Raw genomic sequence first — 114,129 nt, 5'->3', positions numbered from 1 at the left:
ACAACCCGCGCATGCAGGTCGCCGTTGGCGTCACACTCGGCGCGCACTACTGGGTTGACCGGCAACACTTGCGGCTCAACCCGTGCCACTTCGCCAGCGGCGAGGCTGGAAAAATCAAAGTCCTCGCTGGCAACGGCGGTTTGGCTGGCAATCGCGCCATCATCGCCGCGCTCCACGTGGTACAGCGTGGCGGTCAGTACCCGCCCGCTCCACGTGTAACCGAGCGCGGCATCCTGTAGTCCAGCCTGAGGGAATTTCTCAAAATAGATACTCATCGCAGCCTCCTACGTCCAGTTGCCGATTGCCAATATATGGGCGTTGCGTCCCGTAGACGAGGTATTGTAAATCGTCGCCGACGTAGCACTTTGTGGGTCGAGATAGTTATTCATCAACGAACGATGCCCTGTAACCAGAACGGTAGGCGAGCCGGAGAATGCCGCGGGAAACGCCCACGTAGCGCTTCCACCTGCACCAACGTATAGGCCGTAGTACCAACATATCTGCATCCCATCGGGGAAACGCCAGCACGTCCCCGTACCCGTAATTATTGTTGGAGCCGCCCCAACCTGAGCAGCAGTTACTTGGTGTGGATTATTGGTATCGGCCTCGTGCGCGTCCAGCGCGCTTTGCGTCGCGGCACCGATTTGTGTCGGCGTTACCTGGTGCGGATTGCTTGTATCGGCCTCATGATCAGCGACGCCGTCATATAGCGCCTGTTGGTTTGCCCGGATGTACGTGTTATGTAACGCGGCCGTCCACAAATCTCCTGTGGTTACCAACGGCACACCCTGCCAATCACTCAACGGCATCACGCACCTCCTCATAAACTACCGGTCGCCACCTGCCCCCCACACTGGCATTCCCACACGAACAGCAAAAGAACACCTGCTCATCATCCGGCGCGTCCGGCCCAGCCACCACCTCAGCGCCGCCGCATTCGCACACTGCCACCCAGCGCCCCCCATCGCGCTGAGCAGCAATTGGTGCATCGGCGGCTATCTCGTCTACAATCCGCTGATGCGTATACCGCGCCAGCCGCCGGAACACGTCCCGCGCCGACTGCACCCGCATCCGCTGTTTCAAACTTTCCATCGTTGCCCGTTGCACATTAGCCTCCTCAAAAACCAAATCGGCTCGTGACACCCAACTGCGTGGGGAAAAACCAGTACATATTCGTGAAAGAGAATTTCGGCTCCAGTAGCATCTCTGTTTCAACCTTCACCCCGCCGCGGTCGAGCCAGCGGTGCTTCATCCGAATAATGCGGTATGCCTGCGGCTCGGGCAACACGTTCAAATCCGCGGTGATCACATCGCCCACATCCCACAGGAATTGTTTAGCATTCCCGCGCAACACCACCGAGAGCAAGGCCCTGTCGGGCGAGGGCTCGCCTAACCACCAGGCATAGTGGTCGGCAAAATCTTTTGCTACGAATACATCCTGCAACCACAAATTATCGATCTTCAAGGTGCGTTCTCCATACAGAGCAATACCGGTGTCATTGCTGGCCTCACTGGTAACGCCTGTCAGCCGCACCCCGCTTCCGTTGATGGTTGCCCATTGCAAATACACCTGCCCCGTATCATTGTTGACAATCGTAAGTTTTAGGCGTGTTGCACTGAGCACTTCCGCCGTTACGTCCAGCGCGCTTGTGGCATCTTCCGCCCCGCCCGCATCATACGATGCCCCAAACACCACCGAGGTTACCGACTCAATATAAGTGCCCGTCGGGGGCGAAATGAACACCTCGCTCGTTGTCTTGCCTTGCACAGGCACAGGAGCGCGATAGGTGAACAACTCGCCCTCCAGGTCGCTTGGCATGTACGCTGTAACCTCGACGCGCGTGCGCACCGAGTCCCACGGCAACGGAATGCGCACGCCGTGGAATATGTCCGCATCCGTAAGGGTGCCGATACTCTCTTCGTCCGCGTGCCTGTCCCGAAATCGGATGGTGCCATCGGCTCGCAGCGCCAATGTGCCGCCGTCGCTACTGGCCAGCGCGTGCAGCGCCGCTCGCGCCGTTTCGCCGGAGGCCCACCAGACTGCTCGCTCATCGACGCCCTGGTCGATGTCGCGCAGCGCTGCATCCCATCCCGCCGCGTCGAGAATCATGCCCATTGCATCGCCTGGGTAAATGTTGCGCTGCGGCGCGACATAGATAGCGTCATTGAGGTCTGCCCACGCGTCTGTCACGTCCAGCCGTACCACGGGTGACGCTCCCATTGCACTATCCCGCCGGATTTTCTGAATCCGCCCCCGCACCACAGGGTAAATCGTGCCATCTACCTCCACCTGCAGTTTGAACGACTTGTTCGCCGTAAAGTTGGGGTAAATTGGCGAACCCGCGTTCCACGGGTCATACCTGCCGGTTTTGTCCACCAGCAACAACGTTCCTTTGCCAATTTGCGGCGGCTCGAAGCCCTTGCCGTCATGCCGCACAATATCCCGCTTGCCGCGCTCAATGGAAGCATGGAACACTGCAACGCCTTCGTCGCTCTCGAAGGTGCCGTCTCCATCCCAGTCCACCAGCAGATGCCATTTCGGCAGCGTCACGATGCGCCTCCTAACGCCAGCCGCAGTTTCTCCTCGAAAAACGGCCCCAGCACCCGTTCCAGTTCCGCTTCATCCGCCAGGCTCACCGTCGGTTGATATGGCACCACAATCGTCACCGTCCGCGGCCTTCCCGCGTTTCCACTCAGCGCCGCCCGCGCCCCTGCCGTCAGCGAACTGCCCAGCGGCGGTGCACTGATGCGGTGCGTCACGCGCAGTTCGTCATTGAGTTCAGGCAAACCAACACTGGCCACTTTTTGCAACGCTCGGTTGATGCCCCACAGCCCGATTTCCCACGGCGTGGGGCTGCCTGGTGTCAGCCAATCGGGCAGTTTCAGATTAGCCAACTTGTCTGCCAACGCCTGCAGTCTGCTGGTTACACTACCGATAAAATCTGCAATTTCCTGGATGGAAGATCCTAACGCATCCCATACCGGCTGCAATTTGGTGCCGATGAAGTCTGCCACCTTTTTGAATATTGGCATAAGATGCTTTTCCATCCAGTTACCCACCTTGGTGATACCTGGGAGTAAATAGCGTTGAAATACACCAGCCAGGACGCGAACTGCAAGTACAAATGTGGCCCCTATGAATTTCGCAACAGTCTTGACAATTGGCCACAGAATAGTGGCCAGCACCTTCCATACAATTTTTAGGGCCGGCGCCAATACACCCGTCCACACTGCAGCGAAAATTCCGATCAGCCCAGCGGCATTGTTCGCTGACCACGTAAGCATTTGCTGCAACACAGGCCACAACACGGTGCTCACATATCCACCCACCGCCGCGAGTGCAGGAGAAAGCGTGTTTGTCCACAGCGAAGCGAAGTAAGCCACTGCTGTTGCCAATGTGTTCTTCAGGAAATTGCCCAACTTTGCCAGCAGTGGTTGCAGAAACACCCATGCCGCAGCCGCTTTTTCCTGTATCCCTCCCCAATCATTCGTCCATGCAAAATACAACAAGGCCACCGCTCCGGCAATGGCCAAAATGGGCAAAAGGAAAGAACTGCCCAACAGCCCACCAATGCCAGAAACCACGCCACCAAGGTTGGAAAGCGCCCCTACGAATGAGCCCAAAATCCACAGTAATGGCCCCAATGCTGCTGCCAATCCTAACGCCACCACAATAAGCGTTTTCGTGCGCGGGCTCATTGCATCTAACCATGCCAATCCTCGCTTGGCAATATTGAGCGCTTTCATTGCATACGGCAACAATACCTTTCCCAGCCCTGCCGCCAAATTGACCAACTGCGCTTTTACGATGCGCATACTGTTGGCAACGCCAATAGAGGTGCGCGCAAAGTCTCCCTGAGCATTTTTGCTTTGCTCCATAATGAGCGCGTAGCGGGCCTGCATCAACATTGCAGGTGTCAGGTCTTTCGCCGTCTTTGCTAACCCCATGTCCAGTGCTTTCTGCTGCACTAACGCCGCGCTCAGGTTGATGCCCACGTCCCGCAGCGGCATGGCCATACCCACCAACCCGCTCTTGAGCTTGGCCAGGGTTTCCTCTGGCGAAAGGTTGTTGAACGACGCCAGGTCAGCAGCAAGTTGCACCAGCGAAAGTGACATCTTCTCCGCCGCAGATGGCATCACCCCCACGCTTTCGAACAAGTTGCCATAAGTGGACGCTGCTTCCAAGGCCTCTTGTTGCGACATTCCCAATCCCAAGGCGGAGTTATCAGCAAATCGTAGCACCTCATCCGCCGCATCGCCGAAGACCACCTGCACTTTATTTACCGACTCATAGAGGTCAGATGCTTTATCCAGCGCATATCCCAAAAAGCCCGCAATCGGCAACGTTGCTGCCATTGTCAGCCGTTTGCCCATCTTTGTGACGCGCGAGGCCCACGCGCTCGCTTTCGTCTCAGCACGTTGCAACCCTTGGTCAAACTCCGTAATGTCCGAAACCAGCCGGACGGTGATTTTCGCTAACGATGCCATCCCATCACCTCTTTGGTAACTGCGCAAGGATACTCAGCGATTCCTTCCATGCTTTCCACGCTGGTTGCTCAGTATCCTCTGACGCCTCGCGCTCCGCCTCCTGGGCCGCCCGCAGCATCTGCCGCGACCACGTCGGCAGCAGTTCCTCTACCCTGGGCATATCCGACGATTTCGCCGCATTCACCGCAATCAGTGTTTGCAGCAGCATCGCCAGGCGCACATCCTGCGCCTGTGTGCCCCACGGCTCCGCCTCAAAATACGCCTGCCATTCGTCGAACAGCCGCGCATCCATCTGCGCCAGCAGGTCATCAGGGTTGGGAACCCCCAGCGCCAGCGCCAGCCGAAAGGCAAACAAGCGCTGGGGGTTCCGCCTTAGTTTTTTGTCAGTTCCTCGACATCATCTGCGCTGAGGCGGCTCAAATCACTGGCCACTTCGAAAATGCGGTCCAACGCTGCGGCGTTCTTGGCCGCCAGCCAGCCCACGTCGCTCTGCTGGAAGAGCGGCTTACCGTTTTCGTCCACGCACACCATCACGGCCAGCCGGGCGCGTGCATTGTCCAGGTTCAGCCGTTGCTTTCCCTTGCGCATCTCAATCAGCGAAGCCTCGAACCGGTCGCGTTCCAGCGCGGTCATCGAACGCACATACACCACGCCGCCCCACTCCGGAATTTCCACCGGCACCCGCACGCTGTCATCCAGCGCACGAATGTCGTCCCGCGAAAGCACCTTCATCTGCTTTTTTGCGTCTTCAGCCATCAGAGCCTCCTCACGGCAGAGCCACCGCGCCGCTGACCTGCATCTTCACCGAAGCCTTCCGCGTGCCGCCCGTAGGCGCGTCCGGCTCAAACTCCGTCACCAGCGCAGCGAACGCAATTTCGCTGGCATCGGGGAAAGTGATCTTGAAATTGCGCTTGACGCGGGCCAGCAGAATCCCGGGGATGGAATTCGCGCCGCTGCCCTTATGGGTGTCCAGCGCCGGGTCATATTCCAGTTCAAACGAAACCTCGCCGCCGTCGATGAGCGTGGCTTCGTATTCCTTCCAGCCGCCGGAATCATTGGTGGTCACTTCCTCGGTGTCCACTTTCAAGCCTGGCCCTTTCAGGTCGCGCACCTTGGCAATGGGCACCCAGGTGTTGGCATCATTGGCATCCTGCACAGAGAGAATCGTTGCATAAGTCGCAGTCATGGTCAAAACCTCCAGTCTGCATCATTTGAGTGCGCCCCGAAAACTCAGGCGCTTACGAAACCGAAAAGAAACATCCGAGAAAACTGGCACATCGGCGCTTGTCAGCCACAAACCTTGGAAAGCCGCCACGCCGTCTTGCCCGTTGAGCAGCGCCGTCACCTCATCCACGATCTGCGCCAGTTTCCCGGCATCATTGGCATACACATCCACATCGAAGGCCACGTGCGTCACCAGCGCCGCGTCGCCGTAGGTCGGCTCATCCACCTCTGGCCGTTCATTGACCACCACGCAAGCGTCAGATTTCCGCAGCGCCGCCGCGGTCAGCACCCGCGCATACACGCACGATGTCAGCGCTTGCAGCGCCGCCTGTTCCCGCAGCCATTGCGCCAGCACACCCGCGTAGTCCATCACTGGCCTCCAAACCTGCGCAAAAGCGCCCGCAATGACTGCGCAAACGCGCGGTTGATAGCCCGCCGCACCTCCATCTCCATCGTGGTGGAAACCAGCCACGGGCGCGGCGCCATTCGCGAGGTGCCCATCTCTGTATAGACCGCGTGTGGCACATCTGAGCCAAACTCGACCCATGCCTCAATGGGGCTGTGAGCGCCCCCCAGCACGCGCACGCTGCCCGCCAGTTCGCCAATGTCTATGGCCGGTGCTTCCCCTGGCGCTGAAGCAATGTGGTCGCCGTAACGCCGCCCATGCTTGGCCGCCGCCATCCGCAACTTAATTTCGCCAACGGGAATAGCCGCCGCGCCCAGCAGAGCACCATGCGCCGCTTTCGGCATTGCACCGCGTAACGCCGCAACCAGTTCCTCAAACTCGCTCAAGTCCACTTCAGTACGTGTACCCATCTGGATACGCCTCCGAAGTATCCATCACATCCACCGAGACCGAAAGCACACCAGGAACGGGTACGCTGCGTGTTTCGTAGGTCGTCACCATCGTGCCGTCCTCACGGCGCACGACAATGCGGGAACGCGGCGCCAGCCCCAGCATGGTCTCCGGCAGCCGCACCCGCACCTGACGCACGGCTACAGCGGACCCGCCGCCGGTGCTTGCATTGTTCTCTCGCGCCCGCCCGGTCAATACTGAGCATGGCACGCGTTCCAGCTTTTCGGGGTAGGTAATGCCCGCGCCGCCATTGGCATCATCGGCCACGCTGGCCGCATACACATCACACACAAACGGCCACAGGTCGGTCACACTGCTCTTCAGGTCGGTGCGCTCGTTCTCAGGCATCAGCGTCGTCACTTGCGCCTACCTCCTCCGGCGTCACTGTGGCTGCATCGCCCACGGTGGTCACGGCTGTCACCCTTGCACTACGCCGCGCTCGGTAGTACTGCGCCATCCGCAGCGCGTGGGTGAACTTCTGCGACCTGCGCGCCGTTGTCCCGTCCACCGTTGCATCATATTGAGAGGTGAGCGCAGCCGCTTTTTGTTCCCACACCTCTGCCGCTGCCGCGTTCAAGTCAAATGTCGGCACCCACGCATCATCGCCCGGCTCATGGTTGCTGCTGTCCCGCAGGGGGTAGCCCGCAATGATGCCCGTAAGCACGTCATCCGTCCAGGGAGCCACATCGTCGGGCTCCCCGACCATCCGCCGCACAGCGGCCAGGTCATCAGCAGAAACAGTCCAGTCGGCCACGTCTCACCTCTCAACTCGTTTCAAAACGTCTACGCAGCAGCAGCCACAGACTCAGCCAGCGCCGCAAACGGGTAGCGGTTCGCGCTGCCGTCCACGGGATTCACCGGGTTCGGCAACTGCCAGCCCAGCCGAACGGTCACGCGCAGCGCAACCATGTCCTGTTGTGCCAGGTTGTAGATGATGTTGCCGCTGCCGTCCTGAATCACGGCTTGGTCAAGCAGTTTCCAGCGCAAACCCTGGCGGAACGACCACACCAATTGCGTGAAATCGCCGGAAATTAGCAGCGGGTTGGTGTAGGTGTTGCCGCTGTAAGTCAGCGAAGTGAGCCACGCGCCGTTGCGCGGGAACTCAATAGGTTCACCGTCCAACTCATAGCGCGTACCTTCCTGCATCGCCCGCACGAAGAGCGGGTTGCCGTTGGTGTCGCGCAGGCCGCGCAGCTTTGCCCGCAGCGAGATTGCCCCAATGTGCCCGGAGACCAGATAGCCGCTGTCTTCCACCTTTGCCAGCACGCCGCCTTCGTCGAAAATGGCGGTATACAGTTTCGGGTCGGTGGTGATGTCACCGAGGTTCACCACGTGGCTGGTGTCAACCGTGCCCTGGAACAGGCCGCCCGGCCAGGTCGAGGGAGCGTTCACGCCAAACAGCACCGCGCTGTCGAACACGCGGGCCAGTGCTGCCGCCACTTGCGGGCGCACCTGGTCCCAAATCGGGTAACTGGCGTCGTCGATGACCGCTTCGGGAATCGGGATGATGGCAGCAATCTCTTCGGCGGTGATGTACTTGTTCTCCCACGCCATCTTGGTCGTCTGCTTCAGGCCAGAGTCGCCATTCACGAAATAGGCGGTCGGCAGCAGCGAAAGCACCGGCAGACGGTGCACATGGGCAGGCATGTCAGCCAGGCGGGTGCCCAGCCGCATAATCATGGAATCGGTCGCCATGCTCTCGAAAATCTGGTTTGCCACGCTCTCTTCAATGAGCGCATCGGCATCGGTACGGGTAATAGCATCGTTATAGGCCATGATCAACCTCCTTGAAAATTGGCCTTTTGCCCGTTATCCGCGGGCAAGTTTGCGAATCACGTCGTCAAAAGACTTTTTTGGAGCGGGAGGTTCGTCACCACCGGCACCGGCGTCGCCATTGCTGACCACGCCGCTGGCTGGGCGGAACAGCGGCGGATATTTCTTCCGCAACCCCTCCCACAATGTTGGGTCGCTGAGGTCTGCATCATCCTGAAGTTTCTCTGCCACCGCCGCGTAGAGCAGGTCAGGATACATCGCACCGTGCTCTGTGGCCTTGGCCATAAAAGCCGCGCGCCGCGACGCTGCAGAGAGCTTCGTCGTGAGCTCCTCGATTTGCTGCCGCACAGCATCAGGAATTTCCTCGCCCTTCGCAATGCGCTTCAACTGCTTCTCCAGTCGGGAACGCATCTCGCGTTCGCTGTTCAGCGCACCCTTCAGGCGCTGAATGTGCGCATCATAGAGCGCGCGTACTTCCTCCGGCTGCGCTTCCAGCCACGCTTCGAAAGATTCTGCGTTTACAGTCTGCTGACCGCCGCCCGTCTCGGTCTGGTTGCCAGCATCATTCGTGTTCTCAGGCATCTCGCCACCTCCAGGAATTTGTGTCAGCGCCCAATATCTCGGACGCGTACGACCGATAAACTCACACGCCCATCGTCAGCAACTTGCGTCACCGCCATGTCGCTCCACGACAGGTCGCCGCACTTCAACGCCGCCAGGCGCGAAGGCCCCAACACCTTGCGCTGCACGTCCTCCGGCTGGCTTTCCAGCCACTTCCAGGCAGGCTCCCATTGCGGGTCGTAGGCCTCCGTCACCGGCACCAACTGGCACCGCCCGTTCGGGTGTTCTTCCATCAACACATCGGTCTCGTAGAACTTCCCGTCCAGTGCAATGCACGCTGCGCATGTGCGCGGCGATTTGGAAGCCACCCGCCGGTACCCCTTGATGCCGGGGATGTGCCTGTAAGCCCGCAGGTTAGACTTGCGCAGGGTCTCCATCAAAATCGTGCGGTATGCCGTGCGGCTGGAAAGCCCCAACTTTGCCATCGTTCGCATCACGAACGACCGAATGGCCGTCGGCGCCTCCCCATTGAGTGCTTCCACGCTGACCGCCATTGCCGCATCAGGTAGCCCGTGCGCTGCTGCTGAGTATTGACTGAACAGCTCATTGGCATCCAGCGCCTGCAGCGCCAGTTCCACGCCAAACGCCGCCGCCAGAAACTTGAGCCATGTCGTGTGGTGCTCCGCGGCCTTCTCGCACGAAACTTTGACCACCTCTTCCGAGGCAGGGATGTACGCCGCCTGCACCTCGCGAAGCACATTTCGCAGATCGCCCGCGTACCGCTGCGGGTTGCGCGCAAACGCATCCACCACCGAATGTACCGAGTGCGTCCGCATCACCTCATACAGCAGTTTCAGCAACGCATCCTCGGTGTTCTCGGAGTCCGTGACAATAGCCCCGTGGGTGCGTTTGAAAACCTTGAGCAAATTAGCCAAATCAGACATCGCACTCACTCCGCTCGCCCGGCCAGTAACTGCGCCAGCCCGGCTTCGAGGCTCGCTTCTTGTCGCTCTTCCAACAGGTCGTCTTGCACCTGCCTGATGAATGCCTCAGGCTTGCCCTCCTCCCGCAAAATGGAGGTCAATGGCATCCCGGCCTGCCGGTTCTTCGCCCGCGCATCGGCCACCTTGTCGGGGAATGTCACGGCGGGGTCAGCAAATTCAACCTGCAAATCGGCCAGGTCAGCCTGTACGCCCTCAAACGCCAGCATCAACCGCGCCACTTGTTTCCATGCGGGCGCAAACGCTGCCATCCGCGCCTTCGCTCGGTGCACTAAAACCGAATCCATCAACCGCAACGCTTCACCCGAGGGCGTCTCCCCGCCCGCTCGCAGGTAGTAGGAAGGCACACGGCTGATTGCTGCAATTGCCGCTACGAAATGCTCAATTACCTTCGTGTAATTGCTCAAATCTGCGGGGTCGAACTGCCCAACTTTCGTGGGCTCGACGCCCTCGACGCCCGCCGGTATCTCCCACAACCCGGCAGGCTTGCTCTCCAACTGCGAGAGGTCAGCATTCGTCACGATATACCGCTGCGGGAACGCACCCCATTCGCCAGTCACCATTTGGTCAGCCAGCGTCTTGTTCAGCATGTCTTGCGCTGGCGCTGCTTTCAGATACTCCGGCGTTGCCGCCGCCTTGTGGGTCTGAAACCGCACCACTGGCAACCGCCCGGTCGGATTGGCTTCCACTGCCGGGGCTGTCTCGGTGCCATAAGGTGCGAATGCCCTCGCGTCGGTAATGTCCTCGCCCGAATCGCTCCCTGCAGCCCTGGCCCGACTGCGATAGCGGTACAGCGCCTCTGGCGTGTAAAGCGTAAGCCGCACGAACCCTTCGCTATCTTTCCACCACTTCGCTGCTGCAACCATGCGAGTTGCATCCTCATTGTCAACCAGCGCCACGACGCTGCCGGGAACCTGGAAGAACGGCCTGGGCATCCGCTGCTGCATATCCGTCAGGGAAGGCCATACAATGAGATACGCCTCACCTGTGGCCAGCGCCTGCTCGTGCACATCATAGGAAAGCCCCACAACATCGCCCTCTGCCAGCAAGCGCTGCAGCACCGCGTCTACCTTGGGGTTGGTGTGGTGCAACGCCTGCAGGTGGATGCGTTCCAGCACCGAAGCCACCACCACAGAAACCCAGTTCTCCACAAACCGCAACTGGCTTCGCGCCCGTGAGCGGAAATAGTTGCGCACCGATTCGGTGACGTAGAGCAATGGCTGGTCACCCTCGTAGTATTCCCAATATGCCCGCTGCCTCCGCCCCTGAGTTCGCAGGGCGGCTACAGCACGGTCAAGAAGCGCCATTGTGTCTGCCATCCTCAAGTCCTCCATCATGCCCATGAGCGGCTGCGTGCCTTTTGGGGCGTTTGCCGCCGTAACATATACGCCGCTCCCGAAAGCGCATCCACTTGGTCATCGTTCGCTCCATGCGGGAACTCACGTAACTCGTCCAGAAACGCCTGCGTCCACGGTCTTCGCAGTACATGGATCTTCCCTGCCGCCAACGGCCCCGAAAAATACACCGTCCGCGATGCCTTGTCGCCAACGACCTTCACCCTGCGAATCTTGTATCCTTCCGGCGCCAGCGACCGCAGGTCGTCGTAAGCGGCCCGCTGGAAGCCTACGTTCTCAATACCCTGCACCACGCTGGGGCCGTCCTTCAGCAGCGTTTGCCGTGCCATCTCGCGCGTCTGCGGCCACAGCGAGCGCGTGCGGGCAATATCCAGCACCCACCACTCGCCGCGCTCGTCCACGCCCAGTTTCAACCCCGTGGTATACGACGACCCCGGCGCGTCGCTCGCTGCCAGGTCCCAATAGCGCACGGCATAGCGCATCTTCACGTTATCTGGCACATCGTCCTCTATCTGCAGTTTGGAAACATCCAGCAGCACTTCCGAAACGCTCATCGGGCATCCCTGGTATTCCGCTTCCCACACACGTGGGCCAACATCCTCTTCAATGCTCCGTAAAGCCTCGAGGGAATACAGCGCTGGCGCCAACGGCTCGCCTATTTTGCGGCCCAACGGGTCGTCACGCCCGCAATTTCCCTCGTACACAGCTTGGAAGTTGTAATAAACCCACCGCTCCGGCTGATGCTTCAGCAATCGCCCAATCAAGTCGTCAGGGTGCCAGCGGGTAGAAATCAGCACCATCACGCCGTTTTCGTGAATGCGCGTGCGGAAAGTGCCCTTGAACCAGTCCCACACGCGGTCGCGGTAGGTTTTGGACTGCGCCTGCATCCAGTTCTCGAATGGGTCGTCGATAATACCCAACTCGGCACCGTGCCCCGTAATGGGGCCGCCCACACCTGCAGCCACAACCTGCCCCGTGTGTGGTGGGGCCAGTTTCCACGCATCGACTGCCCGCGAGGCTGGGTCGGTGCCCACATCGGGGTATAGCACCCGGAACGCCGCGCCCTCCACCACATCCCGCACCGCCCGGCTGTTGCGGTACGCCAATGACGCAGCGTACGAAGTCAAAATCACCGAATCGCCCGGATGACGCCCCAGCCACCACGCCGGGAACGCCACGGAAACGAAGGTACTCTTGCCATGCTGCGGCGGCGTGCTCAGTATGATGTTTTGCCGCCGTTCTGCCGCCTGTTCCAGAATCTCGGCAAGTTTGCGGTGGAAGGGCGTCATCAGCAGTGGGCGATGCACATCAGCCCACGTAAACGAAGCGAAGTCGCCCACATGCCGACGCGCCAATTCCATCGCCGCAACTGCAGCCTGGGGCGGCAATTGCCGCAAAGTGCGCCAGTTAGGGGCAATAGGGGCGTTCACTTCTGCACCTCCGCAAATGCGGTTGCCAGAAATCGACGCAACTGCTCCTCTGGCACCTGAGAAAGATCCAGCACCACACGTTGCAACGGCTGGCCCTCGAACTGCACATCCAGCCGTGTGCCCCAATCCTTCGGCCACCGCCGCTCCAAAATCCACTTCGCCCCGCCCTTCTCCTTCTTCACCTGCCGCACCAGCTTCCGCTGGGCCTTCGCGTTGGCGACCTCCAATTCCTCCACCAGTTTCTTCTTCAGCCCCCGCTTCGCCTGCGCACCCTCCCGCCGCCAGCGGTGCAGGGTCGCGGGGTCAATCCCCGCCAGGCGCGCGGCAGTCTCGTACGTGAGCCCTTCCTCCACGTACTTGCAGATGGCCTTGATTCGGTCATCATTCAACTTCGTCTTCCGCCCGCCAGGCATCCGCCTAACCTCCTAACTTCCTAACTCGCAATGCCTAACTCGCAACTCGCCTGCGTGCACAACCTTCAACCTCGCTAAACCTTCCGCACACTGCTCCCTGCAACTTGCATCCTGCAACTTGCACCCTGCACCCTGCTCACCTCACCCACATCTCCACATCCGTCCGCAACACCCACCTGGAACGCTCCCGCTCCAGCCGCACCGTCAGCAGCGCCGAACCCAACGGCGTCGGCCCGCCGCCTCGCTCCACCGCCCAGCCCGTCGTCGCCTTCACGAACTCGTCCTTATAGCCGGGCGTGCGCACGAACCACACTACATCCCGGTACACCACGCCCCGCGTGCTCAACCGCTCGCGGGCAATTGGCAGCAGATAGCCCTGGTGGTTGTGCCCGTTCCAGACCACATCCGCATCCACGATATACACCGCCTGCCGGTTGGTCTGAATCGTGCCTCGCGTCACCGGCGCATTCCCGCCGCCTGCGCTGTGGGCGTAACGGATCACCGCCGTGTCCACCATCCGCCCGTCTGCCCGCTCCACCTGCAGCCGCACCCAGCCCTTGTAACCGCCAGGCTGCGCCGGGCTGTTGTGCTCCTTCCGCAGCGCATACACCAGCCGTTGCACCAAATCGGTGCCCTGGTACTGCCGCACCTTGCTCTCGTGGTTGCCCTGCCCTACTAAGGCAATCTGCCCCGCATACGGAGCCAGCAATTGCGCCACATCCTCCACCACGAAGTCATAGTAGTCGTCACGGCGGTACTCTTCCCGCAGGTCGTCCATGCTCCGCCGCGGGTCAGCCCGCCCCTGCATGGCGTCAAAAATGTCGCCGTTGAACAGCACCACTGCACCCAGGGCTTTAGCCCGCTCCATATCGGCAAAAAACTGCTCCCGGTTGCAGCGGATACTGTCCAGGTGCGCGTCCGAAACCAGCAGGAACCGCCACACCGACCCGGCCTTCCCGTCGGTCAGGCGCAGCGTCAACACGCCCGCCTTGCTGTCGGCCACCTTCCAGTTTGCCGCCATGCTCACCACCGCAGCCCTAACGCCACATGGGCAAACCACAAACCGGCCGCGCTCAATATAGAGACGACAAACGCCCATGCAGCCCTGGAAACCGCCCGCTGAGTAGCCGCTACTGCCCGGCGCACATCCCGCAAGTCGTCAACCATGCCGGGCTTCTCTCGCCCGCCGTTCTCACCGAAGAGCACCCGCCGGTGCTGTGCCATTTCCTGCTCTAACGCGCTCACCCTGTTGTCCATCAGCCGCAATGTCACCTTCATGTCGTTGATACCGCTCACGATGGCGTCCAGCCGGTCGAACATCGCGTCCATCCGGCGGGCAATCTCGGCGTTGGTGATTCGCTGTTGGCTCATAATCACCTCTTCATTGCCTGCAGCTTATTGAGTAACGTCACCGCATCGCTCACCAGCGTTTGCGTTTCAGCAAGCAACGTATCAGCCTGGCGTTTGAGATTATCGGCAAGCGCAATGGCATCAGTGGGGTCGCATGGTTGCGGTTCAGGAGGCGCGTCGCCACCTGCCCACTCAGCCAGAGCATCAACAAAAGATTTATGCGCTGGCCAGTTTTCCGTCAACCACTCAGCTTTCCATGCCCCAATACCTGCGGCTCCAAGTTTTTCGGCTTCAGCAATGGCGGCTCTGTATTGTGCTGGTGTTGGGCACCAACCAGACTGACAAAATGCCGGAAATACCGGCCAGAATGGTAAATCTGCCACTGCTTTGTGTTCCCGGTAACTTTGCTCTACCTGTGCTGCCGCGTTTGAGGCCTGAAGCCAATAAACCTGTGGCGCCCAGCCGCCATTTAGAACCTCACCCCACTCTTCCCACAGAATGCCAGGGTGATAGGCGGGGTACCTGAAACTCTCCAGCCATACCTCCAAGCCAGCATCCTTCAGCGGTTTCACCAGTTTGGCAGCGTCACCCTCGCGTGCCGATTGCTCCCAGCGTGATTCAGCGTCCACAAAATACTTTCTGAACGCTAATATCTCGCGTGCCTGCAAAACGGCCTTCGCCTCGCGCTCTGGGCCTACCAAACTAAGCCATTTGCGCCCGTAGTGAAAGCCCCACGCGGCCACCTCTATACCGGCGTCGCGTAGCGCCGCTGCAGTGTCGGTGTAAAGGCGCGTATGCTGAGCAAACTCAGAATACAAGCCAGCGCCATCGGACACCTTGAACGCCCACACCCGCGCCCCGCTCAATTTAGCCAAACGCACAGCAACCGCAGGAATGCGGGCAAGGTCACTGTCCAACAGTGTGAGCCGCCACGATTGCAACATCACCCCGGCCATTACTCGCCCTCATCATCCGCTTTTTGCTTTTCTTGCTTCGGCCAGCGCGCGTTAGCAAAACTGTAAACACCGCTTGCCGCCAAACCCACGGCCAGGCCAAAAACCGCCACGCCAAACCACTGCATCACCGCCGGGTACATCTTGGCGATTTGGTAGGCAACCCCCACCAGCACGCCAATAACCATACTCAGCACGGTTAGGGCTTTTCCCTTCAGGCCAGTTTTCTTGGAAAACTCCACGAGACCGAACACCAAAGCCATCAGGTTGATACCGTTCACAACAATGTCCACAATCCACCTCCTGAATCGCAAATCGTTTAAACCGCAAACGCCCGACGCTCCCGCACAACCCGCGCAAAACGCAGGTCACACAGGAACGCCGGGCGTAACTCCGGCAATGCCGCTGAGTATTCAGTTGTTCTAATTATAGCACAGATTTAGGGCCGTTTGTTGGTGTTCCTGTTCCTTCGCCCAACGGTTAGCATGAGCGGCTGGCGAAGCCAGTCCGCTCAATGCGGTGTTAGGTTTCATAAACACCAGCCAGTGTGTTTTGCTGGCGCGCCCGCTTTTGTGCCCAAATAATGGGGCAACCGGCGCGAGGGGGAGAATTTTTGAAAGCGGAATCTGATACTCATTCCATTTGAACACCAGCGTCCCGGACGGGGCCAACACACGGAAGCACTCCCTGAAACCAGCCTGCAACATGGCTTGCCAGTCACCGTCCAGCACACCGTATTTCGCCCGCAGCCACGAGCGTGGGCCTGCGCTCACCAGATGCGGTGGGTCAAATACCACCAGAGAAAAATGATTGCTGGGGAACGGCAATGCTGTGAAGTCCGCCTGTACCATCGGGCGTACTTCCAGCGTGCGAAGATTGTTTTTGACCGACGAATCCTTCATGGTCACCGTTTCCACGCGCCTATCAACAAATACTGCACGTGGGTCGTTGCGGTCAATCCAGAACATGCGGCCACCGCTGGCCACGTCAAGAACTTGGTAAGTGCTCATTTTAGAAACCTAACGGTTTAGGTCAGCGGCGCACCGTTAGGTGCGTCCGCTGCACCGGGTGTTAGCCCGCTACGTATCATTGCATTGACGACAGAAGCGGGGCCGCTCTCCGGCGCACGCATCATCTCTACGGTGTATTCGCTCGCCATTGCGTCACGCACAAGGCCAAATATTTGGTTAGCGGCCTTCTCTGTCGCGGCACTGATAGCAAGCCTAACAAGCCGCCTGTTGTCGAACACTAATATGACAAACATTCCGCCTCCTTTGCCCGCTCTTTGCGGGCTAACGGCCAGCGTCAGCGGCTCGCCGTAGGCGAGTCCGCTGCACGCGGTGTTGGGCGGTTCACGGCTGACCATTCGGACTCTGTGATGATGTAGCCGCATGCCGAGCAAACATGCGCATACTGCGGCCAAGGGTCTTTTTCTGGCCAAACAATCTCGGCTTCTTGCACCGCCCCACAATGGGGGCACACAATGGCTTCGGTTTTGCTATCTGGCATGGAGCCTCATCCTTTCGGGCTTACCGCCCAACGGTTAGCGTCAGCGGCCAGCCTTGGGCTGGTCGGCTGCACGCGGTGTTGGGCGCTTATCAACGACAAAAATGTGATAGAGCGCAAAAGCGACATACACCCACCCAGCGATCGGTATGAGGAAGGCAAATGCGACTACCTCTGGCGACTTCCATGAAAGGTCTCTGAACACGCAAGCCTCCTTTCGGGCACAGCGCCCAACTATTTTTTTAAGCGGCAAAATTGCCGCATAATATGCGTAAACCGGACAAAATCACGACCACAGGGTCAACTGCCTCGCCAGCGCCTCTTCCACCATTCGCATCGCTTCCTCCACGCTGGCAGCCTGCCCCTGGGCAACCCCGCGGCGCGCCCACCAGTTCCCGGCCATCCAGCGCACGGGGCGGTGCGGATAGACCTCGCCAACACGCTCACCATCTCTCAACAGCAGCCACATCCCCTGGCGAGTCTTGACCCAGGTCGTCGCCATCACTCACCTCACCACTAACTTCACCACCTCGCTTTCGCAACTCCCCAGCGCCTCCCGCAGTGCCCGCCACTCCAACGGCGTCAGCGAAAGCGCCCCGGCAATCTGCTCCCGCCCATCCTGCCGCGAAAGCACCATCACCTTCACTAACGGCATCGGCACAGGCTGCGGGCGGCGCTCGAACACCAGCACCAGCGGGGGCGTGGGCTTGCCCTCATCGGCCTCGGCCTGGGGCGTCTCCTGCTCCGTATCCGCAGCGGGCACCTTGCCCCTCGCCAGCCCCAGCAGCCGCTCCAGCCGCCTGCTGCTGGCCGACCAGTGCCACTCTGCGCCGCAGTTCGCACACACCCCGTGCGCCGACCGCTCTATCGCACCGCCCACCGCCAGCCATGTCTCCCAGCGCCCCGCGGCGTCGTTCCACCGCTCCACATAGTGGCCAATGTATGCGCCGCAGGCCTGGCACCGCACCACGCCGGGGGCTGGCCGTCGTCTTCCATCACTCACCATCGCCGCCGCTCCAATCTCGTGGTAATGGCTTTACCAGCGTGCCAGCAACCCAGCGGGCTCGCTTATCATGCCATCGCAGCGGCACCACCTTCACGCTCAACCCCGCCGCCTGGATCACCGTCTGCTCCACCCGGCACAGCCGCCAGGCGTCGGCTACCCACGCTAACACGTTCTCACCAACCTCAGGCACGAAACCTAACGCCACCTCACACCTCCTTCAGCCCCAGCCGCCGGGCCAGCACCGCAATTGCCGTGCGGTTGTCCAGCCCATGCAGCATGGCAAACAGGTTGATCGCGTCCACCGGCTTGCCTGTGCACCCCGCAAAGCACCCACCGATTTGCCGCTCCGTATTCAGCCAGAACGACGGGTGCCGGTCATCGTGGAACGGGCACCGCGCCAGATACCAGCCCTCACCGGTGCGCTGCAACTCGTCAGGCTGGAAGAAGTCCTCAATCCGCAGTTGCTCTTTGATTCGCGCCACCAGCCCCCGCTGCTCGCCGCCGCCTGCAAACACCGGCGCCGAAGCCGCTTCCCACGGGTCGGAAACCTGCATCTTGGCTTGCAAAACTGGTGGCGTGCGCACCGGAGCATCCTCACCGAAGTCAGCCCGCACCAGCAATTCCGGTGGTAAAATCGCATCCAGGCTCGGTATCAGCGGGAAGAGCAGTACATTGCTGAGCGGTGTGTAATGCGCCCCGCTGGGGTGGGTAGAGCCGGGCCCCAGCACATAGCCGCCCTTGCTCTTGATGTCCAGCCCGTCCAGGTGGCGGTTGTGCACTGCCTGCGGCAGGCGAGTATAAACATGCACCCCGCGGCGCGTGCGCACCTTGAAGGCTAACTGCGCCGCCTGAGCCGCCATCCCGCCCACAGAGGCCGCCCAGTGCCGCCAGCGAGCATAAGATTGCGGGTCGTCGAAGTCCAGCACCGTCAGCCCTTGCCAGCCCGTCACCACGCCAAAGTTGATCATGTTGCGCCCTGCAAACCAGCGCTGCACTTCTTCCATGCTCGGTATGCGGTGCTGGTACTCTTTCCACTCCCGCACCGCTGGCCGCTTGTCCCGATAGCGCACAGGAATCACCGCAACCCCCGCCAGCACGAAGCGCAAAGCCCAGTCGTAAACCGTTGCCAGGGGCGCAGCGGCTTTTTTGTTCCAACCTTGTCCAACCTGTCCAACCTTTTGCATTAAATTACCCCTATGGTGATAGTGTGCCTTATCTTTTTCTGAACAAGGTTGGACAAGTTGGACAGGTTGGGCACGCAGAGTACATGCTCTTCTTTATTAAATGTGCGCTGTAACCTCTTCAAAAGTGTCCAACCTGTGTCCAACCTGTCCAACCTCATGGTTCTCGCTCCTACGGCAAAGCGCTCTTTTGCCGAATGCCAGACCAGCCCCATACTCGCTTGGATGCCGTATTGCCTTTGGCTTTCCGCAACCCCAGCGCCGCCGCCGCTTGCCCAATCGCCATGCTCGCGCCCCGCAGCGTGCTCCATCGGTAACCTTCCGCCTCTAAAATCCGCACAATGTCCACCGTCGCCATCCACCAATCCTGCCGCTGGGGGTCAATCTCGAAGTGCTTCAGCAGCGCGCCCTGCACCGGGTCTTCCACCGTGTAATACTCGTTGATTTCCTCTGCCTTCGCCCATTCTTCCTTCGTCAGTTCCCACGGCTCCCCGTCCAGGTAGAGCGCTGTGGCCTGCGCCCAAATGTCTTCGGGGCGCAGTTGCGTATAGCCCCAGTCGATGCTCGTCAGCCGCGTTACCATGAAGCGCCGGTTGCCTGTGTAGTCGGTCAGAATGCCCGCTTCGTTGTTTACCGTCCCGATGAAACTCGCCATCGCAGGCTTCACCACGTCATAGCGGCCATAGGGCTTGCGCACTGTCACTTCCCGCAGGCTCAGGAAGCCCTTCAGCGCCTCCCGGTCGGCCCGGCGGGTTGTTGCGCCCAGTTCCGTCACTTCCCAAATCCACACCCGCATCAACCGAATGCGGTCGTCCTTGTCGTCGGGGTTGATCGGCCCCTCGTAGAAATAGCCGTCTAATGGGCTGGCGATCCAGCGGGCGAAGTAACTCTTGCCAATGCCCTGCGGCCCGTCCAGCACCAGCATTCGGTTCTGCACCCCGTTGGCCATCACCCGCGCCACTGCGCCAATGGCCCACCGCCGCAGCCAGATGGCAAAAACGCCCTGCTCGTCCTGAAAATGGCTTGCCAGGTTACCCAGGTGGTCTTTGCCGTCCCACTTCAGGCCAAAAAGGAAATCACGCACGGGGTGATAGCGGTTCTTCCACGCCTCGGCCATGTAGGCATCCTCGGCTACATTGACTTCCCGAATGCCCGTGTCCCGCAGTTTCGCCCGAATCTCGGCGCGCAGTGGGTCGGTCAGCCGCTCACCGCTCACCTCAATGCTGTCGTCGCACAGGTTCATGCGAAAGGTGTAGCCCAGATTCGCCAGCGCCCGAATGTAATCCTTCGTCTGGCGGCGCTTCTTGTTGTTGAGCTCGTCCTGAAAGCGCACCAGCTCGGCCTGGCGCGTGGAAACCGCGCCGCTGATGGCCACCTGCACCTCTGGGGGGAAACCGGCCAGCGCCTCGGCAAACGCCTCGCCGCGGGCTTCTGGCGGCTCGTTTTGCATGGCTTCCCACAGCGTTCGCCACGGCTCCCCGACGGGGGGAAGGATGCCCGCCGGTCCATCGAAGGCCAACAGGCGGGCAACGTCTTCCAGCCCCTCCAGGAAGCCTTTCTCGCTGGCAAAGTGCTCGTCCAGCACCATCGCGTCGTGGGCTGATATGCCCGTGTTGAGCAGTCGTCGCATCAGCGTTTCGCCCATTGCACATCATCGCCCATCGGTCAACATCAGCCTGGCCGTTTCCAGGGCCAGATTCTGCACCAGCGCCGCCGTCAGCGTCTGGCCGCCGCTTGCTTCGGTCAACCGCTGCAGGAAGTCCCTCCCCAGCGGGTGTTCCTCTGGACCCACATAAATGGCGTCAATCCGCTGCTGGAACGTGCGCGCCACTGCCAACGTCTCGCCAGGGTCGTTGGGCTCGCCGTCGCTCACCATGATGAACCGCACCCCTGCCACATCAGCCGGCTTCACGAAGCGCAGCGCCGCCGCCATGTCGGTTGTGCCGCCCAGCAAAGGCGGCTGCCCGCCGGGCACGAAAACCGGCGCATCGCTGAACGCCACCACCGCCACCCGGCCCGGCAGGTTGGCTTGCAACGCTGCCAACTCTTCCAACATCACCTCATAGCGGCTCTTCCCGCCCCGGCTGTCCTTTGCCGCCATGCTCCCGCTCACATCCACAATCACCACCGCATCCACATTCACAAATGCCTCGGCAAGGCTTGCGCCCTGCTGCCTGGCAATGGCCGTCAGGCTCCCCGGAACGATGGCCGTGCCCGTCATTGCCACACCTCCACGAAGTGGTCAGCCCCCGGCGGCCAACTGCTCACCAGCACTTCGCCGCGTGCGTTCGTAATGTCGTCCCAGGCCAGAATTTCGCTTACCACAAAGCGCCCCAGCACCTCGCGCCCCCGGGCGCGCACCAGCCCGCACCGCAGCGGCGCTCGGTAGCCCTGGGGGGCGGCTTCGGCCTGGGCATCTGCTGGCAGGCTGGCCGCTAACATCAGCCCCGCCTGGTACTTCGCCCGCTTCACCGGGTCTCTCAAAATCTCATACGCCCGCTGAATGGCCCGAAACTGCTCCTCCGCGTCCGGCTCCTTGCACACATCCGGGTGCCATTGCTTCACCATCCGCCGGTAAGCCCGCTTGATGGCCGCATCGTCGCTCCCCGCAGGAATACCGAGCACCTGCCACAGCGTGGGTGCGTCGCCTGGGCGCGCTTCCGTGCCGTCGAACCAGCGCCGCAGCACCGCTTCAGGGAAAATCGCGTTCCAGCCGCCGTCCACCCATGCAAACGCCGTGCGCTCCCCGTTGCCCCGCGGCTTGGTGCGTCCCAAATACCGCACCTCCAGCACCCGCTCCTGCTCCACCGGCGCCGTGGGCAGCATCCCCAACTGCACCCGCACATCGCCGAAAAACTGCTCTGCCAGGTGCACCACCCGCGCCCGCTGGGCCGCGTCCACCAGCCACGCCCGCCGGTCTCTATCCCAGCGCCGCGCCTCATGGGGCACCTGCGCTTTCAGCGCCGCCACAAAGGCCGGGTCGTAGGGCGTCCTTACCACTAACATCCCGCCCTCGCCGTAAATCTCACATGAACCGCCCACGGCACACCTCCCAAAACTCGCAGTACCGCGGACTGCACTTCCAGGTCGTCGGGTTTTCTGGGAACGCCTCAGCCTCAATCGCCCGCCACACGTTGCCGATCATCTGATACAGAAAGAGCAGCGTCTCCGGCGTGCGTGTGGTCTCCAGCACCTGAAACTGCGGCTTCCTGGTCTTCGTCACCACGAAGTGCCGAAACTTCATCCCCGGCGTGGGAATGCCCGCCTGGTTCAGCGCCGCCAGGTAAAACGCCGGCTGCAACTCGTTGGCGGCCTTGTCCTGGCTCCAGGCCCGCGCCGCCGTCTTGAAATCGCCCGGCACCCCGTCGGCTGTGATGATGTCAATGTACCCAATCACCGGCACCGGCACGCCCGGCACATGCAACTCCACCCGCTTCTCGATCACCGGCGCGCCGTCCTGCACCAACGGCACAATCCCGTCTAACGCCGTTTTCACCTCTTCGGTTTCCAGCAGCCGCACGCCCTCGTTGAAGTGCTGCTCCGGCGTCTCCGCGCCCCAGTCCACTGGGGCGCTCTGGCTTTCTAACGTCGCGTGCCAGTGCTGCTGCCACAGCGCCAGCAGGTCGGCTTCCTGCCCCAACGCCCGCGCACCCACATAGGCTTCCACCGCATTGTGCCACGCGCTGCCGAATACCAACGCCGTGCTTGTCGGCGTCTGCACTTTCTCGATGTACCGGTAACGCCACGCCGCCGGGCAGGTCAGAAACAACTGAATGGACGAGTAACTCAAATGCTCAATCTGCACACTCATGCCCCACCCCCTGCCAGGCGCTCCGCAATGCGCTTCACCTCTTCCTCGCTGCTCGGCATCCGCCCGCCTGTCACCACGCGCAGGGCTTCCATCACTTTGCTCGGTTCATACCGAGCCAGCAGGTCGTTCAGCGTCAGGCTTTCCCCGGCTTCTGGCAGCGCTGGCGCCGTTTCATTCTGTGTCTGCGGCTTGGGCTGCGGCTGCGCCGTGGCGGCCTCCGTCCACGTGCCGTCCACCACATCGCCATTGGCATCCACCACGGCGCCGAACTCGTCAGCCCGTTTCATCCCGCCGATGATGTCCGGCATCACCACATCAAGCCAAAACCCAATCGCCCGCCAGCGCAGCATGTTTGCCGGGTAGGTTTCCCACGCGCTATCGGGTTTCACCAGCCCCGCCCGTCGGGCATCGTCCATCGTGTAGGTCAGCGTGTAAGCCATCCCGTTGTGCCGTTTGCCGCTTACCTTGCACGCCCACGGCTGGCCGTCTTTCTCGATGTCTTGCACTTCGAAGGCTTCCAGTTCGCCGCTCTGTATGGCCAAAGCCAGCGCGCCCTGCGGCGTCAGCGTCGGGCGTCCCTTGATGACGGCGATGAACTCAAACGATGCCGTCAGGCTCAAACCCAACTCCCAACCTTTCAGCATGATGGCCACCGCCTGCTCCTGGCTCATCACACCAAAAAGGCGGCTTTTGTGCATTACCGGTGCAATTTCGCGCACCATTTGCCAGATATTCGGCGTCAAAGTGCGCCTTTGCGCCAAAACGGGTGTGTTTTCGTGCACGGCTTCCATAGGGCTAAACTCCTTTCTCGTCACGCGGATAAATAGCGAACTGCTCCCCGTCCTTCAGCCCCAAAAACCGCCGCACTTTCCGGCGAATGTGCTTTGGCACGGGGTTATTGACCACTGCATCGCCTTCCATAGAGGCTAATACCAACGCCACCGCCACATCGTTGTTGGCTACCCGCAGCGCCGCCGTTGCGGTTTCCACCCCCACGCCGGGCAAAGTGGCTAAAAACGCCGCCCGCGGGCTCACAATCTCTGCCGGGCGCGCCGGCAACACATCCTGCACTTCCGTGCGCTTCCGCTGTGCCAGGCGCATCACCGCCCGCTCGTAATCTGTGTCCCCCGAAGCATAGACCACGAAAACGCCCATCTCCTGAATGTTCAGCAGCGCCCCTTGCACCGCCGCCCACGACCAGCCCGTCTCCCCCCGCTGTGTAACCACCTTGCCGTTCTCGCCGGGCAGCAGCGCCCCCGTGATAATCAAATACGGCCACCGCGTCGGGTTCTCGCCGCGCAATTGCTGCATAATGCGCTCTTCCGCCAGCCGCGCCATCTGCGGGAACAGCCGCCCGTCCTTCAGAGAGCCCAGCAGGTCATCAGGCGTCTTCCGCTCAATAATCAGCATGTGCCCGTCGTCGGTGGCAACCCACAGGTCGCCGGTTTCCAGCATCACCACCGAAGTCGGCGCATCGCCAAAGGTCAAATGTTTCACCCACGCCGGTTCACGGCTGTCAATCATCACCGCTGCAATGCCCATCCTCTGGCTCCTTGTTTGCGCAATTCGCTATTCGCAATTCTTCATTCGTTGGGGGCAGGCTTGCCCGGAACCCGCCCCCGCCGAGAAAGGAGTGGTGGGGATGCACTGACCCACCGGCGCACCCGCCGGGCCGTCCACGCCGCTGGGCCCCACCTAAGCGACCGCCGGGGAGTCGAACCCCGGTTTCGGGCAACCCCGAAAGCGCCCGCGCCGGCCGCCGTCCCGCTACTGCTGCGCAAACAGCGCCGCAATCTCCGGGCTGTCCACCGTGAAATACTTGCTCACGATGGGCATCTTCGCGAACTCTTGCGTCACCCGCGTCTTCGCCGCGTTCAGGTCATTCGGGAAAGCCGCCAGCGCCTGCTGCACGATGATCTGCGCAAACTGCAGCGCCGTGGCGCGCTCCCCGTTATTGGCCTGGGGCTGGGGCTGCTCGCTGCTGGCCTGGGGCGCAGCGGTGGGCGTCGGCTCGTCGTCTTCCCCTGCGGTGCCCAGGCAAGCCGCCTCGCATTCCTCTTCGCTGTCATACACAGCCAGGAATTTGAAGGTGGTGGCTTCCTTCTCTTCGCCCGCGCTGTTGGTGTACTTGCGCCCCGTGGGCACCAGTTTCACCTTCACCCACGCGCCGTTCACCTCGCGCAGGCTGTTGAAGCCTAACGCCTTCAGCGACTGCCATACGATGTTGCGCCATTCCTTGCTCTCGGCCAGCATCTTGCGTTCCAGCGGGTAATTCATCCCCGAAGCCGCCAAAGGGATGATGGCCATGTCGATTGCGGTGCGGCGCTTGTCCACGCTGTGCTGCTGGGGGTCGTAGGGCACCCGCCCTTGCCCTTTCTCCAGCACGCAGAACCACGCGTCCACCTCCACCTGCCCGTAATACTCAGCGGGCAGCGGTGCGGCCTTGGAAGCCGCTTCAAACGGGTCGTTCACTACAGTTGCTTGAGACATCGTTTACTCCTTTCTCAGGAATGTTTGAAAACGAATAAGACCAAAACAGCGTCCATCACGAAGCCAATCGCCCACATCGCCGCCAGCCAGAAAATGGCAGTTTCGGCATCCCGCCACGTCGTCGTGCCAGCCTCAATCCTGCGTAGCCATCCGAACATCATCCCCTCCTTTCGGGAAACTGGACAACACCCAGCCAATTCACCACCCTCACCTTCGGCGACCGGCGCAGCACCCGGATTTCATCCGCCCGCACCCACTGTTCTTTCACCCCCAGGCCGCGGATGAGCACCCGCTTCCCGTCCACCCAGTCCACAAAGGCCAGGGTCTCCACCATCGCCGGGTGCGCGTCCACCCCCTTCGGAACCCACAGCGCCACCGTAGGCATTTCCTGCTGCACTTCGTAAACCGTTGCCGTTGCCATCGTCCTGACTCCTCATTCGCAACTCGCCATTTCAATACGGCCTCGTCTGCGCCCCTGCCCCCTCCAGAAACCGCAGCGCCGTTTGCACCGCATCCAACGCCACCGCCAGCCGCCGCAGGCGCTCCACCTCCGTGTAGCGGCTGCCCTCGGTCAACAGCGGCTGCAAAGCCCGGTGAGCGCGGGCGCATTCCTCCGCCGCCCGGTCGCGGGCTTCCTTCGCCCTGTTCGGCCATTCACGGGGCCTGGTTGCCATCGTTGAACCTCACATGCTCCCACGAGCACTGCTCTTTCCAGTCACCGTCGCCGTTCTGGTACGCGACGAAAAGATTGGCCACTTGATTAGCCTTCAACAAACTGGGGCAACGATAGTGCTGCTCCAAAGAGCCTTCCTGGTATTCCACGATGAAGCCATCTTTGCAGTCGCCAACAGTTTGTATGTAGGACATGCTGTCACGAGAAAGGATGATGGCCGTAGGAACTTTTGCGTCTTGAAGAAGACCCTCAAGCGCCTTTTTGCTCACGGGGCCAAGAATCTCAATTTTCATGCTTCACCTCGTCAATCATCGCCCGCACGCTTGCCGCCCGCCGCCGCACATACCGCACCACCGAACCGGCTACCATCGGCAGCCCGCTTGCAATGAACAGCAGCAGCGCCAGCAAAGCGCCCCGAAAATCCAGCACCGCCAGGCCGCCCAAAGTCGCCCCCACGCCCAGCACCACCAGCAGGCTCGTGTAGCCCTCGGTGTAACCGTGCCGCTCCGCCCAGTCCACGAAGGCATTGAACCCTACGCCAAACAGCAGCAAAGCGAAAAACACGCCCAGAAACAGCCCCAAATCCACCCCTAACATCACACCGCCTCCAACTGTGCTACCATCGGTGTAAACAAATCCCGGTAATCTTCCATGCTTTCCGTGGCTTTCTCCGGCCACAAAATCGCCGCCGCCAGCATCCCTTCCAGACGGTAAGCCTTCTGATACTCCGCTTCCACCGCCTCGGCCCAGGCCCCCAGCCGCTCGATATTCGCCTGCACATTCGCCGGAATGCCCCCCGTCACCGGGTCGGGCGCCCCGTCCTCGGCCTTGTCGCAGGCTCGGTAATACGCCGCCCACGCCTCCGCGGCTTCCACCTTCAACCGTGCCCGCAACCGTCGCGCCGCTTCCAGTTTCCTCACCATCGTCAGGCTGTCCATCGCGCACTCCTTTCAGGGCAAAAATGGTTTCGTTGGTGTGCCGCGCTGCCACAAATAACGCTGTACAGCCTCTGCGCTGCCGTCACGCGGCACAAATGCCGTCACTTCCTGCCACTTTTGACGTAAGCGCTCAAAAATCTCAATCCCCCACTTCCCATCGGGCAATTTGCACATCACTGCATACCGCCCATTGCGTAGCCGCCAAAACCTGCGAATGCTGCTGCCATTCTGCACACACTGCCGGATGGCAATCGCTTCACTACCATGCCGCTCCACGGCGTGCTGACTGGTTGCAATCTGCCCCCCGACCACCAGCGCCAGTCCGATAAGGCCCAGCACAATGGGAGCCAGCAGAATCATTACACAACCGCCCAGAGCGCCGTTGCCGTCGTCAGCATAAGCCATCGTGGTCATCGTTCCACCCCCAATGCCGCCAGCAGTTCCGGACGCTGGGCTTGCAAATAGCGGTATGCGCTCCCGGCCTCTTCAGTGATGTAATGGCTCTCGTTGAGGCAAAATTCCGTACACCCCTGCACTGCCTTGATGAAATCTGCGAGCACCGCGTCCTGTGGTAACGGCAAATTTACGGCAATGCTGTGGACGGCGTGATAGGTTGGCTGCCCATAGAGGGCCAGCAATACCAGCGCCGCCGCTGCCTTGTCTTCTTTCCTCAAATCGTCTGCCATCACCGTTGCTCCTTTCTCGCAACTCGCAATTCCTGCTTCCCTCCCTGGGGAAGCCGAGCATGCTCGCGCCCGGCCTCCCCGTCACAAGGAGGAAAAGATGAAACGCATGGGCCGGCTTGGCCCCAACACCCTTACTTTGGTTGGCAACCTCCGGTGTATACTGAAAATGTCGTTCTCCAACAATCACTCACGGAGGCTGCCATGTCTAACCGTCAATGTGCTTGCACCTTCTCTACCTGGCTCCGCCGCCAAATCCATCGTGATGACATCATCGGCGACTTCGCTCAGGATACTTTCTCTACTTCCGACCGCCCTCGTGGCAATGCAGGCTACAAAGTTTGGCGCAATTTCGTCCTCGTCAAATCGGGCAGTATCTACTCGCCAGGCTTTGAAGCGCTGGATGCAGCCTGGGCCGCATACCAGCGGGAATGCTGCTCACCTAACCGCTAACGCACCTTTCCCGCGTGCCTTCTTCACGATCTCCCACAGCACGCCCTCGTCCAGCGGTCTGCCGTCGGCCAGCGCCTCAACCTCATCCGCAGGCACCACCACCGTCTCCGTGGTGTACGGCGCTCGGTAAACCACCGAGCCGTCTTCCGTCACCCGCGGCACATCACGCCGCCCGCCGCCTTCCTTCATCTCCCGCCACTCGCGGTCGATCAGCCACTCTAACTGCTGCGCCATCGTCCGGCGGTTCAACTTCGCCAGCCGTCGCAACTTCTCACGGCCCCGCGCCGTCATCCGTACCGTCACATACTGCTCTCGTTCCTCTGCCATGCTTCCGCTCCCTGTTTGTTGTGTCTCTTGGGATTGGTATTATCCCTGCTGGAATAATAATACACCAATATACGCCATGTGTCAAGAGGGAAAATAGCAATCCCCACAGGGATAAGTTCTTCAGGTATAGTTTTTGTACCTGAAGGGATGGTATCTATGGACTTTGCAGCGTGGTTAGAAGAAGAACTAAAAAGCAGAGACTGGTCACAGTCTGAATTGGCGCGGCGGGGGCACATTCGCCCCAATACTGTCTCGCGGGTTTTGAATAGGGAGCGCGCCCCAGGCCCTGAATTTTGCAAGGCCGTTGCGCGTGCTTTGGGCTATCCCCCCGAAGTCGTCTTCCGCAAAGCAGGCATCCTCCCGCCCAAACCGCCCCAGGATGAAGAAACCGAAATCGCCCTTCATCTTCTCAAACAACTCCCCCCAGAAAAACGTCAGGCAGCCCTTCAGTTCCTCAAATTCCTTGCGCAGCAAGAATCTCCGCCTTTAGATGTTTCATCACTTTCCGATAAAAAGAGAGCCGGGGCCCCGGCTCTTGAGCGTTAAATGGGGTGTGCGAACAGGTGTTCACTTTTTGCGCAAAAACAGTATAAATTTATACTATTTTTGCACAATAGCGCAAATGGAGATGACAAATGCTTAACCTCAATGAAATGGAAGTCTTGTCTTCAATAGAGGTCGGCGATGGCACTGTTGTTGAAGTGCTTCAATATCCTATCCTGCGCGGCTCATCCGATATTCGCACGGCTGAAAAACTGTTCTACGCCACGCAAAGCGGCTTGCGCTTAAAGATGGTGCATATCAAGCTCAACAAATCCCATGTCCGTGTAGAACCTGGCGCACTTTACTTCATGAAAGGCAACCTGGAAATGAAGGCCAGCACAGGTGGTGGCGTCCTCAAGGGACTGGCGCGCAAAGTTGTTGCTGGCGAATCATTTTTCGTCAATGAAATTCACGGCACAGGCGAAATCTATCTCGAACCCACCTTTGGCCATTTCCTTCTGCATCGCATCACCCAGAAAGAAAGCGGTGTCATTGTAGACCGTAGTCTTTTCTACGCTGGCACTGCTGGGCTAGACATCAGCGCGGCTGTCCAAAAGAACATTTCTTCCGCACTTCTTGGCGGCGAGGGATTTTTCCAAACTAAAATCACTGGCGAAGGCGTTGCTGTTCTCTATTCACCTGTTCCCCAAGAAGAAATCATGCGCTTTACCCTTGAAGGCGACACGCTTTTTGTTGATGGCAATTTTGCCCTTATGCGAAGCGTTCAGGTTGACTTTAGCGTGCGCAAAAGCAGCAAAAGCTTGCTCTCCACCGCTGTATCAGGAGAAGGTCTTTTACAAACTTTCTCTGGCCACGGATACGTTTGGATCGCCCCCACCCAGGCAATCTACGAAAAACTTACAACCCAAACGGGCTTACGCTCACTATCTCAACCTCCTGGTTCAAGCAATACCCACACAACCACATCGACGAACAAGGGGAAAAAGTAAAATAGGGGTACACGCTTGTGGGGTGACAAGACATGCCCTCAAAAAGAACTCAAATCATCCGAAACAAGTTTCCCCCACGCACCATCAAGGGGTGGCTTCTTCTTGTTTTAGGCTTGTTCATCAGTGCAACCTGCACCTGCATGTCAGCCCTTACTATAGTAGGATTAGTTATCCCTCTTCCTACATCAACGCCCACGCTCTCCCCTACCCCCACCGTCACACCAAGCCCCACGCTTACCCCAACCATTACACCTACACCAACGATTACGCTCACCCCAACGATTACGCCTACGCCAACCATCACGCCCACCCCCACCATCACCCTCACACCTACAATTACGCCCAGCCCCACGCCCACCGTTACCCCCACCATTGACCCCAATGATCTGGGCAACCGTTTCATCCTTCAGGGCTACAGCCGCACAGTTCATCCCAAAGGCAGCGGCTGGATGCAAATCCTCACCAAGCCCGGCAACCTTTGCACCCTGGAATACATCCTCCCCAGCGGGCGCCGGTCTACAGCCAGAGGCTTGGGCAACACTTATGCCAACGACCAGGGCATTTGCTACTGGGCCTGGGTCATTGGCTCCAAAACAAAACCTGGTACAGGGCATCTTATCGTCACGGTCAATAACGTCAATCGCCAGACCTACCCCATCGAAATCAAACCATAAGGAGAGGCAACCATGCCCAACAGAGGAGGCTTTTCCTGGAAACGGGCAACAGGCGTCACCCGCGCCAAACAGCGCATTTCCAGAACCACGGGCATTCCCCTCACCAAAAGTGGCCGCCAGCGCAAGGTTGGCAAAATGATGACCGGCGGCTGCCTCTTGCCCACACTGCTCGTATCCCTCACCGCGCTCTTGCTCGCCGCGATACTGCTGTAGCCCCCCCCAATACTGAGCCCGCCACAGCGCCGCGGGCTTCCCTGCCAAACCATGACAACCCTTGTTGACAACCGCCCTCCCTACGTGTACAATATGTACACCAAGCCACCGGAGCCCTGAGCCCGCCCGTTTCCCCATAAGGGGCGGTAAGGGCGACCGGCAAAAAATTATGGGTTCACCCCGCGTCCGCGCCCTCCCCCCAGAGGGCGCGCCGCCTTTTAACCCCCAGTGAGGCTTCAAAGAAAACGCCCCCGCACAAAGCGAGGGCAAAGCAGGCGGCAACCGCCGCCGCACCGTGCCCGCGAACGAGCACGGGGGTTCCCACCCACTATACAGCAACCGCAAAGTTTTGTCAACCGCCTTCCTCGCCATGTTGACACCACGCCTCCCCGCATGTACAATCAAGTTGACAACCCCCACCCCCACCGGGGAGCGCAAACCATGAAAGAACTCACCCTCACCCTCACCAGCCCCGAAGAAGAAATCCACGGTCTTCCCCTCAACGACATCAGCGCCATTCTGGAAGACCTCGACCATCTTCTCACAGCCCAGGCAGGCAGCGAAGCCCCAGGCGCTGCCCAGCGCGCGCGTCTTACCGACATCCGCAAAGGCTCCCTCGTTCTGGTCTGCGAACTTCCCTACGGCTACCCCCTTGACCTCCTGCGTCAAATTCAACAGGCCCTCGCCGCAGGCAAAAGCATTCTCAACGCCAAAGCCTACGAAGCCCTCGCCGGCCTTGTCCGCCGTCTTCGCAGCCGCAACCTGCTGGCCGCCCTGCGCGTCCCTGCAGAACCCGACCTCACCATTGAACTCGCACCTGACACCAAAATAGCCGCCCCCCCCACCATTATTGAGCGCGCCACCATCTACGGCGTTCTCACTCGCGTTGGCGGCAGCGACCCGCCACGCGCCACCCTGCAACTCCCCAACGGCAAAAGCCTCACCGTCAACCTCACCCGCAAAAACGAAACCGGCATCCCAATGGCGCGCGCCCTCGCCGACCGCCTCTACAAAACCGTCGGCCTCAAAGGCGAAGCCCGCATCCGTCTTACCGACCACGCCATAGAGCACATGCGCGCCGATGAAATCATTCCCTATAACCCCACCCAAGACGCCGCCGAAGCCCTTGCCGCCCTCCGCGAAATTGGCAAAGACCTGCCCCCCATTTCCCAAACCGACCGCTTCTACGCCGATATTCACAACTAAACAAACCTCGCCATGCCACAAGTCAAACTTGCCGCCATAGATACCAATATCCTCATCTACCTCACCGCGCCGTCCGACGACCCGCCCAGCGACATACCTGCCGAAACGCTCCTGCTGCAAAAGAAAGCGCAGCATCTTTTTACCCAATTTCGGGAGCAGAAAATCGGCATAGCGCTACCTGCGGTCGTCGCAGGCGAATACCTTTCCCACAGTGCGTACAGTGGCGAAAACAAACTTGCCCAAACGTTAGAAACGCTACAAGCCCAATTCGTCATCTTACCCTTCAACACGCACGCTGCTGAAATCTACGCCAGCCTCATGCACCACCGCAAAGAAGGCGGCATTATCACGCGCTACAAAGACATCATGGGGGTCCCCAGGCGCTGCCTCCACGCCGACATTGCCATCTTAGCCACCGCAGCCGCTCACAACATTGCCGACTTCTATAGCGGCGAGCGCAAGCGTTTCCTGCGTGAACTTGCCAAGGCAACAGGCCTTACTGTTGACATCCATTACCTTGATAAAGTCTCTTTTCAGGAACGCCTTCTCTAATCAGCACGTTGTGTGTTTTGCGAATTTCCTCCCCTTCGGCCGAACCTTACCACCCACCCCATCCGTTCACCGAGCGCCAACCTCAGAGCGCATCTCCTGCTATACGGCTTTGGGAAGCGAACTGCGGTACCAACCGCCGATTCCTGCCTTACAAGGAAGAGGTCGCAGGTTCGAGTCCTGTCCCGCCCACAATCAAGAAAAAGCAAAGCCCCCGGTTGGGGGCTTTTTTTGTCGCGGAGGAATGGCGTAGAGGTTACCCTCGCCGCGCTCGCACATCCAGAGCCAGCACGCCGCGGCCTTCCGGCAGCACGCGCAGCGGGTTGATTTCGATTTCGGCCAGCGTGGGGAAGTCGGCGGCCAGTTGCGCCAGCCGGGCGAGGGTGTCTTCCACGGCGGGGCGGTCGGCGGGGGGCAGGTTGCGGAAGCCGGCGAGTTTGCGCCCGGCCCATGTGCTTTCCAGCAGGTGGCCGCGGTCGGCAGCGGTCAGCGGGGCCAGGGCAAAGGCGACATCGCCCAGCCCTTCGACCTCCACGCCGCCGGAACCGAACATCACCAGCGGCCCGAAAAGCGGGTCGCGCACCGCCCCCACGATGACTTCTTGCCCCTCGGGGGCCATTTGCTGCACCAGCGCGCCTTCCAGCCGCGCTTGCGGGAATGCCGCTTGCAGGCGGGCCATCATGGCTTCGTAAGCCTCGGCAACGGCCGCGGCGGTTTCCAGCCCCAGCACCACGCCGCCTGCATCGGACTTGTGGGCGATGTCGGGCGAGACCACCTTCAGCGCCACCGGGAAGCCCATTTTCTCGGCGGCTTCGGCGGCTTCGGCGGCATTGCGCGCCACGGCCTCTTGCGGGGTGGGAATGCCATAGGCCGTGAGCAGGGCGCGGATGGTGTTGGGGGGCAGCCAGCGGCCCGCGGGGGTGGTGTCTTCTGCCAGCAGGCGGCGGGCGGTGGCCGCTGCGGCTTCGTCCACCGGCTGCAGGGGGGGCTGGTCTGCGGTTTCCAGCCAGCGGGCGCGGCGGTAAAGTGCACCCAACGCCGAGGCGGCGTCTTCGGGGAAGCGGTATTCGGGCACCCGGGCTGCCCGCAGATGTGCCACGGCTTCGGCCACCAGCGGGTCGCCCATCGGCACCACCACCACCGGCTTGTCGGCGGTTTGGATGAGGGGGATCATGGCACGCGCGACCGCGCCCGCGCTGAACATGGGCGGCGGCGGCAAAATCACCATCACCATGTCCACCCCGGGGTCGTCCAGGCCAAGGCGCAGCGCCTGGGCATATTGTTCGGGCGAGGCCGAGGCCAACATATCCACGGGGTTGTGCAGGCTGGCCGCGGGAGGAAGGATCTCTTGCAGCAGTTGGCGGGTTTGGGCGGTCAGGCGCGCCAGCCGCAGCCCTTCGGCGGCGATGGCGTCGGCAGCAGTGACGCCCGGCCCGCCCGCGTTGGTGAGAATGAGCACCCGGTCGCCGCGTGGCAAAGGCTGCTGTGCCAGGGCTTCGGCCCATTGGAACATTTGCTGTACGGTGCCGGCGCGCAACACCCCGGCCCGCCGGAAGGCGGCTTCGAAGGCGCGCTCTTGCCCGGCCAGGGCCCCGGTATGCGAGGCCGCGGCTTGTTGCCCGGCTTCGGTGCGTCCGACTTTGAGCGCCACGATGGGCTTTTGGCGGGCGACGGTGCGGGCCGTTTCCACAAAGCGGCGGCCAGCCCCCACGCTTTCCAGGTACATGGCAATTGCCCGGGTGTGGTCGTCGGCGGCCACCACGGGCAGAATGTCGGTTTCGTTGACGTCGGCCTGGTTGCCCAGGCTGACCAGGCGGGAAAAGCCAAAGCCCTGCCCGCGGGCCCAGTCGATGACCGCCGCGGCTAATGCCCCTGAATGGGTGATGAAGGCGACGTTCCCCACGGGCGGGCCGGGCGGCGGCAGAAAGGTGGTATCCAGCGGCAGGTGGGTGTCGACCAGGCCGATGCAGTTCGGCCCCATCAGGCGCATGTCGTGGCGCTGGGCGATTTCCACGCACGCGGCCTCCAGTTCGGCGCCTTGCTGGCCGGTTTCCCGGAAGCCGCCGGAAGCCACAATGGCGGCGCGAATGCCCCGGCGACCGCAGGCTTCCAGCACGGGCGGCACCGCCGGCGCAGGGATGAGGATGACCGCCAGATCCACCGGGTCGGGCACGTTTTCCACGGAAGGGTACAGGGGGTGCCCCAAAAGTTGCCCGCCTTTGGGGTTGACCAGGTGCACCGCCCCGGGAAAGCCGCCTTCCAGCAGGTTGCGGGCCACGCCGTAGCCCAGTTTGGTGGGGTCGGTGGACGCGCCGACCACGACCACGCCGCGGGGCGCGAAGAAAGCATGCAGGGGATTGAGGGTAGAGGTCATGGGTGGCTCCGAAGGGGAGGGTCAGGCAGAGGGGGTGTTTTCCAGCCAGGCAAGGACGGTGGGCGGCAGGGGGAACGCCTCACCAGGGGGGATGACGACTTCTTCGGTGGGCACCAGGCGCAGTGTCAGGCCCGGCGCGAGGGGGTCGGCGTTGACCTGCAGTTGGAAACGGCTGGGGAAAGCAGCCGCCCCTGCGAGCAAGGCCAGCCCCTGCCCGCCTTCCGGTTGCAGCAGCGCGCCGTAAGCCGGCGGCGTGCAGCCTTCCGGCAGGGGAAGGCCGCGCGCCAGGGCAGCGGGGTTGGGGACTTCCTCGACTTGGAAGGCCAGGGCATTGAGGGCGTGGAAACGCAGGCTGCCGAAACGCTCGGTGAGGTCGTAATAGGCGCTTTGGGTTTTGGGGGCGCGTTGCAGTTTGAATAACCGAAAGCGGCTGGGGATGAAGTCGCTGCGGCGGTGTTTGCGCACTTTTTGGGTGGGGCCCACGCGCAGCAAGACCGCACTTTCCAGCCGCAGGGGGCGGCGGGTGGTGTTGGCGATGTTCAGGTGCCACGCCACCACGGGCTGCTGGCGGTGCAGGCGGTAGTGGCATTGCAGGCGCAGCCCCCCCTGGCGGCTTTGGTGGCTGCGGGTGCCGTAGAGCGCCGCGGGCGCTTCGGTTTGCAGGGTTTCCCAGGGGCCGTGGGTGGCGCGCTGGGGTGGAGGAGGGGCTGCTTCGCCGGGCAGCGGGGCGATGATCATTGCCTCGTTGGCCAGGGCTTTGCTCAGGCTGGGGCTGGGGAAGCGCACGGTGAGGAAGGTGCGGGCATGTTCCAGCGTGGGGGCGTCGAAGCGGCGCGGCAGCAGGGAAAACCCCGCGGCGCCGATGTCTTCCAGCGCCGGGTCGCCCCAGTCGAACAGGGGCACGAAATCCCACCACGGCAGGGAAAGAGGGCGAAAGAGGTGCTTGCGAGGTGAGGGCATGGAGCCTGCTCCAAATTCAGGGGTGGGGGCGTAGCACAGCGTGGGTTGTTGCTGCGGAAGCCATTATACCGGAAAACGCGCTCTGGCGACCGGGACGCTTCTCTCGCGACGCGCACCGCGCGGCATGAGGCCATCCGGCGGATTTTTTAGCCCGACCGCAGCGCAGGTGTGTCAGATTGTGGTTTGCTCCCCCGCGCGCTGAGCGCACTTTGGCTTCGTGCTTGACTTCCCCCGGCGCGGCCGCTATAATGAGGCCACACGATCGCGATTTGCCGCACGGGGAGCTCGGTGTTGCCGGGCTGAGAGGCGGGCCGGAAGCCCGCGACCCGTAGCACCTGATCCGGGTAATGCCGGCGGAGGGATGGCGAGCACTATGCTTTGCACACTCCCCAAACCCTTCGCCGCGCGCGGAGGGTTTTCGTTATGCATGTGCTGATTTGCGCCAATGGTGTGGCCGAGGCCACGACGATGGCCCCCGAGGCCGACCTTGTGGTGGCCGCCGATGGCGGCGCGCGGCTGTGCGAGGCCCTCCGCACGCGGCCCGATGTGCTCATCGGCGACTTGGATTCCCTCACCGCGGCGGAGGTCGCCCGCTGGGAAGCCGCAGGGGTGGAGATTTTGCGCTTCCCGGTCGATAAAGACCAGACCGACCTGGAACTGGCGTTGCGCCTCGCGGTGGCACGCGGCGCGCAGCGCATCACTGTTTTGGGGGCCTTGGGCGGCCGTTGGGATCAGAGCATGGCGAATTTGCTCTTGCTGGCCCACCCGCACTGGCGCGACCTGGATGTGGTGCTGATGGACGGCCCACAGCGCGCTTTCCTGGTGCATCACGCCGGGGTGGTGGAGGGCAAGCCGGGCGATACGGTTTCGCTGCTGGCAGTGGCAGGCGATGCGCGCGGCGTGACCGCCACCGGGCTGGCTTTCCCCCTCACAGATGGCGTGGTGCCGTTTGGCTGTGCCCTGGGCGTGAGCAACCGCCTGACTGCCTCGCGCGCCGAAATCACCGTGCGGCAGGGGCTGCTGCTGGTGTTCCACATCAGCGGCAAGCACCGCTAACCCTGTTTTGTGGAGGTGCTTCGATGAAAACCCGTCCTTTTGTCTATGCCGTGCTGACGGCGGCTTTCATGTTAGTGGTGTATTATGTCGCCGCGGTGTTGCGCGCCGATGCCGAGGGTATTGCCTGGAACACGGTCGATGCGGTGGTGTTGGCGGTGTTGGGGCTGGCGGCCGGTGCGGCCTGGGGCTCTCGGCCTGCGTTGGCGAAGTGGCGCACGATCGACGCCATCCTCGCGGCCAACCTGGCGTTGGTGTTCGGCCTGCTGTTCGTGGGCTGGAGCATGATTTGGGATTTGGCGAAGCCGCTGGAAGCCGCCTTCCCCGGCGCACGCGACCTGCTCTATGGCTTTTGGTTCATTGCCGGCATCATTGCGCCGTACATCATCCGCAAGCCCGGTGCGGCCATTGCAGCGGAAACCCTGGCCGCACTGGCGGAGTTCCTCGCCGGGGGCTATTGGGGGCTGACGTTGCTGATTTCCGGCCTGGTGCAGGGCGGCATGGCCGAGGTGGTGTTTGCCGCCACGGGTTACAAGAAGTACAACCTGACCACCTTGATGCTCGCCGGCGCGGCTGCGGGCGCGGGCAGCCTGGTGGTGGATTATATGTTCTGGTACAGCAATTTGAAACTCGGCGTGCTCGCCGCCATGCTGGTCGCGCGGCTGATTTCCGGCGCGGTGCTCTCGGGCTGGCTGGGGAAGGCCATTGCCGATGGCCTTTACCGCGCCGGGGCGCTCAATTCCTTCGCCATTGCCCGCGACGAGGCGTAAAAAGCGTGCTCCGGTGCTCCGGCGTCAAGTGCTCCGGTGGACGGAGCCACGGGGCACCGGAATACGGGGCAACGGGGCGACTTTTTTCTCATGATTTCCGTCTCTCACCTCACCATCCGTTACCCACGCACGTCAAAGCCCGCGGTGCAGGATGTTTCCTTCACCCTGCCCGCGGGCAGTTTGACGTTGCTTTTGGGCCCTTCCGGCGGTGGAAAATCGACGCTGGCGCTGGCTCTGACTGGCATCGTGCCGCATCACATTTACGCCCATGTGGAGGGGCAAATTCGCATCGGCGGCCTCGACCCTGCCGAAGCCGAGCCTGCCCGGATCGCGGCCACGGCGGGCATCCTCTTTCAGGACCCCGAGGCCGGTTTTGCCACCCTGACGGTGGAAGACGAACTCGCCTTTGGCCTGGAAAACCTCGCTGTGCCGCGGGAGGCCATGCCTGCCCGTATCCGGGCAGCCCTTGCCAGGGTGGGGATGGAGGCTTTTCTCAAACGCCGCCTCGATACGCTTTCCGGCGGCGAGGCCCAGCGGATTGCCCTCGCGGCCTTGCTCGCCATGGAGCCCCCGATTCTCATCCTCGACGAGCCGACGGCCAACCTCGATCCCCAGGCCACGCGCGAGTTTTTTGCCACTTTGAAGCGCCTGAAAGGCGAGCATACCATTTTGCTCATTGAGCACAAGCTGGATGCCTGCTGGCACCTGGCTGACCGGGTGCTCTTTTTGGGGGAAGCCGGGCGGCTGCTGGCCGCTGGGGAACCCACCGCGACTCTGGAAGCCCATTTGCCCCAAATTCTGGAAGCCGGCATCTGGGTGCCCTCTCACCTCGACCCGCGCGCCGGGCGCCGGCCCTTGCTCGATGCCTTCCCGGCTTTGAACGATGCACCGCCCGCGGTGGAAGTCCGTAACCTGGAATTTGCCTACCCCGAGGGCGCGCCGGTGCTGCGGGGGGTGAATTTGCGCATCCCCCAGGGCGATTTCGTGGCGCTGATGGGCGCGAATGGGGCGGGGAAGTCGACGTTGGCGTTGCACATGGCCGGGTTGCTGCCGCGGCCCCAGGCGGGTGAGGTGCGCCTGTTTGGGAAACCGCGAACCGCGCTTTCTCCGCGCGAGCAGGCCGATTTGGTGGGCTTTGTCTTCCAGAACCCGGAGCATCAGTTTGTCACCGACCGCGTGTGGGATGAACTGGCGTATAGCCTGAAGGTGCGCGGCTGGCCCGAAGCGCGCGTGCGCGAGCGGGTCGAGGCGCTGCTGGATGATTTTCATCTCACCGCCCACGCCGAGCGCAACCCTTTCACCCTCAGCCAGGGGCAAAAGCGGCGGCTGAGCGTGGGCACCATGCTAGCAGCCGGGCAGCGCCTGCTGATTTTGGATGAACCGACGTTTGGGCAGGACCGCAACACGGCTTACGCGCTGATGGACCGCTTGCGCGCCCTCAACCAGCAGGGGGTGACCATCGTGATGATCACCCACGACGAGCGGCTGGCGTGGGAATATGCCCGCCGGAAAGTGGTGCTGGCGGATGGGAAAGTGGTGAGGGATGAGGTGCTGAGGGGATGAGGAGATGCCAGGATGCCCTGTGCCCTGTGCATGGTGCACGGTGCCCGGTGCACAGTTTTAGGGAAACAGCCGCCGCGCTTTGACTTCGGCTACGGCATCGGGTTTGTAGCGGTAGAGCCGCGCGGGGCGGCCTTCCCGGCCGCGCTGGTAGTGCGGCGTGGCCTCGATGACGCCCGATTGCAAAATCCGCCGCCGGAAGTTGCGTTTGTCCAGTTTTTCCCCCAGGATGATTTCGTAAACCTGTTGCAGTTCGCTGAGCGTGAAGGTTTCCGGCAAGAGCTGGAAGCCCACGGCGGTGTATTCCAGTTTGTAACGCAGACGGCGGAGAGCGTAAGTGATGATTTTGCCGTGGTCGAAAGCCAGGGGCGGCAAGTCGTCAATGGGGAACCAGCACGCCTGCGCCGCGTCGTCGCCCCCCTCGGCGCGCACTGTGGCATCGGCCGGGATGAGTGCGAAGTAAGCCACCGTGATTACCCGCCCACGAGGGTCGCGCTCGGGGTCGCCGTAGGTGTAAAGTTGTTCCAGGTAGGCGTTTTCGACGCCGGTTTCTTCGGCCAGTTCACGCGCGGCAGCCGCTTCGAGGGATTCTTCCATGCTTACGAAGCCGCCCGGCAAGGCCCATTTGCCGGCAAATGGGGCACGCCCGCGGCGAATGAGCAAGACGTGCAGCCGGTTTTGCCGCACGGTGAAGGCGACGATGTCGACCGTAACAGCAGGGCGAGGGTATTCGTAACAGTAGGCCATAAGCGTGGCAGGCAGACCCCAGGGAAGAGGTTAGCGGGTCTCGCGATTGCGCTTCAGGCGCCCCAGCAGCCCGTGCTTGAGGGGGTTGTAGCGTTTGACCATGATGACATTGACTTCGGCCTGTTGGGCAATGCGTTGGGGAATGGTGCCAAAGACGGCTTGCTCTAAAAAGCCTTCTTCGGAAGCACCGATGACGATTTGCTCGAACTGGCGCTCTTTCGCATAGGAAAGCACGCCCTGCACGACGTCGTCGCCCGGCAAAATGCGCAATTCCACTGGGAAGTCGGTGATGGTGGTCAGCTGCTCCATCAGGGCGCGTTGGCGTTCTTCCGCGGCTTTCATATCGCCGTCGCGCGGCACGAGGTGGAGCGCCACAATTTGGGGCGGCGGCTCGCCGGGTTTGAGCGCCTTTTCCGCGGTGTAAACCGCCTGCGCGACCGCGATTTCCACGGCCAGTTGGGTGTGCGGCCCTCCGGCCACAGGCACCAGGATGCGCCGCGGCGGGGTAACGGGCTTGACCAGCCGCACGACGGCCAGGTCGCAGGGTGGGTTGGATGAAATAGCGTCGATGATGCTGCCGAGGTGAGCATCGCGGGTTTCGGAATAGCCGGGCCAGTGCAGTAGCATCAGGTCGGCGTGGCGTTCCTGCGCCGCGGTCACAATCGAGCGGGCGACTTTGCGCCCCAGCCGCAACTGGGTGCGCACCGGCACATCGTATTCTTGTCCCACCTCGACCACGGCTTCCAGCAGGGGGCGGCCTTGTTTCAGGAAGGCCCGGCCATCGTGCAGGCTTAACTGGTGCGGCACCCGCACGACGTGCAAGGCGAACAATTCGCCATCGTAATAATAGGAAAGCATTGCGCCCAGTTTGGCGATTTCTCGGCCTTCGGTAGCCGAAACCACCGGCACGAGAATGGAGAAGCGCCGCTCGGCGATGGTCTCTTCCAGCAAAATGGTGTCGGCTTCTTTCTGGGCTTCTTCGCGGCCGCCCCAGCGCCGGAAGAGATAAATGCCCAGCAAAATCCAGAGAATGGTCGCACCCCAGGCAATCGGGCTGGCGCGCAGCAGGTCCACAGCCAGGAAGCCTTGCACGGCAATCGCGAGGAGGGGCAGCGCAGGCACCCACGGCACTTTGAAGGGGCGTTCCAGGTCGGGTTGGGTTTTACGCAGTTGAATGAGGGAAATGTTAGTCAGCAAGAAGAGCATCAAGAAGGTGAGGGAAGCCCCGCTGGCGACGTCGGCTACCGGAAGGGCCACGGCCATGAAGCCAATCAGCAGGCCGCTAAAAAGGATCGCCATGTGAGGCGTGCGGTTGCGGGGGTGCACCTTCCCGAAAAGGGCGGGCAGGTCGCCGCCGCGCCCCATGGCAAAGGAAACCCGCGAACTGGAATACACCGTGGCGTTGAGCGCCGAGATGGTAGAAGCCAGGCCGCCCAGAATCATGATCAGCGTGCCGTAAGGCATGATGTGGGTCGCCAGGCGGATCATGGCGCGGTCGCCTTCCTTGCCGAGGTACATCCACGCGGGCAGACCGCCGGTTTCGGCATGGGTGAGGGCGCCCACGGCAACGAAAGCCACCAGCAGGTAGATGGCAACCACGATGATGATGGAGTAGAAGATGGCTTTGGGCAGGTTGCGCCCGGGGTCTTTCAGTTCTTCACCGCTCTGGGCGATGATTTCATAGCCTTCGAAGGCTACGAAAGTCAGCCCCATCGCGCCAAATACCCCCCAAATGCCGTGGGGGAAGGGGCTGGGGTCGCGCAAGAAGTGGTCGGGCCAGTTGGGAATGTTCATCATTGCTTTGATGCCAAAGCCTACCAGCACCAGCAGCACCACGATTTTGAAAATGGTCACCACGTTGCCGACGGTGCCGGTTTCAGAAGCCCCTTTCAGGTTGACGTACATGAACAGCGCGACCACCAGCAGGGCGAAGACCTTGATGGCTAAATCTTCAACGCTCAGGCCGAGGAAAATGGGCGTTTCGCTGAAATGGATGTTGCCCAGTTTGAGCAGTTCGACGAAAAAGGTGCCGAAAATGACGGCATAGAGGCTGCACGCAACCGAGTGGCTGAACCATGAAATCCAGCCCGCAAAAAAGCCCCAGAAGCGCGAAAGGGCGTGACGCACCCAGAGATAGCCGCCGCCTGCCTCGGGAATGGCCGAGCCGAGTTCGGCGTAGGTAAGGCCGGTGAGGCTGGTGATGATGCCGTTGAGGAAGAACGCCAACAGCAGGCCAACGGGGCCTGCTTCGCCGGCGGCAATGCCGGTGAGGCCGAAAATGCCTGCACCGATCATTGCCCCCACACCAATCATCGTGACGTCCATCAGCCCCATGCCGCGGCTCAGGGTGACGGACATTTTGCGACCATGACTCATAGCAAACCGCCTTGTGTGTGAAGATAGCAAGACAAAAGTGAAGGCGCCCCAAGGGCGCCCCGGAAAGGCTTGCGGTCGGGTTTATTCTACCAAAATTTCGGAAGCCGTGGCGCTGCCCTCGCTATTTAGAGCGGCTGGAGCACCCTATCTTGGCGAAGTTGCTTGAAGAGCAAAACGGTGCCCGGTGGTTGCGATTCCCGGGCGGCCTCCTGCCATGCTCGCATCCCCAGGCTTTCGGGCTTGCGAGGTGTGTAACCGAGTTGCTTCCAGAGCGCAGTTTGTTTTGCCATTGCCGGGGGGAGGAAAAGCAACGCTGCTTCGCATTGCAGTTCCTTGGAGCCGCGTTCCATTTCAGCCAGCATCAGCGAAGCCGCGGCTGCCAGTGGCACCTCGGGCAGCAGGTGAAATTCGTTGATGCGGGAAACCAGGTTTTCCACCTGCCATCCCAGCAGCCCCACCACCTCGTCGCCGCGGTAAAGCAGCAGGTAGGCCTTTTCGCCAAAGGCAGCCAGCACCTCGGCGCGTGAAATTTCTTTGTTGGTGGCTTTTTTCAGGAAGGCCGCAATTTCGCCGGCCTGTTTGGGGCCGGCTTTTTTGACCTTCAACGGCACGGTGGCGGGCTTCTCTTTTTGCCCCGGTTTGAGCACCTCGGAACGCTGCACGGCCAGGGTGATAGGGCGGGTGCCTTCGGCTTTTTGCGGCACCACCAGTTTCCAGGCTTTCCTGACCTGTTCCCACGTTTTTTCAAACGAGCCGTCGTTGTAAATCACGACATCGGCCGCGGCGATTTTGGCGCTCGGGGAGCCTTGTGCTTTGATGCGCTGTTCGGCTTCTTCGCGGGTCATGCCGCGTTTCTTGAGCAGCCGCTCGAGTTGCTTTTCGGGGGGCGCGGTGACCACCCAAATGCTATCGCAATGTTTGCGAAGGTCGCTTTCCAGCAACTTGATGGCTTCGATAGCGATGACCGGCTTGGGGCTGCGGCGCACCAGCCAGTCCACGGCCTGGCCGACCAGCGGGTGGATGATGGCTTCCAGTTGCCGCATGATTTCGGGGTCGGCGAAAGCCAGCCGTCCCAGTTTGCGGCGGTCGATTTCGCCGTTGGGGGTTAAAATCCACTGCCCGAAGGTGTCTACCAGGGGCTGATAGCCGGGTGCGCCTTTGGCGATGGCGCGGTGCCCTAAGGCGTCGGCGTCGATGCCGTAGGCCCCCAGGTGTTCCAGCATTTTGCGGACGACGCTTTTGCCTGTGCCGATGTTGCCGGTGATGCCGATGACGAATTTTCCGGGCCAGGTGCTCATAAGTCCTCCGGCGTGTGCCGTTGCCGTGGTTTGCTTCATTTTATCAGAAAACGGCCTGCTTTGGGAAAGCAAACGGGCCCGGAGGGGTTCCCGGGCCCGGCAGGTCAGGCGGGTTCGGGGGGTTAGGCCGTTTCCAGGTAGCGTTCCACTTCCCAATCGGTGACGCGCATGCGGAAGGCTTCCACTTCGGCGCGCTTGGCGCGCATGAAAGCATCGTAGAGCACGTCGCCCAGGGCCTCGCGCAGCACGGTGTCGGCTCCCAGTTCGTCGAGGGCTTCGCTCAGGAAGCCGGGCAGTTCGCGGATGCCTTTGGCGCGGCGCTCTTCGGGAGAAAGTTCGTAGAGGTTGACGTTGTTCATGGGCGGCGGGCAGGTGATACCGTTTTCGATGCCGTCCACCGCCGCGGCAATCATCACCAGGAAGGCCAGGTAAGGGTTGGCCGAGGGGTCGGGGAAGCGTAGTTCGGCGCGGGTGGCTTTTTCACGACCGGGGGTGTACCGCGGAATGCGGATGAGCGCCGAGCGGTTGATCTGCGCCCAGGCGATGTAAACCGGCGCTTCGTAGCCGGGCACTAAGCGTTTGTAAGAGTTGACCGTAGGGGCGACTACCGCGGCCAGGGCGCGGGCGTGCTTCAGTTGCCCGGCGATGAAGCCGTAGGCCAGTTTGGAAAGATGGTAGGGGTCATTGGCATCGTAGAACAGGTTTTCGCCCGCGGTGTCGAAGACCGACTGGTGGCAGTGCATTCCCGAGCCGTTGATGCCGAAGATGGGCTTGGGCATAAAAGAGGCAACCAACCCGTGCTGGTGGGCGATGGCCTTGACGGTATATTTCATGGTCAAGACGTTGTCGGCGGTGGTGAGGGCATCGGCGAAGCGGAAGTCAATTTCGTGCTGCCCCAGGGCGACCTCGTGGTGCCCCATTTCGACGTTCAGGCCCATACCGGTCAAGGCCTCCATGAGTTCGGTGCGTACCCGTACGGCCTCGTCGTTGGCGGAAAAGTCGAAGTAGCCGCCGACATCGTGAGGCACAGGGTGAAGCGCGTCGCCGCCGTTGCGTTTGAAAAGGAAGAACTCGGGTTCAGGGCCGATGTTGAACACCCAGCCGTGTTTCTCTTGCAACGCCTGGAGGTAGCGCTTGAGGCGCCCGCGGGGGTCGCCTTCGAAGGGTGTGCCGTCGGGGTGATAAACATCGCAGAAGATGCGCGCCCGGCGACGCTCTTCCGGCGACCACGGCAGCACGGCGTAGGTCTCGGGGTTGAGAATCAGCCACATATCGCTTTCCTGAATGCGGGCGTACCCCTCGACCGAAGAGCCGTCGAACCAGATGCCATCTTCCAGCGCTTCGTCCAGCCGCGAGGCCGGAATATCCACGCTCTTGACGGCGCCTGTCACGTCGACGAATTGCAGGGAAATGAATTTGACCCCATCTTCTTGGACGCGTGAGAGAAGTTCGTGCTTCGCCATGGTTTCCTCCTTACGAAAGAAGCGATTAAAACACAACAACCCCGCGGGGGTTCCCCTGGGGGTTGCATTCCGGAACAATGGCTTTCCGGTAGCCCACGGGTGGTGCCCCTTCCATACCACAACAGAGCGCCGCGGCGCTCTGTGCCACTGAACGCCCCTTGTCCCGCCCGTCGCCGGATGGTTTTCGGGTGCGTTCTTGCTCTGAAGGGGAAGAGGAGGCCCGTGGCCAGGCCTCGGAGGCATCCGCTGATCTACCCGATTTTCCCCCGGCCTAAAGCCGGGGTTAGCACACTCCTCGCGGAGTGGAACCTCCACCTCGTTATCTCACGGCGGCGTGCCGGGCTACCGTGAGACTCAGCCGCTACTCTCCCATGCTGTTGTACCGCCCCCAGGTTGGGGAAATTGTAGTGAAAATGGCGAATTTGTCAAGGGCAGCGAGAAAAACGCTGGCCGTGATACAATCGCGACAAGTCCACCTCTGGAGGTGATTTGTGCCACAAAAGCCCCTGGTGATTTTGACACATCCCATGCCCGAAACCTGGGTGGCGCCGTTGCGCGCGGCGGTGCGTTTGGTGATTGGCCCCGCTGACGTCGCGGGTGTGGATGCCAGCCTGCGGCCCTACTTTGCCGAGGTCGAAGGGTTGTTGACATGGCTCATTGACCCCGTGGATGAGGCTTTGCTGGCCCAAATGCCGCGCTTGAAGGTGGTTTCCAACCTTGCTGTAGGGGTCGACAACATCGATTTAGAGGCTTGTTCCCGCCGAGGCGTTGTGGTGGGACACACGCCGGGGGTGCTGACCGAGGCGGTGGCCGATATGACCTTTGCCCTCTTGCTGGCGATGGTGCGCGGGGTGTTGACTGCGGCGGAAGATGCCCGCGCGGGCCGCTGGGGGTTGTGGCGCCCTGACGCCTGGCTGGGGGCTGAATTGCACGGCAGCACCCTGGGCATTTTGGGCCTGGGGCAGATTGGGGCTGCTGTGGCCCGCCGCGCCCATGCCTTTGGAATGCGGATTCTCTACACCAGCCGTTCACCGAAGCCGGAAGCCGAGGCCGCCTGGGATGCTGCACGTGTGCCGTGGGAGACGCTCTTAGCCGAAAGCAATTTTCTCAGCCTGCATGTGCCGCTAACGCCTGAAACCCGGGGCATGGTAGGGGAAGCCGCCCTGCGACGCATGAAGCCCACCGCTTATCTGGTGAACATGGCACGCGGGCCGGTGGTGCAGACTGAAGCCCTGGTGCGGGCGTTGCGGGAAGGCTGGATTGCAGGGGCAGCCCTGGATGTGACGGACCCGGAGCCGTTGCCGCCTGAACACCCCCTTTATCGCCTGCCAAACTGCCTGATTACGCCGCACATTGGTTCGGCAACCCACACCACCCGCCGCCGGATGGCCGAAGTGGCGGTGGCGAATTTGCTGGCCGGGTTGCGGGGTGCGCCTTTGTTGCATCAGGCCAATGCCTGAAACGCCAAACGCCGCCCTTGAGAGGACGGCGTTTTCAGGTAGCGGGGGCAGGATTCGAACCTGCGACCTTCGGGTTATGAGCCCGACGAGCTTCCACTGCTCCACCCCGCAATGTTGGATGCCCCTTTCGGGTGCGGGCGAAATTATAGCAGCCTTTCGGAAGGGCGTCAAGCATCGCGCTGAAACTGTGTTTTTCCTTGCGTCGATGCTTGCACAACCTTTCGGGGCGTGCTATAATGCGGCTGCGCGGCGGTGGTTGAAAAGCGCGCTGATGTTGTGATGACTATTCCCCCTTCTTCCCCCTTGCGATGTAAATGAGCATGTTCCCAAAGAGGCCTCGGCGAGGCCGGCTTTGTGGTGTGTATTCGAAGGCTGTCCGGCAGTTGGCTGTGGACGGCGGCATTCCTTTTGAAACGGATTGACAATATGGAGATTTCAGAACTGCAAAAACATTCGTTGGCCGACTTACGCCAAAAAGCCCGTGAAATGGGCATTCCCCGCGCGTGGCGGATGAAGAAAGAGGAACTGCTGATTGCCATCCGCCGAGCCGAGGCCGAAGCGGAAGGGTTGGAACTCCGCGGTGGGGTGCTGGAAATTATGAACGAGGGCGTGGGCTTCCTGCGCACGCAGCATTACCGTGCCGGCCCAGATGATGTGTACGTCTCGCCGACGCAGATTCGCCGTTACAATTTGCGGAACGGGGATTTGATCATTGGTTATGTGCGCCCCCCGCGGGAAAGTGGCCGCTATTATGGCCTGAGCCGAATCGAAACCATCAATGGCTTGCCGCCCGAAGAGGCGTTGCACCGCCCGCGTTTCGAGTCGCTGGTGCCGATTTACCCCGACGAGCGCTTTGACCTCGAAACCGACCGGCATGCCCTGGCTACCCGTTTGATCAATCTGGTGGCACCGATCGGGCGCGGCCAGCGTGGCTTGATTGTTTCGCCGCCCAAGGCAGGTAAGACCACCATTCTCAAGCAGATTGCCAATGCCATTTCGCAGCGTTACCCTGACGTGCATTTGATGGTGGCCCTGATCGGCGAGCGGCCTGAGGAAGTCACGGATATGGACCGCTCAGTGGACGCTGAAGTGATTGCGGCGACTTTCGACGAGCCGGTGACAGAGCATGTGCGTGTGGCCGAGGTTGCCTTAGAGCGCGCCAAGCGCCTGGTAGAAATTGGCCGCGATGTGGTGATTTTGTTAGATTCCATCACTCGGCTGGCCCGGGCTTACAATTTGGTGGTCACACCCTCGGGCCGGACGCTTTCCGGCGGTATTGACCCTTCGGCGCTGTATCCGCCCAAGCAGTTCTTTGGGGCGGCGCGTAATATTGAGGATGGCGGTTCGCTGACCATTATCGCTACCTGTCTGGTCGATACCGGCTCGCGGCTGGACGATGTGGTGTATGAGGAGTTCAAAGGTACGGGCAATATGGAATTGCACCTCTCGCGGCGGCTGCAGGAACGCCGCATCTTCCCGGCGATCGATATTGAGCGCTCGGGCACCCGCCGAGAAGAGGTGTTGCTTGGCCCCGACATCACGCAACGCGTGTGGCTGATGCGCCGCATGTTCCAGCAGATGATTACCCCGCCGCCCCATGGCGCGGGCATGGATATCACAATGGCAACCGAAGCGATTCTGGAGCGTTTGCGCAAGACGCGCGATAATATGGAATTCCTGGAAACGCTTCACGAGGAGATTTAGCCATGTTACGTAAACTACACGGGCTGGTTGCTGTGCTGCTTGCCGCGGTGGTGCTGTTGCTGCCGTTGGGTGCAGCGTGGGCTTCTGGCCCTTTGAGTTCCCCCGAGGGGAGTGGCGGTGTGCCTGTGGTCATGCCGCCGTTGATCGACAACCCGACGAGCACGGGCATTCATCGGGATTTCCTGTTGCACACCATCATCCCGGCGCGCTCGCGGGTTGATGTCATTGACTACACCGTACAAATGGGCGATTCGTTGTTCAGCATTGCCCGCCGTTTTGGCATCACGCCGGAAACCCTGCTGTGGGCTAATTATGGTGTGTTGCGCGACAACCCCGACTTGCTTGCGCCGGGGAAGAAACTCAAAATTCCGCCGGTCAACGGCGTGTATTACAAGTGGGAAAAGGGCGACACTTTTGAAAGTGTAGCCAGGAAGTTCCACAGCACCCCAGAAGCCATTCGGGATTTTGAAGGGAACCACATTGACCCGTTGAACCCGAAGGTGGAACCCGGCACGTGGGTGATGGTGCCTGGTGGCCGCCGCCCCTTCAAGCAGTGGGTGGTGCCGACCATTCCGCGCGGCAAGGCTGGCGTGTCGTTGGGTTACCTTGGGCCGGGCGCCTGCCCTGGCGGCTACACGGGCGCGGTGGGCAGCGGGACGTTTGTCTGGCCGACGCCGCTCCATCGCCTGGTGGGCAACAATTATGGCCCCAGTCATCTGGCTGTGGACCTGGCGACGTGGGTTGGCGGCCCTATCTATGCGGCCGATGCGGGCGTGGTGGTGTTTGCAGGCTGGTCGACCGTGGGTTATGGCAACATGATCATGATCGACCACGGTAACGGCTATCAGACGCTTTACGCGCACTTGAGCCAGGTCAATGTGCATTGCGGTCAGAGCGTTTTTCAGGGGCAATTGATTGGCCTGGGTGGCTCGACGGGCAATTCGACTGGCCCACACTTGCACTTTGAAGTGCGCTACAAAGGCGGCTTTATCAACCCGTGGACGGTGCTACCGCCGCCGTAAGAGAGTGGCAGATATGGCCTGTGGGGGCCGACGTGCCCCCCAGGCCTTTCGCATAGGCAGGTGCAAGGCGTAGCGTTTCTTGACTTCCATCGGTGTTTGTGCTATTTTTACACCGCGTAATGAGACGAAAGGAGGTGGTGCAGACAGCGGAAGAGTGTGACGCGACGCGTACGAGTCCCCTGTAGTTCCCGTTTTATTCCCTACCTAACCTTTTAGGAGGAGAAAGATGAGCAAGCGTTTCTGGTTTACGGTGTTCGCCCTGTTGATCGCGGCGTCGATGGTGTTGGGCGCCTGCGCTCCGAAGGCGACGCCGACCCCTGCGCCTCAGCAGACTGAGGCCGCGACGCAGGCGCCGCAGCCGACGACGCCTCCGCCGACCCCCACCCCCAAGCCGCACACCGGTGCCTGGGTGGATGAGGTCGTGGTTTCCACCTTCGACCAGGAGCAGGCGATTGCCCGCTTGAAGGCTGGCGATGTGGATATCTACGCCGACACGCTCACTGACCCCGACCTGCTGAAAGAGGTCAAGAGCAACCCTGACCTGGAAGCCGCCCAGACGGCCACCGGCAGCATGGTTGACATCCATGTCAACCCCACTGAGTTCAAGGAAGGCTTCAACCCCTTCCATGATCCTCAGATCCGCGAAGCCCTGCACTGGCTGCTGGACCGCGAATACGTGGCGAAGAACATCCAGGGCGGGTTGGCGACCCCGATGTACAGCGCACTTTCGCCCAACATGCCTGACTACGTGAACATCATCGACACGATGAAGGCACTGGAGGCGAAATATCGCTACAACCCTGAAAAGGGTGACAAAGTGATCGCCGAGCGCATGCAGGCTTTGGGCGCGGAGATGAAAGACGGCAAGTGGTACATGAACGGCGAGCCCGTTGTAGTCCACTTCCTCATCCGCACCGACCTCTGGAAAAACAAGCAGATCGGTGACCTCTTCTCTGACCAGTTGGAAAAGGCTGGCTTCACCGTCGACCGCCAGTACAAGACGCGCGACGAGACCAGCCCCATCGTGTTTGGCAGTGACCCCACCGACGGCACCTGGAACCTCTACATCGGTGGGTGGGGCAACTCCGCGATTCCGCGTGACGAGTCTTCCAACTGGGGCTTCTTCTACACCAAACTGGGCATCGGCGTGCCGCTGTGGCAGGCCTACAACCCGCCCAAGGAAGCCTTCGAGATTGCCAAGAAGCTCTGGAATGGTCAGTACGACACCATCCAGGAACGCACCGAACTGATGCGCAAGGCCGCCGAGATGTTCACCGCCTGGAACACCCACATGTTCGTGGTGATGTTGACTGGCTTCCAGCCCTATCGCAAGGGGCTGAGCGTGGCCTACGACCTGGCGGCAGGCATTGGCGGTTCTGACATTTGGCCTTACACCATCCGCTGGGCTGACAAGACCGGTGGTACGGTCAAGTTTGCCGAGAAGAGCCTCTTCATCGATCCGTGGAACCCTGTCGACGGCAGCAACTGGGCCTACGACTTGGCCGTGCAGGCTGCGACCAACGACAAGGGTGTCTTCATGGATCCGTACACTGGCCTGGCTCGCCCCGAGCGCATCGAGAAGGCCGAAATCGATGTGGTCAAGGGCACCCCGGTGCAGAAGACCCTCGACTGGGTTGACCTGAAGTTCGTGGACAAGATTGACGTGCCCGGTGACGCCTGGGTTGACTGGGACGCCAAGAACCAGAAGTGGATCACCGCCGATGAAATGAACGCCAAGATCCAGGCCGCCAAGGACAAGGTTGACAAGGCCAAGGCGACCGCGAAAGATCTGGCGAGCAAAGTTGAGACCATTGACGAGAATTCGGTGAAGGCGTACCTGGCCGACCTGGCGAAAGCCTACGGCGTGGACGTCGACGTCGAAGCCTACTTCAAGGACAAGGACGCTGCGAAGGCGTTGACCGACAAAGTCGCCGAGATCAACAAGGCCGACGACAAGGCCGCTGCGCTGGCTGCCTACGGTGTGGACTTCCTGTCTCAGCAGGATGCCGCTACTTTCGACCTGGCCGGCAAAGACCTCTACAAGACGGCCAAGATGGTCTCCATCGTGACCTACCCGAAGGACCTCTTCCAGAAGGTGACCTGGCAGGATGGCAGCCACCTCTCGCTGGGCGACTTCGTGTACAACATGATCCTCACCTTTGACCGCGGCAAGAAAGATAGCGCCATCTACGACGAGAGCGCTGCGGACAACCTGGCTGCTTATCTCAGCCACTTCAAGGGTGTGAAGATCGTCTCCACCGACCCGCTGACCATCGCGACCTACGACGATGGCGTGGCCACGCTGGATGCCGAGAACCTGGTGACCACCTGGTTCCCGCAACACGCCCAGGGTTGGGACGTGCTCTCCGTCGCTGCTGCGGCTGAGGCCGATGGCAAACTGGCCTTCTCCAGCGACAAGGCTGACAAGAAGAAGGCCGAGTGGACGAGCTTCATCGCTGGCCCGAGCCTGAAGATCCTGGCTCAGTATCTGGATGAGGCCGCCAAGAACAATACGATTCCTTACGCCCCCACGCTGAAGAACTACATCACCACCGACGAGGCGAAGACCCGCTACGCCAACCTGCAGAAGTTCTACAAAGAATACGGTCACTTCTGGGTTGGTAATGGCCCCTTCATCCTCACCCAGGTGGACACCACCAACAAGACCGCGGTCTTGAAGCGCTACGCCGACTTCCCGGATGACTCCGCGAAGTGGTCGATCTTCGGTGCGCCCATGCTGGCGACCGTGGAAATCGACGGCGACGCGCAGGTTGTCCAGGGCAAGGATGCTTCCTTCGATGCTTACGTCACCTTCAAGGACAAGCCGTATCCGTCGGACCAGTTGGAGAAAGTGGAATACCTGGTCTTCGACGAAAACGGCAACATGCTGACCCGTGGCGAAGCCAAGATGACCGAGGAAGGCACGTACCAGATCTCCATTCCTGGCGACGTGACCTCCAAGTTCACCGCTGGCTCGCTGAAACTGCAAGTCGTGGCGGTCTCCAAGGCCGTTGCGGTGCCCGGCGTCGCTTCCTTTGACTTTGTGGTTGTAGCGCCGTAAGTTCGTTCTTGAAGAGGCCAGTGGGGGGCTGCCCCCACTGGCCTTTTTTGCTTTGAAGGAACAGGCGGGTTCTGCCGCGGAGGAGACACTTTATGGGCAGTGCAAAGCGTTTTGCACGATACCTGACTTTCAAACTCATTCTGTTGTTCATCACCACGGTCATTGGCGTTTACATCACGATTTTGGTGGCGAATATGGGGGGCTATGTGGATAAGTTGCGCATGAGCCAGCTGCGTGAAGAAATTGGTATGAAAATCATGCGCGACCCGGCGTTGAGAAACGTTCCGACAACCCAGAAAAAGAAAATGATTGAAGAGAAGGTTCGGCTGGAGGCTGAGCGTTTGGGCTTAGACAAGCCCTTCCTCATTCGCAGCCTGTATTTCTTGCGAGACGCAATGACGCTGAACCTCGGTCGTGCTCAGTTCATGGTGAGCGATTCTGGCTCACGTCAGGTCAAAGCGATTATTTTGGAGCGCCTCCCACCAACCTTGTTGTTGATGGGAACATCATTCTTTCTGATATTTTTCCTCAATTTGTTTATTGGTTTGGCGCTCTCTCGTCAGTATGGCAGTTGGTTAGATAAGATATACATTACAATGGCCCCTCTCTCGGCGGCACCGGCATGGTTTTATGGGATTTTCCTCATCCTGGTGTTTGCTGCGTGGTTAGGATGGTTGCCATTCGGGGGAATGGTGGATGCACCAAAGCCGCCCACGGCATGGCTCTATGCCCTCAACGTGGCTAAGCACATGGTTTTGCCGTTGGGCGCCATGCTGCTGAGTTCCCACTTCATTGGGGTGTATGGCAACCGCACCTTCTTCTTGATTTACTCCAGCGAAGACTACGTTGACCTGGCCCGCGCGAAAGGTTTGCCTGCTCGTATGTTGGAGCGTCGCTACATTTTGCGACCGACCCTGCCCACAATTGTGACGAACTTCTTGTTGAGCGTGATTACATTGTGGATGGGTGCCATCATCTTCGAGACGGTGTTCAACTGGCCGGGCAATGGCCGCTTGTATTACCAGGCCATTGGTATGAAAGACGTGCCCGTGATTGTTGGCAATACCATCATCTATGCTTACTTGCTGGCAATTTCGGTGTTCTTGCTGGATATCATCTACGCACTCCTGGACCCGCGGGTAAGGGTGGGTTCGTCTCGTCAGGGCTGAGATTACCACCGTCGGAGAGGTGAAGCATGGGATTTTTGAAATCCTTTTTCCGTGAGTTGAAGTATTACCCCTCGGCGATTGTAGGCACCTTGATCATCGTGGCGCTGTTGGGGGTGGCTCTCTACGCCGTTATTGCTATCCCCTATCATCGAGCGGTTTATTTGTGGCGGGGAACCAGTGAGGTTTGGTACCGGAACCCTAAGATGGTGCCGCCTTCATGGGTGAACTATTTCCGTACCAAGAAATTGCCGACCACCATTGACCTGGATTCCCGGAAAGAAGGCGAGGTCCAGCGAACCGAGAAGAAGTTGGGCGATGGGAAACAAATTGAACTGACTTATGAGTTTGATTATACGGCCGATGAATTCCCGCCCGAAATTGTGGTTTACTTTTACCCTACCTACGCGGCCAAACAGCCGTTTGTTTCCGGGGAATGGATTACCCCCGATGGGAGGAAGTTCCGTTTAGGGAACTTCATTGTGACCCAGGGGTATAGTTTCCACATGGGGCAGGATAAGGACCTGGCGCGACGGGTGCGCCGGATGTTGCATGTGGATATTCCGGCAGATATTGGCCTGCTCGTTGATCCGGCTTCCTTGCCCAAGGATACTTCCCAGCCGGTGGATCAGAAGAGCCTGCGCCCCCTCAAAGGCCATTACAAGTTGCAGCTTTCGGTTATCACATTCTCGCCTCAGGACGATGTGCAGGCCGAGCTGCTGGTCTACGGTGGCGTGTACGGCATTGCCGGCACCGACCACCTGCGGCGCGACTTAATGGTGGGGCTGTTGTGGGGCACGCCGGTGGCCATGGCCTTTGGTTTGATTTCTGCCTTGGTGATTGGGCTGGCGACCATGATTATTGCTGCCATTGGTGTGTGGTACGGCGGCGTGGTGGATGACCTCATCCAGCGTATTACCGAAATTAACATGGTGCTGCCGTTCCTGCCGATTTTGATCATGGTGGGTATTTTCGTCTCGCGCAGCCTATGGGTGATAATGTTGGTCACAATCGCCTTGAGCATTTTTGGCGCGGGCATTAAATCGTACCGCGCCATGTTCCTGCAACTGCGGGAATCCCCGTACATTGAGGCCGCCCAGGCTTATGGGGCGGGGAACAGCCGCATCATTTTCCTCTACCTGATTCCCCGTATTTTGCCCATGCTGATTCCGGGTTTCATCAGCGCGATTCCCAGTTTTGTTTTCCTGGAAGCCTCGTTGGCGGTGTTGGGCATTGGCGACCCGGTATTGCCAACGTGGGGCAAGATCATTCAGGATGCTCAAGCGAATGCGGCTTTGTATAAAGGGTTGTATTATTGGATTCTGGAGCCGTCGGTGCTGTTGATGATCACGGGCCTGGGGTTTGCCTTGCTGGGCTTTGCCCTCGACCGTATTTTCAACCCGCGGTTGCGGCAAGAGTAGTTTGCTAAGGAGAGAAGCAGATGATGGTTCCCTCTGATGAGATTCGCGAAAAGGCTTTGGTGGTTGAAGACCTGGTGCTGTATTTTCAACTGACGCACGGCACAGTGCAGGCTGTGGACCACGTCAGTTTTTCGCTGGAGAAGAATCGCGCCGTGGTGGTTATTGGCGAGTCGGGGTGTGGCAAGACTTCGATGGGGCGGGCTTTGACCCGCTTGTTGCCCCGCAACGTCAACCGCTATACCGGCAAGGTGTTCATCGACGGCGTGGAAACCATGAGCATGGACGATGAGACTTACCGCGAGCAGGTGCGGTGGGTGAAGATCTCGCAGGTGCCGCAGGCGGCGATGAACGCCCTGAACCCGGTGCTCAAACTCAAAGATCAGGTCATGGAGCCCTTGCTGCTCCATGAAAAGGGTATTACCCAGGAAGAAGCGTTAGAGCGGGTGCATGCGGTATTCGACTTCGTAGGGGTTCCCGATGGCTTCATCGAGCGTTACCCCTTCGAACTGAGCGGCGGGATGCGGCAACGGGTGGTGATTGCGATGGCGTTGATTACCAACCCCGCGGTCATCGTGCTGGATGAGCCGACCTCGGCGCTGGATGTGCTTACCCAGGCGAACATCTACAACGTCCTCAAACGTATCAAGTGGGAAAAGGGCACCAGTTTTGTGCTCATTACCCACGACGTGGCGACTTCCAGCGAATTGGCCGACGATGTTTTGGTGATGTATGCCGGGCACATGATGGAGCATTCCTCGGCAGGGGAATTTTTCGCTGAGCCTCTGCACCCCTATGCCAAAATGCTGATGGCCGCGGTGCCTAAACTTTATGGTGAAGAGGAACTCCAATTCATCCCTGGCAAGCCCCCCAGCCTGCTCGACCCGCCCACGGGCTGCCGCTTTGCCGACCGCTGCCCGTTGGCGATGGAAAAATGCAAAATCGAGCCGCCGACCTTCCGCGTGGGCGACCGATTGGTCAAGTGCTGGCTGTATGAAAAAGAGGCCGATGAAATCGTTTCCTCGCCCGAAGCCCTGGCGGGCATTTCCGCTTAGCCCCTTTACGGAGAGATTGGTATGAGCGAACAACAGGTTCAAGCAGCCGTCCCTGCTCCCGCCGAGGCACAAGATCAGCCGTTGCTCTCGGTCCGTCACCTCAAAATCTGGTACGAACTCAAGCGGTTTGGTTTCCTGCATGCGGGTTACGTCAAGGCGGTGGATGATGTGACTTTTGATCTGCCGCGTGGCGAGGCGATTGCCGTGGTGGGCGAGAGCGGGTGTGGTAAATCCAGCCTGATGAAGGCCATTCTGGGGCTGGTGCACCCCCATGAGGGTCAAATTTTGTTTGAAGGTCAGGATATTTGGGAAGGCGGCGCAGAAGCCATGCGGGCTTACCGTATGAAAGTGGGCTATGTGCAGCAAGACCCCTACGGCGCGTTGCCGCCTTTTATGACCATTCGCCGTATTTTGGAAGAGCCGCTTATTCTGGCCGGTATGAAAGACAAAGAGGAGCGTCTGGAACGCGTCATTCGCAGTCTGGAAGAGGTCAAGGTCACACCGCCCAGCGATTTCCTCAACAAATATCCGCACATGCTCAGCGGTGGTCAGCAGCAGCGTGTAGTGATTGCGCGTGCCCTCATCCGCAACCCTAAAATGCTCATTGCCGACGAGCCGGTTTCGATGCTCGATGCTTCGGTGCGGGTGGAAATCTTGAAACTGCTCGATGAAGTGCAAAAGGAGCGCCACCTGTCGGTGATTTACATCACCCACGACCTTTCCACGGTGCGTTACTTCTCAGAGCGGATTTTCGTGATGTATGCTGGTAAATTAATCGAAAAGGCCAGCACGCGCGAAATTCTGCACAACCCCAAACACCCCTATACCTGGGCGCTGCTCAACGCCATTTCCGACCCGCTGGCCGAGAATGCGACTAAGTTGCGTGACATCCCCCCGGGCGAACCGCCCAGTTTGATTACCCCTCCGCCGGGTTGCCGTTTTCACCCGCGTTGCCAGAAGGCCATTCAAGGTTTGTGCGAAGTCGAGGTGCCGCCGCACTTTTCCGTCGCACCCGACCACGACGTCGCTTGCTGGCTGTATCGTGAGGAGGCTTGATGCGTCCGATTTCGCCCTGGCGGTTGATTGGGGTGGGCGGCGTGTTGGAAGTGGTGGGTGTTGCCCTTCCCATGTTGATGGTGGTAGGTGTACTCCCTTCGACCTGGTTGCTCAATGGCGTGGCCTTTCTCGCGGGCATCTCGGGCCTGTTCCTGGGCTATTTGGGCGTTTTGATGCTCGTGCAGGCCCGCCGCCACCGGGAAGACCATCCTGAGCCTCCGAAGCCGTGGGCGCAATAGCCCTGGCGGCTGACCGTTGCCCCTTTTGCCCAGCGCGGTGACCGCGTTGGGCGTTTTCTTTGGCGATGGTATACTTTAGCCTGACTCGACCCCGCGCTGTGAGCGCGTGCAGGAGTGTACTATGCGTCGTTTTTGGTTCTTGTTCGTGTTGACGGTCGTGCTGGCGGCTTGCAGCCGTCAACCTACCGCGGCCCCCAGCCCTACGGCTGTGCCTCAGCCGACACAACCACCGTCGGTGGCGTTGATTACTCCCACGCCGCAGCCTACCCCCGCCCCGCGGACCCTGACCATCTGCATGGGGAAGGAGCCGCACACGCTCTACCCCCTGGCTGGCGATACGCAGGCCATGCGGAGCGTGCTCGCTGCGGTGTATGAAGGACCGGTGGAATACCGCACGTTTGGCTTCCAGCCGGTGATTTTGGAAAAACTGCCCAATGTGGCCGACGGCGATGCGGCTTTTGTGGAGGTGGAAGTCGCGCCCGGAAGCCAGATTGTGGACGCGCGGGGCGAGATTACAACCTTGAAGGATGGGGTGTCTTTCTTGCCCGCTGGTTGCCATTCCACCCGTTGCGCACTCAAATACACCGACGATATGGGCGCGGTTGATATGGAGCAAATGCAGGTCACGTTTCACCTGCTGCCGGGCTTGAAGTGGTCTGACGGGCAGCCTCTCACGGCCGACGATTCGGTGTTCACCTATACTCTGGTTTCTTCGCCCGATACCCCCGCACATGGCCGCTATGCCGATATGCTCCGCCACACCGCTGCCTACAAGGCCACGGACAAGACCACGGTGGTGTGGAAAGGCCTTCCTGGCTACCGTGACCCGGCTTATTACCTCAATTTCTGGATGCCTTTGCCCGCGCACCTCTGGGCAAAATATGCCCCCAAGGAACTGCTCGCGCTACCGGAAGCCACTCGCGCGCCGGTGGGGTGGGGGCCTTATGTCATTGATGACTGGAAAGCAGGTGAATATATCCGCCTTTCCCGTAATCCGCATTATTTCCGCTCCCCTGAGGGGTTGCCAAAGTTCGATTATCTGGTCTTCCGCTTTGTCAAAAGCCCGCAGGAAGCCCTGGATGACTTGCAAGCGGGCAAGTGTGATGTGCTCGACGAAACGGTCGATTTGCTTTCGGTCAGTAGCCAGTTAGACGTCTTGCAGAAGGAGGGTAAGGTCGCGGCTTATTACACCCAGGGAACGGCCTTTGAGCGGCTGGACCTGGATTTGCGCCCCGCCATTTACGATGATGGCTGGCAACCGGGTGAGCGCCCTGATTTCTTTGGAGATCCTCAGGTGCGCCAGGCATTGGCCTATTGCCTCGACCGCCAGAAGGTAGTGCAAGAGGTGTGGGGTGGTCATGCCGAGGTTATGGATTCTTTTGTGCCAGCCGAAAGCCAGTGGTATAACGCTAAGGTTGCTAAATATACCTACGACCCGAAGCGAGGGGCGGCGTTGCTTCAGGCTGCCGGTTGGGTGGATCACGACAACAACCCCACCACGCCGCGGGTTTATCAGGGCGAGCCGGCGGCGATTACCTGGGGGGACCCACTGGTTTTGAACTATTGGGCGCCCAACACCCCGCGGGAAGCCAAAGCCGCGGAAATCTTCAAGCAATCGGCGGCGGCATGTGGCATTGAACTCAAGGTCAAACTGTGGGATGACCCCAAAGCCCTTTATGCGCCTGGCCCCGATGGCCCTATCTTTGGCCGTAAGTTTGACCTCGCCGTGGTGCCCATGCAAATGAGTTACCGCCCGCAGTGCCGGTTGTGGATGCGGGACGCGATTCCTGGTGATGGCACGTTGACGATCAAGGACGTGCCCTGGTTGCTCAAAATTTTCGGCAAGACCCACGAAGACGAAAAGGCTTTCCCGATGGGCTGGGCAGGATGGAACGATACCGCCTATGTCAATACGAACTTCGATGGCTATTGCCGGGCGGCTAATAACAGTGTTCCTGACGATGAAGGTTTTGGCAAGGATATGACGCACTTGCAGGCTATTCTGGCGCGCGATTTGCCTTCCATCATGCTCTATCGGTTGCCACGGGTTGCCGCCACCCGCCCCGATTTCTGCGGCTTTGTGCCGGACCCCAGCGCCGCCAGCGATTTGTGGAACATCGCGGCTTTTGATAAAGGGCAGGCCTGCCACTGAGCCGGCGGAGCACTGGAACACTCTTTCTTATGCCCTACCTCTTTTTCACTGCCTTTATGACCGGCATGGCGTCGCTGGCCGTGGAACTGGCCGCGGCGCGCTTGTTGGGAGCGTATTTCGGCACCAGCAACCTGGTGTGGGCGACGATCATTGGCCTGATTTTGCTTTACCTCACCGTGGGGTATTTCCTCGGCGGGCGTTGGGCCGACCGCGACCCGCGCCCTTATACGCTTTACCGCATTGTGGCGTGGGCGGGGCTGGCCGTGGCACTGGTGCCGGTGGCGGCGCGTCCGGTGCTTTATCGCGCGGCCGATGCTTTCGATGCTTTGCGGCTGGGGGTGTTGTTGGGGGCTTTCGCGGCGGTGTTGGTGCTGTTAGTGGTGCCGGTGACCTTGCTGGGGATGGTTTCCCCTTTCGTAATTCGTATAGCCACGAAGCGCACTTCGGAAGCCGGAAGAGTTTCCGGGCGGGTGTATGCGCTTTCCACCCTCGGCTCTTTTGTGGGCACTTTCTTGCCCGATTTGCTGCTGGTGCCGCTGTTGGGCACGCGACGCACTTTCCTGCTGCTGGGGTTGTTGCTTACGCTCACGGCGTTAGGCGGCCTGTGGATGGAGCAGCGCCGGGCGTTTTGGCGCTATGGCTGGATGCCGCTGCTGATTGTCTGTTTGTGGGTTTTTTGGGCTTCTGGCCCCATTAAGCGCACGGCTGGGCAGATTTACGAGACGGAATCGGCATACAATTACATTCAGGTGTTGCAGCAGGATGGCTACCGCTATCTGCGTTTGAATGAAGGGCAGGGGGTGCATTCAGTTTACCATCCCACCCGGCTGGCTTATTACGGAGCGTGGATGTTTTTCCTGAACGCGCCGTTTTTCAACGCACCGCCTTACCGCCCTGCGGACGTGCATCGCATTGCGGTGGTGGGGCTGGCGGCAGGCACGGTGGCGCGGCAGGCCACGGCGGTCTTTGGGGCGGTGCCCATCGACGGTTATGAAATCGACCCTGCCATTTTGAGCGTAGGGCGACGCTATTTCGGCCTGGCTGCTTTGCCCAATTTGCATACCTACGCCGAAGATGGCCGGGTAGGGCTACGGCGCTCGCCTTACCGTTATGACCTGATTGTGCTGGATGCTTACCGCCCGCCCTATATCCCCTGGCATCTCACCACCCGTGAATTTTTCCAACTGGTGCGGCAACACCTTACGCCGCGGGGGGCTGTTGCCGTCAATGTGGGGGCGCCGCCGGGCGATTTCCGCCTGGCAAATGCCATCGCGGCCACACTGCACACGGTTTTCCCCTCGGTGTATGCGGTGCGGGTGCCGAATACTTTCAACGTGGTGATTTATGCCACGGCGCAGCCCACGCAGTTTGTCAATCTGGAAGCCAATGAGGCGGCCTTGCGTCAGGAACCCCATGCCCCGCCGCTTTTGCTGACCTCGATGGACCTTGCTGCGACCCATCGGGTGGCGTTGGATATCGCCGCGGGGGAGGTGTTTACCGACGACCGTGCCCCGGTGGCGCTTTTGACGGATAGCATGGTGTTGCGCGTGGTGTTGGATTCCCCCTGAGAAGGCAACAAACTTAGGTTTCGGAGCAGCGCGTTGAGCGGAGATTGCGAAGCAGGCGCAGTTGAAACGCGCTGATCTGAGGTTATGAGACAACGATTGGGCTCTTTCGCGCAACAGCCGCAGGGCATTCCCCAAGGCGGGGCGCAAAGCAGCGCTGGCCGGGGGGAACACCTGCGGCTGTGTGGGTGTTGGCCCAAGTCTTTTTTATCGGCTACTCGCGGGCCGCTTCTTCTTCCAGCGCGGCCAGTTCGCGCAGGCGGCTGCGGAAGCGCACGACCAGGCTCACCACATAGAGCGCCATGCCGCCCAAAATGACCACGTAACCGGCAATCATGTAGTTTCCAGTTTGAGGTACCATGCGATTGCTCCTCGTTAATCGGTGAGTTTCAGGCGCAGACGTTCCACCTGAGCGGTCAATTCGCCCAGGCGCACCCGATGCCACAGCAGTGTCGCGAACACCACCGTGAAGGTGAACAGGCTGAACATGAACGTCTGGAACATGTGAGGCGAGAGCTCGGCTTTGGTGCTGGTAATGACCACCGGGTGGATGCTGCGGTACATGCGGATGGAAAGAAAGGTCAACGGCACGCTTAGAAAGCCCACAATGGCATACACGGCAGCATAGCGGGCGCGACGGTCGGGGTCTTCGATGCCGCTGCGTAGCATGAAATAGGCAATGTAGATCAGTTCCATCACCGTGACCGTCACCAGGCGGGGGTCCCACGTCCACCAGGTGTTCCAGATGGGGCGGGCCCAGATCGAGCCGCTGACAATGCCGATGAGGGAAAACGCCAAACCGATTTCCACCGCGGCAACTTCCACTACATCCCATTTGGGGGAGCCTTTGGCAAGGTAAAGCCCCCCGGCCACCGCCGCGACCAGGAAGCCCAACATGCCCACCCAGTTCGCTGAGACGTGGAAGTAAAACACTTTTTGCACCAGCCCCATCGTGCGCTCGGTGGGGGCATAGCCGAACACCATACCGAGTGCGGCTACAAGCAAGAGCGCGCTGAGGGCGTCGAGCACTTTCAAAGCGGTTGGGGTAGATTTCATGCGTTATTCCTCCACAACGAAGTCGAAGACCATGAAAGCAACGGCGATGAAGATCACATCATACACCAATAGCAGATTGAGCCAGGGAGTGATTTCTTCCAGCGGCAACCCGCTTAGATAGCCCGCGCTGGCTTTGACGGCGGCAATCAGCACCGGCAATGCCACCGGAAAGAGCAAAATCGGCAGCAGCATGTCGCGTGTTCGAGCCTGCACTGCCATGCTGGAAAGCAACGTCCCCACGGCCACGTAGCCGACCGAGCCGAGAATGACGGTCAGCAGCAGGCCGGGCAAAAAGAGGTTGACATTGTAGAGCACGCTATACAGCGGGAAGACGATGGCTTCCACAATCAGCATGAAGGCCAGGTTGGCGATGGCTTTCCCGAAGTAAATGGCGCTGCGGTCGATGGGAGCGAGCAACAGCCCATCGAGGCAGCCGCGGTCTTTTTCGGTTGCCATCGAGCGGTTGAGCCCCAACGTGCCGGCGAAAATGAAGGTGACCCACAACACGCCGCTGGCAACGCTGCCCCGGGTTTTGGGGTCCAGGTCCAGCGCAAAGTTGAAAGAGAGGATGACGAGCAGTGCAAACACCAGCATAGCCGAGAGCAACTCGCGGCTGCGGCGCTCGGCAGTGAGGTCTTTCCAGACGATGGCGCGGGTGGCCTGCCAGAGACTGGTGACGGATGAGGGGCTGCTCATGAGGCCTCCTCGGCGATGGCGGCGCGGTAAAAATCGAGCAGTTGGGCGTCGGCGATCGCCTCTCGGGAAGCAGAGGCAGCGATGCGGCCGCGGGCAAGTACGTCGAAGCGGGAAGCCAGCGCGGCCACCCGGCTCAAGTCGTGGGAAGTCATCACCACGGTGCGCCCTTGCGCGGCGACTTCGTGCAACACGGCGTCTAACATCGCGCTGGCGTCCTGGTCGAGGCCGGTGTAAGGCTCGTCCAGCAGCAGCACTTCGGGGTCGTGCAAAATCGCGCGAGCAATGGCAAGGCGCTGTTGCATGCCGCGGGAGTAAGTGCGCACCAAATCGTGGCGACGGCGTGCCAGACCTACCAGTTCCAGCACTTCGGTGATGCGTTGAGCCGGTTCCGAAAGGCCGTAAAGGCGGGCGAAGAAACGCAGGTTTTCTTCGGCGGTCAGGTCGCCGTAGAGCAGCGGTTGGTGGGAAACCACTCCCAGCCTGCGGCGCACGGCCGCGGCTTCCTGGGGCAGCGGCGCCCCGCCGATGCGCACCTCGCCAGCGGTGGGGCGGCTCAGCGAGGCCAGAATGCGCAGGAAGGTGGTCTTCCCGGCACCGTTAGGGCCGAGCAAGGCCACGAACTCGCCCTGCTCGGCGGTGAAATCGAGCCTGCGCAAGACGGTTTTGAGCCCGAACCGCTTGGTGAGGCGTGAAACGGCAATTGCGGCGGTCATGTGTCGGCTTTGTCCTCTGCGGCGGCCAGCAAAGTCTTCAGGCGGTCTTTGAGGGCTTTCCGGCGGCGGCGGTAGGCCTCTTCCTCGATTTTGCCTTCCTCGTAAAGGTCGTCCAGCGCGAGGATGGCGTCCATCAGCGCGTCGGGGTCGTCGGCAATTTCGGAAGGCACCGCCGCAGCAGGGGCAGCGGGAGCCGGGCCTTCCCGCCGGGTGAGCACCACGGCGATGGCAATGAGTGCCGCTCCCAGGGCCAGCAGGCCGATGGCAAGGCTGGTTTTGTTGCCACCGAGGGAAAGCCCGTTGCCTACACGCCGCACGGTGAAAGCAAGGGTGTCACCGGCGTTCAAGGCGGCTACATTGTAGATGCGGAAAGTGTTGCCGGTTTCGTCTTTTTGTACGCCGCCATCGGTCAACCCCTGGCCGCTGAGCGTAAGTTGGCCTTCCGGCGCCATCAGAACGGCGGCGGCTACGGGCAACGGCACGGGGTGTGCGATGCTCATTTCTTTGCCCTCAAAAGGCAGGGTGTAGGCGAAAACTTCCTGTGTGGTCACTTGTGGGTAAACGGGCAGCATGTCGCCAAAGCCGTGGGCGGTTTGCACGTAGCGCCCTCCCAGGCTGCCGTTCTGGAATTGCAGATGCACCGCGCCAGCGGGCAGGTCGAAGGTGAGCACGGGCTTCTCAGGGTCGGCGCTCACCAGCGTACGGTCACCCTCGTTGGTGATGATGTACATTTCCACCACTTGAATGGCCTGGTCGGTTTGCGGTGAGACAAACACATGCAGCCGCTCGACCCGCACATGGCTGGGATCGGTGGTGGTTTCGTAAATCGTCAGGGGCAGGTTGAGCGAGGGATGATCGGGCAGGGCGGTCGCGGTGCGCGAGCCGTAGAGCACTTTGGCGTATTCGGCGGTGACGAAGAAAATGCGCTGCGGGTCGTAAGGCACGTTGTGGAAGACAAATTTGCCGTCCGCGTCGATGGTTGCCGAGGCTTTATACACCTCGTTCATGCTGCCTTTGTCGTAGCCGTGTAGCGTGACTTCCAGGTCGGGGGGCACGCTGCTGCCCTGCGTGCCGTTGGTCACTTGGCCAGTCACGGTGATGGTGTTGGCCTGGGGGGTGGTGGTGGCTTCCGGGGTTGCAGAAGCCTCTGCGGCGGGTGTGCCGGTTCCCTCGGCAGGGGTGGGGGCGGCAGCCGTGGCTGCTGCAGCCTCGCCGGTTGGAGTGGCCGTGGCGGTCGCTTGCGTGTGCGCAAACGAGAGCGTGCGGATGTAAGCGGCCAGGGCCAAGCGGTCATCCATGCTGAGCCCTTCGTACACTTCGGGCGGGTGTTGCTCGCCGGTGATGTCTTTTGCCAGCGCTTCGTCGGAGGCTTGCGCCATGCGTTTTTGGTTGACCAGGTCTTTGCCGTGCCCATCGGCTTCGTGGCAAACCTGGCAACGGTCGGTGTAAAGGGCTTTGCCGTGTTGCAGGGTTGCCGGCGGCACGCTGAGGGTGTAGATGTAGGCCAGCACATCCCAGCGCTCACGAGCGGTGAGGATGTGAGCGAAGGTCGGCATGCCCTCGTCCATTTTGCCCTGGGTTAGCACGGCGAAGCGTTTGGCGGGCACGTCGGCGCGGGCCTCTTCGGGGTCGGCCAGGGCGGCGGGGTTGATGTCGAGGGCTGCGGCCTGGGGACCATCGCCCAGCCCGGTCGCACCGTGGCATTTCTGGCACCGCTGCTGGTAAATGGCTTTCCCGGCGACGGGGTCGGGCGGCAAAGCGGGGTAGAGGTCGGCGGTGTTTGGCGTGGGGGGAACGGCAGTGGGGTGCCAGCCGGGAGGCGGGGTGACGTCGCCAGCCAGGTTGAAACCGCACGCGCCCAGGCTGAGCGCAGCCAGGGCGACGACAAGGAAGAGGAGCAAGCGGGTCGTTTTGGGGAAGGTGTGCATGAAACAGCCTCAGGTGCGAAGGGTGGTGGGCAAATGCCAGAGAGGTTTCGCGAAGTTAGGCAAACCGTTTGACGGTGCTGAATTTTTGCCTGAGTATCTATCTGAAAAAATCAGGGGGTGATGTCATTGCGACTCTCTTGAACGGCAGTCGAAGGGGCGAAGCAGGCTCCCGTTTTGCGGTCAAGAGATTGCTTCGGCAACGCGCCCTTTGCCTCGCAGTGACGCCCCGCCAGAAACTTTCGGCCTGGCGCTAAGCCTTGAGCGGCGCGCCGCACCGCGGGCAAAAACGGTCGCTTTCCAACACGGGCGCGCCGCATTGGGGGCAAAAGCCGGCGGCTTTCTGGCCGCTGCGGGCGCGCCGCCGCGCAGCCAGCAGCGCTTCGACGGCGTCGTCGGGGTCACCGTGGGCTAAGGCTGAGCGTTGGGCTTTGCGCTGCTTGAGCAGCGTTTCCAGTGAGTCGCCCGAGGTAAGGGGCTTGAGGGCGTCCAGCCGTTTGAGAATGTCAGCGGCTTCTTGCATCAGCGCCTGGCGTCGCACCTGGTAGTGGCTTTCGTCGATTTTGCCGGTGTTGAAGTCGAAATCCAGTTCGGCGAGGGCGTCCAGCACCTGGTCGCGCCGCGCCAGCAGCGCGGATTGCTCTTGTTCTTCGACGGTGACCAGCGTGCCTTCCTGCCGCAGGATGGGCAGGGCGACATACAGCCCCGTGAGGGCGACTAACGCCAGTAAGAAAAATAGTGCTCCCCAGTCCATGGGTCATTTCTCCAGAACGGCCGTTATCGCGGCCATGATTTCGTTCAGGTCGCGGAAGGGGCCGATTTTCTTGTAGGCCAGACGGCCGTCTTTGTCGATGATGTAGGTTTCGGGTACGCCAGTAATGCGGAAGGTTTGTGCCCAGTGGGTGGCTTTGTCGGGGCCGTTGGGGTAGGTGATGTGGTAGCGTTGCAGATAGGCTTTGGCGTCGGGTTCGGTATCCACATAGTCCAGCCCCAGGAAAATCACATCGCCCCGCGGCTGAAGTTGCCGCCAGGCCTGTTCCAGGGCCACGGCTTCATCTTTGCACGTCGTGCACCAGGAAGCCCAGAAGTTGAAAAGCACGACCTTGCCCTTCAGGTCGCCCACGCGGTACGTCGTGCCGTCGAAGGCCGTCAGGGTGAGGTCGGGCGGCACGCGGTCGCCGATGGCAACGCCGCCTTTTTGGGTGCGGTTGAGCATCAGCCCAACGATGACGAGCAGGGCAATCAACCCGCCCCACACGATGGCCTTGCCTAAAGTCAACCCCTGCTTAGGGGAAGGTGTGGCCTCGGGGGGCGTTTCGGGTTGCGGGGAAGAATCTGCACTCATGGGAGGCTCCGAATGAACAGGGTGGAGAAGCCGACGGCAGTCTGGGGGTGTAGGTCGGCTTCGGGAGCAGGGTCAGCCCCGCTTGTGGAGTTCTTCTTCGACGCGGCGGAGGTATTCGTCGTCTTCCTGGGAAGCCTCCGCTTGCGGCGCGTCGGGCGTTTCGGCAGGGCTTTCCCCCGCCGTGGCTTTGCGGGGATGGTACCATTGTTTCATGGCGCGGTAGAGGATGTAAAGCCCGGCTAAAATTGCCAGCGGCGGCACGATGTAGGCCAGCCACCAAAAGCCTTTGCGTGGCGGAGCAGCCAGCACCCGCGCCCCGTAGTTTTCGACGAAATATTGCTGAATTTGCTCGACCGTCCAGCCCTGTTGCAGTTGCTGGCGAATGAGTTCCCGCCACTGGGCACAGGCCTGGGTGCCACACACATCGAGCGGGGTGTTTTCACACACCGGGCAGTAGAGGGTATGGGCGACGGCATTGACCTGGTTATCGGTGATGACCGGCGTGGCGGTGGGGGTGGGTTGGGCTGCCTGCGCCGGGAAGGCGCTTGCCGCCGCCAGCAGCACCACCAGCAGACCGAGAGCGAGCCAGAAAGTGCGCTTCACGGGAACCTCCAATTTCAAGATGCTGAAGCCCGCGCGGTGCGGCGGGCGGAATGGCGGGGACGGCGGCGCCGCTTGGCGGTTTCGGGGTCAGGTTCCGGCCAGGCGGCTACCAGGGTGCCCAAAATGAAGATCAACGCACCGGTCCAGATCCAGTTGACCAGGGGCTGGTGATACACCTTGAAGGTTGCCCCTTCAACCGAAATCGGTTGCCAGTCAACCAGGATGACGTAAAAGTCATCCAGCCACGTGCTGCGCACGCCCGGGATGGTCATGGGTTGCTGGGAATCCAGATAAAAGTCGCGGCGTGGGTGAACAACGCCGACTTTTTTGCCGTCTTTGTATACGCTCACGATAGCGCGGGCCACGTGCCGGCCGTCGGGGGCGAAAAATTCCTGCAGCCCGTCGTAGGTCATGGTGTAGTGGCCGAGGGTGATTTTACCGCCCTGCGGCACGGTGGCCTGGGTTTGGGTGGCGAAGAACTGGGTTCCGATGATGCCTGTTGCCATCACAATGACGCCCAGGTGCACGATGTAGCCCCCGTAGCGCCGCCGGTTGCGGGAAACCAGCCGCACGAAAGCCGTGGGAAGGGATTCCCCGCGGCGCATCCGCGCCCGCACCCCGCGCACGAATTCGCTCAGGGTGACGAAGGCTGTAAAAGCCACCAGCCAGAAGCCCACTAACGCCCACACCGAGCGAATGCCAATGGCAATCAGCCCCCCGGTGGTGAGGAAAGCCAGCACGACCGGCAGCCAGATGAGTTTTTTCAGCCGCCTGGCGCTCGCGTACCCCCATGCCGAAAGCGGCGCGATGCCCATCAGCAGCAACAAGAGCGCAAACAGCGGGCCTGTGGCCTTGCGGTAGAACGGCGGCCCCACCGTCACCTTTTGGCCGGTGACCAGTTCCGAAAGGATGGGGAAAATCACGCCCCAAAACGCGACCACCACGATGCCCATAAAAACCATGTTGTTGAAGGTGAACAGCGCCTCACGCGAGAGCAGCGATTCGATGCGCAGGTCGCTTTTGAGGTCGTTCCAGCGGCGCATCAGCAAATAGAGCGAGGCGGTGAAAGTGATGCCGATGAAGGCGAAGAAGAGCGGCCCAATGGCGCTTTGAGCAAACGCGTGGACCGACGAAAGCACGCCAGAGCGGGTGAGGAACGTGCCGAAAATGACCAGCGCGTAGGTCAGAATGATGAGCACCATGTTCCAGTGCTTTAGCAGTTCCTCTTTTTCTTGAATCATCACCGAGTGCAGGAAGGCAGTGCCGCTCAGCCAGGGGAGCAGGGCTGCAACCTCAACGGGGTCCCATCCCCAATAGCCGCCCCAGCCCAAAACGTCGTAAGACCAGCGCATGCCCAAAATCAAGCCAAGGGAGAGGAAAAGCCAGGCCGCGAGGCTCCAGCGGCGGGTGATGCGAATCCAGCGGGCATCGGTGCGGCCGGTGATCAGTGAAGCCATCGCGAAGGCGTAAGGGATGACGAAAGCCACGAAGCCCGCGTAGAGGAACGGCGGGTGCAAAATCATGCCGGGGTGCCGCAGCAAGGGGTTGAGGCCGTTGCCGTCTTGCGGGGTGAAAGGCATGGCGCCCGCGGGGCGGAACATGGCTTTGACAGTGTGGCCGTCTAAAGTGGCCCACAGCCGGGCAAACGGGTTTTCGACGAACAGGCTCAGGCCGAGGAAAAAGGCTAAGGTCACCATCGTCACGATGATGACCCACGGGAGGAATTCGCGGTCGCGCTTCCACGACCGCAGCATGAGCACAAAGGTAAACGTCGCCATCAGCCACGACCAGAAGATCAACGACCCGGCCTGACCACCCCACAAAGCCGTGATTTTGAGGTAAACGGGCATTTCGCGGCTGGTCACCGAAGCGACGTATTCAATCTGGAACTGATTGGTCAGCAACAAGGCGACGATGCTCACCGCGGAGAGGGTGAGCAGAGGCCAAACGACGAGCACAGCGCGGCGGGCGCTTTCCAGCCAGTCGGGCCTGCCGCGCTGTGCCCCGTAGAAGGCGGCTCCAATGGCGTACAGGCTGAGCAAGAAGGAAAGCAGCAACGCGCCGTAACCGATATGGGCAAGCATGGCGCCTCCTGAGGGGGAGCAGGGGAGAGGTTAGTTGTTGCCTTGCGCCTGGTCGGGCACGGCGTCTTCGTAATGCGAAGGGCACTTGAGCAGCAGTTCGTCGGCGTAGAACACGCCATCTTCGCCCAGGTGGCCGGTGATGATGGCCTGGGCTTCGTCTTTCAGCATATCGGGGCGCGGCCCGTGATACACCACGTCCAGGTGGGCGCGGTTGGGGTCGGTCACGGCGTCGTGCAGCACTTTCGCCAGGCCGCCCTCTTCCTCGACGACCTTGTTGTCGCCCGGCACGTGGGCGATGGTGAAACGCAGTTCCAGCGTTTGCGGGTCGTAGTGGATGGTTTTCCCGATCACGGCGCCGGAAATGCGCACGTTTTTGCCCACAAATTCGCTTTTGCGGGCCAGCAGTTCGTTGACCGTGAGGAAGTATTGGGCGCTGGCCTTGGTGGCTGAGAAGATGAGGTACACCACCGCGGCGGCGATGAAAAGCGCTCCAATCAGGAACTTGTTACGGTTGCTCATGACACGCTCCCAGGAATGCGAGGGGATAGGTTGGCCGCTTTCATTTTGACACACAGCGATTAAGGTGGGATGAAAAAGCCCCTGCGGCCAGCGGCGCAGAGGCCTATGCAATGCTTGTGAGGGGGTTAACGCAGTGGGGTGCCACACACGCGGCAGAATTTGTCGCCCGGCTGGGCGCGCGCGCCACACTGTGGGCAGTAGCGCACTTTGTTGGGGGTGGTTTCCATGTCCGCGGCAAGGGCTTCCGGCGGCAAGGGGCGGCGGGAACGCCGGCGACGGTGCGGCGTTTCAGGGACGGTGTGGGTGCTCAACCAGTACCATCCCAGCCCGGCCACAATCAGGATGAGGCCCAAAAGGGTAATAGCCCACGGTATCATCCGTTGCCAGGTGGTTTCGCCAGCCACGGGGGCGGCTGTTGGCGGCACACCAGCGGTGTTGTTGTTGGCGTGCAGGGCTTCCACGCTCAGCGTGTCGTCGTCTTTGGTGTAGGCAATGGTGAGGTCGAACGTTTGGTCGCTGCGCAGCGCGCCCAGTTGCGCGTGGTAGTAGGTCAGCCCATCGGCGGCTACTTCGCCTGTGCCCATCGTCGGCGAGATTTTGATGTCTTTGGCTGTGGCCGGCTGTTGCACCACCAGCAGCAAGGCGTCGATTTGCGCCCCGCCCGGCCAGTGGAAGGTGAATTCCCGCTGGTTGCCGTCTTTTTTGAGCGCCGGATCGTAGTATTCGATGTGGACGTTGGGCATCATGGCTTTGAGATGGATGGTGCCCCATTGCGCATCGGCGCTGTAAGTGTATTCGGCGTTGACCAGGTTGCCGTTGGGCTGCTGATAGGCCACGGCTAACGGCTCACCAGCGCGGGCAGGAATGCGGACGTCTAACGACAGCGGCAGGGTGGCATCGCCGGGCAGGGTGATGTCATACATGACCAGAACGTTGGGTTTGTCGTATTCCGGCCAGAGCGACACCTTGAGGATGGCGAAGTGCGGGGCTGCGGCTTGTGCGCCCCCCGCGGCCAGCAGGGTGAGCAAGAGGGCCATCAGCAGGGCGGGCGCAGTGCGTTTTCGGGTCATGGAAGAAGCCTCCGGGAGTGAGGTTGCGGCCTTATTTTACCGCAACTTTTGGGGGCTGGCTCCGAGGGCTTCCCGCAGGCGGCGGGCCAGGCGGCCAAAATGGGGGGTGTAGCGCAGGTCGGCGTGGCGCGGGCGGGGAAGGTCTACCTGCAGATCCACTTGCAGGCGCGCCGGACGGTCGGTGAGCACCAGCACCCGGTCGGCCAGCAGCAGCGCTTCGGTCACCGAATGCGTGACCATGACCACGGTCGTGCGCTCGTGCTGCCAGATACGCAGCAGTTCTTCCCACAGGCGTTCGCGGGTGAGGGCGTCGAGGGCTGTGAAAGGCTCGTCGAGCAGCAGCAGGTCGGGGCGATGGATAAGCGCCCGAGCCAGTGCTACCCGCTGTGCCATGCCGCCAGAGAGGTCGCGCGGCAGCGCGTCGGCAAAGCCTTCCAGCCCCATGAGGTCAATCATGGCCTGGGCGCGGGCTTCGGCTTCCTGCCACGGCACGCCGTGCAGTTCCAGCGGCAGGGTGATGTTGCGCAGCACACTTCGCCACGGCATCAGGTTGGCTTTTTGAAAGACCAGCCCGACTTGCGGTTTGCCTTGCGGGTGGGCCGGGAAGGCAACTTCGCCGCGGGTGGCTTCCAGCAGCCCGGCGAGCACCCGCAGCAGGGTGCTTTTGCCGCACCCCGAAGGCCCGACCACTGCGAGGAATTCCTGCGGTTGCACTTCAAAAGAAAGGTCGTGAATGGCTTCCAGCCCCAGCCCGTCTTCGGTGGGGAAGACAACGCCAAGGTGGCGAACACGCACTAAGGGGAGGGTTGCATTCATAGGGAGGTGAAGGGGGAAGCCCGTGCGCCGGCGTGGACGCACGGGCTTGAGGGCGGGGTCAGGGTTTGAGGAATTCGTTGGTGTACGCGCCTTGCAAGTCTTGCGGCTTGGAAATCAGCCCCATTTGCAGCAAGATCTCTTGCATTTTTTGCCAGGCTTTGGGTTTCGTATAGCCAAGAGGGTCGCCTTTCCAATAGGCGATGGCGGTTGAGAGAATTTGCATTTGCACATCCCGGTCGGCTTTGTCCAGCCCTTCGACGTACTTTGTGGAAATTTCATAAGCGTCGTTGGGGTAGTGGATGGTGTAATTGAGGCCGCGCAGGGTGGCACGCACGAAGCGATGGACCATTTCAGGGTCGTCTTTGATGAGCGTTTCGTTGGTGATGATGCCGTTGGAGGCCAGATCGACGTAGTCGGCCACCGGGAAGGTGGTAATATCGAAGCCTTTGGCTTTGAGTTGAATAGGCTCGTTGGTGACATACCCGACCACAACGGGCTCTTTGCCGCTGGCAAAGGCTTCGACCTGGTTGAAGCCGATGGAATCGAGGGTGACGTCGTGGGGGGTGAGGCCAAATTCGTGTAGCAGGGCTACCAGGCCGATGTAGTTGGCGCCAAACAGCCCCGGCAGGCCAATGCGTTTGCCCTTCAGGTCGGCTGGGGTTTTCAGGCCAAGTTTGGCGTCGGCAATCACCACGATGGGATATTTCTGCCACCATGCCATCACGTATACCAGCGGCAGGCCCTTGTCGCGCCCCATCAGCACCTGCTCACCCGAAACAATGGCAAAGGGCAGTTTGTTCGCCCCCACCAGCGCCACGCCGTCGGTTTCAAAACTGTAATCGAAATCGACGTCGAACCCGGCTTGTCGGTAGTAGCCTTTTTCTTTGGCGACGTAAAACGGCGCGTATTGAATATTGGGAATGTAGCCCATCGGCAGCCGAATGTGAACCAGCGGTTGCGCTGTGGGCGTGGCGGCCTTTTGCGAGCCGCAGGCGGCAAGGGGCAAAGTGACCGTGAGCAGCAGTGCTAAGGTGGTGATGATGCGTTTCATGGGGAAGGCACCTCCGAGAAAAGATTAGACGAACTTTTTGTTGAGAAGTTCAAAAGTTGGTTGACAACGGTGTGAAGGAGCGTTGGTGTTGCAAATCATCCTGGGGTGTTATCGTGGCGGCAATATGGGAGGCTGCTTCAGTGGGTTCAGCACAGGTGACAGGTGCTTTGGCGGGCTTCGCCGCCGCTCGGTAGCGTTTCGTACTGAGCGGAGCGACCAACGGGAGCGAAGTCGAAGTACGAAACGCCAAGAACAGCGCGTTTTGACCGCACTTGCTCCGCAATCTCCGCTCAACGTGCTTTTCCGGAACTCGGCTTTTTCGCCCGCACACGGCGGAAAGTTGCGCGTAAGCGGCGGTGTTCAATAGCGGCGGGGTTTCCCGGCAGGGGCTTGCCAGGCCAGAAAATGGCGTTCCAGCGCGAGCACACCGCCGTAAAGGGCCAGGGCAAGGCCAATAAGGGTGAAAACGGCAACGAAGACCAGCGGTGTATCGTAGCGGCCGCGTGCCAGGTTGATGAGGAAGCCCAGGCCGCTGTCGGCAGCGACGAATTCACCGACTACCGCACCGATGACCGAGAGAGTAGCCCCGATGCGCAGGCCGCCCAGGAACACCGGCATGGCCGCGGGGATTTCCAGATAGCGGATGACCTGCCACGGCGTTGCATCTAACGAGTGGAGCAGGTCGCGGAGCTCTTCGGGCACGCTGCGAATGCCTACCACGGTGTTCACCAGCACCGGGAAGAACACGATGAGGGCGCAGATCAGCGTTTTTGCCAGCAGGCCGGTGCCAAACCAGATGATGAGCAGCGGGGCGATGGCGACAACGGGCACCGATTGGCTCGCGACCAGGTAAGGCGCGAGCAGGCGTTCTAAGGTGCGCGATTTTGCCAGCGCGTAGCCCAGCAGGGTGGCGCTTCCCGCCCCTAATGCCAGGCCAGAGAGCACCTCTTGCAGGGTAATCCAGGTGTGGTGCAAAAGGGTGCCATCTTGCAGGGCCTGCCACCCGCGCACGGCCACTTCCCACGGGGTGGGGAGCAGGAATTCCGGCAGGTTGAGTAGACGCACCAATCCCCACCACAACAGCAGCGCCACGGCCACGGAAAGGAAAGTGTGGCGTATGCGGCGGTGGCTGCGGCGGGCTGTGCGGAAAACCATGCGGCGGGTGTGGGCCAGATTCATGAGCGCATCCTCGCAAGGGGCGGGGAAAAGCAAACGCCCCGTGGCGACGGGGCGGGAGAGGTACGTGGCGCGGGCGCGCGCCGCCGCAGAACGAAAATCCCCGAAAACGGCAGGTGCGTTTTCGGGGCACGGGGCGCGCCAGAAGCACGCAAACCAGCACCTTGCACGGCAGTGCAACGTGCCAGCCAACCTTCTCCCATCCGGACTTTACCGTCGGCCCCGGAATTACACCGGGTCTGCGCCGTTGGTGCGGCGCTCGCGGGCTTTTACCGCCGGTCGGGAATTGCAGCCGTGGCTGCTCACCCTGCCCCGAAGGTTGTAGTATGCCATTGTGGAAGTTACGCCTTGATTGTAGCCGCCTTGGGCTTTGCCGTCAAGTGTGCAATGTCATGTGCCGGGGCTTATGCCAGGCCACGCGGCCGCAGCCAGCTGAGCCACCCGCCGCCGGGATGGGTGCGGGTGGGGGCGGCGGGTTGGTCTATGCCTGCCAGTAATAAAATCACGCCCAGGATAATGGCGCCAGCCCATTGGGTTGAAGTCAGGCTTTCGTGCAGCCACCAATGGGAAAGCGCCAGCGTGACCAGCAGTTCTCCTAACCCCAGCAGGGCGGTTTGCATGCCGCCGATGTGTTTCACGCCGAGGAAGAGGGTGAGGCGCGAGAAGAAGGTCACCAGCGTAAGGCCTATCACGGGTTCCCACGTAGCGGCGCTGTAAGGAAATTGCACCGGCCCCAGAATCAGGAATGCCGGGACGACCACCCCACTCATTGCCAGCAAGGTGTAAAGGGTTACGGTGGGTGCTGGCACGTCGAACAGCACGCGCTGGTTGACCGGAATGTGCAGCGCGTACAGCGCGGAGGCCAGAAGCATCATCCCCATGCCGAGGGGGTCGAGATGGTGAGCGCCGCCGAGGGTCAGCAGCGCTACGGCTGGTACGGCCAGAGCCAACCGCACCAGGGTGAGCCGGGTGGGGGGCTGTTTATCTAACCAAAGCCACAGGGCCACGAAAAGCGGGTACAGCGAATAGAGCAACTGCCCAATGCCGGCGTCAATTCGGCCAAGGGCGCTGTAATAGAAAAGTGAGCCGATGCCGTTGATCGCGCCGGCCAGCAAACAACCAATGAGCCCTAAGGAGTAAACGTGCAAGAAAGGCCGTTTGAAAATCAGGAGGATGAAGAAGAGGAGCAGCGCGGCGAACACGGTGCGCAGGGCCACCACCGCGAGGGGAGGCAAGCCGGCCAGGATAGCCTGCTTGCCGAAAATGGGTGCCATGCCCAGGAAGAGGGCAGAGAGCACCGCCGCACGAAGTCCCCGCCGCGCGTGTTTCATAAGGTTAAGCCTTACGCTCTCGGTTGCTGCAGGTCAAAACGGGGCGTTTACCCCAATAAAGCCCGAATTTCATCCAGCAACTCGTCGGTTAGGAACTCCCCCTTTTGGAGGAGCTTTTCGATTTGCCCACTTAGGCGGTGTTGTTCCTCGGGGGTCAGGGCTTTTGCGGTGACGGCGATGATGGGGATGTTGTGGGTGGTTGGGTCGGTGCGCAAGGTTTCAATGACCTCGAAGCCATCGGTTCCCGGCATCATCAAATCGAGCAAGATGAGGTCGGGGTGTTCCTTGCGGGCCAGCGCAATCGCCTCGGTGCCGTTGCTGGCTTCTGAGATGGTGAATTCCCCCAACGATTGTAGCACGCGGCGCAGCAAGATGCGAGCCGGTTCATGGTCGTCCACGATGGCAATGTGGGGGACTTCGCGGGAAACCAGGGTGTTGAGGGCGGCTTGCAGCCCTTCGGTGGGCGGCGCGGTCTCCGAGGCTTCGGCGTGGGGCAGGTCGACGTTCTTGACCCACCGTTTGCCGAGAATGTGCGATTCGATCGGCATGGTGTGCCCCGTGCCGTTGATGACCACTACTTCGTCAGGGCGGATGATGCCTTCCCGCGCCAGGCGGATGACTCCGGCCACGGCCACTGCCGTGGCTGGCTCGACGGACAGGCCTTCCATTTTGGCGAGGATGTGCATGGCGCGAAAGGCTTCTTCGTCGCTCACGCTGGTGACGGTGCCGCCGTGGGTTTTGAGGGCGTCGTAAATCAGGGTGTAAACCCGCCCGGGGTCGCCGGTGGCCAGGGTGGCAATGTGGGTGCGCGGCAGGCGGACAGGCTCGGCCACAGGCCGGTTTTGTTTCCAGGCGTGTGCCATGGGCGCGCAGCCTTCGCTTTGAATGAGCGCCATTTTGGGGGCGCGAGAGACAAACCCCAGTTGTTGCAGTTCGTCGTAGGCTTTTTGGACGCCCAGCGGCCCCAATGCCCCGCTGACCGCCTGGACGAACCAGTCGGGGGTGCGCCACGGGAAGCCGGTGCCCGGCGCGCCGAGGATGTCGGTGATCTGTTCGCTGATTTCGAAGGCCAGCGTTTTCATCGATTCGACGGTGGGCAGAGAGCGGGCGCCTTTATCCAGATAGAGGCCGCGTTGTTTGGCAAACTCGGCAGCCACGTGCTTGGTTTCATCGTAAGTGCCGCCGACTTTGATGACCTGAGCGCCATAAATGGCAATTTCGCGCATCTTCTCTGCCGGCACCAGGCTGGTGACGAAAGCCCAGAGTTTGATGCCTGCCCGGGCGGCATAAGCCGCGTAGGCAATGGCGACGTTCCCGGTGGATGCGACGACCATTTCGGTCAGCCCGGCTTCTTTGAGCACGGCGATGGTTACGGCGGCCTGACGGTCTTTGAACGAAGAGGTGGGGTTTTGACGCTCGTCTTTGAAGTAGATGTGGGGCAGTTTGAGCATCATCCCCAGGCGATTGAGGGGAAGCAAGGGCGTGCCGCCTTCGCCCATCGAGATTTCGGGGCGAGGGGCGCTGACAGGTAGCAGTTCGTGGTAGCGCCAGAGGTCGAAGGGGCGGGAAGGCCAGACGGCTGGCAAGGTGGTGGCGAGGGTGTCGTAATCGTAGCGCGCCACCATCCACTCGCTGCCGCACTTTTCGCAGCGGGTGTCGAGGGGGGCAAAGGGTTGTTGATGGCCGCAGTCGAGGCATTCGGTGATGAATTCGGTGTTCATGGTGAAACTTCCATAAAGACCAAAAACGGCGGTGCGCCGCCGTTTTTGGTGAGGTCACGGTTACGCGTCTTGCTCAGGGGGTGGCGCAGCGGGGCCGACTTTCTGAAGCACCTGGCGCAGGCGTTGGAGCAGTTCGTCAGTGCCCAAAGCGCCTTTCTTGAGCAGGGCCTGCGATGCCGCCCGCAGGCGGGCCAGGTCCCCAGCCGACAGTTCGGCGGCTGTGAAAATCACCACGGGGATGTCTTGCCACTCGGCGGTGCCGCGAATGGCTTCCAGGACGGCGAAGCCATCCATTTCAGGGAGGAGCAGATCCAGAACGATGGCGTCTGGGCGGCGTTCCCGAATTTGCTCTAACGCTTCCTGGCCTGTTTCCGCGGTGCGAATGGTGTAGGAGCCGATTTCTTCCAGCAGGCGGGTGATCAGGTAGCGATCTGAAGTGTCGTCTTCCACGATGAGCACTTCTTTGACCTGCCCATCCGGGTCCAGCGTTTTCAGCGCGCGTTTGAGGTCTTCTTCCAGAATGGGTTTGACCAGATATTCGGCCGCGCCCAGGCTGAAGCCCTTTTCTCGCTCGTCGACGATGCTGGCGATGATGACAGGAATGTGCTTGGTGGCCTCGTGGGTTTTCAGGTCTTGCAACACTTGCCAGCCATCGCGGCCCGGCATCATGATATCCAGCAGAATGGCGACGGGCTTGAGTTCGCGCGCCCGTGCGACGGCCATGTTGGGGTCGGTAAGCGGGACCACGCGGTAGCCTTCCGGCGTGAGGTAGCGCTGGTAGAGGTGGATGACGTTGGTGTCGTCGTCAATGGCGAGAATGATGCGCTCGCTTTCTTCGTCCGAAGTGCCGGCCTGGATGAGCGGCAAGGTGAAATAGAAGGTAGAGCCTTTGCCTACTTCAGATTCGACCCAAATGCGCCCGCCGTGCATCTCGACCAGGTTGCGGGAAATCGAGAGCCCCAGGCCCGTGCCGCCGGTTTTGCGGGTGAGCGAAGCATCGACTTGCGAGAACGGTTTGAAGAGTTTTTCCTGGTCTTCTTTGGAAATGCCGGGGCCGGTGTCTTCCACGCCGATGAGCACTTCTTCCAGCCCGTGAGGCCCTTTTTGCAGGCGGGCGAAGACCTTGATGTAGCCGTTTTCGGTGAATTTGGCCGCGTTGGAAACCAGGTTGAGAAGCACCTGCCGCACCCGGATGGGGTCGGCGTGGATGATGGGGAGGTCGGGCTGAATCTCTTTGACCAGTTCCACCGGTTTGTCTTTGACCAGGCCCACGGCTGTGGACATGACGCTGTTGACTAGGTCGCCAATGTCGACTTCCTCGAAGGCAAGTTCCATTTTGCCCGCCTCGATTTTAGAGAGGTCGAGGATGTCGTTGATCAGGCCCAGCAGGTGTTGACCGGCGTTGTAGATGGCGGTGAGGTCTTGTTGTTGCAGGTCGGTGATAGGGCCGTCGATGCCTTTGAGGATGACACGCGAGAAGCCGATGATCGAGTTGAGCGGGGTGCGGAGCTCGTGGCTCATGTTGGCGAGGAACTGGCTCTTGAGTTCGTCGGCGCGCCGCATTTCTTCCAGGGCCTGGCGTTCCAGTTCGTAGGCCTGGGCGTTTTCGATGGCGACGGCCAGTTGGGTGGCCAACAGTTGGAGCATGCGGACGCTATCTTCGGTGAAGGCATTGATTTCGGTGGCTTGCACGTCTAACACGCCGATGAGCCGCTCGCCTGCAATCAGGGGGATGGCTGCCTCGGCCCGCGTGTCAGGCAAGAGTGGGTTGGGGCGGTGGATGTCGCTTTGGAGGACATTGTTGAGGATGACCGGTTCGCGCCGGGCGGCCGCCTGCCCCACGGTCGAGCGGTGGCCGATGGCTAAGCGGTGGTGGCGTTGGAGCATCTCTTCGCCCGCCTTGCCCGTGGAAGCCCGCACCACCGCGTAGGACCCGCTTTCATCGATGAGGAATACCGAAGCGTGGTAGAACCCGAAGCGTTCGCGGATGAGTTCTACCGAATGGCTGAGCAAGGCTTCCATATCCTGGCTGGCGGCAGCGATTTCGCTGGCCGTGAGGGCGGCCGTTTCCAGGTCCTGAGCGTATTTCTGGGTGGTTTCGTAGCGGTGCAGGTTCTGGTAGGCCACAGCGGCTTGCGAGACGGCCGCGGAAATCAGGCGGAGTTCGTCTTCGGCAAACTCGCGCTGCTGGCCGTAAATGGCGTTGACGTAGCCCAGCCATTGACCAGCAGCCACCAGGGGGTAAAAAACTGTGCTGGCGGCGCGAAATTGTTGGGCGTAAAGGGCGCGTGTCTGTTCGTCTAACCGCGGGTCGTTGGCGACGTCAGCAATCACCAGCGGCTCTGAGGGGCTCAGCAAGCGCGCCGCTGGGAATTGTGCCAAGGGGTAACGAGGAAGCAGGGCGTCGGACGGCAGTTTGCTCCACCGTGCCATCACGCTAACCCACTGGGGAATGTCGTCGGGGTCCTGCCAGGGTTTGCTGAAGACATTCAGGGAGATGTTGCTGGCGCCTTCGCCCAACGGGGTGAGGTCGTGAAGGGCGTTTACGATGTCCTGGTAACTGCTGGTTTCGTTGAGGCGGGCGGCCAGTTGGTAGAGGGTCTCGGTTTCCTTGCTGCGTTTTTGGATGGTTTCAAGGGAACGCAGGTTTTCAATGGCAACGCCAGCCTGGCTGGTCAGCGTTTGCACGAATTGCCGCTCACGTGGCGTGAACGTCATGGGCTGGTCGTAGAGCACGTTCAGGAAGCCAATCCAGCGACCGCCCAGGTGCATGGGAACAAAGGCGATGGCCCGGGCGTGCAGTTGGTCTGCATACAGCACGCGCGTGGCTTCATTCCACTCAGCCCGTTTGGAGGTATCGGGAATGAACAGCCCTTCTCGAATGTGCCGAATCGTTGGGAAACTTTCGATAGGGTAGCGTTGAGAAGCCAGCGTTTCGAGTAAGTCGGGTGGAATGTCGCTGCTGGTGTGGTAGCCCAGCGGGTAGACCCATTCGGGAGTGTGTTCGTCATCCCAGGGGCGGTTGAACATGCTGATGATGACGGTGTGAACGTGCTCGCCGATGTGGTCGTGAAGGGTTTGCAAGACGTCCTGGTAAGTTGTGGCGGTGTTGAAGGCGGCGGTGGCTCTGTAAAGGGCTTCGGTTTCTTCACTGCGCTGGCGGATGGTGTCCAGCGCCCGCAGGGTTTCTACCGCGATGCCTGCCTGGGTCACCAGGGCTCGGATGCGTTGGTGCGTGGCCTGGTCGAAGTGCACAGGTTCGCTGTAAAGCAGGTTCAGGAAACCAATCCAGCGGCCGCTGACTTCCAGGGGAATGAACGCCGCGGCTTTCCCCCCCAGCACTTCGGCGTAAACGTGGTGGGTGTTGGCATCCCACGGCGGGTTGTCGGAGGTGTCGGGGATGATCAGTGGCTTGTCGGGCGAGAGCTGGCGGATGACCGGGAAGTGCTCAATGGGGTAGGGCTTTTGCAGTTCCGCGGCGACTTCAGGAGGGATGTGGGGCGCAGCCCAATAAGCAACCGGCTCGATGATCTCAGGCTCATCGTCTTTGGTCCAGGGGCGGTTGAACAACCCCAGCACCACCAGGCTGAGGGGCTGCTGAAGCACTTCCTGAAGGGTTTGGACGATGTCATCGTAGGAAGTGGCCGCGTTGAATTGGGCAGTGGCTTGGTAAAGGGCTTTGGTTTCTTCAGTGCGCTGGTGGATGGCTTCCAGTGAGCGTAAGTTTTGGATAGCGATACTGGCCTGGCTTGCCAACGCGCCAAGAAATTGTCGGTAGGCGTGACTGAACTCAACATGGTCATCGTAAATGATGTTGAGGACGCCAAACCACTCTCCACCTACATAGAGGGGTAAAAAGGCTGTTGCTTTAGACTTTAGTAGGTCAGTGTAGATGTAGCGCGTTTGAGGTGTAGCGCTTTCCCATTTTTCAATGTCTTCGATGAATCGTCCGTTGCGAATTTCCTGGAGGTCAGGGTAGTCAGATAGGGGAAACTTGTAGTTTGCTAATTGGTGAAGTATATCGGGGTCAACTTCCCGTGCTTTAAGGTTGCTCCAATAGGCTAGAGGAGTAATCCACTCTGGTGGGTTGTTATCGTCGACCCAAGGTTTGGAGAATGCACCCAGGGTAATGATACGCGCATGTGCCCCCACGTGAGCGTGGATAGCCTTCAGGATGTCTTCGTAGGATGTTGCCGCGTTGAAAGTCGCGGTGGCTTCGTAAAGGCTTTCGGTGGTTTCCAGCGCGTCTTTCGTTTGCTGGAAAAGGCGGGCGTTGGCTGCGGCAGAGGCCACTTGGTTGGCAATTGTGCTCAGAAGCCGTTTTTCGTGCTCGGTCGCTTCGTGGACGTTGCGGCGGAAGAGGCACAGTGTGCCCAGCACCTGGTCCTGGTAAATCAAAGGCGCGCCCATGTATGAATGGAAGCCGAACTGGCGGGGCACCATGCCGATCTCGGGGGCGCCTTCGTGCGCGAGTTCGAGGTCGGAAAGCACGACGATCTCGCGCTTCTGGTAAGTGAGGCCGCAGCAACTGCGTTGAATGGCGATTTTGTTCTTTTCTAACCGTTCAACCAGTTCGGGGGGAAGATTCCAATGGGCCACCAGTTGCAGATATTCGTCGTCGCCTTCGATGGGTTGGGTAATGAGCCCTGCGTCGACATGCACCAGGCTTTGCAACTGTTGGAGCACCTCGTGGTAAATTTCGTCGAGGTCCAGCGAGCGGTTGATGGCCGTTGCCATCTGGTGCAGGGTTTCCAATTCAGCCGCGCGGCGTTGGGCCGATTGGAAAAGTTGGGCGTTTTCCAGCGCGAGGGCCAGCTGTTCGGCGACTTGTTCGACCAGCCGCTCTTCATCAGGCGTCCAGGTGCGGTCGGGGGAAGGGTCGAGGGCTTCCAGCAGGGCGGTTTTGGGCGGGACTTCCAGCGGCACGGCCAGTGCAGCGCCTTCGGGGCTGCTGGTCGCGATGGGTTGCCGGGCTTGCAGGGCGCGCATGCCGACTGGTGTCAGGGAGCGCTCTGCCGGTAGTACCTTTTGGCCGTCGGTGCGTAACCCTTTGGGGAAGATCTCGCCGAGGGTCAGCGCCGCGGCGGGTTGGGGAAGCGGCGTCAGGGGTTCGGTGGGCATGCCCCCATCGGTTTGCAGGCGCACAAAGCCTTGAAAGCCGCCCTCGGGTGTTTGTTTGACGATGTAGAACAACGCCGCACGGCTTTGGCCGTGGGCATCTCGCAGAATAACCGGCACCTCGGCGGGAAAGTCGCCGGCGTTCAGGGCGCGGCGGACGGCTTCTTGAGAGGCAGTCTCAAGGGCAAAGCGGTCAATGGCCTGCCCTAAGAGCGCTTCACGCGGGTAGCCCAAGAGGGAGGTGATGCTTTCGTCACAGGCCTGGTAGCGCCCTGCCGCGTCGCTCTGCCAACCCCACCCCTCAATGCGCTCGGGAGCAATGTGAAGCGCCTCGGCTTCGGCAGTTTCTTCTTGCAGGGTTTGGAAGAGGGCGTCAAGCCGTTTCTCGAATGCTTTCTTTTTGGACATAAGCAACTAACTCCTGGGCCAGGTCGCGATATTGCAATGCGCTGCGGCTGCTGGAAGAGAAGTGGGTGATGGGCATGCCAGCAATGGCCGCTTCCCGTAGTTTGGTGTCGGTCTCGATCACGGTGCGGCAAAGGCCGCCGCCGAAGGTGGCTTCCAGTCGTGCCCGGATGATACGATGGGCTCGGTTGCGACGCCGGAACATGGTGAGAAGAATGCGGTAAACCAGGGTAGGATTGTGCCGTTGTCGGATGGTTTGCAGCGTTTGTAGCATGGGCTTGAGAGCGTAGGCCGAGAAATATTCTGCCTGGGTGAGCAACAAGGCCATGGATGCTGTCACTAAAGCATTGGTGCTGAGCACGCTGAGGGAAGGGGGACAATCCAGCAGGATGTAGTCGTAGGCGTCTTGGAGGGGTTGGAGGGCGTCTTTGAGAAGATATTGGTAACGGGGTCGACTGGGAAGGTAACGCTCTGCCAGATGGAGCTGTTTGCCTGCGGGAATGAGGTCAATACCCGCGATGTCGGTAGGGACGAGGACGGTCGTGGCGTCGGCGGCGTTGAGCAAGACATCGGCAAGGGTGTATTGGAACTGGCGCGGCTGGAAGCCGAAGCCCAACGTCAGGTTGCTTTGCGGGTCGAGGTCGATTGCCAAAACCCGGTAGTGCTGTTCGGCAAGGGCGCCAGCCAGGCTCAGCGTTGTGGTGGTTTTGGCAACACCGCCTTTTTGGCTACAAATTGCGATGGGATAGGCCATCGGCGGGCTCCTTAAGCATTGTCAGAAGGGGAGTTTCCGTCTTCGTCGATGAAAACAATCTGGGTCTGTTGCACCCGCAGGGCTTTCCGTAATTCTTCGATGGCGGTTTGCAAAATGGCTTGCGGGTCGTTAGTGGCGCGGATTTTGGTCGTAATCTCGGTGACGGTGTGTTCACGCTCGGCCGTACGCACGGCTTGCTGGAACAGGCGGGCCACTTCGACCGAGGTTGCGATTTGGCGGGCAATCTGCTCTAACAGGCGCAGGTCGTTGTCGGTGATTTGCCGGTTGGGGTCGGCAATATCCAGCCCCAAGGTGCCGATAATTTCATCGCGGGAGAGGAGCGGCACCACGATGAGCTGGCGTGTGCCGCGCTGTTCCAGCAGGGGGCGGATGTCGGCGATGCGCTCGTCTTGGGTGATGTCGCGGTAGACGACCGGTTTGCCTGTGTGCAGGGCGATTTGAATGGAGGAGGAATCCAGCGGGATCTTCGTGCCGACCATGCCGGCGCCGGGGGCTCCTTCGGCAGAAGCCGAGGCCACCAGGGTGCCGGTTTGGCCGTTGTCGTCGAAGAGGATCACACCGCAGTGGAGGACGTCGAGCCCTTCTTGCAGGCGATGGGCGAGCAGATTGAGCAGTTTGTCGAGGTCTACCTCGGAAGCCGCGGCCGCGGTAATTTCATAGAGCAGCGACAGTTCATTGGAGTGGCGGCGGACCTCTTCGAGCAAGCGGATGTTGGCGATGATGGCGGCCAGGCTGTTGGCTAAGGTGCGGAGCATTTCCAGATCATGCTCGTCATAGGCGTTGGCAACGGCGCTTTCCAGGTCCAGCACCCCCAACAATTCGCCGCGGTAGATGAGGGGTTCGACCAGGATGGCCCGGGTGTCGGGAGAGAGGGCGCCGGTGTTGTTGCTGGCGCTGGTATCGCCGATGAGAACGGGCTGCTTGTCGGCAGCCGCGCGGCCAATAGCGCCTTCTCCTAACGGAATGCGGATGCGGCGGGCTGCCTCGGGGTTGAGGGTATGCCCTGCCCATGCGGCCAGCCGCAGGGTTTGAGGGGTGTCTTCCGTTGGGACAAGGAGAGCCACTGCTTCGTCGGGGCGGACGGCGTGCAGGCTTTCGACGACGTTGCGGATGGCTTCCTCGACGGTGGTGGCCGAGGCAGCGGCTGCGGTAATTTGGTGCAGGTAGCGGTGTTGCACCAGGTGTTCCTGGGCTTCGGCAAACAGCCGGGCGTTGACCACGGCGATGGCTAACTGGTCGGCCAGAATTTGCAGCACGGCGACGTCTTCTTCACTGAAGGCGTGTGTGTAAACGGCTTGAATGTCAAGGGCGCCAATGAGTTCGTTGCCGACCTTGAGCGGAAGGCCCATTTCTGCCTGCGTATTGGGCAGCAGGGGGTTGAAGTGGTGAATTTCGCTTTGGCTGACATCGTTGACCACCACCGGCGCCCCGCTGGCGAGCGTTTGACCGATGACAGAAGCCGAGCCTACGGCCAGGCGGTGGCGGCGGGCTTTGAGTTGTTCGCCTGCTTCGCCAGTGGATTCTTTGACGTAAGCGTATTGGCCGCTTTCGTCGAGCAGGAATACCGAGGCGTGGTAGAAGCCAAACCGTTCGCGCACCAGGTTGATGGCCTTGCGGAGCAGTTCGTCGAGGTCGAGGGTGCCGCTGGCGTCGCGGGCGATTTCAGAAGCGATTTGCAGTTGCGCCGAGCGCCGTTGGGCTTCGGCGTACAGGCGGGCGCTTTCCAACACGCTGCCCAGGCGGTCGGCCAGGCGGTCTAACAGGCGTTTCTCGGCAGGTTTCCACGGGGTGGGCTTGCGCAGTTGGGCAACGGCTACCGTGCGGCCGCGGGCCGCGACCAGGAAGCGGTGTTCGTGCAGGGCTTCGCCGTCGTCAGAAGGGGGCGAGGGCGGCGTTTCGTCGCTGGCCGCGGGGAGGGAGTGCTTGACTTGCTCTTTGGGCAAGGGGCGAATTTGCCCGCTGGGCTCCAGCCGAAAGCCCAACACGCGCTGCATTTGGAGGAAGCGTTGCCAGCCTTGTTGACTGAGTTGCTCGTAAGCCCGCTGGGCAGCTTCCAGAGCGCTTTGTGTTTCACGCAGCAGGTAAGCATTAGCAATGGCAACGGCCAGCAGGTCGGCCACCATTTGCAGCGCCGTAATTTCTTCGGGCGTCAGCGGTTCGGCGTTTTGGGAATGCACGTCTAACACGCCCAAAATGCGGTTGCCGCTCTTGAGGGGCAGGGCCATTTCGATGCGGGTGGCTGCCAGTTCAGGGCGAGGGGGGGCGTCAGGGGAAAACTGGGCGGTATGAGGCTGGATGGTTGTCAGGGTTTGCCCGATGACGCTGGAATCGTGTTGGGGGATGCTCAGGTGCTCGGCCAGCAGGCGCTCTGCAGCATTGCCGTTTTGGGTATAGGCCGCGCGGATGACCACCCGCTGAGCGTTTTCTTCAGCCAGGAAGGCAGCCACGTGGTAGAAGCCGTAACGCTGGCTGATCAGCCGGACGGCTTCCTGAAGCATGGTGTCGAGGTCGTTAATGGCTGCCACAGCGCGGCCGATTTCAGTGGCTGCTTGAAGTTGGGCTGTGCGCTGTTGAAGGGCGCGGGTGCGCTCTTCGACTTTGTCGGCCAGCGTCGCGTAGGCTTCTTGAATGCGGTCGGCCATCAGGTTGAAGGTGTGTGCCAGTTGCCCGATTTCATCCCCTTGGTGCACCGGTACGCGGACGCTGAAGTCGCCTTCGGCAAAGTGTTGAATTTGCGTGGTGAGCGTTTCGAGGGGCTGGATGATGTGCCGTCGCAGAAGCAGAATGCCGCCCAGCAGGAAGAGCAGCCCTAACAAAGTGATGAAGAGGGGCACGCCCATCAACAAGCGGGTGGTGTTCGCCAGGGCCTGGGCGTGTTGCTGGTTGTATTCGTCGGCGTGGACGTAAACGCGCTCGAGGGTGGAGCGAAGTGCGATTTCCTGGCGGCGCAGCATTTGGCGGCGAAAGTCGGCTGCGGACCAGTTGTTGATTTGAGCCTGGCTCAGGATGCCTTCGGCAAGGATGATGACCTGGTTGAGGCGGGGCAGCGCGGCAGTGAGGCTCTTGCGGGTGAGGGTATCAGGGGGAAGTTGGGCGTTGAGTTGTTGGAGTGTATCCCGGTCGTGTTTCAGGTCGGTGATCCACAGCGAGGTTTCTTCCTGAAGGAAGCGGATATTGTGGGTAGGATAGGCAGTGCTGAGGCCGTTATCCAGACGAGCCAGGTCCATGAGGGTTTTAGAAACACTTTCTTTGATCTCCAACATTGTGGTGTATTGGGCTGCGAGTTGGCGCAGATGGAAGTTGCCGTAGGTGATCGCAACCCCGGCCACGATGAAGGCAAGCAACAGCACGGCGCTCACGATAAGCACACGCCGCATGAGCGAGGTGCGAGGGAGGGGGGAAGAAGATGATGCCATGGTCTACTCCGTCGCTTCGGGCGCGACCAGTTGGATTTCGGCTTCGGTGACGTTGAGAATTTGTTGCAGTTCTCGCAGGGCGGTTTGGAGGATGGTGTCGAGGTCGAGGGTGGCTCCCAGCCGCTCGGAAAGGTCGCTCAAAAGGCGGCTTTCCTGGGCGCTTTGTTGGGCGTGGCGTGCCAGGTAGAGGTTTTCGATGGCGAGGGCCAGTTGCGCGCCGGCCTGGGCGGCAAAGTCTTTGTCTTCCTCAGACCAGGGCGTTTCGCTTTCCAGGACGATGGTGCCCAGAATTTGCCCATAAAGAGAGATAGGCACTTCGAGAGGGTAGGTGGAGGTGTCGTTTGTGGGCGCTTCTTCCGGCGCGCCGATGGTAATTTCCACCTGGTCGGGGGTATCGGCTGACATTTGCCATGCTTCGGCGAGGAAGCGGCGGTGGGTTTCTGCCAGGGTTTGCAGGCCGCGCTGAGTTTCCTGGTAAAGCCGGGCGTTGTGCAGGGCGGTCGCCACATTGTCCACGATGCTTTGTAGCACGGCGAGGTCGTCTTCGTCGAAGGCGGCCGGGCGCTCCGATTGCACGGTCATTGCACCGAGCACTTCGCCGTGGCTGATCAGGGGCAAAGCCAGTTCGGTGCGGGTGAGGGGCAAGTGGGGGTTGGCGAAACGGACGGCTTCTTCCCCCACGTCAAGGGCGATGCGAGGCTTGCGGTTACTGATGCTCCACCCAATCATGGAGGCGCCGCCGATAGCCAGTTTGTGGCCTTCGGCCAGCATTTTGCGGCCTGCTTCGCCAGTGCCCGCGCGCAAGACGGCGTATTCACCGCGCTCGTCAACCAGGAAGATACCAACATAGTACAGGTCGAAGCGGTCGCGCACCAGGTTGACCACGCGCTTGATGAGCTCATCGGGGTCCAAAATGGTGGTGATGACGCGGGCGATTTCACTGGCGGTGCGAATCTGGGCCAGGCGGCGTTCCAGGGTTTGCCCTTGTTCTTCCAGGCGGCGGCGCTCTTTTTCCAGAATGGCGTTGAGGGTTTCACTTTCTTCCAGGGTGTTTTCCAGGCTGCGGCGGTAAAGCACCAGTGCTGCCCCCAGGGTCAGGGTCACACCCATCAGAGTGAAGCCGGTGCGGGTCCACGCCGCGGGGAGGTCGCTGTGAAGATTGGGTTCGTTGGGCGGCATGGGTAACCAGCCGTGGGTGAAGATGAAGCCCATGCCGAAGTGATAAGAAAGGCCGAAAGCCAGGTTGACGAAGTTGTGAGGCTCAGGCAACAACAGGGTGCCCATAGCCAGCGTCCCCAGCAGCCAGACGCGCCCATCGCCGACAACGCCGCTGATGGTATAGGCCGCGGTGGTGACGCTATACATGACGAGCATCAGACCCCACACCCGCCAGGTGTAGAGGTGGGGGTAGGCTTTGAGGAAAAAGAGCAACAGGAGGAACAGGAACGCCCCCACATAGGCGGCGGCCAGGCCATAGGCGCCCGCTTTGGCGGCTGTGCTGGCATTGACGGCCACGATCGGGATACTCCCGATGACGGCCATGCCTAAAAGGATGTTGAGGACGCGGACGCGAAAGTCGCCGACGCCAGCAGTAGCCCTGGTGGGGTTAGGCGTGGTCATTGTTCCCCTCCCCGGTGGACGAATCTTCTTCGGTTTGCAGGCTGCCGAGGTTTACCCTGGCAACACCGCGGCGGATTTTCAGTGAGCGTTGCAGGCTGCGAAGCGTGTTTTCCAGCACTTCGTGGATGGTGTGGGAACGCCCTGCCGTTTCGGTGATTTCCAGCAAAACCCGCTCTCGCTGGCGAGCCGTTTCTGCCCGGTTGAGCAGATGAATTTTGTTCAAGAGCAAAGCCACCGAAGCAGCAATGGCTTCGGCAAACTCTGCATCGTCCTCGCCGAAGCGGTAGGCGCGCTCGGTGTCTTGAAGGGCGAGGGCGCCGATGAGTTGGTCGCCAGCGATGAGCGGAACCCCCAACCACGACCGGGCGGGCTTTCCGACGATTTTTGCTCCCAGTTCGCGGGCGCGCTGCGCGACGTCGCCGGTGAGGAGGAGGGTCTTGCGGGTGGAAAGCACGCGAGAGAGTAGCCCTTCGCCCAACGGGAACGGCTCGATGTGGAGCAGTTCCTCTTGCCCTTGTTCGTACGCGTAGGGTATTTCGATGCGCCGCTTCAGCGGGTCGTAGAGGGCTACGATGATGCCGATGTCGCCGAAGGCAGCGCGCAGTTCGCTGTGCAGGGTTTTGTAGAATTCGGCGGATGTGGTGGCTTCGCCGACGCTTTGGGAGAGGCGCACCAGGGTTTGGAATTCCTGCAAGCGCCGCTGGGCGGTGGCAAGCGCCACGGTGCGCTGCAGGGCTGCCCCAGCGATCTCGGCCAGGGTGGTGTAGGGCTGCATCCGTTGGCCGGAAAGCTCGCCGGGCGTTTCGCTCCCCAGCAGGAAGACAGCCTCTAAAATGTCGCCGTTGTAAAGGGGCAGGAAGGCAGCAGAACCGCACCCCAAAGATTTTGCCAGCGCCGCCAGGGATTCGGGCATGGCGACGGCGCTTTGCAGGTCGCGTAGCAGCAACGAACCACCCGCTGGTAGGTAGCGGCGTAGAGCCTCTTCGTCCAGGTTGAGGGCGGGAGGCGCTTCGGTGAGGTCGCCGTGCTGAGGATGATGCGCGGAGGCCAGGCGGTAGGTGCCGTCGCGAGGGTCGCGAACGTACATCGCGCTGATGAAGGGCAGGCCTTCGAGCGCCTCTTTGCCCACGGCCATGATGTCGTCTACGGTTTGGGAGGTCGCCAGTTTGCGGCTGATTTGGTACAGCAGCCGGATTTCGCCGAAGCCAATTTCGGCGCGTTCACGCAGCCGGGCGTTGTAGATGGCGGCGGCCACTTGGCTGGCAAGCGTTTGCAAAGTGGCGATGCTTTGCTCGTCGAAGGCTTCGGGGTTTTTGCTTTGCACGTCTAACACGCCCAGCACTTCGTTGCCGATGAGCAGCGGAATGCCGGCTTCGGAGCGGGTTTCCGGCAGGAGGGGGTTCTTGAAATAGATGGGGTCGTCGGTGACGTCGGAAGCCACACGCGGCTGTTTGTGCGCGGCTGCCCACCCGACCACGGAGGGGCTGCCTACCTTCAGCCGGTGTCCTTGTTGTTTCATCTGGGCTCCGACTTCGCCCGTGGACTCTTCCAGGACGGCGTAACCGTTTTCGTCGATGAGGAAAACGGAGGCGTGATAGTACTGGGGGAAGCGCTCGACGATCAGTTCGACGCTGCGGCGAAGAATTTCCGAAAGGTCGGCGGCCGAAGTGGCGACGGCTGCGACTTCCGAAGCCGCGCGCAATTGTTCGGTGCGTTCTTCGACCTGGGCTTCCAGTGAACGATAGAATTCACTGAGTTCGTCGGCCATCTGGTTGAAGGCGTGGGCCAGCATGCCGACTTCGTCGTTGCGGTTAACGGGAGCGCGCTGAAGCCAATCGCCTTCTGCAAACCGCCGCGCTGTATCGGCCATTTGTAGTAGCGGGCGGGTAATGTAAGAGATGGTAAGCCAGACGATCAGCGCCAGCACCAGGGCTGCAATGAGGAAGCCCCGTGTCACGGCCGGCAGAATGGATTGCGTGCGCTGGAAGAAAATGTTGGTGGGGATTTCCAGCCCCATGGCCGCATTCAGCGCCGGCACCCAGCTTGCCAGCGTGAAGGCTTTTTCGTGGGTAATGGGTGAAATGTAGGTGCCTTCGATTTCACCTTCGGCGGTTTCGGCCGCGTTCGCAAACCCTTGCTCTAACAGGGGGGGAAGGTCTTTCAGGGCTTTCAGCGTGTGGGTGGCGGGGTCGAGGCTGATGAAAGTGCCGTCGTAAAGCAAAAAATAGGCATGGCTGGAGGGGTAGCGGGCTGCCAACTGGTTGAGGCGTTTTTCCAGGGCAACTTCTTCTGAGAGCCCGATGATATACATTTTCTGGCCGCTTACACGGTCGGCGTAAGGCAGCACGGTGAAGAGGAAGGTGCGTGGTGTTTCTGTAGGAAGAGGGGAATAACCGTAAGTGAGGAAATGAACGCTTCCAAAGGGGCCGGGGATGAAGCCTTTGTTGGTGGGAACGAATTTTGTGAACCATTCCAGGCCGCGGGTGGGTGCTCGCGTGCCGATTTGGTGAATGAGTTTGGCGAGGGCGCTGCCTCGAATTTGCAGCCCCTGCCACTCGGGCTTGCTGCTGGCTAAAATGGTGCCGTCAGAAGAGAGAATAATAAAGTCGTTGAAAAGGGGGTAGGTTTGGTAGCGGTTGGCGTCGGAGAGTTGTTGGATGACTTCTTTTTGAAGGGTGGGGAAGCGGGGGTCTTCGTGGAAGGTAGTCAGCAGCAAGTGGGCATCTCGGGCGAAGGTTTTCCGGTGGGCAATCATGTCTAAGCGTGCGCTTTTGGCGAGGAGCCATTCGTTGATGTCCCCCTTCATGTTGTCTTCTGCCTGGCGTAATTGGTCGGCTGTTTGCTCTCGGAGCGCATTTTGAGACTCTCTGGCGCTGTACCATCCCAAGGCCGCCATAATGAGCAGCATCAGGGGGACGAGCATGAAAACCATTCGCCGTGCCAGGCGCCCCCGAAACGCTGGGGTAGTGGCTTGAGGAGAAACGGGAGGGTGTTTGCTCATTGGGGTCTCCGCATCAAAGTTCCCACACGGGCTCGCCGTTCAAAATGCGGCGAATCTGGTCGGGGAAGCGGTCTGGGTCGAGGGGTTTGCCAATGAAGCCGTCGAAGCCGGCGGCTTTGGCTTTGTTGATCTGTTCCCGGCTGGCTTCTGCTGTGACAGCAACGACGAGGGTATCTTTCAGTGTGGGGGAAGAGCGAATTTTGCGCAGCGCGCTGTAGCCATCTTCGTAAGGCAGGCGGATGTCCATCAAAATCAAGTCTACGCGCGGCAAGGTGTCGGCGTATTCCACCACTTCGTAGCCGCTGGTTTTCCATTCGCAATGGATGCCCATATACCCCAACATGCGGGCAATGAGTACGAAGTTGGCAACGTTGTCTTCGACCACGAGCACAATGGCCTCTTCCGGGTTTTCCGGCAAGCGGCGGTTTTGAATTTCAGAGATGGGGGTAGTGTCTTGGTTGGTGGTCATGCTTTCCCCCCTTATGAGGGTTGGGTGGGGAGAAAACTGGCAATCTGGCGCGGCAGGGCGTCGACGTCGATGGGCTTTTGGATGTACCCATCACAGCCCGCCTGAAGCACCCGTTCCCGGTCGCCTTTCATCACGTTGGCTGTGAGGGCAACAACCGGAATATCTTTCCACGCGGGGTTGCTTTTGATGCGTTTGGTCAGGGTGAAGCCATCGACTTCGGGCATGTTGATATCCATGAGGATCAAGTCGGGGCGTTGGTTTTCCAGGGCTGCCAACGCTTCTTCAGCGTTGCCGGCTTCGACCACGCGGTGCCCTTCGGCAGTCAAAATTCGCTGAATCAGAATGCGATTGGCGAAGTCGTCTTCTACATACAAGATTAATGCCATGTGACCCTCCGATAGTTGTCCATAATACTATTGTATCAAAAAGTTCCCCTATTAACGTGACAGAAACGTTGCCGGGAGGCTAAAAACTGTAATGAAAGCGTTATGTGGCGCCAGGTCCAAGACGCTTATAATTTACATGTACTTTTGAGGTATTATCTCCTGGAATGAGGTTCGAGATGCTCTTGCAAATCGCTCCGGCTCGCAACCGTCTGCGGGTGAAAGAAGCGCCGAAGACTTATGAGGTTTGCCCGCATTGTGGCTTCCGGTTGATGGAAGTGCTCTCGCCTTCGCCGCACACTTATCCCTTGCCGGTGGAACGGTGTCCGATTTGTGGTTATGGGCGTGGAGATGATGGGGTGACGCCCGGACGGTCGCTCACGCATGCCGAAAAAGTGCGGGCATTACAGCAATGGCTGGCGTTGCACGACCTGGATGAGGCCTTGTTGCAACGGCACTATCACCTTTCGCTGGAGCATTTCTTCGCTGAAGGGTTTTGGGAAGGCCGGTAGCGGTTGCTGACAGGAGAAAAATGAGAAGGGGGCGGAAATCCCCCTACCCAACGGCTAAAAATCGTGGTATAAGAAGAACAGCCCTGCCGTGTACGTGATGCCGCAGTGACCGGTTTTGCCCCAACACCTTTCTTTAAGGGGCCAATCTCGTGGGCGGCGACGCGATAGGCTTCGGCCAAGGCGGAACCGTCCGGGGCGGCCCCCACCTGCGTATGCAGGAGCAAAACTGGGCAGCACACGGCACGGTGGGGTGTTTCTTTGCCGCCTGATGAGGGCGGCTTTTTGTTTTAGGGCCTCTTGCCGCGGCTTTGGGTTGGCTGGCTCGGTTGTGTGGGGGAAAGCGCAGCGGTCGTTGGGTTGTATGTTGGGGCTGCATTAACCTTTGGGGAGCCAGATGGTGAACCTTGCTCCCTGGCCGGGGGTGCTGGCGGCTGTAATTTTGCCGCCGTGGGCTTCGACGAGCGCTTTGACCATGGCAAGCCCTAAGCCTGTGCCGCCACGCCGTCGCGAGCGTGAACGGTCACCCCGGTAAAAAGGCTCGAAAATGTGCGGCAAATCTTGAGGGGCGATACCTTCCCCGTTGTCGGCGACGAAGATTTTTACGCCATTGCCCGCTTGTTCCCACCCGATGGTGATTTTGCCCCCTTCGAAGGTGTGCTGCACGGCGTTATCCACTAAATTAAAGAGCATGCGCTTGAGGGCGTCGGGGTCGGCTTCGATGGTAAGCGGTTCGCCTTCTTGCAGCGTGAGTTCCCGCTCTTGTGCCAGGAAACTTGCTTGTGTGGCAAATTCGCGCAGGAAGGTGTGGATCTCGACCGGTTGGGTGTGAATGGCCTCGGCGGCATGGGCGCGCGAAAGCCCGAGCAATTGGTCGCAGAGCCGGAACAGGCGCGTGACTTCGCGATACATGCTTTGCGTGAGGCGCCGCGCGGTGGGTGGTTCGTCTAACGCGCCGCGCAGAAGCACATCTAACGACCCCTGGAGGGCTGCCAGGGGCGTGCGGAGTTCGTGCGCTGCACTGGCGATGAAGCGCTGTTGGGAAGCCAAAGTGGCTTCCACGCGTGCTGCCATGCGGTCGATGGCTTCGGCCAGCCGCCCAATTTCATCGCTTCGATGGGGAAGATTGACGCGATGGCTCAAATCGCCGGCGGCGATGCGGTTGCAGGTTGTAGTCATTTCGTCCAGCGGTTTGAGCATAGACCCAGCAAGCCACAGCCCCAACGCCGTTCCTAACGTGATCAGGATTGCCAACCCCACAACCAGGCCGAGGCGCTGCCGTGCCAGCACGCGGTCGAGGGATTGAAGCGAGCGCCCTGTGAGCAGCACCGCCATTCCGGCAGTTTTCAACGGTTGTGCCACGACGATGTAGCGTTCGTTCCCCACAGTAAGCGTGCAGGGAGAAGTGAGCGGTGGGGCTGCGCAGGCGGTTGTTACGGCTTGCGCGAAATTAGAAGGTGTGCCGGCGCTCGCCAGGACTGCCCCGGAAGCGTCTACCACTGCAGCGGCCAGACCGCGCTCGGCAAGGGATTGGGTAAGCGCAGCGAGAGGGCGCGGCGGCGAGGTTTCCCAGTTTTGCAGGGCGGCGCGGGTTTGTGCGCGCAGGTTGGCCGTGGTTTCGGCCAGTAGCGTGTGTTGGGTTTCGGTATATAACCCCAGCCACAAGGCGGCAAAAAGGGCAGAAAAAAGGCCGACATAAAGCAGGGTTAGCCTGAGTTTGAGCGGCGTCTTATTCAACAGGCGCATCACTGGCTTCCTCGGGGTGGAAGGCGTAGCCGACACCATACACCGTTTGGATGAGGCGGGGCGGCTTGTCGCCGATTTTGTCGCGCAGGTGGCTGATGTGGACTTCGACGATGTTGGTGTCACCCACGTAATCATAACCCCAAACGCGGTTGAGCAGAGTTTCCTTGGAAAACACCCGCCGGGGGTGGCTCATCAGCAAATGCAGCATTTTGAACTCGGTGGGGGTGAGGTGAAGCGGTTTTTTCCCTTTGAAGACTTCGTGCGTGTCGGGGTTGAGTACCAGGTCGCCTGCCCGTAGTTCGGTTTGGGTGGGAAGTTTCCCCCGGTGACGCAACTGCACCCGCACACGTGCCAGCAATTCCTCGAACATGAACGGTTTGGTGACGTAGTCGTCGGCCCCGCTATCGAGGCCGGTGACACGGTCAGAAAGTTCGGTAAGCGCCGTGAGCATGATGATGGGCGTGTTGTTGCCGCGCGCGCGCAGTTTGCGGCACACGGTGAAACCATCCATATCGGGGAGCATGATGTCGAGAATGATAACGCCGTAATCCCCTTGTTCGGCCATTTGCAGGCCTGTGCGGCCGTCTTCGGCAATGGCGACCTCGTAACCTTCGTAGCCGAAGCCTACCCGCAGAAATTCGGTAATCGTTGGTTCGTCTTCTATCACCAAAATGCGAATTTTTTCGTCGCTCATCCGGTGCTCCTTCTGACTGTGGCCTGCGGTGGTTGGCGGGTTCTCTTATGATTTTCTCATAACAATATGAAGTATACCAGCGTGGCGGTGACGGCCAGGTAAGGCAGGGAGTAGAGGTGGAAGTCGCGCCATATTCGCCGGTTGTTGACCATTTTGAGCGCAATCAGGTTGGCGAGCGAGCCGATGAACAGCCCGTTCCCGCCGAGGTTGACGCCGTAAGCGATGGCCCGCCATGCGTGCGAGAACTGGGAAACCAGGATGGCAGCAGGTACGTTGCTGATGACCTGGGAAGTCAGAATCGAGCCGAGAAACACCGTGCCTGCACCATCGCCCTGGAGTGCGCTCAGTGTCCGTGCGACCAGCGGCACGGCGGCCAGGAGGTGGAAATCGACGAACATCAAAATGAACAGCCCCACGAGTGCCCAATCGGCCTGGCGGACAGCCTCGCGGTCGGCAATGAGGAAGAAAGCCAGCAAAGGCAGGAAAGCGTAGATGCTGAGCCGGAATTCCGCCAGCACGATATACACGCCGAGCGCGGTCAGCGAAAGCGCAGCCAGGCGCGGTTGGAAGTGGCAGTTTTCTCGCACTTTGAGGGTAAGGCTGCGTTTACGGAAGGAAAACCACATCAGCGCGATCAAGAGCGCCATCATGAGCCCTACTGGTGCAGCCATTTCACCGACAAACTGCGTGAAGTGCAGCCCCCACTGGTGCCATAAGAAAAGGTTTTGCGGGTTGCCGATAGGGGTGAGCGCGGAGCCCACATTGGCTGCTAAGGCCTCGAAGATCACGATTTTGGTGATGTCTTCTTCCAGAAAGTCTTGCAGGCTGAGTGTGAGCGGTACGATGATGAGCAAGGCGATATCGTTTGTCAGGAAGGTTGCCATGCCTGCCGTCAGGCTGGTCAGAACGAGGGCCAACGCGCGCTCAGAGCGGATGTGGGAGAGAATGCCTGCTGCCAGCCTGCCAAAAAGGCGGCTTTGCCGGACGGCGGTGGTGGCAAGGATGATGCCTGCCAGCGTGGCGATGGTTTCCCAATCGACCAGTGCCAGTAAGGCGCTGGGGTGCTGCAGGTAAGCGCGTTGATAGGCCAGTAGAGGTATGAGCAAGATGATTAGAGCAACCAGTTCGGCATGCCGTTTGAGCATTTTGATGGTTTGGCAGTGGAAGGTATGCAGCGAACCGTTTTTACGGATAAGAGACATGGCAGTGCTTCCCAACATGGTTTTCCTCGTCATTAGAAAGGGCGGGGATTTCTCCCCGCCCTGGGCTTTACCACGATGCGAACATCACATTGTAGAATTTGTCGATGGCTCGCATCAGATCTTTGACAGCGACTGAATACTCGGCGGCTTTCAGGTTTTGGCCGGCTTGGCGGGCCTGGAAGGCCGTTTGGTAGAGTCGCGAGGCAATTTCAAACACTTGGCGGGCGTCGGTGATTTCCGGGGCGTGGGGGTTTTGTGTTTCCATTTGTTGCACCATCAGCGCGCCACGGCGGAGGTCCCGGTAGGCGCTATCCAGCTCAAAGCCGGCGCGGAAGGCTTCTGCCTGTGGGTCGCGCGGCGGGCCGGGCGGCGGTGGGGGGGCAGGCGGTCCGCCAGCAGGTGGCGGGGGAGGCGGCGGTGTGTTTCCGGGCGGCGGGGGCGGAGGTGCGCCACCACCAGGCGGCGGGGGGGCAGGCGGCCCACCAGCAGGCGGCGGCGGAGGCGGCGTGTTCCCGGGCGGCGGAGGTGGAGGTGTGCCACCACCAGGTGGCGGCGGAGGGGGCGTTCCGCCACCAGCAGGCGGCGGCGGAGGCGGCGTGTTCCCGGGCGGCGGAGGTGGAGGTGTGCCACCACCAGGGGGCGGTGGAGGAGGCGTTCCACCACCAGGGGGCGGTGGAGGAGGCGGATTTCCTGGAGGCGGGGCAGGGGTGCCGTTGTTGTGCAGGTCAAACCATCCGGTCAACATGGCTTTTTCTCCTTTCCGGGGAGAACCCCGAAGTGTTCTCGGTAGGATTGCTGTTCCCTTGCTGTTTTTAGTGTAGCCCAGGGGGCTGAAAAAAGCCCCAGGAAATGCTTATGAAAAGCTGAAGGTCGACCGTGGGGAACGGCGGCCTGAGCATGAATGTCACGAACAGGCAAAGAAGGATGCTTTGGCGTTGGGAGGCTGGCGGGGGGGAGGAGAAGTGACGGCGTTAAAAACATCAACGCCCACGATTTTGGCCGTGGGCGCTCTGCTGGCAGTGCGGGGCGAAGCCCGCTTTTTTATTTGAGGCTCCTCGGGCAGGACTCGAACCTGCAACCTAGCGTAAGATGCCTCCTATCCTGTTACACTGGGGGAAATTCCAAGAGCAGGAGGTAAAACGATGTTGCATATCCCCGGTGAAGCCCCCAAAGTATTTCAACAGTCCATTGACGCTTTCCTGCAAGAACTTCGTGCCGCTGGCCGGTCGCGCGACACCATTCGTGGCTATGGTTGGCACTTGTATCGCTTCGCCCGCTGGCTGGAAAACGAACGGCAGGCGCACACCCTGGCCGACGTCACGCGGGAAAACGCTTTGGCATGGATGAGCAATTTATGGGAACACTACCAGCCAAGCACGATTAAGCAAAGCGGTCAGGCTTTGAGGGCGTGGGTGCGGTGGTTGTACGCCCGCGGGGAGATCGACAAAAATTTTGCCAAGGAAATCCCTGTACCTCACGTGGGTATCTCGCCCCAGCGCACTTTGACTACAGCGGAAGTCAGACGGCTGTTTGCCGTATGCGACCCGTCCACTCCCAAAGGAGCGAGGGATATTGCTATCATGGCCGTACTGTTAGATACTGGCCTTCGGGCAAGTGAACTTATCAGGTTGCGGCTGGAAGATTGGCAAGAAAGCACACGCAAAATTATGGTCTTGGGAAAAGGCCGCAAAAAGGCGTCTGTGTGGTGTAGCGTTGAATGTGCCGAGCACCTGCAAAGATGGCTGGCTCATCGCTCAAAAATAGCCAAACCAGAAGAAGACCATCTTTTCGTAGCCGTGGGCGGATATACTCCCGGCAAGGCGCTAACGCGGCGCGGTTTGAGGGTTATCTTGCAAAAGCTGGGGAAGCAGGCGCAAGTAGAAGACGTACACCCCCACGCTTTTCGGCGCACCTTCGCGGTTATGGCATTGCAAGCAGGTGTTCCGACCCGTGTTTTACAAATCATGGGGCGGTGGGAAGATCTGAAAATGGTGGAACGGTACTCCCAGGCATTGCTCGCCGAACAGGTATGGAAAACCGTGCAGGGACAAGGTAAAAGCCCGTTGGCGCTAATTGGACAAGACAAACAGCACGGCAAGTAGCCGTGCTGTTTGCAGAAGGGGAGGTGGCGGTTTCCAGAAACAGCGTTAGGACGCGGCAGTAACTGTTCCGTAGCCGCGCTCCAAGAGTGGGTAGCGAAGAAATCGTCCAACAGAGTTTCTGTCTTTACCTTGGCCTCCTCTTGCCCAAAAATGCAATAAGGTCAAGAATAGCAGACATTATTGGAGCACGCACGACAATGGGCTAAAAGTTGCAAATAGCATGACGCGAAGATATCACAAGCAAAATTCTTCCTCCAGAAATGTGTCGCACAATTCGGCTATAATAGGCCTATGGAGTAAGAGTGATGAGGCGGTCTTAGATTTGAAAAACAAAAAGTGCAAGAGCGGCTACTTATCCTGAAGCCACCACACATGAAGCTTTTGAAGAGCTTTGCTGCCAATTAGCACGTCGTACTCTTCCAAACGAGGCGAACTATATACGTCTTCATGGAGCGGGTGGCGATGGTGGAGTTGAGTGTTTTACTGACCGGCTTAATGGTGCCTGGGTTGGGTGGCAAGCCAAATACGTATTCGATGTGGCCTCCCTAATTCGCCAACTTGATGCTTCACTGACTACAGCCCTAAAAATTCATCCTACTACTCTAACTCATTACATTGTCTGTTTCCCGTTCAATCTTACCGGCCCCACAGGGCGGCGGAGTCGAAGTGGTCAAGAAATGTTTGAGGAATGGCGCGAGAAAAACGTGAAAGGGGATCTGCCGCTGAGGGCCGTAAACTGACTATTGAAGCCTGGGATGCCTCAAAGCTCAGGTTTCTACTGTTAGATTTAAATATTTCAGAAGGGCTGCGTTTTTGTTTCTTCGCGGAATATGGATTCGGTGACACCTGGAACAGATTTATCGGTTTGGTTTGCACCGCGGGAAGAAATTTATATGTTAGGGCAGGCGCGTTTACGCCGCGCGCCCCCCTCAATCCCCCAAGCAGGTGCGCTTTCAGTTGATAAGAACACCGGACCGGCAGCCGCCCACCGCCGGGGAAAATGGGGTGGGCGGCTCTGGCCAAAGCAAAACGGCGCTTTCCAGCGGTTACCGCTGCTTCAGCAGCACCTTCATCAGGAAGATGACGATGTGAAGTATCTCCACAGTCTGCATCGTGGCGGGAGAGGGATGAAAAAAGAGCAGCGCCAACGAAACGATAAAGTCCAGCCCATCGAGCCAGGATAATAACTTAACCGAAAACGGACGTGCTTTGAAGTTTTTATTTATTTTCAAAGATACCTCCTTTTTTAGAGAAATCGGAAATTAAATAAATCACTGTAACGAAAAACGCCCACCGGTTAACCGGTGGGGAAACGCATCTTTTGGTTTTAGAGAAAAGAAGGGAGGAAATAGAACAACTGCCTAGGATAATTGAATTTGGCGGTTTTTCTATTGACATGGGGATAGGGAGGATCTTTGTTCTTTAGAGCACCGGTAAAGACGACAACCCCCAACCCCCCCGCAGCCGCCATGGTGGGGGCAGTGGGACGAAGGAAAAGCAGCGCCAACGAAACGATAATGTCCAGCCCATCGGGTCGGGATAATGACAGAGTCCAGAATAGCCGTGCTTCGAGGTTTTCATTTGTTTTCAACGACACCTCCTTTTTTAGGAAAAAGCGAATAAAGGGAAAAATAAATCACGGAGCGTTAACGAAAAAAGCCCGCCGACGCCCGGCGGGGAAATGCTTTTTTGGATTTAGAGAAAAGAAAGGGGAAAATAAAACAACCGCCTCAAGGGCGGTTAAATAACATATTGACGCGGGGATAGGGACAACTTTGTTTTTAGAGAATTAGTAAATCAGTTTTACAAAATATTTTTTGATCACCAACGTTCCCCACGGAAAGATGTGTGCCTGGGCCTGCTCTCTGCAGGCGGGAGTCATCTTACCACACATCTTAGAATATGTCAAGCGCAACTGAGGCAGTACGGCAGCTCCCCAAGGCTGCCTGCCCGGGTAAACTGCGTGAGCACCACGCCCCTCCCCTGCCCGGTAGTTTTTCTGCTTCTTGCCTACACCTCAGACGGTACAAGGCGGCACTCCTCTTTCAAAAGTTGCTTCCGTACCATCCCTGTCCCCAGCAAAGACGAATGGTGGGTGTAATCTCCGGTTTCCCAGCGGACACGGCCGGCGACGATGGCCGGATGGATGCGCAGCCGGTGGGCAAAAGTCTTCAGGAGGTCGTCGGCGTAATTGGTGAGCAACCGGTCTTTCCATTCTTCCCAGGCCGCCGGCGGGATGAGCGCGTTGCGCGCAAACTGGTTGGCTTCTTGCTCTTTGGGGTCGTCCCCTTCCGGCTGCTTTTCGGTGTCGTCGAAAAAGGCCACGTTCCCATCGTGGAGGTGAAGACGAACGTGCGCCAACTCGTGCAGCAAGGTGAACCAGAAGTTATCCAGACGGTCATACCGCAGCGTCAGCCCTACAGCCGGCCGGCCGGTGGGAGCGATGAAAGCGGCGCCGTCCAGATAAGTTTTGGGAAGGTGTCGGAGCACGATCAGGTGAATGCCATTCTTGTTCAGGAACTCTTTGGCCAACACCGGTCCATTGTCGAAAATGCTTAACCCCACCAGATACTGGAAAAAGGTTTCCGTGAGGTCTTCGGGGTTATAAGGCGGCAAGTTTTCCTGCCGCGCCAGCTGCATTGCCCGAGCCAACCAGGCCAGGAGGGCTTTTTCGTCGACTTCCTTGTCCGCCCGGCGGTAGAGCGCCTGGGGCGCTTGCTCTCCAAATACCGAGAACAATTCAGCCAAGAGTTCTTCGCCATATTCCTTCGCCATGGTCAGCGGCCCCGAAAACTGAAAATAGCCGCGCTTGAACATTTTACTGAAAGGGAATTCACTCACGGTGTACCGGGGAGGGGCAATGCTCTCTTTCCCCGGTTCCTGAAGCAGCACTTCGGCCGGAATGCCCAGCCCCGCGTGCAACCTGCGGATCATCCTCAGGCTGAGAGGGCGCTTGCGGTTGAGGACTTCGGACACCTTGCTCATGCTGCCAATGTAAGGCACCAAGTCCTTGCGCGTCAGTCCCTCTTGTTCCATGCGGAATTTGATGGCCTCGATAGGATCCGGCAAACCGACGGGAAAGTGTTCCTCTTCGTAGGCTTCCACCAACAGCACAAAGAGTTCCAGTTCCTTTTCCTCGGCAGAGCCGGGAGTTGCATCCATCAAGGTCTCGATATGCGCCAGAGCTTGTTCGTATTCCTCTGGGGTTTTGATTACCTGGGGTTTCATCAGATTTCCTCTGCGTTTATCCGGTCATATTCGGCATGAGTGCCTACCCAACGGACAAAGACCACCTTTCCTTTGTAGTGGATTTCCACCACCAGGCGGTATTTGTTGCCCCCAATGTTGAATACCACGCGGTTATTGGCAAGAATGCTTGCACTGCCGAATTTCTCTTTGACATCCGCCGGTGTCTTCCACTGAGCCTTCTTTGCCTCTGCGTGCCACGCTTTTAGGGGTTGTTCGGCATCAGGATGCTGAGTCCAGCACTCGATAAGCTTCTTTTTTGAGATAACGTGCATTGCAATTCCTTGACGCGCTCCATGAGTAAGTATATCCCATATTGGGAAAAAGTCAATGGGCTTTTTCCCAATATGGGAATTGTACCACACCCGAATCCCCCCTAACGATTTTCTCACCCTACCGCCCCACAGGCCCCCTTTGTTTTATCTTCCTCCACGAGCCACGCATCCAGCCCCAGCGCGTCTTGGTCCAGCGAGCCGTCGAAGCGCTACCAGGCCGTAATTAAAGGCTATCGCCTCCTGACTGCGGTTTCCGAAGGGAGATACTAATGGATACAAAGACCGTTTGCGTTTCCTCGCTCGCCTCTCGCACTTCAAGTCAGGCGCGTAACGCCTCTGCGGTTGGCTCCCCGAAAATGCAGGTGCGCCACTTCTCTCCTTTCGCGAGCACTGAAAGGTGGCGGGTGCCCAGGTCTAAAAAGCGCATCTCCAAACGGCACACCTCGGCCGCCCGCAAGCCTGTATCCAGCATAAGCAGAATTAGCGTACGGTTGCGCTTTCCAATGGGGGTGTCAGGAAGGATTGCCAGCAAACGAGTAATTTGCTCTGGCGTGAGGGTACGCTGGGGTTTGCCCCGTTCCCTGCGCTGGAAACGGTATCGCAGGGCAGGGTGCAAATCACCGTGTCGCCAGCGCAGATAGTTTCATACAGCGACGTAAGCCATCCAACGCATATTCTCGCCCCAACTTTCGTGCCCTTCCAGCCACCGCTTGAACTCAATGGCCGTGAGGGTGGACGTGTCGGCGACGTCTTCCAGAAACAGCATCAGGACGCGGCGATAACTGGCTTCCGTGGCTGCGCTCCAAGAGTGGGTGGCAAAGAAATCGTCCAACAAAGTCTCCAAGTTCATAACGGCCTCCTCTTGCTTAAAGATGCAATGAGGCCAAGAATAGCAGACCTTGTTGAGGTACAGAAAGATGGTGCTCCAGAACATGCGGGGAAGATAGACATAAGGGAAGAATACACGGCCAAGATGCAACTCTCAAAATCGTGTCGCACAATTCAGCGCGTTTATGCTATACTGCTTGTGTTACTACGCCTGATTAGAGCCTTATGAGATTAATAAGGGGACAAATTCTTTTTTCTTCACGATCCCCTCTTGGCAATGGACATCGCCACGGAGTGCAGAGACCCATGACCACCCTGGATATTTCCACCCTGGAATCCTGGCTCTGGGAGGCCGCTTGCGCCATCCGCGGGCCGGTAGATGCGCCCAAGTTCAAGGACTACATCCTCCCCCTCATCTTCCTCAAACGCCTGTCTGATGTGTTCGACGACGAAGTGCAGCGCGTGGCTGCTGAGTTTGGCATGCCGCCGGAGCAGGCGCGGGAGATGGTGGACGAAGATCACGCCCTAGTGCGTTTCTATATCCCTTCGACGGCCCGCTGGGCCACCTTGCGCGACCTGCCCGCCCAGGGCCTGGGCCAGCGCCTGACCGACGCCGTGCGGGCCGTGGCTCGCGAAAACCCGCGCCTGAGCGGCGTCATTGACATTACCGACTTCAACGCCACCACCGCGGGCCAGCGCATTGTGGATGATCCCCACCTGCACCGCCTGATTCAGGTTCTTTCCCAGCATCGTCTGGGCCTGGACGATGTGGAGCCCGACATCCTGGGCCGTGCCTACGAGTACCTGCTGCGCAAGTTTGCGGAGGGCGCGGGCCAGTCCGCGGGCGAGTTCTACACCCCGCGCATGGTCAGCGTGCTCATGGCTCGCATCCTCGACCCCGAACCCGGCATGAGCGTGTATGACCCCACCTGCGGCTCCGGCGGCCTCCTGGTCAAGACCTTTCTTCGCTTCCTGGAAAAGTACGGCGAGGAGGAGAATGGTCGTCTAAAGCCCTCCGGCCATATCGCGGAAATCCGCGTCTTCGGCCAGGACATCAACGCTTCAGCCTACGCCATGGCCTGGATGAACGTGGTCGTCCACGATATTGAAGATGCGGACATCCGCCTGGGCGATACGATGCGCAAGCCCGCGTTCCTGGACACTGCGGGAAGTCACCTGCGCCGTTTTGATCTGATAGTCGCCAATCCCATGTGGAACCAGGATATCCCCACCGAGGTGTACGAGCACGACCCGTACAATCGCTTTCCCTACGGCGTGCCGCCCGCATCCAGCGCGGACTGGGGCTGGGTGCAGCACATGGTGGCCTCGTTGAACGACACAGGTCGCATGGCCGTGGTGTTGGACACGGGCGCGGTAAGCCGGGGCAGCGGCACGCGCGGCAGCAACCGCGAGCGCGACATCCGCAAGCGCTTCATCGAGGGCGATGTCACCGTGCCGGGCGACCTCATCGAAGCCGTCATCCTGCTGCCTGAAAACCTCTTCTACAACACCACCGCGCCCGGCATCATCATGGTCATCAACAAGCAGAAGCGCCATCCAAGCGAGATCCTGCTCATCAACGCCTCCCGCCTCTTCGTCAAAGGCCGCCCCAAAAACGAACTGACCGACGAGCATGTGGATCGCATCGCCCGCGTGTATCACGACTGGGCCGAAGAAGAGGGCCTGAGCCGCATTATCACCACCGAGGAGGCCGCGGCCAATGACTACAACCTGAGCCCCAACCGCTACGTGGCCCAGAACGACGAGGAGGAGGTGTTGCCCCTGGAGGAGGCCGTGGTGCGGCTGCGCGAGGCCGAGGAGACCCGCTCCGAGGCCGACCGCGCCCTGCAAGGCGTCCTACGCGTCTTGGGATTGATTGATAAGGACGCTACGGATCCACAAAAACAACAACCATCCTGACACTTCACAAGGCCGACGAGGACCCATTGTACCCCATCCCGAATACAATCAGCTTCCCTACTGGCTATTGCTTGACCGATTTCGGCCACCTACCCGGGGAGTCGAAAGTGGCGCGGTTAGAAGTATAAGCAAAGGCAAAGAGCCACTTTGCCAAAAAACTCGTCCCGGCTATGAGAACAAAGGCACAATTAGCGATGGAAACGGAAGCCGTCCAATTAGTAAGAAAAACGTTTTCCATTATTGCACGAGAATGTCGGCGAGGTCGCTATTTCGTTGAAGGTGTTGAATATAATGATTTCATCAGAAATGATGAAAAACGATATGCTGTCATAAAAACCATCGAAATAATCGGAGAAGCAGCAAAGAGGCTACCCATACCTCTTCGTCAACGCATTCCCGATATCCCCTGGAAAGATATCTCTGGAATGAGAGATGTACTTGTACACAACCTTGATAATGTTGATCTTGAAATAGTATGGGATGTGGCAAGGCGCCGTTTACCCGATCTTAAAGATAAGATCATGAGGTACATACCAATGATCGAAGTTCTTGTTGATTTACCATCAAATTGGAGTGTAAAGCACCTATCTGATGTGGCTAACATTTATATGGGACAATCACCGCCTTCATCTAGCTACAATGAGAACGGTAAAGGTGTAGCCTTCTTGCAAGGTAAGGCTGAGTTCGGAGAGATCTTTCCGAGAAATACCAAATGGACGACACAGCCCAAACGTATATCTGCCTCTTGGTCCATATTGATTTCAGTTCGAGCCCCAGTGGGCAACGTAAATATTTCGGATCGAAGATATGCTATAGGCCGTGGTTTAGCAGAGGTTAGGCCAAAGCAGCACACGGATGCTTGGTATCTGTTCTTCGTATTGCTTTACGAACGTCCGAGATTAAGGAGCGAGGCTTCGGGCACGATCTTCCAAAGCATCAACAAGAAGACACTTCAAGAGTTCCTTATCCTACACCCGCCCCTGCCCGAACAGCGCGCCATTGCCCATGTGCTGCGGACGGTGCAAGAAGCCAGCGAGGCCACTGCACGCGTCATCGTCGCCCTGCGCGACTTCAAACGCGCCCTCATGCGCCACCTCTTCACCTACGGCCCCGTGCCTGTGGACATGGCTGACCAGGTGGCGCTGCAGGATACCCCTATTGGCCCCATCCCCGCTCATTGGCGCGTGGTGAGGTTGGGGGACGTGGTAACACTACGCAAGGGTACCATCCATCCATCAGATGCTCCTAATGCACGGTACATTGGCCTTGAACACCTAACTCCTGGCGAGATACGCATCAAGCAATTTGGCCGTGCCGGCTCCACTCGCAGCGCAAAATCGGTATTTGAGGAAGGAGATGTGTTGTACGGCAAACTACGTCCCTATTTGGACAAAGCCGCTATAGCAGAATGGCCTGGTGTGTGCTCCACAGATATTCTTGTGCTTCAGCCAGTAAAGGCCGAGCCTCTTTTCTTAGCCTACTTGATGCACACTCCCTTTGTTCTAAACCACGCAATTGCTACCACCGCAGGAGTCAACCATCCTCGAACCTCTTGGAAAGCCTTAAGCCAAGCCTTTATCCCCCTCCCCCCACTCCCGGAGCAACGCGCCATCGCCCGCATCCTGCAAACGGTGGATCGCAAAATCGAGGCCGAAGAAGCACGGCAGCAGGCGCTGGACGACCTCTTCCGTTCCCTGCTCCATCACCTGATGACGGCCAAGGTGCGCCTACCGCAGGGGGTTGTGCAGCGGTTTGAGGAGGTCAATAGCCGTGAGCAGGTCTCCATTTGAAGAACCTGAATACAGCAAACAATCAGTTTATTGGACCCCATTGCGCAGAGAATTACGAGCGTGGTTCAGGAAAGAGGCGCCATCTCTTGGAGAACTCTATGAGGGGGCGCTGGCGATGGTGTTCCGTGAGAACTTTCCCGGCAGAGTTCGGTTCGTTTCACACGCTGTTCGTGAGATACGAAACCGACTGCCCGATGTGATAGCAGGGCCTAAGGCAGAAGGTCAGTTCCAATACAAAAACCGGCTTAATGAGATTCTGGACGTTTGGGGGCGACATGGCCTCCCTTTGGATGGTTCTTTACCACCAACGGAAGTAACCTTATCAGAAACCTTGCCTGACCGTAATAAGATACCGATTCCGCGGAAGGTCTATAAAAAGATTGCCAAACTGGTAAGTGACTATGAAAGAGTTCGCGAAAAGAGGTACGAAACAGCACGACGTTTGTTTCAGGCAATCGATCCTAACAATAGCCTATCAGAGGAGACTCTTAGGCCAAGAATTATATTTTGGCTTGAAAGTACCGAATGGTTTGTAAAACGGGCTCATGAGAGAGGTGCGACCGACGCACACATGGGAGCTGATGAACTTAAAGAACGCTTCGAGATTTTTGAGTATGCATTATCAGGGATAGTTAGAGGATTCTTCAAAACAGTGGAGGAACTAGATGCGCTCCTGGAAGAAGCCAACGCCTGAGCAAGTTGACCGGGCAATAGCATTACTTGTGTGCGCCGAGCATTACCGCTACTTCTTCGACCGACTTGAAAACCCCGAGTGGCTGAAGCCGCTTTGGAATGAGGGCTTCTTTAAACATCCTCCGCAGCCAGTACGAAATGAGGAGAAAGGCACTATCCGCTTTCCTCCCTGGCCTGAAGCGCGTTACCTGGCACGGATGGCAAAATACAAGCCCGATGTTGTGGCCGAAATTATTCAACAGATGGAGGATACAGAAAACCCTGCTGTGCTTCAGGCCTTAATAGAGGCTGCTCTTGCCATGCCCCCCGAGATTTCTGTCACGCTGGTGGAGAAGGCGCTGAAATGGGCAGCAACCCCCTATTTGCTTCTGCTTCTACCTGAGAAACTGGGGGCTCTCCTGGCCCATTGGGCACGGGCCGGGAAAGCCGAGGAAGCCTTGCGTTTGGCATCTGAGTTGCTGGATGTATCCCTTGACGCAAGTGATCCAGATGTAGCGCATTCGCTACTTTCGGAACCCAGGCCACGCTTCAAGATGTGGGATTATGAACAGATTTTAGAGGAGCACTATCCAGAACTCGTCCGAATAGCCCCTTTCCCTGCATTGGAATTGCTTTGTAACCTTCTCGATAAAGCCATACGGCTCTCGCTACGGCGAGAAGAAGTCCAAGAGGGCACGGATTTTTCAACTACTTGGCGTCCTGCCATTGAAGATCACCCCCAAAATATGGGAGAGGATGCCCGCAAAGCACTGGTTTCAGGGCTCCGTGACGCCGCCGAGATGGCGGTAAGGCAGGACAAGGCACCTTTGGAAGAAATGGTGGCTTTCCTTGAAGCCAAACCCTGGAACGTCTTCCGCCGAATTGCGCTACACCTCCTCAGGGTGTTCCATGAGCAGGCCAAAGGGCTGGTCGCTGCCCACTTGACCGACCGCGAACTCTTTGAAGACGTGGGGGTGCGACATGAATATATCCTCTTGCTGAGAAAAGGTTTCTCAGCCCTTTCACCAGAAGACCAGCACACGATTCTTCGCTGGATTGAGGAAGGCCCCGAGATCAAGCAATTCCGGGCAGAATGGCAAGAGCGGCACGGCCAAGCACCAACAGAGGAAGAAATTGACCGCTACCGCGAAATCTGGCAGCGAGACCGATTGGCATGGATTGGGCCTGAAAACCTTCCTGAGGATTGGCGAGCGCAGTATCGAGCCCTGGTTCAACGGTATGGCGAGCCAGAGCATCCGGAGTTCCCTGTATATTTTACGGTTAGCGAGGTCGGGCCGAGAAGCCCCAAAACCGCCGAAGAATTGAAGGCCATGTCGGTCGAAGCAATCGTGACTTTCCTAAAAACCTGGCAGCCGCCGGAAGAGATGTTTCAAGAGCCATCGCCTGAAGGCCTCGGCCGCGTCCTGGCCTCGGTCGTCGCCGAGGAGCCCGGTCGTTTCACCGAGCAGGCGGAACACTTCCAAGAGACAGACCCGACATATGTCCGAGCGTTGTTCGAGGGGCTTCGGCAGGCGATAGAGCAACACAAACAAGCCTTCAATTGGGATCAGGTGCTTCGCCTTTCTCACTGGGTTGTCACCCAACCAAGGGATATCCCCGGTCGCAAAGTGCACCATTTTGAGAGAGACCCTGACTGGGGATGGGCACGAAAGGCCCTTGCGGAATTGTTCGACGCTGGCTTCCGGCAGGAGACCGCGCTCCCTATGGCTTATCGGGAAAGGGCGTGGACTATTTTGCAGCAATTGACGGGGGATCCAGATCCTACTCCGTCACGTGAGAAAGACACCAGCATGGACCCTGCTACGTTGTCCATCAACACTACCCGGGGCGCTGCCATGCACGCCGTTCTTCAATATGCTCTCTGGATCCGTCGCTACCTGAAAAAACAAGCCGACGCAAGCGAACGCTTAGCCAAAGGCTTTGAGGAAATGCCCGAAGTACGTGCGGTGCTTGAAGCGCATCTGGACCTTGCTAAAGACCCTTCCTTCGCCATCCGAGCCGTTTATGGACAATGGTTCCCGTGGCTTGCGCTTTTGGATGAAGGCTGGGCACATGAACATGTCACTCGAATTTTCCCTCTCAATGAAGAAGAGCGGGCTTACTTTGAAGCGGCCTGGAACGCCTATATTGCGCTCAACAGGCCTTATGACAATGCCTTCGATCTCCTCCGTGAGCAGTACGGTCATGCAGTAAAACGAATTGGCCACCAAAGAGAGGAAAAGCCCTGGCACGCCGATCCCGACAAGAGACTGGCAGAGCATTTGATGGTGTTCTTCTGGCGCGGGAAACTCCCTCTGGACGATCCTCTGCTCACTACGTTCTGGGAACAAGCGCCTGGGACTCTACGGGGACATGCGTTGGATTTTGTAGGGCGTGCTCTAATGCAGACTGAGGGGCAAGCCCCTGAAGAAATTCTCGATCGCCTCAAGCGGCTTTGGGAATCCCGCCTGGAGCAGGCCAGAACGTCTTCCTCGTCAAGCGCCTTTGCAGAAGAGATGAGGGCCTTTGGCTGGTGGTTTGTGTCGGCGAAATTTGATACATGCTGGGCACTTGACCAGTTAATCGCCTCCCTGGAAATCGCGGGCCAAATCGAACCCACCCGTATGGTACTGGAACGCTTGGCTGAAACGGCCCAAACGCATCCCTTGAAGTCTGTAGAATGCCTGAAGATGATCGTAGAAGCAGACATCGAGGGGTGGGAACTCTACGCGGGTCAGGAGCACATTCGACAGGCTCTTCAATGGGCATTGGGAACCCCCGAGGCAAAGCAAACAGCAGAACAGGTAATCCATTACCTTGGCAGCCGAGGATTTCTCGAGTACAGAGATTTACTACATTTCAGCATCCAATGAGAATGAGGGAGATGTCTATGCCCCGCTTCACCGAACGCCGCACCGTTCAGGAACCCATGGCTCGCTACTCCACCGAGGTGGAATGGCGTGAACTCTCCCAGGAGGAGGCCGAGCGCCTACGTCGAGGCACCAACGGCCTGCTCCTCTACGATATCTTTCTCGAACGGGTGCAAGCCCTCAACCCCGGCGTGGTCGGGCTGCGGGAAGCCGAAGACCTGGCCGCCCGTCTGGCCCGCATCCGCCCCAACATCCAGGGCAACCTGCAGACCTGGGAATACCTGCGCGGCCTCAAGACCGTTTATGTTCCCGAGGAAAAGCGGGAGCGCAACGTCCGCTTGGTGGATCTGGAGCACTGGGAGAATAACCTTTATCATATCACTCAGGAACTGCGCTACACCGGAGGCCGCGAACCTATCCGCATCGACATTGCCTATTTCGTCAACGGCATCCCCGTCCTGCTGGTGGAGGCCAAAGCCGCACACAAGCGAGAGGGTCTGGCTGAGGCCTTGATCCAAGTGCGACGCTACCATGAGAACGGTGCGCCCTTGCTGGCGCTGATGCAGCTTTTCGCCATCACTCACCTGGTGCGCTTCTACTACGGCCCCACCTGGAACACCGAGCGCAAGGCGCTTATCAATTGGCGCACCACTGCGGGGGCTGTGGAGTCTGCGTCCTCTGGGGCGACCGGCCAGTCGCCCTCCTTGGATTTTGAAACCCTGGTCAAGGCTTTCGTCCACCCGGCGCGCATCGTGCGCGTGCTGCGCGACTACATCCTCTTTGTCCACCGCGACGGCGAACTGACTAAAGTTGTCCTACGCCCTCACCAGATGCGGGCTGTGGACAAGGTGCTGCAACGCGCCGAGGAAGCCGTGCAACCTTCGCCGGGCCAAAAGCCCAAGCGCCGCGGTCTCATCTGGCATACTCAAGGCTCCGGCAAGACCTTCACCATGATCACCATCGCCCAGCGTCTGCTGGCCGAGCCTCTTTTCCAGAACCCCACCGTGTTGATGCTGGTTGACCGCAACGATCTGGAGCAGCAACTCTTCTCCAACCTGGCCGCGGTGGGGCTGGGGCACGCCGTGGTGGTCGAAAGCAAGCGCGAACTGCGCGGCCTGCTGCGGCAGGACTACCGTGGCCTTATCGTGTCCACCATTCACAAATTTCATCAGATGCCCGCCAACATCAACACCCGTGCCAACATCTTCGTGCTCATTGACGAGGCCCACCGCACCACCGGCGGCGACCTGGGCACTTATCTCATGGCCGCACTGCCCAACGCCACCATCCTCGGCTTCACCGGCACACCCATTGACCGCAGCGCCCACGGCAAGAGCACCTTCCAAATCTTCGGGGTGGACGACCCGCCCCACGGCTACTTAGACAAGTATTCCATCCGCGAGTCCATCGAAGACGGTGCCACCGTCCCATTGCACTACACCCTGGCCGAGAACGAACTGCGGGTGGATCGCGAGACCCTGGAACGGGAATTCCTCGACCTGGCCGAAGCCGAAGGTCTGGCGGATCCCGAGGAACTCAACCGTATCCTCGAACGGGCCGTCACCCTGCGCAACATGCTCAAAAACCACGACCGCATCCAACGCGTGGCCCGCTTCGTGGTCGAACACTACCGTGAATATGTGGAGCCCTTGGGCTACAAGGCCCTCATGGTGGCCGTGGATCGGGAAGCCTGTGCCCTTTACCAAGAGGCCTTTGAGCGCCTCTATCGGGAAGATCCCGAACGCTACCTGCCGCCCGAAGCCTTCGAAGTGGTCATCAGCAGCAACTACAATGACCCACCTTTGCTGCGCCAATATCACCGCAGCGCGGAGGAAGAGCGGGAGATTCGCGATCGCTTCCGGCGCGAGGAACATCCTAAGTTTCTCATTGTCACCTCCAAGTTACTCACCGGCTTCGACGCGCCCAACCTCTATGTGATGTACCTGGACAAACCCATGCGCGACCATGTGCTCCTCCAGGCTATTGCACGCGTCAACCGCCCCTACGAGCAAGACGGCCAGCGCAAAAAGCACGGTCTCATTGTGGACTTTGTGGGCATTTTTGAAAACTTGGAGAAGGCCTTGGCCTTTGACTCTCAGGACATTGAAGGCGTGGTCACCGACCTGGATGTGCTGCGGGAGCGCTTTGAGCATCTGATGGCCCAGGCCCGCAGCGAGTACATCCCCCTGGCCGCGGGCGGCGACGACAAGGCCGCTGAGCGAGTGCTTTCCCACTTTCGAGACGAGGAAACGCGGCAGGCTTTCTACGCTTTCTTCGATGAACTCGCTGACCTGTACGAGGTACTCTCCCCGGCGGCTTTCCTGCGCCCCTACCTGGACGACTATGCGTTGCTGACCCAGATGGTCTCCATGTTCCAGGAAGCCTACGAGGGGAGCGAGGCTGGCTTGGATGTTCGGGAGATGTTACGCAAGACGGCGGTTCTGGTGCAACAACACACCCAGGGCGGGGCCATCCGTGGCGCGGTGGAGGTGTACGAAATCAATGCCGACCTGCTTCGCCGCCTGGAGGCCAGCCGTAAGCCGCCCACCGTGGAGGTGTTCAATCTGGTAAAATCCATCCGCCAGAAAGTGGCTGAGGAGGCCACGGCGAAGCCTTTCCTACTCTCCATTGGCGAGCGGGCCGAGGCCATCGTTCAGGCTTTCCAGGAACGACAGCAGAGCGTTCAGGAGGCCTTAGATGCCCTCAAGGCCCTGATTGCCGAAATCAACGCTGCCGAGCGGGAATTCGCCGAGCAAGGTCTGGAAGCCGAGACCTTCACCGTGTATTGGTTGTTGCATCAGCATCACGCCGTGTCCAAAGAGACGGCCCGGGCTGTAGCCACGGATTTGGTGCAGACTTTCCAGGCTTACCCCCACTGGGCCACCAGCCAGCGCCAGCAACGCGAACTGCGCCGGGCACTCTACAAGGTGTTGCTGCGGCAAGGCATCAACAAGCAGGTTTCTGCCCTGGTGAACGAGATCCTGGATGTGTTGGCGAAGCGCCATGCGTGAGTTGACCGACAACCTGGTACGCCGCGAAATGTTCAAAGCCGAGGTGCGCCGCTGGGCTAAGCGCATCGGCGTCGAGGTGAAAGAAATCCACCTGCGTGCCATGCGCCGCAAATGGGCCAGCGCATCTCGCCGTGGTCGCCTGACCTTCAACACCGAACTGCTGGATCTACCCTTGGCTTTCCAGTGGGAAGTGATCGTCCATGAACTGCTACACCTCAAACTGGACAACGGCAGTCATGCTAAGCTATTCCGTGTGCTCCTGCGTGCATACCTGGGAGAAAATTCACAAACGTCATCCCAGGGGGGGATCAGCGATACATCTAACCGAAGTGGTTGAGGAAGTTCCCCGATACACATTTCCCAAACCAAACACGAACAGCACGGCGGGTAGCCGTGCTGTTTGCGTTTGGGGGTCAGGCATAGGCAGGGATATTCACGGGCAAGCGCACAGGATGACGGTGGAAGAACGCGGCAAGCGCGTCTTCCGTAAGCATCCATGCTGTAGAGGGCAGTCGTGAGATGACCTCCTCCTTGAAAACGCCCTTCAAATCCTCGGCGGCTTCCTCGTTGCCGAGGTAGTCCACGAGGATAGAGAGGGCAAGGTCGGCGGGGCCGCTGCCAGCGTAGCCCCACTCAAAACCGGTAGGGCTGTGCATCTCCACGTGGCGCAAGAGGAAAGGGTTTCCATCCCGCACCACGTGCACCCGCGGCCCTTCAGCGGTGCGGAAACCCACATAGGCTACGCGAGCAGCAGCCATCGAAGCCATGAGCACATGCTTACACACGTGCCCGTGGCCGTGGCGCTGCCAGTCGGGGCAGGTGCAGACGGGCATTCCTGCCCCAAAGCGCACTTTGTAGGCTCCGC

General features: G+C 59.9%; 107 protein-coding genes, 1 tRNA gene, 1 other RNA gene, 4 pseudogenes and 2 riboswitches (1 of these 115 only partly in view). Of the genes and pseudogenes, 30 read left to right on the top strand and 83 right to left on the bottom strand.

Annotated elements, in window-relative coordinates; translation table 11 throughout:
* The 42 genes and pseudogenes from ENJ54_01210 to ENJ54_01005 form a co-directional block, all read right to left on the bottom strand.
* Nucleotides 1-275 carry the 5' portion of a hypothetical protein gene (locus tag ENJ54_01210; GenBank protein ID HFC08462.1) on the bottom strand. It extends 64 nt beyond the left edge of the window, so the window shows 275 of its 339 coding nt (coding positions 1-275); it begins with the start codon at nucleotides 273-275; its stop codon lies off the left edge, out of view.
* A 9-nt stretch (nucleotides 276-284) separates the two neighbouring features.
* Nucleotides 285-809, bottom strand: a complete 525-nt coding sequence (locus ENJ54_01205) for a hypothetical protein (protein ID HFC08461.1) — start codon at nucleotides 807-809, stop codon at nucleotides 285-287.
* On the bottom strand, nucleotides 796-1,107 hold the full coding sequence (locus ENJ54_01200) for a hypothetical protein (GenBank protein HFC08460.1): 312 nt from the start codon (nucleotides 1,105-1,107) through the stop codon (nucleotides 796-798). The genes ENJ54_01205 and ENJ54_01200 overlap by 14 nt, the downstream gene beginning before the upstream one ends.
* Before the next feature lie 10 nt (nucleotides 1,108-1,117).
* Entirely contained in the window at nucleotides 1,118-2,551 is a 1,434-nt protein-coding gene (locus tag ENJ54_01195; protein HFC08459.1) for a hypothetical protein, read from the bottom strand.
* Nucleotides 2,548-4,488 carry a hypothetical protein gene (locus ENJ54_01190; protein ID HFC08458.1) on the bottom strand — a complete coding sequence of 647 codons (1,941 nt, stop codon included), beginning with the start codon at nucleotides 4,486-4,488 and terminating at the stop codon, nucleotides 2,548-2,550. Before ENJ54_01190 ends, ENJ54_01195 begins: the two co-directional genes overlap by 4 nt.
* A 4-nt stretch (nucleotides 4,489-4,492) precedes the next feature.
* Nucleotides 4,493-4,843, bottom strand: coding sequence for a hypothetical protein (locus ENJ54_01185; GenBank protein ID HFC08457.1), 351 nt, complete (start codon nucleotides 4,841-4,843; stop codon nucleotides 4,493-4,495).
* Nucleotides 4,844-4,860: 17 nt separating this feature from the next.
* The gene (locus ENJ54_01180) at nucleotides 4,861-5,220 is read right to left on the bottom strand and encodes a hypothetical protein (GenBank protein HFC08456.1); all 360 of its coding nucleotides are present in this window, start codon (nucleotides 5,218-5,220) and stop codon (nucleotides 4,861-4,863) included.
* A gap of 34 nt (nucleotides 5,221-5,254) precedes the next feature.
* Entirely contained in the window at nucleotides 5,255-5,674 is a 420-nt protein-coding gene (locus ENJ54_01175; protein ID HFC08455.1) for a hypothetical protein, read from the bottom strand.
* A 21-nt stretch (nucleotides 5,675-5,695) separates the two neighbouring features.
* Nucleotides 5,696-6,082: a hypothetical protein gene (locus ENJ54_01170; GenBank protein ID HFC08454.1), complete on the bottom strand. Its 387-nt coding sequence runs from the start codon at nucleotides 6,080-6,082 to the stop codon at nucleotides 5,696-5,698.
* On the bottom strand, nucleotides 6,082-6,528 hold the full coding sequence (locus ENJ54_01165) for a hypothetical protein (protein HFC08453.1): 447 nt from the start codon (nucleotides 6,526-6,528) through the stop codon (nucleotides 6,082-6,084). The genes ENJ54_01170 and ENJ54_01165 overlap by 1 nt, the downstream gene beginning before the upstream one ends.
* A complete protein-coding gene (locus tag ENJ54_01160; protein HFC08452.1) occupies nucleotides 6,512-6,928 on the bottom strand; it encodes a hypothetical protein in 417 nt (138 codons plus the stop codon). Before ENJ54_01160 ends, ENJ54_01165 begins: the two co-directional genes overlap by 17 nt.
* Complete coding sequence (locus ENJ54_01155; GenBank protein HFC08451.1) at nucleotides 6,909-7,322, bottom strand: hypothetical protein; 414 nt, start codon at nucleotides 7,320-7,322, stop codon at nucleotides 6,909-6,911. Before ENJ54_01155 ends, ENJ54_01160 begins: the two co-directional genes overlap by 20 nt.
* 29 nt (nucleotides 7,323-7,351) lie before the next feature.
* Nucleotides 7,352-8,344, bottom strand: coding sequence for a phage major capsid protein (locus ENJ54_01150; protein HFC08450.1), 993 nt, complete (start codon nucleotides 8,342-8,344; stop codon nucleotides 7,352-7,354).
* A 33-nt stretch (nucleotides 8,345-8,377) separates the two neighbouring features.
* Entirely contained in the window at nucleotides 8,378-8,923 is a 546-nt protein-coding gene (locus tag ENJ54_01145; GenBank protein ID HFC08449.1) for a hypothetical protein, read from the bottom strand.
* A gap of 23 nt (nucleotides 8,924-8,946) precedes the next feature.
* Nucleotides 8,947-9,846 carry a hypothetical protein gene (locus tag ENJ54_01140; GenBank protein ID HFC08448.1) on the bottom strand — a complete coding sequence of 300 codons (900 nt, stop codon included), beginning with the start codon at nucleotides 9,844-9,846 and terminating at the stop codon, nucleotides 8,947-8,949.
* 5 nt (nucleotides 9,847-9,851) lie between these two features.
* Entirely contained in the window at nucleotides 9,852-11,246 is a 1,395-nt protein-coding gene (locus ENJ54_01135) for a phage portal protein (GenBank protein ID HFC08447.1), read from the bottom strand.
* The gene (locus ENJ54_01130) at nucleotides 11,237-12,688 is read right to left on the bottom strand and encodes a hypothetical protein (protein HFC08446.1); all 1,452 of its coding nucleotides are present in this window, start codon (nucleotides 12,686-12,688) and stop codon (nucleotides 11,237-11,239) included. The genes ENJ54_01135 and ENJ54_01130 overlap by 10 nt, the downstream gene beginning before the upstream one ends.
* On the bottom strand, nucleotides 12,685-13,101 hold the full coding sequence (locus tag ENJ54_01125) for a hypothetical protein (protein ID HFC08445.1): 417 nt from the start codon (nucleotides 13,099-13,101) through the stop codon (nucleotides 12,685-12,687). The genes ENJ54_01130 and ENJ54_01125 overlap by 4 nt, the downstream gene beginning before the upstream one ends.
* 136 nt (nucleotides 13,102-13,237) lie before the next feature.
* Entirely contained in the window at nucleotides 13,238-14,122 is an 885-nt protein-coding gene (locus ENJ54_01120) for a hypothetical protein (GenBank protein HFC08444.1), read from the bottom strand.
* Between the two features lie 2 nt (nucleotides 14,123-14,124).
* Complete coding sequence (locus tag ENJ54_01115) at nucleotides 14,125-14,472, bottom strand: hypothetical protein (GenBank protein HFC08443.1); 348 nt, start codon at nucleotides 14,470-14,472, stop codon at nucleotides 14,125-14,127.
* Nucleotides 14,473-14,474: 2 nt separating this feature from the next.
* Entirely contained in the window at nucleotides 14,475-15,395 is a 921-nt protein-coding gene (locus ENJ54_01110) for a hypothetical protein (protein ID HFC08442.1), read from the bottom strand.
* A gap of 11 nt (nucleotides 15,396-15,406) precedes the next feature.
* Entirely contained in the window at nucleotides 15,407-15,697 is a 291-nt protein-coding gene (locus tag ENJ54_01105; GenBank protein ID HFC08441.1) for a hypothetical protein, read from the bottom strand.
* Nucleotides 15,698-15,931: 234 nt separating this feature from the next.
* Nucleotides 15,932-16,414, bottom strand: a pseudogene (locus tag ENJ54_01100) (SAM-dependent methyltransferase).
* 295 nt (nucleotides 16,415-16,709) lie between these two features.
* Nucleotides 16,710-16,913, bottom strand: a complete 204-nt coding sequence (locus ENJ54_01095) for a hypothetical protein (protein ID HFC08440.1) — start codon at nucleotides 16,911-16,913, stop codon at nucleotides 16,710-16,712.
* Between the two features lie 283 nt (nucleotides 16,914-17,196).
* Nucleotides 17,197-17,412 (bottom strand): hypothetical protein, encoded by a 216-nt coding sequence (locus ENJ54_01090; GenBank protein ID HFC08439.1) that lies wholly within the window; start codon nucleotides 17,410-17,412, stop codon nucleotides 17,197-17,199.
* Between the two features lie 3 nt (nucleotides 17,413-17,415).
* Nucleotides 17,416-17,916, bottom strand: coding sequence for a hypothetical protein (locus tag ENJ54_01085; protein HFC08438.1), 501 nt, complete (start codon nucleotides 17,914-17,916; stop codon nucleotides 17,416-17,418).
* Nucleotides 17,906-18,121: a hypothetical protein gene (locus tag ENJ54_01080; GenBank protein ID HFC08437.1), complete on the bottom strand. Its 216-nt coding sequence runs from the start codon at nucleotides 18,119-18,121 to the stop codon at nucleotides 17,906-17,908. Before ENJ54_01080 ends, ENJ54_01085 begins: the two co-directional genes overlap by 11 nt.
* Before the next feature lies 1 nt (nucleotide 18,122).
* Nucleotides 18,123-19,100 carry a hypothetical protein gene (locus ENJ54_01075; protein ID HFC08436.1) on the bottom strand — a complete coding sequence of 326 codons (978 nt, stop codon included), beginning with the start codon at nucleotides 19,098-19,100 and terminating at the stop codon, nucleotides 18,123-18,125.
* A gap of 169 nt (nucleotides 19,101-19,269) precedes the next feature.
* A complete protein-coding gene (locus ENJ54_01070; protein ID HFC08435.1) occupies nucleotides 19,270-20,742 on the bottom strand; it encodes a hypothetical protein in 1,473 nt (490 codons plus the stop codon).
* Nucleotides 20,743-20,748: 6 nt separating this feature from the next.
* Nucleotides 20,749-21,318, bottom strand: coding sequence for a VWA domain-containing protein (locus tag ENJ54_01065; GenBank protein HFC08434.1), 570 nt, complete (start codon nucleotides 21,316-21,318; stop codon nucleotides 20,749-20,751).
* Nucleotides 21,315-22,139, bottom strand: a complete 825-nt coding sequence (locus ENJ54_01060) for a hypothetical protein (GenBank protein ID HFC08433.1) — start codon at nucleotides 22,137-22,139, stop codon at nucleotides 21,315-21,317. The genes ENJ54_01065 and ENJ54_01060 overlap by 4 nt, the downstream gene beginning before the upstream one ends.
* A complete protein-coding gene (locus tag ENJ54_01055; protein ID HFC08432.1) occupies nucleotides 22,123-22,908 on the bottom strand; it encodes a PD-(D/E)XK nuclease family protein in 786 nt (261 codons plus the stop codon). The genes ENJ54_01060 and ENJ54_01055 overlap by 17 nt, the downstream gene beginning before the upstream one ends.
* On the bottom strand, nucleotides 22,905-23,699 hold the full coding sequence (locus ENJ54_01050) for a hypothetical protein (protein HFC08431.1): 795 nt from the start codon (nucleotides 23,697-23,699) through the stop codon (nucleotides 22,905-22,907). The genes ENJ54_01055 and ENJ54_01050 overlap by 4 nt, the downstream gene beginning before the upstream one ends.
* 4 nt (nucleotides 23,700-23,703) lie before the next feature.
* Nucleotides 23,704-24,450: a hypothetical protein gene (locus ENJ54_01045; protein ID HFC08430.1), complete on the bottom strand. Its 747-nt coding sequence runs from the start codon at nucleotides 24,448-24,450 to the stop codon at nucleotides 23,704-23,706.
* 225 nt (nucleotides 24,451-24,675) lie between these two features.
* Nucleotides 24,676-25,398, bottom strand: a complete 723-nt coding sequence (locus ENJ54_01040) for a hypothetical protein (GenBank protein ID HFC08429.1) — start codon at nucleotides 25,396-25,398, stop codon at nucleotides 24,676-24,678.
* A 157-nt stretch (nucleotides 25,399-25,555) separates the two neighbouring features.
* The gene (locus ENJ54_01035; GenBank protein HFC08428.1) at nucleotides 25,556-25,819 is read right to left on the bottom strand and encodes a hypothetical protein; all 264 of its coding nucleotides are present in this window, start codon (nucleotides 25,817-25,819) and stop codon (nucleotides 25,556-25,558) included.
* Between the two features lie 31 nt (nucleotides 25,820-25,850).
* Nucleotides 25,851-26,072, bottom strand: coding sequence for a hypothetical protein (locus ENJ54_01030; protein HFC08427.1), 222 nt, complete (start codon nucleotides 26,070-26,072; stop codon nucleotides 25,851-25,853).
* Complete coding sequence (locus ENJ54_01025; protein ID HFC08426.1) at nucleotides 26,053-26,364, bottom strand: hypothetical protein; 312 nt, start codon at nucleotides 26,362-26,364, stop codon at nucleotides 26,053-26,055. Before ENJ54_01025 ends, ENJ54_01030 begins: the two co-directional genes overlap by 20 nt.
* Complete coding sequence (locus ENJ54_01020) at nucleotides 26,354-26,668, bottom strand: hypothetical protein (GenBank protein HFC08425.1); 315 nt, start codon at nucleotides 26,666-26,668, stop codon at nucleotides 26,354-26,356. The genes ENJ54_01025 and ENJ54_01020 overlap by 11 nt, the downstream gene beginning before the upstream one ends.
* Nucleotides 26,668-27,009: a hypothetical protein gene (locus tag ENJ54_01015; GenBank protein ID HFC08424.1), complete on the bottom strand. Its 342-nt coding sequence runs from the start codon at nucleotides 27,007-27,009 to the stop codon at nucleotides 26,668-26,670. Before ENJ54_01015 ends, ENJ54_01020 begins: the two co-directional genes overlap by 1 nt.
* A gap of 12 nt (nucleotides 27,010-27,021) precedes the next feature.
* Nucleotides 27,022-27,423: a hypothetical protein gene (locus ENJ54_01010; GenBank protein ID HFC08423.1), complete on the bottom strand. Its 402-nt coding sequence runs from the start codon at nucleotides 27,421-27,423 to the stop codon at nucleotides 27,022-27,024.
* Entirely contained in the window at nucleotides 27,420-27,695 is a 276-nt protein-coding gene (locus ENJ54_01005) for a hypothetical protein (GenBank protein HFC08422.1), read from the bottom strand. Before ENJ54_01005 ends, ENJ54_01010 begins: the two co-directional genes overlap by 4 nt.
* 201 nt (nucleotides 27,696-27,896) lie before the next feature.
* Here ENJ54_01005 and ENJ54_01000 point away from each other — a divergent pair, with 201 nt between their 5' ends.
* The gene (locus ENJ54_01000; protein HFC08421.1) at nucleotides 27,897-28,145 is read left to right on the top strand and encodes a hypothetical protein; all 249 of its coding nucleotides are present in this window, start codon (nucleotides 27,897-27,899) and stop codon (nucleotides 28,143-28,145) included.
* Here ENJ54_01000 and ENJ54_00995 read toward each other — a convergent pair.
* On the bottom strand, nucleotides 28,131-28,472 hold the full coding sequence (locus ENJ54_00995) for a hypothetical protein (GenBank protein ID HFC08420.1): 342 nt from the start codon (nucleotides 28,470-28,472) through the stop codon (nucleotides 28,131-28,133). The two genes, ENJ54_01000 and ENJ54_00995, sit on opposite strands and share 15 nt — an antisense overlap.
* Before the next feature lie 147 nt (nucleotides 28,473-28,619).
* Between ENJ54_00995 and ENJ54_00990 the strand changes: the two genes are divergently transcribed.
* From ENJ54_00990 to ENJ54_00965, 6 genes and pseudogenes are all read left to right on the top strand, one after another.
* On the top strand, nucleotides 28,620-29,018 hold the full coding sequence (locus ENJ54_00990; GenBank protein HFC08419.1) for a helix-turn-helix domain-containing protein: 399 nt from the start codon (nucleotides 28,620-28,622) through the stop codon (nucleotides 29,016-29,018).
* Nucleotides 29,019-29,125: 107 nt separating this feature from the next.
* Nucleotides 29,126-29,965: an AIM24 family protein gene (locus ENJ54_00985; protein HFC08418.1), complete on the top strand. Its 840-nt coding sequence runs from the start codon at nucleotides 29,126-29,128 to the stop codon at nucleotides 29,963-29,965.
* A 173-nt stretch (nucleotides 29,966-30,138) separates the two neighbouring features.
* Nucleotides 30,139-30,336: pseudogene (locus ENJ54_00980) on the top strand (hypothetical protein).
* A 315-nt stretch (nucleotides 30,337-30,651) separates the two neighbouring features.
* The gene (locus ENJ54_00975; protein HFC08417.1) at nucleotides 30,652-30,852 is read left to right on the top strand and encodes a hypothetical protein; all 201 of its coding nucleotides are present in this window, start codon (nucleotides 30,652-30,654) and stop codon (nucleotides 30,850-30,852) included.
* A 441-nt stretch (nucleotides 30,853-31,293) separates the two neighbouring features.
* On the top strand, nucleotides 31,294-32,058 hold the full coding sequence (locus ENJ54_00970; protein ID HFC08416.1) for a hypothetical protein: 765 nt from the start codon (nucleotides 31,294-31,296) through the stop codon (nucleotides 32,056-32,058).
* Nucleotides 32,059-32,070: 12 nt separating this feature from the next.
* Nucleotides 32,071-32,610, top strand: coding sequence for a PIN domain-containing protein (locus ENJ54_00965; protein ID HFC08415.1), 540 nt, complete (start codon nucleotides 32,071-32,073; stop codon nucleotides 32,608-32,610).
* A gap of 253 nt (nucleotides 32,611-32,863) precedes the next feature.
* Here ENJ54_00965 and ENJ54_00960 read toward each other — a convergent pair whose 3' ends face one another.
* The gene (locus ENJ54_00960) at nucleotides 32,864-34,981 is read right to left on the bottom strand and encodes a CoA-binding protein (GenBank protein ID HFC08414.1); all 2,118 of its coding nucleotides are present in this window, start codon (nucleotides 34,979-34,981) and stop codon (nucleotides 32,864-32,866) included.
* A 21-nt stretch (nucleotides 34,982-35,002) separates the two neighbouring features.
* The gene (locus tag ENJ54_00955; protein HFC08413.1) at nucleotides 35,003-35,941 is read right to left on the bottom strand and encodes a hypothetical protein; all 939 of its coding nucleotides are present in this window, start codon (nucleotides 35,939-35,941) and stop codon (nucleotides 35,003-35,005) included.
* A gap of 267 nt (nucleotides 35,942-36,208) precedes the next feature.
* Nucleotides 36,209-36,320, top strand: a riboswitch (TPP riboswitch).
* A 44-nt stretch (nucleotides 36,321-36,364) separates the two neighbouring features.
* Between ENJ54_00955 and ENJ54_00950 the strand changes: the two genes are divergently transcribed.
* The 3 genes from ENJ54_00950 to ENJ54_00940 all read left to right on the top strand — a co-directional run bounded on the left by ENJ54_00950 (nucleotide 36,365) and on the right by ENJ54_00940 (nucleotide 39,327).
* A complete protein-coding gene (locus ENJ54_00950) occupies nucleotides 36,365-36,997 on the top strand; it encodes a thiamine diphosphokinase (GenBank protein ID HFC08412.1) in 633 nt (210 codons plus the stop codon).
* 23 nt (nucleotides 36,998-37,020) lie between these two features.
* Nucleotides 37,021-37,764, top strand: a complete 744-nt coding sequence (locus ENJ54_00945) for a thiamine permease (protein ID HFC08411.1) — start codon at nucleotides 37,021-37,023, stop codon at nucleotides 37,762-37,764.
* Between the two features lie 90 nt (nucleotides 37,765-37,854).
* Nucleotides 37,855-39,327: an ABC transporter ATP-binding protein gene (locus tag ENJ54_00940; protein HFC08410.1), complete on the top strand. Its 1,473-nt coding sequence runs from the start codon at nucleotides 37,855-37,857 to the stop codon at nucleotides 39,325-39,327.
* 57 nt (nucleotides 39,328-39,384) lie between these two features.
* Here ENJ54_00940 and ENJ54_00935 read toward each other — a convergent pair whose 3' ends face one another.
* The 4 genes from ENJ54_00935 to glnA all read right to left on the bottom strand — a co-directional run bounded on the left by ENJ54_00935 (nucleotide 39,385) and on the right by glnA (nucleotide 45,208).
* Entirely contained in the window at nucleotides 39,385-40,071 is a 687-nt protein-coding gene (locus ENJ54_00935) for an NUDIX hydrolase (protein HFC08409.1), read from the bottom strand.
* A 30-nt stretch (nucleotides 40,072-40,101) separates the two neighbouring features.
* Complete coding sequence (locus ENJ54_00930) at nucleotides 40,102-42,447, bottom strand: amino acid permease (protein HFC08408.1); 2,346 nt, start codon at nucleotides 42,445-42,447, stop codon at nucleotides 40,102-40,104.
* 125 nt (nucleotides 42,448-42,572) lie between these two features.
* The gene (locus tag ENJ54_00925; GenBank protein HFC08407.1) at nucleotides 42,573-43,745 is read right to left on the bottom strand and encodes a dephospho-CoA kinase; all 1,173 of its coding nucleotides are present in this window, start codon (nucleotides 43,743-43,745) and stop codon (nucleotides 42,573-42,575) included.
* Between the two features lie 122 nt (nucleotides 43,746-43,867).
* Nucleotides 43,868-45,208, bottom strand: coding sequence for a type I glutamate--ammonia ligase (gene glnA, locus ENJ54_00920; protein ID HFC08406.1), 1,341 nt, complete (start codon nucleotides 45,206-45,208; stop codon nucleotides 43,868-43,870).
* Between the two features lie 527 nt (nucleotides 45,209-45,735).
* Between glnA and ENJ54_00915 the strand changes: the two genes are divergently transcribed.
* Nucleotides 45,736-46,668 carry a D-glycerate dehydrogenase gene (locus ENJ54_00915; GenBank protein HFC08405.1) on the top strand — a complete coding sequence of 311 codons (933 nt, stop codon included), beginning with the start codon at nucleotides 45,736-45,738 and terminating at the stop codon, nucleotides 46,666-46,668.
* A 36-nt stretch (nucleotides 46,669-46,704) separates the two neighbouring features.
* Here the strand turns inward: ENJ54_00915 and ENJ54_00910 are convergent.
* Nucleotides 46,705-46,779, bottom strand: a tRNA-Met gene (locus ENJ54_00910).
* Nucleotides 46,780-47,094: 315 nt separating this feature from the next.
* On the opposite strand from ENJ54_00910, the gene ENJ54_00905 reads away from it, so the two are divergent.
* The 10 genes from ENJ54_00905 (at nucleotide 47,095) to ENJ54_00860 (ending at nucleotide 61,109) form a co-directional block, all read left to right on the top strand.
* Nucleotides 47,095-48,372 carry a transcription termination factor Rho gene (locus tag ENJ54_00905; GenBank protein ID HFC08404.1) on the top strand — a complete coding sequence of 426 codons (1,278 nt, stop codon included), beginning with the start codon at nucleotides 47,095-47,097 and terminating at the stop codon, nucleotides 48,370-48,372.
* A 2-nt stretch (nucleotides 48,373-48,374) separates the two neighbouring features.
* Nucleotides 48,375-49,394, top strand: a complete 1,020-nt coding sequence (locus ENJ54_00900; protein HFC08403.1) for a M23 family metallopeptidase — start codon at nucleotides 48,375-48,377, stop codon at nucleotides 49,392-49,394.
* Between the two features lie 226 nt (nucleotides 49,395-49,620).
* Entirely contained in the window at nucleotides 49,621-52,455 is a 2,835-nt protein-coding gene (locus ENJ54_00895; GenBank protein ID HFC08402.1) for a hypothetical protein, read from the top strand.
* Nucleotides 52,456-52,547: 92 nt separating this feature from the next.
* Nucleotides 52,548-53,624, top strand: a complete 1,077-nt coding sequence (locus ENJ54_00890; protein ID HFC08401.1) for an ABC transporter permease — start codon at nucleotides 52,548-52,550, stop codon at nucleotides 53,622-53,624.
* 26 nt (nucleotides 53,625-53,650) lie between these two features.
* Nucleotides 53,651-55,042 carry an ABC transporter permease gene (locus ENJ54_00885; GenBank protein ID HFC08400.1) on the top strand — a complete coding sequence of 464 codons (1,392 nt, stop codon included), beginning with the start codon at nucleotides 53,651-53,653 and terminating at the stop codon, nucleotides 55,040-55,042.
* 23 nt (nucleotides 55,043-55,065) lie between these two features.
* A complete protein-coding gene (locus ENJ54_00880; GenBank protein ID HFC08399.1) occupies nucleotides 55,066-56,094 on the top strand; it encodes an ABC transporter ATP-binding protein in 1,029 nt (342 codons plus the stop codon).
* Nucleotides 56,095-56,115: 21 nt separating this feature from the next.
* Nucleotides 56,116-57,150: an ABC transporter ATP-binding protein gene (locus ENJ54_00875; protein HFC08398.1), complete on the top strand. Its 1,035-nt coding sequence runs from the start codon at nucleotides 56,116-56,118 to the stop codon at nucleotides 57,148-57,150.
* Nucleotides 57,150-57,389 (top strand): hypothetical protein, encoded by a 240-nt coding sequence (locus tag ENJ54_00870; protein ID HFC08397.1) that lies wholly within the window; start codon nucleotides 57,150-57,152, stop codon nucleotides 57,387-57,389. Before ENJ54_00875 ends, ENJ54_00870 begins: the two co-directional genes overlap by 1 nt.
* A 121-nt stretch (nucleotides 57,390-57,510) precedes the next feature.
* Complete coding sequence (locus ENJ54_00865) at nucleotides 57,511-59,541, top strand: hypothetical protein (GenBank protein ID HFC08396.1); 2,031 nt, start codon at nucleotides 57,511-57,513, stop codon at nucleotides 59,539-59,541.
* A gap of 29 nt (nucleotides 59,542-59,570) precedes the next feature.
* Complete coding sequence (locus tag ENJ54_00860) at nucleotides 59,571-61,109, top strand: spermine synthase (protein ID HFC08395.1); 1,539 nt, start codon at nucleotides 59,571-59,573, stop codon at nucleotides 61,107-61,109.
* Nucleotides 61,110-61,481: 372 nt separating this feature from the next.
* On the opposite strand, the gene ENJ54_00855 is transcribed toward ENJ54_00860, so the two are convergent.
* From ENJ54_00855 to ENJ54_00750, 22 genes and pseudogenes are all read right to left on the bottom strand, one after another.
* Nucleotides 61,482-62,162 (bottom strand): cytochrome C assembly protein, encoded by a 681-nt coding sequence (locus ENJ54_00855; GenBank protein HFC08394.1) that lies wholly within the window; start codon nucleotides 62,160-62,162, stop codon nucleotides 61,482-61,484.
* Between the two features lie 3 nt (nucleotides 62,163-62,165).
* Nucleotides 62,166-62,858 carry a cytochrome C biogenesis protein gene (locus ENJ54_00850; GenBank protein ID HFC08393.1) on the bottom strand — a complete coding sequence of 231 codons (693 nt, stop codon included), beginning with the start codon at nucleotides 62,856-62,858 and terminating at the stop codon, nucleotides 62,166-62,168.
* Nucleotides 62,855-63,571, bottom strand: a complete 717-nt coding sequence (ccmA, locus tag ENJ54_00845; GenBank protein HFC08392.1) for a heme ABC exporter ATP-binding protein CcmA — start codon at nucleotides 63,569-63,571, stop codon at nucleotides 62,855-62,857. Before ccmA ends, ENJ54_00850 begins: the two co-directional genes overlap by 4 nt.
* Nucleotides 63,568-65,499, bottom strand: a complete 1,932-nt coding sequence (locus tag ENJ54_00840; protein HFC08391.1) for a c-type cytochrome — start codon at nucleotides 65,497-65,499, stop codon at nucleotides 63,568-63,570. The genes ccmA and ENJ54_00840 overlap by 4 nt, the downstream gene beginning before the upstream one ends.
* Before the next feature lie 250 nt (nucleotides 65,500-65,749).
* Nucleotides 65,750-66,250: a zinc ribbon domain-containing protein gene (locus ENJ54_00835; protein HFC08390.1), complete on the bottom strand. Its 501-nt coding sequence runs from the start codon at nucleotides 66,248-66,250 to the stop codon at nucleotides 65,750-65,752.
* A 3-nt stretch (nucleotides 66,251-66,253) separates the two neighbouring features.
* The gene (locus ENJ54_00830) at nucleotides 66,254-66,841 is read right to left on the bottom strand and encodes a TlpA family protein disulfide reductase (GenBank protein ID HFC08389.1); all 588 of its coding nucleotides are present in this window, start codon (nucleotides 66,839-66,841) and stop codon (nucleotides 66,254-66,256) included.
* Nucleotides 66,842-66,913: 72 nt separating this feature from the next.
* On the bottom strand, nucleotides 66,914-67,465 hold the full coding sequence (locus ENJ54_00825) for a hypothetical protein (protein ID HFC08388.1): 552 nt from the start codon (nucleotides 67,463-67,465) through the stop codon (nucleotides 66,914-66,916).
* Complete coding sequence (locus ENJ54_00820; GenBank protein HFC08387.1) at nucleotides 67,459-69,528, bottom strand: heme lyase CcmF/NrfE family subunit; 2,070 nt, start codon at nucleotides 69,526-69,528, stop codon at nucleotides 67,459-67,461. Before ENJ54_00820 ends, ENJ54_00825 begins: the two co-directional genes overlap by 7 nt.
* Before the next feature lie 30 nt (nucleotides 69,529-69,558).
* Complete coding sequence (locus tag ENJ54_00815; GenBank protein ID HFC08386.1) at nucleotides 69,559-70,047, bottom strand: cytochrome c maturation protein CcmE; 489 nt, start codon at nucleotides 70,045-70,047, stop codon at nucleotides 69,559-69,561.
* A gap of 125 nt (nucleotides 70,048-70,172) precedes the next feature.
* Nucleotides 70,173-71,117: a zinc ribbon domain-containing protein gene (locus ENJ54_00810; protein ID HFC08385.1), complete on the bottom strand. Its 945-nt coding sequence runs from the start codon at nucleotides 71,115-71,117 to the stop codon at nucleotides 70,173-70,175.
* Nucleotides 71,118-71,153: 36 nt separating this feature from the next.
* Nucleotides 71,154-71,933, bottom strand: coding sequence for an ABC transporter ATP-binding protein (locus tag ENJ54_00805; protein HFC08384.1), 780 nt, complete (start codon nucleotides 71,931-71,933; stop codon nucleotides 71,154-71,156).
* A gap of 58 nt (nucleotides 71,934-71,991) precedes the next feature.
* A complete protein-coding gene (locus tag ENJ54_00800) occupies nucleotides 71,992-72,984 on the bottom strand; it encodes a hypothetical protein (protein ID HFC08383.1) in 993 nt (330 codons plus the stop codon).
* A gap of 360 nt (nucleotides 72,985-73,344) precedes the next feature.
* Complete coding sequence (locus tag ENJ54_00795; GenBank protein HFC08382.1) at nucleotides 73,345-74,163, bottom strand: ABC transporter permease; 819 nt, start codon at nucleotides 74,161-74,163, stop codon at nucleotides 73,345-73,347.
* Between the two features lie 184 nt (nucleotides 74,164-74,347).
* Nucleotides 74,348-74,484, bottom strand: a riboswitch (FMN riboswitch).
* Nucleotides 74,485-74,564: 80 nt separating this feature from the next.
* Nucleotides 74,565-75,491: a DMT family transporter gene (locus tag ENJ54_00790; protein ID HFC08381.1), complete on the bottom strand. Its 927-nt coding sequence runs from the start codon at nucleotides 75,489-75,491 to the stop codon at nucleotides 74,565-74,567.
* A gap of 527 nt (nucleotides 75,492-76,018) precedes the next feature.
* A pseudogene (locus ENJ54_00785) lies at nucleotides 76,019-77,212 on the bottom strand (pyridoxal-phosphate dependent enzyme).
* Between the two features lie 60 nt (nucleotides 77,213-77,272).
* Nucleotides 77,273-82,738 (bottom strand): GAF domain-containing protein, encoded by a 5,466-nt coding sequence (locus ENJ54_00780; protein HFC08380.1) that lies wholly within the window; start codon nucleotides 82,736-82,738, stop codon nucleotides 77,273-77,275.
* Entirely contained in the window at nucleotides 82,704-83,489 is a 786-nt protein-coding gene (locus tag ENJ54_00775) for a ParA family protein (protein HFC08379.1), read from the bottom strand. The genes ENJ54_00780 and ENJ54_00775 overlap by 35 nt, the downstream gene beginning before the upstream one ends.
* A gap of 11 nt (nucleotides 83,490-83,500) precedes the next feature.
* Nucleotides 83,501-86,926, bottom strand: a complete 3,426-nt coding sequence (locus tag ENJ54_00770; protein HFC08378.1) for a GAF domain-containing protein — start codon at nucleotides 86,924-86,926, stop codon at nucleotides 83,501-83,503.
* 3 nt (nucleotides 86,927-86,929) lie between these two features.
* Nucleotides 86,930-88,546 (bottom strand): GAF domain-containing protein, encoded by a 1,617-nt coding sequence (locus ENJ54_00765; GenBank protein HFC08377.1) that lies wholly within the window; start codon nucleotides 88,544-88,546, stop codon nucleotides 86,930-86,932.
* Nucleotides 88,533-91,547, bottom strand: a complete 3,015-nt coding sequence (locus tag ENJ54_00760; protein HFC08376.1) for a GAF domain-containing protein — start codon at nucleotides 91,545-91,547, stop codon at nucleotides 88,533-88,535. The genes ENJ54_00765 and ENJ54_00760 overlap by 14 nt, the downstream gene beginning before the upstream one ends.
* Nucleotides 91,548-91,560: 13 nt before the next feature.
* A complete protein-coding gene (locus ENJ54_00755) occupies nucleotides 91,561-92,016 on the bottom strand; it encodes a response regulator (GenBank protein ID HFC08375.1) in 456 nt (151 codons plus the stop codon).
* A gap of 11 nt (nucleotides 92,017-92,027) precedes the next feature.
* Entirely contained in the window at nucleotides 92,028-92,402 is a 375-nt protein-coding gene (locus ENJ54_00750; GenBank protein ID HFC08374.1) for a response regulator, read from the bottom strand.
* Nucleotides 92,403-92,578: 176 nt separating this feature from the next.
* Between ENJ54_00750 and ENJ54_00745 the strand changes: the two genes are divergently transcribed.
* Both ENJ54_00745 and ssrS read left to right on the top strand, forming a co-directional pair.
* Nucleotides 92,579-92,911 (top strand): hypothetical protein, encoded by a 333-nt coding sequence (locus tag ENJ54_00745; GenBank protein HFC08373.1) that lies wholly within the window; start codon nucleotides 92,579-92,581, stop codon nucleotides 92,909-92,911.
* Nucleotides 92,912-92,988: 77 nt separating this feature from the next.
* Nucleotides 92,989-93,166: non-coding RNA, 6S RNA (gene ssrS / locus ENJ54_00740), on the top strand.
* Between the two features lie 120 nt (nucleotides 93,167-93,286).
* On the opposite strand, the gene ENJ54_00735 is transcribed toward ssrS, so the two are convergent.
* From ENJ54_00735 to ENJ54_00720, 4 genes and pseudogenes are all read right to left on the bottom strand, one after another.
* Nucleotides 93,287-94,693 carry a HAMP domain-containing histidine kinase gene (locus ENJ54_00735; GenBank protein ID HFC08372.1) on the bottom strand — a complete coding sequence of 469 codons (1,407 nt, stop codon included), beginning with the start codon at nucleotides 94,691-94,693 and terminating at the stop codon, nucleotides 93,287-93,289.
* A complete protein-coding gene (locus ENJ54_00730; protein ID HFC08371.1) occupies nucleotides 94,638-95,348 on the bottom strand; it encodes a response regulator transcription factor in 711 nt (236 codons plus the stop codon). The genes ENJ54_00735 and ENJ54_00730 overlap by 56 nt, the downstream gene beginning before the upstream one ends.
* Before the next feature lie 56 nt (nucleotides 95,349-95,404).
* Nucleotides 95,405-96,583: a DUF1646 domain-containing protein gene (locus ENJ54_00725; GenBank protein ID HFC08370.1), complete on the bottom strand. Its 1,179-nt coding sequence runs from the start codon at nucleotides 96,581-96,583 to the stop codon at nucleotides 95,405-95,407.
* Between the two features lie 442 nt (nucleotides 96,584-97,025).
* A pseudogene (locus ENJ54_00720) lies at nucleotides 97,026-97,295 on the bottom strand (hypothetical protein).
* Between the two features lie 397 nt (nucleotides 97,296-97,692).
* On the opposite strand from ENJ54_00720, the gene ENJ54_00715 reads away from it, so the two are divergent.
* A complete protein-coding gene (locus ENJ54_00715; protein ID HFC08369.1) occupies nucleotides 97,693-98,652 on the top strand; it encodes a hypothetical protein in 960 nt (319 codons plus the stop codon).
* 1,046 nt (nucleotides 98,653-99,698) lie between these two features.
* On the opposite strand, the gene ENJ54_00710 is transcribed toward ENJ54_00715, so the two are convergent.
* The 6 genes from ENJ54_00710 to ENJ54_00685 all read right to left on the bottom strand — a co-directional run bounded on the left by ENJ54_00710 (nucleotide 99,699) and on the right by ENJ54_00685 (nucleotide 103,023).
* Nucleotides 99,699-99,884 (bottom strand): hypothetical protein, encoded by a 186-nt coding sequence (locus ENJ54_00710; GenBank protein HFC08368.1) that lies wholly within the window; start codon nucleotides 99,882-99,884, stop codon nucleotides 99,699-99,701.
* A gap of 95 nt (nucleotides 99,885-99,979) precedes the next feature.
* Entirely contained in the window at nucleotides 99,980-100,243 is a 264-nt protein-coding gene (locus tag ENJ54_00705; protein ID HFC08367.1) for a hypothetical protein, read from the bottom strand.
* 419 nt (nucleotides 100,244-100,662) lie between these two features.
* On the bottom strand, nucleotides 100,663-101,880 hold the full coding sequence (locus ENJ54_00700) for an ImmA/IrrE family metallo-endopeptidase (protein ID HFC08366.1): 1,218 nt from the start codon (nucleotides 101,878-101,880) through the stop codon (nucleotides 100,663-100,665).
* Nucleotides 101,880-102,173 carry a type II toxin-antitoxin system HigB family toxin gene (locus ENJ54_00695; GenBank protein HFC08365.1) on the bottom strand — a complete coding sequence of 98 codons (294 nt, stop codon included), beginning with the start codon at nucleotides 102,171-102,173 and terminating at the stop codon, nucleotides 101,880-101,882. Before ENJ54_00695 ends, ENJ54_00700 begins: the two co-directional genes overlap by 1 nt.
* Nucleotides 102,174-102,492: 319 nt before the next feature.
* Nucleotides 102,493-102,810, bottom strand: a complete 318-nt coding sequence (locus tag ENJ54_00690) for a hypothetical protein (GenBank protein HFC08364.1) — start codon at nucleotides 102,808-102,810, stop codon at nucleotides 102,493-102,495.
* A gap of 6 nt (nucleotides 102,811-102,816) precedes the next feature.
* Nucleotides 102,817-103,023: a hypothetical protein gene (locus ENJ54_00685; protein HFC08363.1), complete on the bottom strand. Its 207-nt coding sequence runs from the start codon at nucleotides 103,021-103,023 to the stop codon at nucleotides 102,817-102,819.
* A gap of 284 nt (nucleotides 103,024-103,307) precedes the next feature.
* On the opposite strand from ENJ54_00685, the gene ENJ54_00680 reads away from it, so the two are divergent.
* The 6 genes from ENJ54_00680 to ENJ54_00655 all read left to right on the top strand — a co-directional run bounded on the left by ENJ54_00680 (nucleotide 103,308) and on the right by ENJ54_00655 (nucleotide 113,601).
* A complete protein-coding gene (locus ENJ54_00680) occupies nucleotides 103,308-104,921 on the top strand; it encodes an SAM-dependent DNA methyltransferase (GenBank protein HFC08362.1) in 1,614 nt (537 codons plus the stop codon).
* A gap of 170 nt (nucleotides 104,922-105,091) precedes the next feature.
* Nucleotides 105,092-106,711, top strand: a complete 1,620-nt coding sequence (locus ENJ54_00675; protein ID HFC08361.1) for a DUF86 domain-containing protein — start codon at nucleotides 105,092-105,094, stop codon at nucleotides 106,709-106,711.
* Nucleotides 106,692-107,405: a hypothetical protein gene (locus ENJ54_00670; protein ID HFC08360.1), complete on the top strand. Its 714-nt coding sequence runs from the start codon at nucleotides 106,692-106,694 to the stop codon at nucleotides 107,403-107,405. The genes ENJ54_00675 and ENJ54_00670 overlap by 20 nt, the downstream gene beginning before the upstream one ends.
* Complete coding sequence (locus ENJ54_00665) at nucleotides 107,377-110,256, top strand: hypothetical protein (protein ID HFC08359.1); 2,880 nt, start codon at nucleotides 107,377-107,379, stop codon at nucleotides 110,254-110,256. The genes ENJ54_00670 and ENJ54_00665 overlap by 29 nt, the downstream gene beginning before the upstream one ends.
* Nucleotides 110,257-110,273: 17 nt before the next feature.
* Nucleotides 110,274-113,264, top strand: coding sequence for a type I restriction endonuclease subunit R (locus ENJ54_00660; GenBank protein ID HFC08358.1), 2,991 nt, complete (start codon nucleotides 110,274-110,276; stop codon nucleotides 113,262-113,264).
* Nucleotides 113,239-113,601 carry a M48 family peptidase gene (locus ENJ54_00655; protein ID HFC08357.1) on the top strand — a complete coding sequence of 121 codons (363 nt, stop codon included), beginning with the start codon at nucleotides 113,239-113,241 and terminating at the stop codon, nucleotides 113,599-113,601. The genes ENJ54_00660 and ENJ54_00655 overlap by 26 nt, the downstream gene beginning before the upstream one ends.
* A gap of 76 nt (nucleotides 113,602-113,677) precedes the next feature.
* Here ENJ54_00655 and ENJ54_00650 read toward each other — a convergent pair.
* Nucleotides 113,678-114,129, bottom strand: a 452-nt coding sequence (locus ENJ54_00650) for a hypothetical protein (GenBank protein HFC08356.1), incomplete at its 5' end; no start/stop codon positions are given.

The organism is Chloroflexota bacterium (genome assembly GCA_011322445.1).
Taxonomy (GTDB): Bacteria; Chloroflexota; Anaerolineae; order Anaerolineales; family DRMV01; genus DRMV01.
This window is presented reverse-complemented; position numbering and strand designations above follow the sequence as displayed.

Bases quoted from the DNA above. Each gene is read 5' to 3' on its own strand.
- ENJ54_00885 (HFC08400.1), top strand. From the start codon at position 53,651: ATGGGATTTTTGAAATCCTTTTTCCGTGAGTTGAAGTATTACCCCTCG.
- ENJ54_01000 (HFC08421.1), top strand. From the start codon at position 27,897: ATGTCTAACCGTCAATGTGCTTGCACCTTCTCTACCTGGCTCCGCCGC.
- ENJ54_01010 (HFC08423.1), bottom strand. From the start codon at position 27,423: ATGACCACGATGGCTTATGCTGACGACGGCAACGGCGCTCTGGGCGGT.
- ENJ54_00960 (HFC08414.1), bottom strand. From the start codon at position 34,981: ATGACCTCTACCCTCAATCCCCTGCATGCTTTCTTCGCGCCCCGCGGC.
- ENJ54_00955 (HFC08413.1), bottom strand. From the start codon at position 35,941: ATGCCCTCACCTCGCAAGCACCTCTTTCGCCCTCTTTCCCTGCCGTGG.
- ENJ54_00745 (HFC08373.1), top strand. From the start codon at position 92,579: ATGCTCTTGCAAATCGCTCCGGCTCGCAACCGTCTGCGGGTGAAAGAA.
- ENJ54_01075 (HFC08436.1), bottom strand. From the start codon at position 19,100: ATGCAAAAGGTTGGACAGGTTGGACAAGGTTGGAACAAAAAAGCCGCT.
- ENJ54_01115 (HFC08443.1), bottom strand. From the start codon at position 14,472: ATGAGCCAACAGCGAATCACCAACGCCGAGATTGCCCGCCGGATGGAC.
- ENJ54_00935 (HFC08409.1), bottom strand. From the start codon at position 40,071: ATGGCCTACTGTTACGAATACCCTCGCCCTGCTGTTACGGTCGACATC.
- ENJ54_01095 (HFC08440.1), bottom strand. From the start codon at position 16,913: ATGCCAGATAGCAAAACCGAAGCCATTGTGTGCCCCCATTGTGGGGCG.
- ENJ54_00870 (HFC08397.1), top strand. From the start codon at position 57,150: ATGCGTCCGATTTCGCCCTGGCGGTTGATTGGGGTGGGCGGCGTGTTG.
- ENJ54_01040 (HFC08429.1), bottom strand. From the start codon at position 25,398: ATGTCTCAAGCAACTGTAGTGAACGACCCGTTTGAAGCGGCTTCCAAG.
- ENJ54_00730 (HFC08371.1), bottom strand. From the start codon at position 95,348: ATGAGCGACGAAAAAATTCGCATTTTGGTGATAGAAGACGAACCAACG.
- ENJ54_00835 (HFC08390.1), bottom strand. From the start codon at position 66,250: ATGGACTGGGGAGCACTATTTTTCTTACTGGCGTTAGTCGCCCTCACG.
- ENJ54_01205 (HFC08461.1), bottom strand. From the start codon at position 809: ATGCCGTTGAGTGATTGGCAGGGTGTGCCGTTGGTAACCACAGGAGAT.
- glnA (HFC08406.1), bottom strand. From the start codon at position 45,208: ATGGCGAAGCACGAACTTCTCTCACGCGTCCAAGAAGATGGGGTCAAA.
- ENJ54_00700 (HFC08366.1), bottom strand. From the start codon at position 101,880: ATGAAACCCCAGGTAATCAAAACCCCAGAGGAATACGAACAAGCTCTG.
- ENJ54_01035 (HFC08428.1), bottom strand. From the start codon at position 25,819: ATGGCAACGGCAACGGTTTACGAAGTGCAGCAGGAAATGCCTACGGTG.
- ENJ54_00695 (HFC08365.1), bottom strand. From the start codon at position 102,173: ATGCACGTTATCTCAAAAAAGAAGCTTATCGAGTGCTGGACTCAGCAT.
- ENJ54_01125 (HFC08445.1), bottom strand. From the start codon at position 13,101: ATGCCTGGCGGGCGGAAGACGAAGTTGAATGATGACCGAATCAAGGCC.
- ENJ54_01005 (HFC08422.1), bottom strand. From the start codon at position 27,695: ATGGCAGACGATTTGAGGAAAGAAGACAAGGCAGCGGCGGCGCTGGTA.
- ENJ54_00800 (HFC08383.1), bottom strand. From the start codon at position 72,984: ATGAAACGCATCATCACCACCTTAGCACTGCTGCTCACGGTCACTTTG.
- ENJ54_00770 (HFC08378.1), bottom strand. From the start codon at position 86,926: ATGGCATCATCTTCTTCCCCCCTCCCTCGCACCTCGCTCATGCGGCGT.
- ENJ54_01165 (HFC08453.1), bottom strand. From the start codon at position 6,528: ATGGGTACACGTACTGAAGTGGACTTGAGCGAGTTTGAGGAACTGGTT.
- ENJ54_00925 (HFC08407.1), bottom strand. From the start codon at position 43,745: ATGAGCACCTGGCCCGGAAAATTCGTCATCGGCATCACCGGCAACATC.
- ENJ54_00660 (HFC08358.1), top strand. From the start codon at position 110,274: ATGCCCCGCTTCACCGAACGCCGCACCGTTCAGGAACCCATGGCTCGC.
- ENJ54_01170 (HFC08454.1), bottom strand. From the start codon at position 6,082: ATGGACTACGCGGGTGTGCTGGCGCAATGGCTGCGGGAACAGGCGGCG.
- ENJ54_00805 (HFC08384.1), bottom strand. From the start codon at position 71,933: ATGAATGCAACCCTCCCCTTAGTGCGTGTTCGCCACCTTGGCGTTGTC.
- ENJ54_00680 (HFC08362.1), top strand. From the start codon at position 103,308: ATGACCACCCTGGATATTTCCACCCTGGAATCCTGGCTCTGGGAGGCC.
- ENJ54_01085 (HFC08438.1), bottom strand. From the start codon at position 17,916: ATGGTGAGTGATGGAAGACGACGGCCAGCCCCCGGCGTGGTGCGGTGC.
- ENJ54_00995 (HFC08420.1), bottom strand. From the start codon at position 28,472: ATGGCAGAGGAACGAGAGCAGTATGTGACGGTACGGATGACGGCGCGG.
- ENJ54_00950 (HFC08412.1), top strand. From the start codon at position 36,365: ATGCATGTGCTGATTTGCGCCAATGGTGTGGCCGAGGCCACGACGATG.
- ENJ54_01180 (HFC08456.1), bottom strand. From the start codon at position 5,220: ATGAAGGTGCTTTCGCGGGACGACATTCGTGCGCTGGATGACAGCGTG.
- ENJ54_01025 (HFC08426.1), bottom strand. From the start codon at position 26,364: ATGAAAATTGAGATTCTTGGCCCCGTGAGCAAAAAGGCGCTTGAGGGT.
- ENJ54_01070 (HFC08435.1), bottom strand. From the start codon at position 20,742: ATGGGCGAAACGCTGATGCGACGACTGCTCAACACGGGCATATCAGCC.
- ENJ54_00895 (HFC08402.1), top strand. From the start codon at position 49,621: ATGAGCAAGCGTTTCTGGTTTACGGTGTTCGCCCTGTTGATCGCGGCG.
- ENJ54_00860 (HFC08395.1), top strand. From the start codon at position 59,571: ATGCCCTACCTCTTTTTCACTGCCTTTATGACCGGCATGGCGTCGCTG.
- ENJ54_00780 (HFC08380.1), bottom strand. From the start codon at position 82,738: ATGTCCAAAAAGAAAGCATTCGAGAAACGGCTTGACGCCCTCTTCCAA.
- ENJ54_00930 (HFC08408.1), bottom strand. From the start codon at position 42,447: ATGAGTCATGGTCGCAAAATGTCCGTCACCCTGAGCCGCGGCATGGGG.
- ENJ54_00905 (HFC08404.1), top strand. From the start codon at position 47,095: ATGGAGATTTCAGAACTGCAAAAACATTCGTTGGCCGACTTACGCCAA.
- ccmA (HFC08392.1), bottom strand. From the start codon at position 63,571: ATGACCGCCGCAATTGCCGTTTCACGCCTCACCAAGCGGTTCGGGCTC.
- ENJ54_00760 (HFC08376.1), bottom strand. From the start codon at position 91,547: ATGAGCAAACACCCTCCCGTTTCTCCTCAAGCCACTACCCCAGCGTTT.
- ENJ54_00675 (HFC08361.1), top strand. From the start codon at position 105,092: ATGAGAACAAAGGCACAATTAGCGATGGAAACGGAAGCCGTCCAATTA.
- ENJ54_00900 (HFC08403.1), top strand. From the start codon at position 48,375: ATGTTACGTAAACTACACGGGCTGGTTGCTGTGCTGCTTGCCGCGGTG.
- ENJ54_01175 (HFC08455.1), bottom strand. From the start codon at position 5,674: ATGACTGCGACTTATGCAACGATTCTCTCTGTGCAGGATGCCAATGAT.
- ENJ54_01065 (HFC08434.1), bottom strand. From the start codon at position 21,318: ATGACGGGCACGGCCATCGTTCCGGGGAGCCTGACGGCCATTGCCAGG.
- ENJ54_00970 (HFC08416.1), top strand. From the start codon at position 31,294: ATGAAAGAACTCACCCTCACCCTCACCAGCCCCGAAGAAGAAATCCAC.
- ENJ54_00850 (HFC08393.1), bottom strand. From the start codon at position 62,858: ATGAGCAGCCCCTCATCCGTCACCAGTCTCTGGCAGGCCACCCGCGCC.
- ENJ54_01110 (HFC08442.1), bottom strand. From the start codon at position 15,395: ATGTTGCAATCGTGGCGGCTCACACTGTTGGACAGTGACCTTGCCCGC.
- ENJ54_00855 (HFC08394.1), bottom strand. From the start codon at position 62,162: ATGAAATCTACCCCAACCGCTTTGAAAGTGCTCGACGCCCTCAGCGCG.
- ENJ54_01030 (HFC08427.1), bottom strand. From the start codon at position 26,072: ATGGCAACCAGGCCCCGTGAATGGCCGAACAGGGCGAAGGAAGCCCGC.
- ENJ54_00665 (HFC08359.1), top strand. From the start codon at position 107,377: ATGCGCTCCTGGAAGAAGCCAACGCCTGAGCAAGTTGACCGGGCAATA.
- ENJ54_00880 (HFC08399.1), top strand. From the start codon at position 55,066: ATGGTTCCCTCTGATGAGATTCGCGAAAAGGCTTTGGTGGTTGAAGAC.
- ENJ54_00975 (HFC08417.1), top strand. From the start codon at position 30,652: ATGCCCAACAGAGGAGGCTTTTCCTGGAAACGGGCAACAGGCGTCACC.
- ENJ54_00990 (HFC08419.1), top strand. From the start codon at position 28,620: ATGGTATCTATGGACTTTGCAGCGTGGTTAGAAGAAGAACTAAAAAGC.
- ENJ54_00890 (HFC08401.1), top strand. From the start codon at position 52,548: ATGGGCAGTGCAAAGCGTTTTGCACGATACCTGACTTTCAAACTCATT.
- ENJ54_00725 (HFC08370.1), bottom strand. From the start codon at position 96,583: ATGACGAGGAAAACCATGTTGGGAAGCACTGCCATGTCTCTTATCCGT.
- ENJ54_00820 (HFC08387.1), bottom strand. From the start codon at position 69,528: ATGCTTGCCCATATCGGTTACGGCGCGTTGCTGCTTTCCTTCTTGCTC.
- ENJ54_00735 (HFC08372.1), bottom strand. From the start codon at position 94,693: ATGGTGTCGGCTACGCCTTCCACCCCGAGGAAGCCAGTGATGCGCCTG.
- ENJ54_00945 (HFC08411.1), top strand. From the start codon at position 37,021: ATGAAAACCCGTCCTTTTGTCTATGCCGTGCTGACGGCGGCTTTCATG.
- ENJ54_00795 (HFC08382.1), bottom strand. From the start codon at position 74,163: ATGAATCTGGCCCACACCCGCCGCATGGTTTTCCGCACAGCCCGCCGC.
- ENJ54_01020 (HFC08425.1), bottom strand. From the start codon at position 26,668: ATGTTAGGGGTGGATTTGGGGCTGTTTCTGGGCGTGTTTTTCGCTTTG.
- ENJ54_00815 (HFC08386.1), bottom strand. From the start codon at position 70,047: ATGAGCAACCGTAACAAGTTCCTGATTGGAGCGCTTTTCATCGCCGCC.
- ENJ54_00840 (HFC08391.1), bottom strand. From the start codon at position 65,499: ATGCACACCTTCCCCAAAACGACCCGCTTGCTCCTCTTCCTTGTCGTC.
- ENJ54_00865 (HFC08396.1), top strand. From the start codon at position 57,511: ATGCGTCGTTTTTGGTTCTTGTTCGTGTTGACGGTCGTGCTGGCGGCT.
- ENJ54_01015 (HFC08424.1), bottom strand. From the start codon at position 27,009: ATGGACAGCCTGACGATGGTGAGGAAACTGGAAGCGGCGCGACGGTTG.
- ENJ54_00915 (HFC08405.1), top strand. From the start codon at position 45,736: ATGCCCGAAACCTGGGTGGCGCCGTTGCGCGCGGCGGTGCGTTTGGTG.
- ENJ54_00790 (HFC08381.1), bottom strand. From the start codon at position 75,491: ATGAAACACGCGCGGCGGGGACTTCGTGCGGCGGTGCTCTCTGCCCTC.
- ENJ54_00755 (HFC08375.1), bottom strand. From the start codon at position 92,016: ATGACCACCAACCAAGACACTACCCCCATCTCTGAAATTCAAAACCGC.
- ENJ54_01055 (HFC08432.1), bottom strand. From the start codon at position 22,908: ATGAGTGTGCAGATTGAGCATTTGAGTTACTCGTCCATTCAGTTGTTT.
- ENJ54_00875 (HFC08398.1), top strand. From the start codon at position 56,116: ATGAGCGAACAACAGGTTCAAGCAGCCGTCCCTGCTCCCGCCGAGGCA.
- ENJ54_01150 (HFC08450.1), bottom strand. From the start codon at position 8,344: ATGGCCTATAACGATGCTATTACCCGTACCGATGCCGATGCGCTCATT.
- ENJ54_00810 (HFC08385.1), bottom strand. From the start codon at position 71,117: ATGACCCGAAAACGCACTGCGCCCGCCCTGCTGATGGCCCTCTTGCTC.
- ENJ54_01050 (HFC08431.1), bottom strand. From the start codon at position 23,699: ATGGAAGCCGTGCACGAAAACACACCCGTTTTGGCGCAAAGGCGCACT.
- ENJ54_00715 (HFC08369.1), top strand. From the start codon at position 97,693: ATGTTGCATATCCCCGGTGAAGCCCCCAAAGTATTTCAACAGTCCATT.
- ENJ54_01135 (HFC08447.1), bottom strand. From the start codon at position 11,246: ATGGGCATGATGGAGGACTTGAGGATGGCAGACACAATGGCGCTTCTT.
- ENJ54_00985 (HFC08418.1), top strand. From the start codon at position 29,126: ATGGAAGTCTTGTCTTCAATAGAGGTCGGCGATGGCACTGTTGTTGAA.
- ENJ54_01090 (HFC08439.1), bottom strand. From the start codon at position 17,412: ATGGCGACGACCTGGGTCAAGACTCGCCAGGGGATGTGGCTGCTGTTG.
- ENJ54_01120 (HFC08444.1), bottom strand. From the start codon at position 14,122: ATGGCGGCAAACTGGAAGGTGGCCGACAGCAAGGCGGGCGTGTTGACG.
- ENJ54_00685 (HFC08363.1), bottom strand. From the start codon at position 103,023: ATGAACTTGGAGACTTTGTTGGACGATTTCTTTGCCACCCACTCTTGG.
- ENJ54_01140 (HFC08448.1), bottom strand. From the start codon at position 9,846: ATGTCTGATTTGGCTAATTTGCTCAAGGTTTTCAAACGCACCCACGGG.
- ENJ54_01045 (HFC08430.1), bottom strand. From the start codon at position 24,450: ATGGGCATTGCAGCGGTGATGATTGACAGCCGTGAACCGGCGTGGGTG.
- ENJ54_01190 (HFC08458.1), bottom strand. From the start codon at position 4,488: ATGGCATCGTTAGCGAAAATCACCGTCCGGCTGGTTTCGGACATTACG.
- ENJ54_00940 (HFC08410.1), top strand. From the start codon at position 37,855: ATGATTTCCGTCTCTCACCTCACCATCCGTTACCCACGCACGTCAAAG.
- ENJ54_01145 (HFC08449.1), bottom strand. From the start codon at position 8,923: ATGCCTGAGAACACGAATGATGCTGGCAACCAGACCGAGACGGGCGGC.
- ENJ54_00765 (HFC08377.1), bottom strand. From the start codon at position 88,546: ATGACCACGCCTAACCCCACCAGGGCTACTGCTGGCGTCGGCGACTTT.
- ENJ54_00830 (HFC08389.1), bottom strand. From the start codon at position 66,841: ATGAGTGCAGATTCTTCCCCGCAACCCGAAACGCCCCCCGAGGCCACA.
- ENJ54_00750 (HFC08374.1), bottom strand. From the start codon at position 92,402: ATGGCATTAATCTTGTATGTAGAAGACGACTTCGCCAATCGCATTCTG.
- ENJ54_00965 (HFC08415.1), top strand. From the start codon at position 32,071: ATGCCACAAGTCAAACTTGCCGCCATAGATACCAATATCCTCATCTAC.
- ENJ54_00775 (HFC08379.1), bottom strand. From the start codon at position 83,489: ATGGCCTATCCCATCGCAATTTGTAGCCAAAAAGGCGGTGTTGCCAAA.
- ENJ54_00655 (HFC08357.1), top strand. From the start codon at position 113,239: ATGTGTTGGCGAAGCGCCATGCGTGAGTTGACCGACAACCTGGTACGC.